This is a genomic window from Micromonospora sp. WMMA1996, from assembly GCF_002573675.1.
Lineage (GTDB): Bacteria > Actinomycetota > Actinomycetes > Mycobacteriales > Micromonosporaceae > Micromonospora > Micromonospora sediminicola.
On sequence record NZ_PDHU01000005.1, the window covers coordinates 113348 to 224712 of the forward strand.

Below are 111365 nucleotides of genomic sequence, written 5' to 3' on the forward strand. Positions count from 1 at the left end.
CGCCGCGCGGACTCCACGCCGAACTCCCGGTAGAGCCGCCGGTCGGGATCGGCCACCACGGCGAACGGCAGGTCGGCGACGTGTTCCCGCAGTTCGTCGGCGGGGGAGTGGAAGAGCACCACCTCACGGATGCCGGCCGCCTCGATCTCGGCATGCCGGCGGACGATCGAGCGCAGGTGGAGATTGCAGACCGGGCAGCCGGCGAACCGCCGGAACTGGAGGTGGACCAGGCGGTCCGGATCCGGCAGGGCGACCTCGGCGCCGGTGACGCTGGTCAGGTGGCGGGGGGTGACGACATCCATGCGTGCTCCCGTTGTAGGCGTACAACGTACTCCTACAACCGTAGGCGTATCTTGTACGCTGTCAAGGCCATGCCCCGTCCCCGTTCCCTGACCCCCGCCCAGCTCGCCGACGCGGCGCTCGCGGTGCTCGACCGGGACGGCCTCCCCGGCCTCACCATGCGTGCGGTCGGCGCGCGGCTCGGCACCAGCACGATGGCCCTCTACCGTTACGTCGCCGACCGTGACGAGCTGGAGGCGCTCGTCGTCGAACGGGTCCTCGACGGGGTGGACATGCGCCCGCCGCTCGACGTGCCGTGGCCGGACGGCATCCGGGAACTGGTCGACCGGGTGCGCGCCGGGGTCGGCGCCCACCCGGCCGTGGTACCGCTGCTCCCCGCGCACCGGCACCGCTCGCCCGGCATCCTGCGCTGGGGCGAGGCGGCGCTCGCCGTACTGACCCGGGGCGGCTTCGCCGGCACCCGGCGGGTGGTCGCGTTCCGCGCCCTGCTCGCGTACGTGGTCGGGGCGATCCAGATGGAGCACCTCGGCGCGCTGGGCGGCCCCGGCACGGCGGTCATCGCCGCGCTGCCTCGCGACGAGTTCCCGCTGCTGGCCGAGACCGCACGCGCGGCCGGTGCGGTCGGCCCGGACGACGAGTTCGGCGGCGGACTCGACCTGCTGCTCGACGGACTCGCCCGGCAGCTCGACGGCTGACCACCGCCACCGCCCGCGTCCGGCGGCCGGGGACGGTAGGGCCGGGGACGGTAGGGCCGGGGACGGTGGGGCCGGCGGGCGCCGCGCCGGGGAAGCTCCCCGACACCGCCCCCTGTGCCCGCCGGCCGTCCGTCACCGCGCCAGCGCGGCCCAGCTCGGCGTCACCGGCTCCCGCCGCAGCGGCATGCCCGCCTCGGCCGGGGTCCGGTCACCCTTGCGCTGGTTGCAGCCGTAGCAGGCGGCGGTGGTGTTCCCCCAGGTGTTCCGGCCACCGCGCGAGCGGGGCAGGATGTGGTCGATCGTGCTGGCCGGGCCGTCGCAGTAGGCGCACCGCCGGCCGTCGCGGCACAGCACCCCGGCCCGGGACCAGGCCGGACCGGTGGTGAACCGCCAGCGGGTCACCACGTACCGGACGAGGCGGACCACCCGCGGCAGCGGGAAGACGCCGATCACCCGGTCCGGCTCGGACTCGTGGATCTCGGCGACCCGGCGGCAGAGCATCCGGATCGCGTGCTTGACGGTGACCCGGTGCAGCGGGCCGAGGTCGGCGTTGATGACGAGGACGGCGTCCACCGGGCTCTCCCTTCACGATCGGTGGTACGGCGACGAAAAAGCCGCCCGGTCCACGGGGACCGGGCGGCGACGACACGAACGCGCGGCGCGCGTCAGTCGGACCTTCCGGGCCGTGGGCCTTCCGCCCGGCAGCCGTCGCTGAGCAGCCACGACGCCATCGTGGTGGCGGGTCGTAGCGACATCGACGGCTCCTGGAGCGGCGGTTGACCTTGCGCGTTCACGGTAGGTCCACACCGGAGAGGCGGGCAACGCATTTCGATCTCACCCGTGCCTCAGCGACGGGCCAGCAGACCACGCGGGCGGATCGAACGGACCGGCTCGGCCGCCGCCCCCTCGGCGCGCAGGATGTGGTTGGCGGCGATGATCCCGGTCGCCGCCGAGCGCTCCATCAGCGCGCTCGGGAACTCGGTGCGGATCCCGTCGCCGGCCAGGTAGAGACCCGGCGCGTCGGTGCGTACGCCGGGCCGCCCGGCGTGGCTGCCCGGGGTGAACGCCGGGGCCTGCGCCTCGACCCGGGCGCGCAGCTCGCGTACCCGCAGGTCGGCCACCTCCGGCCAGAGCGTGGTCAGCTCCCGCAACATCCGCGCGGCCAGCTCGTCGGCCGGTACGTCCGGCTCGCAGGCGTACGCGTGCAGCTCCAGCACCGAGCCGCCGGTGCGTTCCGCCCAGCGGCGCGGCTCGGACTCCAGGCGGTGGTAGAGCGTCACCGAGTCCAGGGTGGGCTGCCGGGAGACCCCGCTGAACACCGCCCGCTCCGGGCGCACGTCGCCGTCCATCCAGTAGCGCGCCACCGCGTACGGGGGACCGGGCCGACCGAACGCGGGCATCCGCGCCACCAGCTCGGGCGCCGCCACGGCCAGGCCGGGGGAGGCATCGACCAGCGCGGCCAGGGCGGGCGGGTCGACCGCCAGCACCACGTGCGCGGCCTCCCACACGTCGCCGTCGGCGCCGGCCACCCGCCAACCCTCCGGCGTACGGTCCAGCCGGGCGGCCGCAGCGCCGGTGAGCACCCGGCCGCCGTGCTTCTCCACGTGCCGGGTCAGCGGCTCCCAGATCGCCGTCGCGTAGTCCTCATCCGGGCAGTCGAAGGCCAACCCCTCCGGGTTGCCGAGCAGGTAGAAGTGGAACTGGGCGATCATCTCGGCGGCGGACATCTCCGCCTCGTGGTTGAAGAACGAGTGCGAGAAGACCTCGAAGAGCATCGCCCGGGCCCGGTCCGGCAGCCGCAGCGAGCTGAGCAGCTCGTCGGCGGTCCGCTCGTCGAACTCGGCGTAGGTGCGCACCGCGTCGTAGGTGAGCAGCGGCAGCGCGGCGTCGCGGTCCATCGACCGCAGGTCCGCCAGGCGCAGGCTCGGGCTGCGCAGCAGCAGCGCCAGCAGGTTGGCCGGCGGGGCCGGCGGCAGCTTGCCGAACTCCTCGGTCGGCCACTGGGCGGACAGGATCGGATAGCCCGGAATCGGCTTGAGGAAACCCAGCGCCGGGTCGACCCGGCGCAGGATCGAGCGCCAGTTCCAGTACTGCCGGAAGAAGGCGTGGAAGCCGTGCTCGTTGCGCTGGACGCCGTCCGGCAGCTCCTCCGGCCAGGCGCCGAGCCGGCCGCCGAGGTGCGGCGCGGCCTCCAGCACGGTCACCTCCACCCCGCGCTCGGCCAGCACCACCGCCGCCGACATGCCGGCGATGCCGCCGCCCACCACCAGCGCCGTCACCGGTCGCGGCACGCGCGGGGCGCCACCGCCGCCCGGGTCCACCACGTGCTCCCGTACGCCGATGAGGCGACCTACCACTTGCGACAGACCCACGGGGCATCCTCCAGTCGGCGGTCCCCCCAGTCTGCCTGAGGTGAAAGGAAGGGGCCCCTTTTAACGCATACGGATGTGCGGGGCCCCCTTTTAACGCCCCGCGCCCCGCGCGCGCCCCGCGCGCCGCGCGCCGCGCCCCGCGCGCGCCGCGCGGGCGCGGGGCAGGTGTTAACAAGGGGCCCTTCCTCTACCGGAGGCGTTAATAAGGGGCCCTTCCTTTCACGGCAGGCAGCGGCGGGGGCGGTCGGAGGGGGGCCAGACGTACTCCAGGTCGGGGGAGACGTCGGTGAACAGCGGGGCGTAGTGGGCGGGGTCCTTGCGCAGCAGCGACGAGCGGTGGCTGCGGTGCAGGTCGTCCCGGCCCAGCCAGGGCGGCAGCTCGCCGGTCGAGGCCAGCTCGGCCTGGGTCCGGATCACCGCGATGCCACAGGCGGTGGCGAGGTCGGTGGCGAGCGTGGCGGCGCAGGTGTCCGCCCGGCCCGGCTCGCACCACACCGCGCACATGTCCAGCCCGTAGCGGGTCAGGGCCTCCTCGTAGCCGGCCCACATCTTCACCGCGGGATGGTTGCGCCAGCCGTAGTCCGGGCGGGTCAGGCCGCGCAGCACCTGGATGGTCTCCACGCGCTGCTTGCCCAGCCGCTTCTGGTCCAAGGTCCGGGCGCTGGCCAGGAAGTCCGGATACGGCAGGAACGTCTGCATGCCGGTGCTCTACCCGTACCCGGCGACGCCATGCGTTCATGATCGAGGGGGCTGCGCCCACCGCGAGCGGCTGACTACGATCCGGGCATGGCCGAGCCCCTGCGCGACCGCGCGCGCCGCGCGACCGGCTGGCGGCTCCGGATGAACGGTGACGAACGACCCCACTTCGTGGTCTGCGGTTCCGACCCGCTGGCCTACTGGGTGGTCCGCGCGCTGCTCGCCACCGACGGTGCCCACGGCCAGGTGCGGGTCACGCTGGTGGTGCCGGAGCGCCGCCGCTCGGAGGGCCCGGACGGGCGGGACGTGCCCGGGGTCCGGGTGGTGCGGGCCGACCGGCTCGACGAGGCCACGTTCCGCCGGGCCGGGCTGGCCGACGCGGCCGGGCTGGCCCTGCTGCACCAGGACGACGTGGGCAACATGCACGCCGCGCTCTGCGCCCAGGAGGTCGAGCCCCGGCTGCGCCTGGTGGTCCGGATGTTCAACACCAACCTGGCCGACGGGCTGCGGCAGCTCTTCCCCGACTCGGCGGTGCTCTCCGACGCCTCGATGGCCGCCCCCGCGTTCGTCGCCGCCGCGCTGGGCGAGCTGGCCCCGACCCACTTCCGGCACGCCGGCCGCACGCTCTACGTGGCCCGCCGCGCCGACGTACGCCCGCAGGACGTGGTCTGCGGCCTGGCCGTCACCGGTGATCCCGAGCTGGTCCGGGTGCTTCCCGCCGACGAGGCGGCGGCCGACGTGGTGCTCGCCGAGGCGACCGGCCAGCCGCCCGGCACCGAGTTGGCCGCGCGGCGGCTGGTCCGGGCCCGGCGGCGCCGGCAGCCGGTCGAGGTGCTGCTCCGCGCGGTCCGCAGCTTCGCCACCCGCAAGATCGGCATCGCGGTGCTGGTGCTGCTCGGGGTGATCGCGGTGCTCGGCTGGCTCAACGCCCGGGCCGCCGAGGTCAACTGGAGTGAGGCGCTCTATCTCACCCTGGTCACCACGCTCAGCGGCCAGGACCCGGACGTCAACAAGCCGGTCGCCGCCCAGATCATGCAGGTGGTGCTCAACCTGGCCGGGCTGGCGCTGATCCCGCTGATCACGGCCGCCGTGGTCGACGGCATCGTGAACGCCCGGTTGGCCCTGCACGCCGGCCGGATCCAACCGGACCGGTCCGGCCACGTGGTCGTGGTCGGGTTGGGCAACATCGGCACCCGGGTGATGGCGCAGCTGCACGACTTCGGGGTCGAGGTGGTGGCCATCGACCGGAACGCGGAGGCGCGCGGCGCCGCCCTCGCGCACCGGCTGGGGGTGCCGTTGATCGTCGGCGACGCCGGCCGGGAGGAGACGTTGCGCTCCGCCTCGGTGGACACCTGCCAGGCGCTGGTGGTGGTCTCGACCGACGACGGGACGAACCTGCGTGCCGCGTTGATCGCCCGTTCGCTCGATCCTGACCTGCGGGTGGTGCTGCGGCTGTTCGACGGCGACTTCGCCGAGCGGATCCAGCAGGCGTTCGGCATCGGCATCTCGCGCAGCGTGTCCTACCTGGCCGCGCCGTCGTTCGCGGCGGCCCTGCTGGACCGCGCGGTGATTGCCACGATCCCGGTCGACCGGCACGCGCTGCTGGTCACCGAGGTGCCGGTGGTGGCGGGTTCCCCGCTGGACGGGCGACCGCTCGGCACGGTGGCCCGACCGGGCGAGGTGCGCCTGCTGGCGCACACCCGCGTCGGCCAGAAGGCCGACTGGTCGGTCGACCCGCGCATGGTGCTGCAGGCCGGCGACCGGTTGACCGTGGTGGCCCGGCGGGCCGGGCTGACCGCCCTGCTCCGGGAGACCACACCCGCGCCACCGCCCGCGCCGACCGGGCCACCAGCGCCCCGCGAGGCGGCGGAGTGAGCCTGCTCAGCGGTGGCGGAGGGCGTACCAGGCGGCGCCGAGGGCGAGCACGCCGAAGCCGGCGAGCACGCTGGGCAGCGGCAGGTTGACCGCGAGCAGCAGGCAGCCCACCAGTCCCAGGGCCGCGAGCGTCCGCACCGGCAGCTTCCGCGCCGGGTCCCGCCCCAGCGTCAGCGCCGCCGCGTTGGTGATCGCGTAGTAGACCAGCACGGTGCAGCTGGAGAAGCCGATCGCGCCCCGTACGTCGCCGAGCGCCACCACGACGATCACCACGGCGGCCACGGCCAGTTCGGCGCGGTGCGGCACCCGGTGGCGCGGGTGCACCGCCGCCAGGGTCGCCGGCAGGTCGTGGCGGCGGGCCATCGCCAGCGTGGTGCGGCCGACGCCGGCCAGCAGGGAGAGCAGCACCCCGGTGACCGCGACGGCCGCCCCCGCCCGGACCAGCCAGGCCAGCCCGGGGTGGCCCGCTGCCGACACCACCTCGACCAGCGGCGCGGAGGCGGCGGCCAGCCGCTCGGTGCCCAGCACGCCGAGCGCGACCACGGCCAGCGTCAGGTAGACGGCCAGCACCGCGCCGAGCGCGAGCGGCACGGCGCGCGGGATCGTGCGCTCCGGGTCGCGTACCTCCTCGCCCAGCGTGGCGATCCGCGCGTAGCCGGCGAAGGCGAAGAAGAGCAGGCCGGCGGCGGTGAGCACGCCGCGTGCCCCGATGTCGCCGCCGTCGGTGAGCCGGTCGACGGCGACCTGCGGCGCGCCGGTCACCGCCACCACGGCGAGCACGGTGAGCACCACGCCGACCAGGACCCGGGTGGCGGTCGCGGTCTTGCCGACGCCGCGTAGGTTCACCGCGGTCACCGCCACCACCGCGAGGACCGCGACGAGCCGGGCCCGCCCCGGCCACAGGTACGCCCCGACGGTCAGCGCCATCGCCGCGCAGCTCGCCGTCTTGCCGACCACGAATCCCCACCCGGCGACGAATCCGGCGAACGGGTGCAGTCGTTCCCGGCCGTAGACGTAGGTGCCGCCGGACTCCGGGTAGCGGGCGGCGAGCCGGGCCGAGCTGGTGGCGTTGCAGAACGCGATGAAGCCGGCCAGCGCGAGCGCCACCAGCAGCCCGGCGCCGCCGGCCGCCGACGCGGCGGGCGCGAAGACCACGAAGACGCCCGCGCCGAGCATCGACCCCAACCCGATGACGACCGCGTCGGGTACGCCGAGTCGTCGTGCCAGCCGTTCCACACCCGCAGCCTAGGGGTGGGACGTGAACGGCCGGTGCCGCCGGCTTGATCCGCCGACGGCACCGGTCCCGGTTCAGCAGGGCCCGTTGTCGGTCCAGACGCCCTGGCTGTTGGCCCCCGGGACGTCACCCTGGGTCCACCACCGCGCGGTCCACCGGTGCCCGCCGTGGGAGACCACCGCACCACCGGAGTACGCGGTGCCGGCGGCCCAGGCCGGGGCCGTGCACGCCCCACCCGTGGACGTCGGGGAGGCGGTGGGTGTCGAGGTCGGGGAGGCGGTGGGCGTCGGGGAGCCGGCGCAGGCGCCCTGGTCGGCCCAGACCGCCGCGCTGCCCGGCGTCTCGCCCTGGGTCCACCACTTCGCGCTCCAGGTGTGCCCGCCGTACGAGACGGTCGCGCCGCCGGAGTACGCGGTGGCCGCCGACCACGCCGGGGCGGTGCAGGTGCCGCCGCCGGGCGGGGTGGAGCCGCTCGGGCTCGGCGACGGGGTGACGACCGCGCCACCGCGCGCCCAGTCGCCGGTCAGCGCGTACGTCTGGCCGCCGAAGGCGAGCGTGAGGTTGGCCGGGCCGGAGATCGGGAGTTGGTAGTTCAACGTCACCTCGGCGTACGCGCCGGGCGCGATGGCGGCCGGCACGGTGAGGCGTACCCGGTTGTGGTCGCCCTTGAGGCCGCCCACGTTGCTGCCGGTGTGGCCGGTGGAGACCGTGGTGAGCGCCCAGCCGGACTGCTGGCTGAGCGTGGCCGGGGTGGTGGTGGGGTAGTCGAACTCCAGCTGCGCCCCGGCCGGGATCGGCGCGCCGGTGTTGTTGGTCAGCCGCAGCTCCGGGTTGATCGGGTAGTTGTTGTCGCCGAGCGCGAAGCCGCCCATGCCGACCGCCACGTCGAGCGTCCTCGTGGGCATGGTGGTGCCGGCCTTGCGGGCCCCGTACGCGGGCGCGGTCCTGAACCGGTCGTAGAGCAGCGTGGTGAGCGTGTCGCCCATGCCGTACTGGCCCTTGGCCGGGTCGTAGGCGTAGTCGCCGGCGAGTTCCCAGATCATCACGCCGCCGACGCCCTTGGCCGTGACCCAGTCGGCCTTGGCGGCGAGCGACTGGTCGTCCTCGGTGGAGAGGAAGACCTTCTTCTCGGCGTTCCACAGCCAGGGCGCGACCAGCGCGGAGGAGTAGTTCCGGGCGTAGCTGCCGCTGATCCGGTCGGCCGGGTCGGTGGCGGGGGTGAGCCCGTACGCGGTCAGGTAGTCGCCGGTGATGCCCTGCTGGAGGTTCTTCGCGTGCCACATCGGGTTGGCGCCGGCGGGCACCTCGTCGCCGGCGGCGTCGAGGTCGTGCCAGAGGTTGTCGATGCCGACCGCGCCGTTGCCGCAGGGGATGGTGGAGCCGATCGAGCCGCCGGTGCCGGCCGGGCACTTCGTCTGGTCGGGCAGCGCCGCCCGCCCCCACAGGCCGTTGGTGCCGCCGGTGACGCCCTGCCAGCCCCGGGTGTAGTAGGGCACGCCGATGTTGACCCGGCCGCTGGGCAGCGCGCCCCGGAAGTAGTGGTAGGCCCAGTCGGTGTTGAGGTAGCCGATCCCGGAGTAGGCACCGTAGACCCCGCCGGAGGCCAGCTCGGCGTCGTCGCCGTTGTCGTAGAGCGCCGCGTTCGGCCCGACGAAGTGGTTCCACGCGCCGTGCAGGTCGTAGGACATGACGTTGACGTAGTCGAGGTACTGCAACGCCTGGTAGGACTCCATGCCGCGCAGCAGCCACCCGGACGCGGGCGCGGCCACGGTGAGCAGGTAGTGCTTGCCGTCGGCGGCGGCGGCCCGGTCGAGCTTCTCCCGCAGCGTGCGCATCAGCACCTGGTAGGAGGCGTTGAGCCCGGCCCGCTTGGCGTCGGCCTGGGCGAAGTCGAGCGGGTTGCCGGCCTTGTTGTTGGAGGTCGGGTACTCGTAGTCGATGTCCACGCCGTCGATCCCGTAGGTGCGCAGGAACGTGACCACCGAGTCGGCGAACGTGTTGATGCCGGCGGTGTTGACCGTGTTGGTGCCGGTGGTGGTCATCCGGTAGAAGCCGCCGGAGTCCACCCGGTTGCCGTTGTCGTCGATGAAGCCGCCGGTCTCGGCCCAGCCGCCGACGCTGATCAGGGTGCGGACGTTCGGGTGCTGCTTCTTGTACTTGTTGAGCAGGTTGAAGTGCCCGGTGTAGGGCAGGCTCGGGTCCATCTCGGCGCCGGCCACGCCGGGCCAGGTCATGTTCGTGGCCGGGTTGTCCGGCGCGGCCGGGTTGCCCACGGAGATGCGGTTGTTCGCGTCGACGTGGGCGAACGCGTAGTTGATGTGGGTGACCTTCTGCCACGGGATCTGGTTCACCAGGTAGGCGGGTGCGCCGTTGCGGCCGGTGCGCCAGCTGGTGAAGTAGCCGATGATCCGGCGCGGGTGGTCGGCGCCCATCTTCTCCCGGCCAGCGGTGTCGTAGACGGTGCAGTAGGGCACCGCGACCCCGGGCGTGCGGTAGAGCCCGTCGGGCCGGCAGGCCTCTTCGTCGACGACGGCCGACCGCGCGTCCGGGGCGACGGCGACCGCCAGGGCCGCGGTCAGCAGACCGGCGGCGCCCGCCGACAGCCAACGGCTGATTCGTCTCGCCAGCACGTGCACCTCCTACATTTAACAAACTTAACTGTTAAGGTTGCTAAATGTATACCGGCGTCGATCCGTCGGGACAAGAGGCAGGAGGTCAGCGCAGCTGGTCGGTCGGCCGGGCCCACGGGCCGAGCCGCCCGGGCAGCGGCAGGTCGTCCCACGGCACCCGGTGCAGCAGCCGGTCCAGCAGCAGCCCGAGCAGCAGCCCGGCGACCGAGTCGGTGAACCAGTGCCAGCCCAGGTAGACGGTGGTGCAGAAGACCACCGCCGGGGGGACGACCCGGACCACGGTGACCAGCCGGGGTCCGACGGCCCGGCCGACCGAACGCAGCAACGGGGCCAGCAGCAGGGCGAGCACGCCGTACCAGACGATCGCGTTGGCCACGTGCCCCGACGGGTACGACTGGGCGAACCGCACCGGCAGGTCGTGCTGGAACAGCGGCAGCGTCTGCTCGGCCGGCAGGAACGGCTCCTTCACCGACGCGCTCGGCGCCGGACGGGCCGTCCACACCTTCAGCGGGCCGATCGTGAAGAACGTCAGCACGAACGCGGTCACCGGCGGCAGCACCGGCCGTACCGAGCGCAGCCGCAGCGCGAGCAGCACGCCGAGCCCGGCCGCCAGCAGCGTCAGTGGGGTGCCCTGGCCGAGCAGGTTGAGCGCCATCGCCACCCAGCGGGCGGCGGTCGGGCGGTGCGCGGCGGCCCAGTCGGCGACCGCCCGGTCGAGCCCGAACAGATGGTCGGTGGCGAGCGCCACGGTCAGCGCCACCAGGGCCGCGAGCAGCAGCCCGTCGAACCACCACCCGGCCGGTCGGACCGGTCGCAGCCGCAGGTCGCGGCGTACCCCTGAGCTCTGGCGCACGCGACCACGCTACCGGCCGACCGCGCCGACCCGATCGGTGGCTGTGTGCCGAGCCACGAAGGGAAGCGCGGCGCGGGGGTCACCGGTCACACTGGTTGCCGTGCGGATCACCTCGGCCCTCGTCGACCCGGCGCTGCTCGACCTCCCCTGGTCGACCCCGCTGGAGCAGTGGCCTGCCGAGCACCTGGTGGCGCTGCCCCAGGGCATCTCCCGGCACATCGTGCGGTTCGTCCGGCTCGGCGGCTACGTCTACGCGGTGAAGGAGACCGGCGAGCGGGTCGCCGAACGCGAGTACGACCTGCTGCGGGCGCTGGAGCGGATCGACTTCCCGTCCGTCGAGGCGATCGCCATCGTGGCCGACCGGCTGACCGACGACGGCGAGCCGCTCGACCCGGTGCTGATCACCCGGCACCTCCAGTTCTCCCTGCCCTACCGCGCGCTGTTCTCCAACACGCTGCGGCCGGAGACGATGAACCGGCTGCTCGACGCGCTGGCCGCGCTGATCGTCCGGATGCACCTGACCGGCTTCTTCTGGGGCGACTGCTCGCTGTCGAACACGCTGTTCCGGCGGGACGCGGGCGCGTTCGCCGCCTACCTGGTGGACGCCGAGACCGGCGCGCTGCACCCCTCGCTCTCCAACGGCCAGCGCGGCGAGGACCTGGAGATCGCCCGGGTCAACATCTTCGGCGAGGCGCTCGACCTGCAGGCCGCCGGCCTGCTGCACGAGTCGATCGACCCCGAGCTGGTGTGCGAGGAGGTCGTGCGGCGCTACGAGCGGCTCTGGCACGAGATCACCTACGAGCAGCAGGTCGAACGCGCCGCCCGGCACGACATCGAGGGCCGCATCCGGCGCCTCAACGAGCTGGGCTTCGACGTCGCCGAGGTGGCCATGTCGACCGTCGACAACGGCCGCTACCTGGTGCGACCCAAGGTGGTCGACGCCGGCTACCACACCCGACGGCTGCTGCGGCTCACCGGCCTGGACGCCGAGGAGAACCAGGCCCGCAAGCTGCTCAACGACCTGGACGCCTACCGGGTGGAGAGCGACCTCACCGACGAGCAGCAGGCGGCGCACCGCTGGCTCACCGAGGTCTTCGAGCCGGTGGTCCGGGCCGTGCCCGCCCACCTGCGGCGCAAGCTGGAGCCACAGGAGCTGTTCGCGCAGATCATCGAGCACAAGTGGCTGCTCTCCGAGCAGGCCGGTCGGGACGTCGGGATGCGCCGGGCCGTGCAGTCCTACCTGGCCGACGTGCTGGTGCACCGCCCGGACGAGCAGGCCGTGCTCGGCGTCGAGGTCCCCACCGGCTGACGGCCGGGTCACTCCACCCAGTCGCCGCCGCGCATCACCCGGACCACGTTCAGGTCGTCGTCGAGCACCACCAGGTCGGCGCGCAGGCCGGTCTGGAGGGCGCCCACCCGGTCGCCGAGGCCGATCGCGCGGGCCGGGGTCGTGGACACCATGCGGCAGGCGTCCGGCAGGGCGACCCCCGCGTCGACCGCGTGCCGCAGGGCGGCGTCCATGGTCAGCGTGCTGCCGGCGATCGCCCCGTCCCGGCTGAGCCGGGCCACGCCGTCGGCCACGGTGACCGCCTGGCCGCCCAGCTCGTACTCGCCGTCGGGCATGCCGGCGGCGGCCATCGCGTCGGTGATCAGCGCGGCCCGCTCCGGGCCGGCGACCGAGGTGGCGAAGCCGAGCATGCCGTCGTGCAGGTGGACGCCGTCGGCGACCAGCTCGCAGACCACGTTCGGGGCCTCCAGCAGCGCCACCACCGGGCCGGGCTCGCGGTGGTGCACCGGGCGCATCCCGTTGAAGAGGTGGGTGCCGACGCTCGCGCCGGCGGCCACCGCCGCGCGGGTCTGCTCCCAGGAGGCGTCGGTGTGTCCGACCGCCGCGACCACACCGCGGGCGACCAGCAGCTCGATCGCCGCCGTCGCGCCGTCCCGCTCGGGGGCGAGGGTGACCATGCGCACCGCGCCGCCGCCCAGCTCGATCAGTTCGGTCAGTTCGGCCGTGGACGGGTCACGGAGGAACTCCGGGTTCTGCGCGCCGCAGCGGTCGGCCGACAGGTAGGGGCCCTCGTAGTGGATGCCGGCGAGCACCCCCTCCTCGACCAGCGGGCGGAAGGCCGCGGTGGCGTCGCGCATCAGCGCGAACGGGGAGCTGACCAGGCTGGCCAGCAGCGTGGTGGTGCCGTGTCCGAGGTGGAACGCGGCGGCCTGCCGGGCCGACTCCGGGTCGCCGGTGGTGAACGTGTGGCCACCCCCGCCGTGGGTGTGCATGTCGACGAAGCCCGGCACGATCCAGTGGCCGTCGCGCACCGACGGGTAGTCGGCCACCGCGCTGATCCGGCCGTCCCGGATCTCCACGCAGCCCTGCCGGATGACGCCGGTCGGGGTCACCACCTTGCCGGTCACGCGCCGGGTCATCGACTCTCCTTCGCCAGGGTGTCCAGGGCCAGCAGGGCGGCGCCCAGGCAGCCGGCCTCGTCGCCGAGGGCGGCCGCGACCAGGCGCGGTTCGCGGTGGAAGGTCAGCCGCTCCCGCAGCGCGTCGCGCAACGGGTCGAACAGCCGGGGACCGGCCTGGGCCAGGCCACCGCCGAGCACCACGGTCGCCACATCGTAGAGCGCCTGCCCGGTGGCCAGACCGTCGGCGAGCGCCTCGACCGCCTCCCGCCAGACCCGCTCGGCGAGCCGGTCGCCGGTCGCCGCCCGGTCGGCCACCTCGGCGGCGGTCGCCGGTGTGCCGGCCAGCTCGGTGTAGCGACGGCCGATCGCCGAGGCCGAGGCCACGGCCTCCAGGCAGCCGGCCCGGCCGCAGCCGCAGGGCGGGCCGCCGGGGCGTACCAGGATGTGGCCGATCTCCCCGGCGGCGCCGTGCGCGCCGACGGCGGCCGACCCGTCGACCACGTGCGCGGCGGCGATGCCGGTGCCGATCGCGACGAAGAGCACGTGCCCGGCGTCCCGGCCGGCGCCGAGCCGGGCCTCGGCCAGGCCGCCCACCCGCACGTCGTGGCCGAGCGCCGCGGGCAGGTCGAGGCGCGTGGCCGCCAGGTCGCCCAGCGGTACGTCCCGGAAGCCCACGTTGGCCGACCAGACCGCCACCCCGCGGGCCTCGTCGACCACCCCGGGCACGGCGATGCCGCAGGCCACCGGCGTGAGGCCGGCGGCGCGCGCCTTGCCCGCCAGCCCGTCGGCCACGTCCAGGACGGTGTCGACCACGGCGTCCGGGCCGCGCTGGGCGTCGGTGGCGTGCCGTTCGGTGTGCACGGTCGTGCCGTCCGGCCGGACCAGGGCGCACTTCATCCCGGTGCCGCCCACGTCCAGCGCGACGACGACCTCGTCGCGCCCCCTCACGCCAGGACCACGGACCGGGTGAGGTGGCGCGGCGCGTCGGGGTCGAGACCGCGGCTGGTGGCCAGCGCGACGGCGAAACGCTGGGCCAGGATCAGGTCGGCCATCGGGTCGACCGGGTTGCGGCCGGCCGCCCAACTGGTCAGCACCGTGCGGCACCCGTGCGTGCGGCTGTGCACGAACGCGGCGCCGGTGGCCGCCACGTCCTCCGGTAGCCCGTCCGGAATGCCGCCGAACGCCCAGACCAGCCGGCCCGGGGCGGCGACCGAGATGGGGCCGTGCCGATAGTCCATCGCCGGGTACGCCTCGGCCCAGAACGTGGCCGCCTCGCGGCACTTCAGCGCGGCCTCCTGGGCCAGCCCCACGGTCCACCCGCGACCGAGGAAGGTGACCTGCTCGATGCGGGCCGGGTCGATCGGCAGCGGGGCCCGGACGGCGACCTCGGCGTCGGCGGCGAGCCGGCCGAGGTCCTCGCCGAGGTGTGCGCGGAGCAGCGCGAGCGCGGTGGTGGCGAAGCGGGTCTGCACGACGGAGCGCTCGTCGGCGAAGGGCAGCGCGACCGTGGCGTCGGCCAGGGCGACGGCGGGGGAGTCCGGGTCGCCGACCAGGACCGTGGTGGGGATCCGGCCGCGCAGCGCGGCGAGCAGGTCGAGCACCTCGGTGGTGGTGCCGGAGCGGGTGATCGCGATCAGCCGGTCGTAGTGGCGGCCGGTGGGGAACTCGCTGGCCTGGAAGGCGTCGGTCTCGCCCTGGCCGGCGCCCTCGCGCAGCCCGGCGTACGCCGCCGCCATGAACCACGACGTGCCGCAACCGACCACCGCGACCCGCTCGCCGGGGCGCGGCAGCTGCCCGGCGACGGTCGGGGCGAGCCGGGCCGCCTCCCGCCAGCAGTCGGGCTGGCTCGCGATCTCCGCGTGCACGAACGCCATGACAACTCCTCGCCAGGGGAGACCTTGCGCAATAGGGCGCGATACAGCCGTCTTTCGCGCGTCATTCTGCGCGAAGTCGGGTGGCTGTGGCAACCGTCTCCCGGTTCGCGCAGCACAGGGTTTTGCGCAGACCCAGTTTCGCGCACTACTGTGCACGCAATCAATCACCGTTCGTGCACAGTCAGGGGAGGCCCCCGCGGTGGACCGCTACGCGCGCTGGAACGCGCTGCTCGAGATGCTGACCGACAGCGGCCGGGTCAGCGTCGAGGAGGCGGCCGAGCGGCTCGACGTCTCCCAGGCCACCATCCGGCGGGACTTCGACCAGCTCGCCCAGCAGCAGATGATCACGCGGACCCGGGGCGGCGCGGTCGCCAACGGCGTCTCCTACGACCTGCCGCTGCGCTACAAGACGGCCAAGCACTCGGCGGAGAAGCAGCGGATCGGCGCCGCCGCCGCGGCGCTGGTCTCCCCGGGCACCGTGGTGGGGCTCAACGGCGGCACCACCAGCACCGAGGTGGCCCGCGCCCTGGCGGTCCGTCCGGATCTCAACACCAGCGCCGAGGGCGCCCAGCTCACCGTGGTCACCAACGCGCTGAACATCGCCAACGAGCTGCTGGTGCGCTCACGGATGAAGGTGGTGGTGGCCGGCGGCGTGGTGCGGCCCAAGTCGTTCGAGCTGGTCGGCCCGCTGGGCGGGGCGCTGCTGCGCGAGGTCACCCTGGACGTCGCGCTGCTCGGCGTGGACGCGATCGACCCGCAGCTCGGCGCCGCCGCGCACCATGAGGGTGAGGCGGCGATGAACAGCCTCATGGTGGCCCGGGCCAAGCGGGTCGTGGTCATCGCCGACTCGTCCAAGCTGGGCGGGCACGCGTTCGCCCGGATCTGCCCGGTGGACCGGATCGAGACGCTGGTGACCGACTCCGGTGCGGCCCCGACGGTGGTGCAGGCGTTCCGGGACGCGGGCGTGCAGGTCGTCTGCGCCTGAGGTGCAAGGAAGGGCCCCCTGTTAACGCCTCCGGTATAGGAGGGGCCCCTTCTTGACACGCCGACACTGCATACCCGGTATTGCCTTCGCGTGCATACCGCGTATGGTGTCGCTGTCACCTACTCATCGGGGGAGGTCAGCTGTGTCGGCTGTCCTGGAGATCGAAGGTCTCCGCAAGACGTACCGGAGCCGGAAACGCGGGGTACGCCACGCGCTCGACGGCTTCGACATGCGGGTCGAGGCCGGCCAGGTGCACGGCTTCCTCGGCCCGAACGGCTCGGGCAAGACCACCACGCTGCGCACGCTGCTCGGGCTGATCCGCCCCAACGGCGGCCGGATGGCGATCCTCGGCCAGGAGCTGCCGCACGCGCTGCCGGCGGTCGCCGGGCAGGTCGGCGCCATCGTGGAGAGCCCGCAGTTCTTCCCGCACTTTTCCGCGCGGGACACCCTGGGCCTGCTCGCCCAGGCCGGCGAGCTGCCCAGGCAGCGGGTCGACGAGGTGCTGGAACTGGTCGGGCTGCGCGACCGGGCCGGCGAGCGGGTGAAGACCTACTCGCTCGGCATGAAGCAGCGGCTCGCGGTCGCGTCGGCGTTGCTCAAGAACCCGAAGCTGCTGATCCTCGACGAGCCGGCCAACGGCCTCGACCCGGGCGGCATCCGGGAGATGCGCGGGCTGATGCGCGGGCTGGCCGAGTCCGGGATGACCGTGGTGCTCTCCAGCCACATCCTGGGCGAGATCCAGCTCATCTGCGACTCGGTCACCATCATCTCGCTCGGTCGGCGGGTCGCGTACGGGCCGGTCGAGGAGGTGCTCGCGGCGCACTCGCAGGGCACCGTGCGGGTGCGGCTGGAGGCGGTCAGCGACCTGCCCCAGGCCGCCGAGACGCTGACCCGCTCCGGCATCCGCGTCGCGACCAGCGAGGCCGACCACCTGATGCTGTCCGGCGTGGACAAGCCGGCCGAGGTCAGCCGGCTCCTCGCCGAGCAGGGCCTCTACGTCAGCGAGCTCACCCCGGTCGCGGTCGACCTGGAGAGCGTCTTCCTCGAACTGACCGCGACCGCGCCGGTCCCCGGCCAGCACCGTCAGGTCGATCAGTCCGCCAAGGTCGACCAGACCGGCACCGCAGGAGGTTGGGGCGCATGAGCCTGTTCGTCACCGAGCTGCGCCGGCTCGGCAAGCGCCGGCTCACCCGGCTGCTGCTCGTCCTGCTGCTGGTCGGGCTCGCCACCGTCGCCACCGCGTTCAGCTTCTCCAGCCACAAGCTCTCGCCCGAGGTGGTCGCCGCCGCCCAGGCCGAGTCCGACGCCCAGTACAAGCGCTCGGTGGAGGACTGGAAGCGCACCGTGGCCGACTGCGAGGCCGCCCAGGCCCGCGGCGAGCAGACCGAGGAGCGGTTCGGCCCGAACTGCGGCAAGGACTACCAGCCGCAGCCCGAGATGTTCGACCCGAAGTGGAACCTGCCCTACCAGTTCGACTTCCGGGCCGAGTTCCCCACGTTCATCGCCGTCTTCGCCGGGGCCGTGGCGCTCTTCGCGTTCATCGTCGGCGCCTCCTTCGTGGGGGCCGAGTGGAACACCGGCGGGATGATGAACCTGCTGCTCTGGCGACCGAAACGGCTCGCCGTGCTGGGCACCAAGCTGGCCGCCCTGCTCACCACCGTGCTCGGCGTGACAGTGGTGCTCGGCGCGCTCTGGACCGCGGCGTTCTGGCTGATCGGCACGTCCCGCGGCACCACCGCGAAGATGACCGCCGGCGTCTGGCGCTCGATCGGCCTGGACGGGCTGCGGGCGGTGGCCCTGGTGCTGGTGGTCGGCGCGGTGGCGTTCGCGCTCGCCTCGCTGGGTCGGCACACCGCCATGGCCCTGGGCGCGGCGGTGGCGGTCTTCGCGATCAGCGAGATCGGCATCCGGATCGCGGTCGGCGTGCTCTCGGTGCCGTTCGGCGACCGCTACGTGCTCTCCACGTACGCCCAGTCGTGGTTCCTGAAGCAGGCGGAGCTGTTCGACTACGACACCTGCCAGTTCGCCAAGGGCGCCTGTGAACCGGCCAAGTACGTGGTCACCTGGCAGCAGTCGGCAGTGGTGTTCGGCGTCGGGGCCGTGGTGGCCCTGGTCGGGGCGTTCTGGACGATGCGCCGGCGGGACATCTCCTGACCGCCGTCCGCGCCGCCGGCCGACGCCGGCGGCGCGGACCGCGCGTGCGATGCGGCCGGGGACGGCCCTGGTTACGCTGGGGTCCCCCGGCCGGCGCGTGCCCCGCGCCGGTCATCTGCCGTCGGAGAGGAGCGCCGTGTCCGCCGACGCCACCCCACGGGCCGCCGACCGGGCCGAGCCGTCCACCCCGGACGCGCCGCCCACCGTCCCACCGCCCCGCTCGGCGCCGCCGGTCGAGTCCGCGCTGCCCGACGAGTCGCCGTCCCTCGACGCGGCCGGGCCGGTCGGGGAGGAGCCGGTCGTCGGGCTCACCGAGCGGGAGCGGCGGATCCTCGCCTTCGAGTCCCGCTGGTGGAAGCACGCCGGCGCCAAGGAACAGGCCATCCGGGACACCTTCGGTCTCTCCGCGACCCGCTACTACCAGCTGCTCAACGCGTTGCTGGACCATCCGGCCGCGCTCGCCGCCGAGCCGGTGCTGATCGGCCGGCTGCGGCGGCTCCGCTCGTCGCGGGCGCGCAACCGCCGGCGCTGACCGGCCTCACTTCTCGTACGTGCGCAGCCCGTTGCCGATGGCGAAGAAGGTCGGCGCCCACTCGCCGATGAAGATGCCCCAGCGGTCCGCCCGCGCCACCCCGGCACGCTCCAGGCTCTTGGAGAGGAACCAGCTGGTGAACGAGAGCCCGATGCTGACGAACCCGGCGACGTAGGCGTGCTCCGCCCGGATTCCCGACTCGTGCAACCGCTCCAACATCGCGATCCCCCTGACGCTCGGTCCGCCCCGATTCGTCGATGACGCTACCTTCTGTTGCGACGTCGTGACGCACGGTTGCCGAGATGGGCCGGCTGCATGGCTGCGTGCCGTCCGGGTAGGCGGCGTGCGACGACGGAGGGAGCGGCTCGATGGGTGCACCGGACCGCCGGTACGCGACCGGCAGCAGCCCGGCCCGAGCGGTGGGGCAGGCGCCGCTGATGCGGGTGCGCTCCGCCTCCGACCCGGCGCCCGGCCGGCCGGAGAACGAGGACGTGGTCTTCCGGCTCGGTCCGCTGGTCGGCGTCCTCGACGGGGCGACCGTGCCGGAGGGCTTCGACACCGGATGCGTCCACGGCCCGGCCTGGTACGTCCGTCACCTGGCCGCCCGGATCGGCCTGGCGGTCGCCGCCCGGCCCGGTGCGACGTTGATGAGCAGCCTGGCGGCGGCGATCCTGGCGGTACGGGCGGACCACGGCGGGGTGTGCGACCTCGACCACCCGGGAACCCCGTCGTCGACCGTGTGCCTGCTGCGCGAGGGCGGCGACCGGGCCGACTACCTGGTGCTCTGCGACAGCCCGCTGGTGCTGCAGACCGACCGGGAGATCGAGGTGGTCACCGACGACCGGCTGGAGACCGCGCTGGCCGACCTGCGGCGCGCCGCCGCCGCGCTGCCCGGTGACGAGGTCGACCCGACGGTCCGGTTCCGGCGCGCGGTGAGCGTGCAGCGGACGCGGATGAACCGCACCCACGGCTACTGGGCGGCGGCCGCTGATCCGGACGCCGCCTACCACGCGGTGACCGGCGCGGTTCCGTTGCGCGGGCCGGGGGCGCTGCGCCGGGCGGCGCTGCTCAGCGACGGAGCCTCCTGCGCGGTCGAGCAGTTCGGCCTCTTCGACTGGGCCGGCCTGCTGGAGGTGGCGGCCGTGGAGGGGCCGGAGGGGCTGATCGACCGGGTCCGTGTGGCCGAGCGGGACCACCCGGACCGGCTGCGCCGGCGTAAGCGGACCGACGACGCCTCGGTGGCGCTCTGCGAGTTCGGACCCGTCGGGTGAGCACGCTCACGCCCGGAACGAACCGGTCGGATGACAACGCAGCGTGAGGCGGAACACCCCGGGGGTACGACCGGCCGACCCGCTCCGCCGTACCGGCAGTAGGTCGGCAAAGGGGTGGACGCGCGGCGGAACGGGCGGCAGACTGCGGCTCGTGACGGGTGCGGTACGGCTGGAGCCGGTGGACGAGCGCAACCTGGAGCCGTTGCTCTCCGTAGCGGCGGCCGAGGCCGAGCCGGAGGACGTGATGCCTCCGGTGGACGCTCCGGCCGGCTGGTCGTTGGCCCGTCGGGACGCCTTCCGCGAGTTCCACCGGGCCAGCTTCGGCGGTCTGGCCGGCCCGACCCGCACCGCCATGTACGCCGTCGTCTCCGGCGGCGAGGTGGTCGGGATGGTGCGGATGGCCCGCCGCGACGAGCCCGGGGTGGTGGAGACCGGCATGTGGCTGGGCCGGTCGGCCCGGGGGCGGGGCCTGGGCGCCGCCGCGCTGCGGGAGTTGCTGCACGCCGCTGCGGCGGCCGGAATGCACACGGTCGTCGCGGACACCACACCGGACAATGCCGGCGCTCTTTCCGTTCTTCGCCGATGTGGCGCGGAATTGCACGAGGAGAACGGCAGGATTCACGCGAGAATGTGTCTCGACTCGACCATTCCGAGCCACTGAACGCACGCTTGCCGTAAGGCAATCACCTCGTGTTCTCCCTGTTCACTTGGGGTTGGTGCGAGGTTCATCCTTTTCTGCGACGCCCTTCGCATTCCCCTGGAAAATGTTTCGCGCATGTGCTGACGGGTACTGCCCGCCGGGTCCGCTGATGGCGGGACACCGGTCGCTGACCCTTTTTCGCTGATCCCCGGCAGTTGTCTTCCGGGTCTGCTCCAGCATGTGGTGTCCCTTCCGCCGGGGAGCGAAGGAGAACTGATGAAGAGCGGAGCTCGGATCGCCCTGGCGGTCGGTTTCGGATATGTCCTCGGCCGCCGCAGGAAGCTGCGGACCGCACTCACCCTGGCCGCCGCCGTCGCGGCCGGCCGGGCCAGCCAGAACCCCGGCGGCCTGAAGCAGATGGCCACCGGCCTGCTCGGGTCGAGCCCGCAACTGGGCAACCTCGGCAAGCTCGGCGCGCCGCTGGTCACCGCCGGCCGGGCCGCGGCGACCGCCGCCGCCGGCAGCGGCATCGACGCGGTCAGCGGCAGGCTGCGCAGCGGCGCCGACGCGTTGCGCCGCCGCTCCGGCGAGCAACCGGAAGGCGAGCGCTCGGCGCCCGACGAGGAGCAGGAGCTCGACGAGCAGCCCATGGCCGACGACGAGGACCGCGACGACGGGGACCGGGCCGAGCGGCCGGCCCCGGTCCGTCGTGGACGGGGGCGGTGACGATGGCCCCCACCAGCCTCACCGACCGGGCACGTGAACAGATCGGCGACGAGCTGCGCAACCTCGCCTCCGCGATCGGGGAACGGGCCGTGCAGGTGGTCACCGAGCGGGTCACCGGTGCCACCGGTCGACTCAGCGAGTACGCGAAGCAGGGCGGCGGTCCCGGCCTGGTCGCCGCGGCCACCGGAGCGCAGAAGCTCGCCGACGGCAACTCCCCGCTGAAGGCCATGTTCCATGCCGGCCTGGCCGGCGGTAAGGAGAAGCTGATGTCGGCGTTCGGCGGCGGCAAGGGTGGCAAGGGTGGCGGCAAGAAGCTCAAGGTCACCAACATCGTCGAGACCATCGAGGTCGGGGTGCCGGTCCGGGTGGCCTACAACCAGTGGACGACGTTCGGCGACTTCCCGAGCTTCATGAAGAAGGTCGAGCAGGCCGACAACGACGAGGACGAGAAGATGACCTGGAAGGCGCAGGTCCTCTGGTCGCACCGGACCTGGGAGTCGACCATCGTGCGGCAGATCCCGGACCGGCTCATCCACTGGCGGTCGAAGGGCGAGAAGGGCTCCGTCGACGGGACGGTCAGCTTCCACGAGGTCGGCCCCGAGCTGACCAAGATCCTGGTGGTGCTGGAGTACCACCCGCAGGGTCTGTTCGAGCACACCGGCAACCTCTGGCGGGCCCAGGGTCGCCGCGTGCGCCTGGAGCTGAAGCACTTCGTCCGGCACGTGATGACCGAGACCGTGCTCGACCCCGACTCCGTCGAGGGCTGGCGCGGCGAGATCGAGGACTCCCAGGTGGTCAAGGACCACGAGACCGCGCTCCGCGAGGAGCAGGAGGGCCGCGCCGAGGAGCCGGAGACCGAGCCCGAGGAGGAGCCGGAGGAGGAGCGCCGGCCCGCCGAGCGTGGCCGCCGCCGGCCCCCGGCACGGCGTCGCCCCACGCCCGCGGAGGAGGAGTACGCGGACTACGACGACGGCGAGGACTTCGAGGACGACGAGTACGACGAGGAGCCCGAGGAGGAGGAGCCGCCGCGTCGGCGGCAGCCCGAGCGGGCCCGCCGCCCGCAGCGCGCGGAGCGGGAACCCCGCGAGGAGCGCGCCCGTCGTGCCCCCGAGGCGCCCCGCCGTCCGGTGGTCCGCCGTCGGCGTGAGGAGCGTGGGGAGTGAGCGTCGCCGCCACGGCCGGGAGTCCCGGCAGCGCGTTGGAGCGCACCGGCGGCGGTGGGAGTGACCTCGCCGACGTCGTGGAGACCGTGCTGGACAAGGGCGTGGTGATCGACGCCCAGGTCTCGGTCGCCGTCGTCGGGATCCAGCTGCTGGAGATCAATGCCCGGGTGGTGGTCGCCAGCATCGAGACCTACCTCCGGTTCGCCGAGACGGTCGACCGGATGAACATCGTGCCGAAGGAGCAGAAGACGTTGCCCGACCTGGTGGACGGCGTCGCCGGGGCGGCCGCGAAGGGCAAGGCGGTCTCCGGCCTGGGCAAGGCCGCCCAGGAGATCAGCGGCGCGGTGGCGGACTCGCTGCGCGACCGGCCGCGCCGGCGGGACGGGGAGCGCTGAGATGGCCGGGGAACACGGGCTGTTCATCTACGGCATCGTGCCGTCCGACGTGGAGCCGACCTCCGACGCCGAGGGGGTCGGCTCCCCACCCGGCGAGGTGACCGCGATCCGGCACGGCGAGCTGGCCGCGCTGGTCAGCGAGGTGGGGCTGGAGGAGCCACTGGGCCGGCCGGCGGACCTGTCCGCGTACGAGCGGTTGCTGGACGGGACGGCCGAGGTCGCGCCCGTGCTGCCGGTCCGCTTCGGCACGGTGGTGACCGGCGAGGACGCGGTCGAGGACCTGCTCGACGCGCACCACGACCGGTTCGCCGACGCGCTGGACGAGTTCGAGGACCGGGTGCAGTACACGGTGCACGGGCGCTTCGACGAGCAGGAGTTCATCGGCGAGCTGCTCGCCGGCAACCGCGACGCCGCCGCCCTCGCCGATCAGGTGCGAGGTCGGCCGGAGGCGGAGAGCCGGGAGCAGCGGATCCGCCTCGGCGAGATGATCAGCCAGGCGGTCGAGCTGCGCCGGGAGGCGGAGAACCGGGACCTGATCGACGCGGTCGGCGGACACGTGGTCGCCGACGCGGCCCGCGCGCCCAGCCACGAACTGGACGCCGTGCACGTCGCCTTTCTGGTCGCGAACGACGACGAGGAGGAGTTCGTCCGGGCCGTGGAGGAGTTCGCCGAGCAGCGTCGGGACCTGATCCGGACGCGGCTGATCGGCCCGCTCGCCCCGTACGACTTCGTCAGCGCGCACCAACTGGCGGAGTGAGATGGACATCCTGTGGGCGCTGCTGACCCTGCCGTACGCGCCGGTGCGCGGGCTCACCGCGATGGTCAAGGTGGTCGCCCGGGAGGCGGAGTCGAAGCAGCACGACCCGGTGAACATCCGCCGCGAGCTGGAGGAGCTGGACCGGGCGGCGGAAGCCGGCGACATCACGCCGGAGGAGCGCGACCGCGGCCAGCAGCGCGTGCTGGACCGGCTGACGCCGCAGGGTGCGAAGACCGGCCGTAGCGCGTCCCGGGCGAACGGCGGCGATCGACCGCCGCCGCCCGCCCGGCGACGCCCCGCCCGCCGGCGGGGGGAGCAGCAACGGGGGGCGAGGGGGAGGACATGACGTCGACACGGATCCGCGGCGACGGCAACCGCCAGCGGCAGGACGGCCGGGCCGAGGAACGCTACCTCGACGAGCACGACGAGGAGGCGATCAGCACGGCCGAGGCGGCCCGGGAGGGGCTGCGTCAGGTCGTGGCGCTGACCGGCAAGGACCCGCTCGGGATCACCTCGATCCAGCCCACCGACGACGGCTGGCTGGTCGGGGTGGAGGTGGTCGAGGACCATCGCATCCCCGCGTCCACCGACCTGCTCGGCCTCTACGAGGTGGAGCTGGACATGACCGGTGACCTGCTCGGCTACCGGCGGACGCGCCGCTACCAGCGCGGCAAGGGGGACGGGGGCTGAGATGACCACAGCGCGGCAACCGCCGGTGGTGCAGAACACCGGCCAGGTGATGGGCGCCGGGCACGAGCCGGCGAACCTCGGCGACATCCTCGAACGGGTCCTCGACCGGGGCATCGTCATCGCCGGCGACATCCGGGTCAGCCTGCTCGACATCGAGTTGCTGACGTTGAAGCTGCGGCTGGTCATCGCCTCGGTCGACACCGCGCGGCAGATCGGCATCGACTGGTGGGAGCACGACCCGTGGCTCAGTTCCCGGGCCCGTCCACCGGTCGAGCCGGGACCCCGCGACCCCGAGGAGGTCGAGGCGTCCCGCCGGCCGCGCGTCGCCGCCCGTGTCGCGAGGGAGGAGTGGGATGACGACGACAGCTGAACCCGCCCCGGCGGCGCCGGAGACCGGCAGTGGCGTCTGGCTGCACGGCGTGGTGGCGGAGGTCGCCCCGACGACCCTGGCCGGGATCCCCGGCATCGCCGGCACGCCCGTGCGCGCGGTCACCGGCGCGGGCCTCGTCGCCGTGGTCGGCGACGCGCCGCTGGCCGAGTACGGCGAGGAGGCGTTGCGCCGCAACCTGGAGGACCTGGGCTGGTTGGAACGCGCCGCGCGGGCCCACCACGCGGTGGTCGACGCGCTCGCCCGCGCCGGGGCCGTGGTGCCGGCCCGGCTCGCCACCGTCCACCGCGACGACGACCGGGTGGCCCGGGTGTTGGCCGAGCGGCACGACGAGCTGTCCGGCACGTTGGCCCGGCTCACCGGCCGCGAGGAGTGGGGCGTCAAGGGGTACGTGGTGCCGGGCGCCACCCCGCGCACCGAGGAGCCGGGCGGCGGGGGCGGCGCGGGGGCGGCGTACCTGCGCCGGCGTCGGGCCCAGCTCACCGCCCGCGAGGAGGGGCAGCGGATCGCCGCCGACGCGGCGACGGCGGTGCACGCCGCGCTCGCCGGGCACGCGGTCGCCGCCCGGCGGCACGCGCCGCAGGACCGCCGGCTCTCCGGCGCGGCCACCGCGATGGTGCTCAACGGCGCGTACCTGGTCGACCGCGCCGGTCTGGACGGCTTCCGCGCGCTGGCGGGAGCACTCGCCGACCGGCACCCGGAGCTGCGGTTGGAGCTGACCGGCCCGTGGCCGGCGTACTCGTTCGTGACGGAACCGGCGGCGGAGTCGGCATGGCCGTGACGGCACTGGCCCCGAGCAGCGTCGACGACCCGTCGGCCTACGGGCAGGTGGCGCTGGTCGACCTGCTCGACCGGGTGCTCGCCGCCGGTGTGGTGGTCACCGGCGACATCACCCTGGCCATCGCGGACGTCGACCTGGTCCGGATCTCGCTGCGCGCGCTGATCGCGTCCGTCGGGGCCCTCGCCCCGCCCGAGCCGGGACCCGTCGCGCCGGAGCCGGCGGTGGCGACGTGACCACCCGGGACGAGGCGGCCGAGCTGGCCGCGGCGTTGGGCGAGTCGACGTGGACCGCGCCCCGGGTCCGGCCGCTGGACCGGCGGCTCGCGGTCGACGAGAACTCGGTCGAGCGCGGCCTGGCCAGCCTGGTGCTCACCGTGGTCGAGCTGCTCCGCCAGCTGATGGAACGGCAGGCGCTGCGCCGGGTCGACCTGGGTGACCTCGACGACGACCAGGTCGAGCGCATCGGCGCCACGCTGATGGCGCTGGAGGAGCAGATGACCCAGCTCCGCGACTACTTCGGACTCTCGCCCGAGGACCTCAACCTCGACCTGGGCCCGCTCGGGCCGCTGCTGCCCACCGACTGAGCCGTCACCGCCGGGTGGCGGCGTACGACTCCAGGTGGGCGAGCTGCGCCGGATCGAGGGACGGGCGTACCCGGGCGCGGGCCGCCTCGACGTGCCCGGCGGTGACCGTGCGGGCGCTCAGCGACTCGCGCATCGCGGCCAGCGCCGCCTCCCGCACCAGCGCGGCGCAGTCGGCCGCGGAGAAGCCGTCCAGGTCGCCGCCGAGCGCGTCCAGGTCCACGTCCGGCGCGAGCGGCACGTTCCGCGCCGCCGCCCGGAGGATCTCGGCGCGGGCCGGACCGTCCGGCGGGGGCACGTAGACCAGGCGCTCCAGCCGGCCGGGACGCAGCAGCGCCGGGTCGACCAGCTCCGGGCGGTTCGTCGCGCCGACCACCACCACGTTGCGCAGCGCCTCCACCCCGTCCAGCTCGGTGAGCAGCGCGGCGACCACCCGGTCGGTGGTACCCCCGTCGGTGGCCTGGCCGCGCACCGGAGCCAGGGCGTCCACCTCGTCCAGGAAGACCAGGGTGGGCGCCGCCTCCCGGGCCCGGCGGAACAGCTCGCGGACCGCGCGTTCGCTGTCGCCCACCCACTTGGAGAGCAGCTCGGCGCCCTTCACCGACAGCACGTTCGCGCGACCGGAGCCGGCCAGCGCGGTGACCAGGTAGGTCTTCCCGCAGCCGGGCGGCCCGTAGAGCAGCACCCCGCGCGGCGGCGTCACCCCCAGCCGGGCGAACGTGTCCGGATAGGTCAGCGGCCAGAGCACGGACTCGGTCAACGTCTGCTTGACCTCGTGCAGCCCACCCACGTCGTCCAGCGTCACCGACGCCAGCTCCAGCGTGGAGGACGCCATGGTGGTCGGCCGGACCACCTCCAACGCGGCGGTGAAGTCGGCCATCGCCACGGTCGGCGTCTCCGCCGTCTTCTGCCGCAGCGCCGCCCGCACCCCGGCCTCCCGGACCAGCGCCGCGAGGTCCGCGGCGACGAAACCGGGGGTACGCGCCGCCACCTCGTCCAGCCGGACGTCGCCGGCCAGCGGCACCTGGCGGGTGAGCACTGTCAACTGCTCCCGGCGCAGCGCCGGGTCGGGCAGCGGCACGGTGATCCGCAGACCCAGCAGGTCCGGGCCGCGCAGGGCCGGGTCCACCGCCTCGGGGCGGGCGCTGGTGCAGACCACCGCCGCGCCGGCCCGTACCGTCTCGGCGACGACCTGCCGGAACACCGTGGCCAGCGGGCCCGGCTCGTCGGCCGGGGCGATCGCCTCCACGTCGGTGACCAGCAGCACGGCGGGTCCGCCGGCGCGTACCGCCGAGGCCGCCTCGCGCAACCGTCGGGCCGCCGCGTCGGCGGTCGACGCGGCCAGCTCCGGTGCCCAGAGCGGACGGATCCGCGCGCCCACCCGGGCGGCGACGGCGCGGACCAGCGCTGCCTTGCCCGAGCCCGCCGGGCCCTCGACGAGAACCCCGAGCGAGACGGTGGTGCCCAGCCGGCCCAGCACCTCCCCGTGGTGGAAGCCCAGGTCCAGCAGCTCGGTCAGCTCCTCGGCCTGGGCCCGCAGGCCGGGCAGCTCGTCCACGTCCGGCGCGTCCTCCGGACCGAGCAGACCCTCGGCCGCCGTCGCGACGGGCGCGGAGTCGGGCACGTCCGCCGGGCCGGAGCCGCGGGTGGCCGGGCCGTGTTCCCAGCCCACCACCGTCTCCATGGTGACCAGCGCGCCGGTCGCCGGCTCGGCCGCGACCACGGTGAGCAGGGTGCTGGTCCAGGCGTACCCGACGGAGCTGGCGAGGCTGCGCCGCGCCGCCTCGACCAGGCCGCGCACGGCGGCGTCCGGGAGCACGTCCTGCGGCAGCAGCGAGACGTCGTCGCCGGCGGTGACCACCTTGCCCAGCAACGCGAGCCGCAGCATCTCCGGCGGGACCGCGGCGACCACCGCGGCCGGGCCGGCCACTGTCACCCGGCGCGCCGGCGCGGCCGGCAGCGGGCTCACCGTGACCTGCCCGCCGGCCCGCACGCCGAGGTTGCCGAGCAGCAGGTCGTCGGCGTACAGCAGGGCGCTGCTGGTGCCCGGCTCGGCGGCGGCCGCGATGCCGGCGGTCACCCGGCGACCGGTCAGGCGCACCGGGTCGCCGGGGCGCAGGGCCAGCGCGGTCAGCACCTCGGGGTGCAGGCGTACGACGCCCCGGCGGGCGTCCAGCGCGGCCGGCCGCAGGCTCGCGGTCAGGGTCAGGTCGGGTTCCGCCACCCGCCGACAGTAGCCGCCGGCACCACACCCCGTCCGGGTCAGCGCGGGCCGGGGTCCTCCAGCAGGGACGGGTCCCGGCGGATCATCTCGGCGAGCCGGGCCGCCGGGTCGGTGTCCAGCGGGTCGTGCCCGGGCGCGGGCACCGTCTTCACCGACATCGGCCAGGCCGGCGGGGGCGCCGGCGCGGCGGCCGGGCCGACCGTCACCGCCGGGCCCGCCCAGGAGACCCGCAGCGGGTACGCCTGGCCGCCCAACTCGACCCGGAGCGTCACGTCGAGCCCGGGATGCTCGGCGACCACCCGTCGGACCGCCTCGGCGACCTCCTCGACCGGGTCCCGCCGGTGCGGCGCCTCACCGCCCCGCAGCCGGTACGCGCCGTGCCCGGCCCGCCGGTCCGGCGGCCCGTCCGGAACCGGCCCGTCGGCCGCGGCACCCCGTTCGGCCGCTTCGGCCGGCTCGCCGGGCAGCGGCTCCCGTCGGCGCCGCGCCTCCTCGCGCCGAGCCAGCCGGGCCAGTGTCTCGTCCAGATCACCCCTCATCGCGTCCACCCCCTTCGCCAGAAAACGGACCGGATCGAGCGTCGGTTCAACCCTCCCGGGACCGGGTCGCCCGGTCCAGCGCCCGGTCCAGGACGACCAGCAGGGCGTCCCGGACGGAGAGGCGGTCCCGGGCGTCGAACTGCACCAGCGGCACGTGCTCGGCGATCGCCAGCGCCCAGCGGATCGACGGCAGGTCCAGCGCCAGCTTCCCGTCGAAGGCGTTGACGCCGACGGCGAACGGCAGCCCGGCCCGCTCGAAGAAGTCGATCGCGGGATAGCAGTCGTCGAGCCGGGCGCTGTCCACCACCACCAGCGCGCCGAGCGCGCCCCGCGCCAGGTCGTCCCACATGAAGCCGAAACGGGCCTGGCCGGGCGTGCCGAAGAGGTAGAGCTTCAGGCTGCGGTCGATGGTCACGCAGCCGAAGTCCATCGCCACCGTGGTGGTGGTCTTGCCGGCCACCCCACCCGGGTCGTCCACGCCGATGCCGGCGCTGGTCATCTCCGCCTCGGTGGTCAGTGGCGCGATCTCGGAGATGGCGCCCACGGTGGTGGTCTTGCCGACCCCGAAGCCACCGGCGATGAGGATCTTCACCGGGATCGGCGGGCGGGGCGCGGGCGCCCGCCGCACGATCGGGGCCGGTTCGCCGGGCACGCCGGGGGGCCGGTACGGCAGCGGCGGCGGCGCAGGCGGGGGCGGTGTGGCCCGGCCGATCAGCGGGGCCGGACCGCCGTAGCGGGTGGGGGCGCTGTTCGCGGACGGCCCGCCCAGGGCCGCCGCCGGCCATTCAGGAGATCGCACGGAGTCCATCAATCACTCGCAGGATGATGTCGGGATCGAGGGCGTCGTCGACGTCCGCGACGTGCACGTCGAGATGACCGGCGGCGCGCAGGTCGCCGACCAGCACCCGGGTCACCCCGAAGTGCATCCGGGTACGGGCGGAGATCTCGGCGACCGACACCGGCTCGGCGCAGATCGCGACGATCGCCGCCAGCTCCGGGGCCAGCCGGGCGGTCACCGCCCAGCTGCCGCTGCCCGCGCGGGCGGTCACCTGGGTCTCCAGGCCGATCGCCGGGTCGCCGTCCACCCGTCCGGCGGTGAGCACGAACGGGCGTGGGCCGGTCGGCTCCCCGTCGCCCGCGTCCGACCCGGTGAGCGGGGCGGACGCGCGCAGGAAGGGACGGATCCGGACGCCGGGTTCCGGCTCCGGGTCCCCGCCGGCGGCCCCCGGGATCATTGCTGGACGGCGTTCTTCAGCTCGGCGATCAGGCGGGGGCTCAGGGCGCCACCGGCGCGGCCCGCGAAGAGCGTCATCTCGTACGCCACGGTGCCCAGGTTGGCCGAGCGGTCGGCGACCACGCCGAGGACCGAACCGCTGCTGATCGCGCTGATCAGCAGGTAGCCCTCGGCCATGTCGACGATCACCCGGTTGAGCGCGCCCAGCGCGTACCAGCTGGCGGCGCCCCCGGCGAGGCTGGTCATGCCGGAGACGACGGCGGCGAGGCGTTCCGCGTTGGACCGGTCCTTGATGGCGGACATGGCCATCAGCAGCCCGTCCGAGGAGACCGCGATCGCCTCCATCACCCCGGCCGTGCTGGAGGTGAACGAGTCGAGCAGCCAGTTGAAGGTACGCGCCTCGGGGCTGAGGTCGCCGGTGGAGCTCTGTTCGACGTTGTCGTGCAGGAACGGGCTGGTCACCGTGATGGATCCTCTTCGTAGCGACGGTCGGTACTGACTTCGCGCAGAGCACGGGCGACGCCCGCCTCGAACTCGGTGATGAGGTTGCGGACCTCGACGGGGTCGCCGGGGTCGGAGCTGGTCGGGGGCGCGGCCGGCACCGGGGAGACGGCCAGGTTGGCTCCGGGCACCCGCCGGCTGAGCCGGGGGCGTCCGGGCGTCGGCGGGGCCGGGGTGACGTCGTCCTCGGCCCGGCGTACGCCGTCCTGGAACGCCTCGACCAGCGCCCGGACCGAGGCCGGGTCGGCGGGGATCCCGATCAGCGGCCCGGTCGCCGGGCCGGCGGGGCCCGCCGGGGCACCAGTGGGCAGGTTCGCCCCGGGCACCCGCTTGCGGATCGGCCGGGTGCCGGCCGGTCCGGGTCGCCCCGCCGGCGGGCCGACCGGAGCCGGTCCGGTGGACGGCCGTCCGGCCGGGGCCACCGGCGGTGGGCCGGCCGGGGCCACCGGCGGTGGGCCGGCCGGCGGGAAGGCGGGACCGGGCGGCGGGCCGTCGGACGGTACGCGGGCGGGGCCGGTCGTCGGCCCGGCGGCCGGGGGAGCGGCCGGTGCCGGGCCGACGACCGGTGTCGGCGGGGTCGGGTCGGCGGGGTACGTGGCCGGGCCGACGGGTGGCGTGGTCGCCGGCCCGGCGGCGGGCGGCCAGGCCGGCGGCGGCCCGGCGGTGGGGAAGCGGAGATCGTCGACCGGCGCGCCGCCGGCCGGGGCGACAGCCACCGGCACGTCCCGCGGACCGGCCGGGTCCGGGGTGTCGGCCTGACTGCCGAACGCGTCCCACGAATCGCCGGTGGCGATGCTGCGGGTGGCCCGGGTGAGCAGCTCGGCGTCGAACCCGGCCGGTTCGACGGCGGCCGGCGGGGGGCCGACCGGCACACCCTCGCGGGGCAGACCGGGCGTCGGCGCCTCGGCGGTCGGTGCCGGCGGCCGCTCCGCGGGTGCGACGGTGGCCCGGGCCGCCGTGGCGGAGGGGCGCTCCGGCCGGCGGACCACCAGCGACGCGGCCGGGATCTCCACGCCGGCGGTGACCCCGCCGCCCGAGGTCGCGGCCAACCGGACCGTCCAACCGTGCCGGCGGGCCAGCCGACCCACCACGAACAGGCCGAGCACCTCGGTCGGCGCGAGGTCGAGCCGTTCCCGCCGGGTGAAGCGGGCGTTCTCCTCGGCGAGTCGCTCGGCGGTGAGGCCGATGCCGTGGTCGACCACGGTGAGGCGGGCGCCGCCGTCGGTCAGCTCACCGGCCACCACCACCCGGGTGTGCGGCGGTGAGAAGGAGGTGGCGTTCTCCATCAGCTCGGCCAGCGCCAGCACCAGGTCGCCGGCGATCGCGGGCGCGGCCGAGACGCCGGGTGGCACCTGCACGTCGACCCGGGTGTAGTCCTCGATCTCGCCGAGCGCGAGCCGCACCACGTCGGCCAGCGGGACCGGCGCCACGTGCCCGTCCGAACCGGTGGCGCCGGAGAGCACCACCAGGCTGCCGGCGTTGCGGCGCAGCCGGCTGGAGATGTGGTCCAGCCGGTAGAGGTGCTCCAGCCGGGCCGGGTCGGCCTCCTGCCGTTCCAGCCGGTCGATGAGCGCGATCTGGCGGCCGACCAGGTTCTGCGTACGCCGGCCGACGTGGCCGAACATCTGCGCCACGTTGCGCCGGCCGGCCACCTGCCGCTCGACCAGCCGGGCGGCGGTGTGCTGCACCCGCTCGAACGCGCGGGCCAGGTCGCCGATCTCGTCCCGGGCGTCGACGTCCACCGGGTCGAGGCGGACCGGTGGCACCGACTCGGTCTCGTCGTCGGCGACCCGGGTCAGCTCGGCCTCGGCGACCCGGGCGACGCGTTCGGCGGACCGGGTGAGCCGGCTCAGCGGCCGGGCCACCGTCCGCGCCACGGTCATGCTCAGCAGCACCACGAGGAGGAGGATCAGGACCGCCGCCACGCTGACCAGCCAGGCCGCGGTCAACGCGGTCCGCTGCTCGCTGCGGGTCTCCGCGATCACGTCCGCGACGACCTTCTTCTCCACGAACTGGCCCAGGGTGATCATCGAGCGGACCGAGGGGAAGAGCGCGTCCAGCGGCACCGGCGCGATCGCCCCGATCGGGTCCCGGACGCTGTCGACCAGGAACGTCGGGCTGGTCCGGGCCGCCACGGCCGCGTCGTCCAGCCGGGCCAGCTTGAGCTGCTCCGGCGTGATGAGCTTGCGGAACCGCTGGTTGTCCACGTTGAGCGCGGCCATGCAGGCGATGTACGAGCCGGCCACCTTCGCGTCGCCGGTCGCCTTGACCAGCACGATCTGGGTGGCGCAGGAGCTCAGCCCCTCGTCGGCGCGCAGCAGCGCGTCCAGGGCCAGCACCTGTCGCCCGGCCGGGGTGTCGGTGTCCACCTGGAACGGCAGCCGCAACGACTCGATCAGGGCGGTGTCGACCGCGGCGAAGGCGGTGAGGATCTGTTCCGGCGTGGCCCGCCCGGCGAGCACTGTGGTGCGGACGTCGGCCAGCGTGCGTACCCCGTCGAGGGCCGCGCGGACCGGCGCCGGCAGCGTCTCGGCGCGCAGGTCGGCGGCCCGGTCGTCGACGGTGACGGACTTCTGGATCAGCTCGGTGCGGGTCACCCGGCCGAGCAGCAACCCGACCGAGAGCAGGCGTTCCTGCTGGAGGTCCTGGACCAGGCTGCCGATCCGGCTGGCGACGCGGACGGTCTCGGCGGTGTCGGCGGCGCGCTGCGCGGTGGCCACCCGGTCGACGACCACCGGCACGGCCAGCCCGACCATGCTGAGCAGCGGGATGATCACCAGCAGGGCGAGCTTGCCCCGGATCCGCAATCTAGCGAGCAGCATCGAACGGCCTCCACCGCTCGGCGTCGCCGCCGCCCACCGTGACGGGCTGGCGGTCGGCGGGCCGGGTCGCGGCCGGCTGGTCCGGGCGGACCGTCGCCGGCCGGCCGGCCTCGGCCGGCTCCCGCGCCTCGGTGGAGCGGTGCCGACCCCGGCGCCACGCGGCGAGCTGGACCACGGCGAGCCCGGCCAGCAGCGCGACCGCGACCACGGCCGCGATCCGGGCCAGGAGCCGGTCCCGGTCGAGCGTGTCCAGTCGCTCCTCCAGCAGCGCGTCGAGCTGGTCGAGGATCACCGTGCGGAGTTCCTTGGCGGCGTTCTGGGCGGTCAGGCCGGCGTTGGTGAGCTGGTCGGTGCTCGGTGCGGCGCGCCCCGGGCCGGGCGCGGAGAACGCGGTGAACGCCTCCAGCGAGCGCTGGTAGGTGTCCAGCGGGGTGAGCACGTTGGCGCCCAGGTCGGTGCTCTCCGAGCTGTCCACCGCCGAGCGCAGGTCGGCGACCAGGTCCATGGCGGGGCCGAGCGCGGCCACCCGCAGCTCGGACAGCTCGGCGCCGGTCTTGACCCGCTCGGCGGCGGGGCGGGCGGGGGCCAGCCGGACCAGGTCGGCGAGCCGGCCGGCCAGCACGGTCGCGGTGGGCAGGTCGCCGCCGATGCCGTCCTGGAGGAAGAAGGAGTCGGCCCGGGGGTCGCGGATCAGGCCGGAGCTCTCCCGCACCTTCCGGTAGAGGGCCAGCAGCAGGTCGGTGGCCTCCCCGTACGCCCGGTAGGCCGCCTCGGGGTCGCCGAGACCGCGGTCCGGCAGCGCCTCCACCTTGGCCCGCAGCCCGGCCCAGCGCTCGTGACTGCGCAGCTCGTCGCCGACGGCGGCGTCCACCTCGGCTGCCCGCTCGATCGCGGCGTTGAGCGCCGCGCGGGAGACCGGCGCCCCGGCGACGGCGGTCGACTGGGCCTCGACCAGCGCGTCGGTGACCGGCCCGAGGGCGCGCAGGTAGCGGACTCCGAGGCGTTCCCGGGTCGCCAGGTCGTGGTCGTCGGCGGTGGTGCCGGAGGCCTGGGCGAAGAGCAGACCGAGCGGGGCGATCAGCGCCAGCACCAGCAGCAGGGGCAGGACACGGCCCGGTACGGAGGGCCGCCGACGGACCCGCGGCGCGGGAACTGTCATGGTCTGTCTCCTCCGGCGACGGCAGGGTGATGCGGTGCCCCGGGAGGTCGCCGTACGCAGTCCCGTGCACCGGACCGGAAAAGTAGCCGAACCGGGCGTGGTCGGAACCTCGGTCGATGAGTCGGCTTCACGTCACTTCGGTGGGTATGACGGAACGTCAATGGGGTGAACACGGAGCGTTCGATCGACGTGGCGAGACGCGACATCGACGGTGATTTGCGGTTGTAGATGTGAATTCACGTGATCCGAATACGTCCCGCTGGGATGGTCTGGACCTTCTGCGGACGACGGACGGCACGCGCCGAACGGCCCAGCCGGACGGACGTACGGCGGATCTCAGGGAACGCTCAGCCGGCGGCCCGTACCGTGTGCCGCATGAGATCACCCGTCGCGCGGGTCCGGCGCGCCCTCGCCGGCCGTCCGCGCCGGATCGTCGCCGCCGTCGTGGTGGTCGTCCTGGTCGTGGCCGCCCTGGTCTGGGCGGTCCGCCCGCAGGGACCGGACTTCCGGACCGAGGCGGCCGTGGTGACCGTCCGGTCCGGACCGACCGGGGACGAGCCGGTCGACCTGGACACCACGCTCTATCTGCCCGGCGACGCCTCGGAGACCAACCGGGTGCCGGCGGTGCTGCTGGCCCACGGGTTCGGCGGCACCAAGGAGTCGGTCCGCGCCGACGCCGAGGACCTGGTCGCCCGGGGGTACGCGGTGCTCACCTGGACCGCCCGGGGCTTCGGCCGCAGCGGCGGCCAGATCCACCTGGACAGCCCGGACCACGAGGTGCGGGACGCGCAGCGCCTGCTGGACCGGCTCGCCGCCCGCCCGGAGGTGCGCCTGGACGCGGCCGGCGACCCGCGCGTCGGCGTGGTCGGCGGCTCGTACGGCGGCGGCCTGGCCCTGCTGCTGGCCGCGCAGGACCAGCGGGTCGACGCGATCGTCCCGATGATCACCTGGAACGACCTGTCCCGGGCGTTCCTGCCGGAGAGCACCGGCCGGGAGCCCACCGACGGCGTGTTCAAGAAGGGCTGGGCCGGCATCTTCTTCGGTGGTGGCGGCAACGCCGGCTCCGGTCCGGCCGGTCTCTCCGGCGCCACCGCGGCCCAGCCGGAGGGCGCTCCCGCGTCCGCCGGCCCGGCGAGCCCGCAGCCGGGCGCCGGCCCGGGCAGCAGCTCCGGACGGGCGCCGGGTGGCGCCGCCGCCGATCCGTCCTGCGGTCGCTTCGCCGCCGACGTCTGCGCCGCGTACCTGCGCATCGCCACCACCGGCCGGGCCGACGCGGCGGCGGTGGCGCTGTTGCGGCGGTCGTCGCCGGCCGGTGTGCTCGACCGGATCAAGGCCCCCACCCTGCTGGTCCAGGGCGAGGCCGACACGCTCTTCCCGCTCACCGAGGCGGACGCCAACGCGCGCGGCATCGCCGCCGCCGGCACGCCGGTGCGGGTCGCCTGGTTCACCGGCGGGCACGACGGGGGCGCCGGCCCGACCTCCGACTCGGACCGGGTGAAGTTCCTGACCGCCCAGTGGCTCGACCACTACGTCAGGGGCGACGGCCCGGCCCCCGGCGACACCTTCACGTTCTCCCGGATCGCCGGCTTCGACGCGCTCGACCGCGGCCTGGTGGCCACCGGCTTCCGCACCGACGACTATCCGGGCGTCGCCGGCCAGGGCCGCCGGGAGATCACCCTGACCGGCGGGGCCCAGCCGGTCGCCGTGCCGCCCAACGGCAACCCGGCGGCGATCTCCGCGGTGCCGTTCGCGGGCGCGCTCGGCTCGTTGCTCGACGGCGTGGCCGGGGACATCCCCGGCCAGCACGCGCGCTTCGAGTCGGCGCCGCTGGACGACCCGGTCGACGTGGTGGGCGCGCCGACCGTGCGGATCCGGGCCGCCTCACCCACCGGCGAGGCGGTGCTCTTCGTCAAGCTCTACGACGTCGACCCGCAGGGCGCGTCCACGTTGCCGTCCGGCCTGGTCGCGCCGGTGCGGCTGACCGGCCTGCCGCGCACGCTGGACGCGGCGGCCCCGGTCTCGGTCACGCTGCCGGCGATCGTCCGCCGGGTCGAGGCCGGGCACCGGCTGCGGCTCGTGGTGGCGACGTCGGACCAGGCGTACGCCACCCCGGCCGAGCCGACCGTGCACACGGTGGCGCTCGGCGACGGCCCGTTGGTGCTGCCCACCGTCGACGCCGCGCCGATCCCGACCACCGCCGCGGTGTGGCGCTGGGTGCTGGCCGGCCTGCTCGCCGCGATCGTGGTCGGGCTCGTCGTGGTCGTCCTGGTCACCCGCCGTCGGCACCGTCGCCAGGACAGCTCCGTGCATCCGGAGTACGCGGGCGTCCCGCTCGCCGTGCGCAACCTGCGCAAGGAGTACGCGGACGGGTTCGTCGCGGTCTCCGACGTGGACTTCGAGGTGCACCCCGGCCAGGTGGTCGGCCTGCTCGGGCCGAACGGCGCGGGCAAGACCACCACGCTGCGGGTGCTGATGGGGCTGACCCAGCCCACCGCCGGGGAGATCCACGTCTTCGGCCACCGGCTGGTGCCCGGCTCGCCGGTGCTCTCCCGGATCGGCGCGCTGGTCGAGGGGCCCGGCTTCCTGCCCCACCTGTCCGGTCTGGACAACCTCAAGGCGTACTGGCGGGCCACCGGGCGGCCGTGGGAGGACGCCCACTTCGACGAGGCGCTGGAGATCGCCGGTCTGGGCGACTCGGTGCACCGGCGGACGAAGAAGTACAGCCACGGCATGCGGCAGCGGCTCGCCATCGCCCAGGCCATGCTCGGCCTGCCCGAGCTGCTGGTGCTCGACGAGCCGACGGACGGGCTGGACCCGCCGCAGATCGCGGAGATGCGCCGGGTGCTCCAGCGGTACGCCACCGACGGCCGCGCGGTGCTGGTCTCCAGCCACCTGCTCGCCGAGGTGGAACAGACCTGCACGCACGCGGTGGTGGTGAACAAGGGTCGGATCGTGGCCTCCGGGCCGGTCGAGGAGATCGTCGGCGAGTCGCCGAGCGTGCTGTTCGAGGTGAGCGACCCGGACGCGGCGCGTACGGTGCTCGACCGGCTGGACGGCGTACGGGTGCTGCCGGATTCCGACGGCGGGCTGGTGGTCGACACCAACGGCACCGCCCGCAGCGAGGTGGTGGCGGAGCTGGTCCGGGCCGGCATCGGGGTGGACCGGGTGGTGCCCCGGCGCCGCCTGGAGGACGCGTTCCTCGCCCTGGTGGGCGAGAACTCTCGGGGAAGCGGTGACCGGTGATGGCGGGTTCTTCGGTGGCGTCGTCCGGCGGTGGCGCGGTCGCACCCGGCGGTACGGCTGCGCCCGGCGCGGGCGGGGCGGCGGCCGGCTACCGGCCGTCGGCCACGATGCCGTTCGGCGCGGAGTTCCGGCGGCAGGCGTCGCGGCGCCGGACCCAGCTCGCGCTGGGGTTCATGGTGCTGCTGCCGCTGATCATCCTGGTGGCGTTCCAGTTCGACTCCGGGGACGACGACGGCGGCGGCCGGGGCGAGTTCGCCAGCCTTGCCGACCTGGCCACCTCGGGCGGCCTCAACTTCACCCTGTTCTCGATCCTGGTGTCGGCGTCGTTCCTGCTGGTCGTCGTGGTGGCGTTGTTCTGCGGCGACACGGTGGCCAGCGAGGCGAGCTGGGGCAGCCTGCGCTACCTGCTGGCGGTGCCGGTGCCCCGGGCCCGGCTGCTCGCGGTGAAGCTGGTGGTCGCGCTCGCGTACTCCGGGCTGGCGCTGGTGCTGCTGGCCGGCACCGCGCTGCTCGCCGGCACGCTGCGGTACGGGTGGAAGCCGCTGAGCAGCCAGGTCTCCGCCGAGCTGGCGCCGGCCGACGGGTTGCTCCGGCTGCTCGGCGTGCTGGGCTACCTGGCGGTGGTGCTGCTGGTGGTGGCCGGGCTGGCGTTCCTGCTCTCGGTGACCACGGACGCCGCGCTCGGCGCGGTCGGCGGTGCGGTGCTGCTCTGGATCCTGTCCAGCATCCTGGACCAGATCACCGCGCTGGGCGGGCTGCGGAACCTGCTGCCGACCCACTACAGTAGCGCCTGGCTGGGGCTGCTGTCGTCGCCGATGCAGACCGACGACGTGGTCAAGGGCGCGATCTCGGCGATCGTCTACGCCACGCTGTTCTGGGGGCTGGCCTTCTGGCGCTTCACCCGCAAGGACGTCACGAGCTGAGGTGGCCGTCACCGACCCGTCGGGGCCGGTCGGCTGTCGGCCAGCTCGACTCTCGCCTGGCCACGGCGGTCACTCTCCGCAACGCTTCGTCAGAAGCAATGTCGCCTCGAACCTCTTATGACTCAGCGTCATAATTATGACTCTGAGTCATATCGCACTCGGGAGAAGCTTCACCCGACCGTGCGGGGCCGACTGGGGAGGGCCTGACTAACTGGGGTTCGCCGAGCCGGGCCGAGTCGAGCCGCAGGTCTTCCCGGCGGCTTTCGGACTTCCATATCATGGGAGCGTTCCCACGAAGTTGTCCCGCCAGCAAAGAATCGATTAACTTCAATCTTCTGCGCCGCCATCCTGGACGTCGTCCGATACCCGTCCCAGGAGGTTTCCCATGGTCCCGAGCCAGTTGAAAGGCCCTGTGCTCTCCCTGTTCCGCATCGTCGTCGGCCTGCTCTTCCTGCTCCACGGCGCGGCGTCGATCTTCGGAATACTCGGCGGCAACCCGGCGACCGGCGGGGCGGTCCCGTTCGGCACCTGGCCCGGCTGGTGGGCCGCGCTGATCCAACTGGTCTGCGGCGCGTTGGTGCTGGTCGGCCTGCTCACCCGGCCCGCCGCGCTGCTCGCCTCCGGCTCGATGGCGTACGCGTACTTCGTGGTGCACCAGCCGCACGGCCTGCTGCCGCTCGGCAACGGCGGTGAGCTGGCCGCGCTCTTCTGCTGGGCGTTCCTGCTGGTCGCGGTGCTCGGCCCCGGCCCCTGGGCGCTCGACGCGCTGCTGTCCCGCCGCCGGGGCGAGCCCGCGGACGCCACCCCCGCGCCTCGCGCGTCGGTCCCCGCCTGAGTCGGTCGCCCACCGGGTCCTGGTGCGGGGCTCCCGTCCCGTGCCGGGGCCTCAGAGCGGGTTGACCGGGGTGGTCGCGAGCGACGGCGGACCGATCGGCGCGGACGGCGCGGGCGCCTGTGTGGTCGGCGCCGGGTCGCGGCGCTTCCAGGCGCTGACGCCGAGCCGACCGGTGTTGCCCAGGTCGATCGGCCCGTCCAGCGCGACCGGGTACGCCGGCCGGCCGGCCACCGGGGCGACGTCCAGCTCGACGCCGTCGGTCGCCACCACCGTCGCGTCGGTGACCAGGCTGCGCCAGATCAGCGCGGCGCCGGCCCGTTCGCCGGGACGCAGCACGAGCGCGGTGGGTGGGTCGTCGAAGCCCGAGGTGATCGGGGCGGCCCCGGGGATCACCCGCACCGTGATCGGGTCCCCGTCGGCGTCCCGCAGCGCGACCGCCGGATAGCCGCGCAGCTCGTACGGCCGGTCGCCGCAGTTGACCAGGTCGAGGCCCATGGCCCGCAGCCCCATGGCGGCGCTCACCCCGAGTTCGACGATCCGGATGCCCTCCGGGGAGCAGGCCGGGGTGAGTGTCGCGCTGTCGGGCGCGGCCCCCGGCCGCTGCGGCGGCGTGGACAGTGGGTCCACCGGGCGCGGCGTCGCGGTGCAGGCGGTCAGCAGGGTCAGCCCGGCGATGACGCCGAGTCGGGCCGCCGGGTTCCGCATCCGGTGATCATGCCACCCGGTCGGGCGCGGCGAGGACCGCGTCGAGCAGGCCCGGGTAGAGGCGGTCCAGTTCCTCGCGGCGCAGGCGCACGTAGCGGCTGGTGCCGGCGACGCGGGTGCGGGTGACGCCCGCCTCGCGCAGCACCCGGAGGTGGTGGCTGCGGGTGGCTTTGGAGACGCCGAACTCGAACGTGCCGCAGGCGTGCTCGCCGCCCCGGGCCAGCGTGCGCACGATCTGCAGTCGGACGTCGTCGGCCAGCGCCGCCAGCACCGCGGTCACCGGCACGTCGCGCAACTCGGGTTCGTGCAGTTCCATGTGACCAGGGTAACCCATGTTCGACATCCGTCGAACAACCTCCTAGAGTCGGCTTCGTTGGTTCGACGATACTCGAACATAGGAGCCGCGATGCGATCCCGTTCCGCCGCCCTCCCGCTCTTCGCGGTGCTCAGTTGGGGCGTCATGTTCCCCGTCCTGGCCAGCGCGCTCACCCGGGTGGACGCGCTCAACCTGACCACCGCCCGGTACGTGCTCGCCACCGCCGTGCTGGTCGCCCTGCTCCTGGCCCGGGAGGGGGTGACCGCCCTGACCACGCAGCGCCGTGGGGTTGAGGTGCTGCTGCTCGGCGCGCTCGGCTTCGCCGGCTTCAACACGCTCACCAACCTCGCGCTCGGGCACGCGGCCCCGCAGCAGATCGCCCTGTTCGCCGCCACCGTGCCGGTCGTCACCCAGCTGGTCCGCTGGGCGCGGGACGGCATCCGGCCCCGGCCGGCGATGCTCGGCCTCTCCCTGGTCGCGCTCGTCGGCGTCGGTCTGGTGATCACCCGCGGCCGGCTCGACGGGCTCGGCGAGTTCGGTCTCGGCGGGCTGCTCATGGTCGGCGCCGTGCTCGGCTGGGCGTTCTACACCCACGGCGCGACCCGGTTCCCCGAGTGGTCACCGCTGCGCTACACCGCGCTGACCGCCGTCGCCGGCACGATCGCCATGCTCGCCGCCAGCGCCGCCGCCGACCTCACCGGGGTCCAGCACGCCCCGCACGCCGCCGACCTCGTCGCGGTCGCCCCCCAGCTGGCGTACGCGGTGCTGGTCGCCGCCGTGGTCGCGGTGCTGGCCTGGAACACCGGCGTCCGGCGGCTCGGGGCGGCGGACGCCGCGCTGTTCATGAACCTGGTCCCGGTGACCACGTTCGCGGTGCAGATCCTGCGCGGCTACCGGCCGGGCGCGGTCGAGCTGGCCGGCGCCGGGCTGACCGTCGCCGCCCTGGTGGCGGCGAACCTGGTCACCCGTACCCCGGCCCGGCGGGCCACGACGGCGACCCCCGTGCCGGCGGCCGTGGTGGACCGGCCGGCGGTGGTCGAGCCGGTCGCGGTGGTCGGCCGCTGAGCCGGCCCACAGCGTGGGATCCCGAGGTGGCGTGGCCGTGAGCGGCGCATAGACTCGGCGGCACAACTGCATACCTCATCCAGAGGGGCTGAGGGATACGGCCCGAAGACGCCCCGGCAACCACCCGCGCGCTCGACGACGAGCGACAGCGGGCAGGTGCCAATTCCGTCCCCGCCGCACCCGGCGATGCGGGGAAAGATGAGAGGACACCCTCGACATGACGTCGACGCTTCCCGCCGCACCCGGCATCGACACCACCCGCAGCCCGGCCCGCGCCCTGGTCTGTCGCGCCTGTTCCGCGCGGTACCCGCTGGCCGCTCAGCATGCCTGCTACGAGTGCTTCGGGCCGCTGGAGGTCGACTACGACACCGCCGCCCTGGCCACCGTCACCCGGGAGCGCATCGAGGCCGGCCCGAACAGCATCTGGCGGTACGCGGACCTCCTGCCGGCCGGCCAGGACCCGGACACCCGGGTCACCCTGGACCCCGGGTTGACCCCGCTGGTGTCCGCCCCGCACCTCGCCGCCGAACTGGGCCTCACCGGCCCGCTCTGGGTCAAGGACGACAGCGCCAACCCCACCCACTCGTTCAAGGACCGGGTGGTGTCGGTGGCGCTGACCGCCGCCCGGGCGCTCGGCTTCACCCGCTACGCCTGCGCGTCCACCGGGAACCTGGCCAACTCGGTCGCCGCGCACGCCGCGCGCGCCGGCGTGCCGTCGGTGGTCTTCATCCCCGGCGACCTGGAGCAGGGCAAGGTCGTCACCACCGCGGTCTACGGCGGTGACCTGGTCGCCGTCGACGGCTCGTACGACGACGTGAACCGGCTCTGCGGCGAGCTGGTGGAGACCGACGACTTCGAGGACACCGCGTTCGTCAACGTGAACGTCCGGCCCTACTACGCCGAGGGGTCCAAGACGCTCGGCTACGAGGTGGCCGAACAGCTCGGCTGGCGGATCCCGGCCCAGGTGGTCATCCCGATGGCCAGCGGCGAGCTGCTCACCAAGATCGACAAGGCGTTCACCGAGCTGGTCGAGATCGGCCTGGTCGAGGCGCCGGCCGGCGGTTGGCGGGTGTTCGGCGCGCAGTCCGCCGGCTGCAACCCGATCGCCACCGCGCTGCACGCCGACAGCGACACCATCGTCCCGGTCAAGCCGACCGGCATCGCCAAGTCGCTGAACATCGGCGACCCGGCCGCCGGCCTCTACGCGCTGGAGGCGGTGCGCCGCACCGGCGGCTGGATGGAGTACGCCGACGACGACGAGATCCGGGCCGGCATCCGGCTGCTCGCCCGCACCACCGGCGTGTTCGCCGAGACCGCGGGCGGCGTCACGGTCGCGGTGCTGCGCAAGCTGGTGGAGTCGGGCCGGCTCGACCCGACGGCGGAGACGGTCGTCTTCAACACCGGCGAGGGTCTCAAGACGCTCGACGCGGTGGCCGCCCAGGTCGGCCCCACCCACCGCATCAAGCCCAGCCTCCGCGCCGCCCGCGACGCCGACCTCCTCACCTAAGCCTTGATCGACTCGGTCGGGCGGTGGAGGTGGGACTCGCCCGGGTGGGGGATCGGGCAGGACCGGTGGGTAACCGGCGATGTGCGGTGAGTGCCAGAAACCCACCCACAAGGACTTGACGGCAGGAACCGGACGGCGCAAGATGCTTCGTGCGGGAGGGCATCCGCCGGAGACTTTTCAAGTTCTTGCGACCCAACGCCGGAGGCGTTGTGCGGACGTCCCTCCCGACCAACCTCGCGCAGGGCCAGCGGACATCCGCTGGCCCTGTCGCCGTTCCGGCCCGATCCGCTCGCCGGCGACCGATCTTCAGTTGTGACACGCCCCTACTGATCTGGTGGCTTCCTGTTGCATGATGGCGGGCATGACGGAGACCCCGCACCCCCTGTACGACAGGCACCGCGAGACCCTCGACCGGGCGCTGACCGCGATCACGGAGCGCGGGTACTGGTCGGCCTATCCCGAGTCGCCCAGCCCTCGGGTGTACGGCGAGACCGCCGCCGCCGACGGCAAGGCCGCGTTCGAGGCGTACCTGGGCGGGGACTTCCCGCTCGACCAGCCGGGCGACGGCAGCAGCGTCGCCACCGAGGCCAGCCCGTTCGGTGTGCCGCTGGACGTGCGCTACCCGCACGCCGGCGCCGACCAGCTGGTGTCCGCCGCGACCGCCGCGCTGCCGGCCTGGCGCGACGCCGGTCCGCAGGCTCGGGCGGGGGTCTGCCTGGAGATCCTCGACCGTCTCCACAAGAACGTGTTCGAGCTGGCCAACGCCGTGCAGTTCACCAGCGGCCAGGCGTTCGTGATGGCGTTCCAGGCCGGCGGCGCGCACGCGCTGGACCGGGCGCTGGAGGCGGTCGCCTACGCGTACGCGGAGATGAGCCGCCACCCGGGGACGGCCGGCTGGGAGAAGGCCGCCGGCAAGGGCGACCCGCTGCGGATGACCAAGACGTTCCACGTGGTGCCCCGCGGCGTGGCCCTGGTCATCGGCTGCAACACGTTCCCGACCTGGAACTCGTACCCCGGTCTCTTCGCGTCGCTGGTCACCGGCAACCCGGTGGTGGTCAAGCCGCACCCGCGCGCGGTGCTGCCGCTCGCCGTCACCGTGAAGTACGCCCGGCAGGTGCTCGCCGAGGCCGGGTTCGACCCGAACCTGGTGCAGCTCGCCCCCGAGGCGCAGGGTGAGAAGCTCGCCTCGACGCTGGCCCTGCACCTGGCCGTGAAGATCGTCGACTTCACCGGCTCGACCGAGTACGGCGACTGGCTGGAGGCGAACGCCCGGCAGGCCGCCGTCTACACCGAGAAGGCCGGCCTGAACACGGTGGTGATCGACTCCACCGACGACTTCGCCGGGCTCTGCCGCAACCTCGGCTTCACACTGACGCTCTACAGCGGCCAGATGTGCACCACCTCGCAGAACCTGCTGATCCCGCGCGACGGCATCGACACCGACCAGGGGCACAAGAGCTTCGACGAGGTGGCCGCCGGGATCGCCGGCGCGGTCGCCAAGCTGACCGCCGACCCGGCCCGCGGCGTCGAGCTGACCGGCGCGATCGTCAACGACGGGGTGCTGGAGCGGTTGGAGGAGGTCACCAAGGTCGGCGAGCCGGTGCTGGAGTCGCGGTCCGTCGCGCACCCGTCCTTCCCGGGCGCGGTGGTGCGCACGCCGACCGTGGTCAAGCTGGACGCCGGGGACACGGCGACCTACTCGCGGGAGTGGTTCGGGCCGATCTCGTTCGCCATCGCCACCGACTCCACCGAGCACAGCCTGCGCATCCTGCGCGAGACGGTGGGGGAGAAGGGCGCGCTGACCGCGGCGGTCTACTCCACCGACGAGGCGGTGCTGGACGCGGCCGAGGCGGCGGCGATCGACGCCGGGGTGCACCTGTCCTGCAACCTGACCGGTGGCGTCTTCGTCAACCAGTCGGCGGCGTTCTCCGACTTCCACGGCTCCGGCGCCAACCCGGCGGCGAACTCCGCGCTGACCGACGGCGCGTACGTGGCCAACCGGTTCCGGGTCGTGCAGAGCCGCCGGCACGCGTGAAAGGCGGGGCCCCTTCTTAACGCCTCCGGTAGAGAAGGGGCCCCCGCTTAACAACCCGTCAGGCCGCGCGGCGCATCTGGAGTTCGTGCAGGCCGGGGATGCGCGGGTGCGGGACGCGTACCCCGGTGTCGGTGAAGCCCAGCTTCTGGTAGGCCCGGTAGGCGCGGTCGTTGCCGACCACCACCTCCATCATCAGCTCGGGCCGCCCGCAGGCCCGGGACCAGGCCGCCACCTCGTCGACCAGCGCGGCCAGCAGTCCGCTTCCCCGCCGGGCCGGTGTCACGTAGACCGCGTAGACCAGCGTCAGGCCCGGCTCGTCCGGCGCGGCGACCCCACCCGCGTGACCGACCAGGCGGCCGCCCGGGTCCGCCACGAACTGGGCGGTGTGGTCGCCGCGCGAGACCGCCGCCACCCGGGCGGCGAAGTCGGCGTGCGGCCGGGCCGCCGCCTCGGCCACGGTCTCCAGGAAGGCCAGCGGGCTGTCCGCGAGCATCTCCAGCCGGAGGGCGCGCATCCGGGCGGCGTCCTCCGGACGGATCCGGCGGACGGTGGTCAGGACGGTCGTGCTGGTCATGCCGCATGCATACCGGACGGTCCCCGGACGGTGTACGCGGGTGCCGTGTTCCGGGCCGGAATATGCCCGATTTGTGGTCGTGCGCGGTCGTCACGCCTCGTGTAGCGTGCGATTTCGGTCACCGATTCAGCGGCCGTCGCCGATCGCCGAAACCGGTGCGCCGCCGGTGCCGGTCCGCCGGTTCCCGGGTCTTGGAACGCCGCGCAGAGTGAGGAAGTGCACCGTGGCACAGGGCACCGTGAAGTGGTTCAACTCCGAAAAGGGCTACGGCTTCATCGCCGTCGACGGCGGGCAGGACGTGTTCGTCCACTTCTCCGCGATCGAGATGGACGGTTACAAGGCGCTGGACGACGGCCAGCGGGTCGAGTTCGAGATCGCCCAGGGCCAGAAGGGTCCGCAGGCCGAGCGGGTCCGCGTCATCGCCTGACCGGGCCTGGCCCGCCGCCGGCGGCCGAGCCACCCCGACCGGGGCTGCGGTGCGGCCTCGCACCGTGGAAGATCATGAGCCGTTCCAGCCGTTGCCGCTGAGGAGGGCCCATGTCCGACCTGCCCCCGTCGGGTTCCACCGAACCGATGCCCCCGGCGTCGTCCGGTGCGCCGACCGACCCGACCCGGTCCACGCCGCCGACCGCCGGGCCGGTGCCGGGGCAGCCGGGCCCGTCCGGATCGCCCGCACCGGCCGCCGACCCCTGGGCCCGGCCGGTCGTGCCCGAGCAGCCGGGCCCCGGCGCGACGCAGCCCGCCCACCCCGACCCCACCACCCCGGCCATGCCCCCGCCGGGTTGGCCCGCGTCGTCCGGCGCCACGCCTGCGCCGGGTTGGCCCGCGTCGTCCGGCGCCACGCCTGCGCCGGGTTGGCCCGCGTCGTCCGGGGCCACGCCTGCGCCGGGTTGGCCCGCGTCGTCCGGGGCCACGCCGCCGTCCGGCTGGCCCGCGCCGCCGGGTGACCCCTCGACGGGCTGGGGCTGGCCGGCCGGCGGGCCGGCGTATCCGGGCCACCCGATGCCCGGCGCGCCGTACCCGGCCCAGCCGATGCCCGGTGGCCACTACGGCTGGTATCCGCCCACCGACCCGAACGACCCGCTGGTCACCCCGCCGCACGCCGGTGTCGCCGGCTGGTTCTCGCGGTGTGCCGGCGCGGCGCGGCGCGGTTGGCGGCAGCTGCTGCCGATCATGTTGCTCACCCAGTGCGTCCCGGCCGCGATCATCTCGGTCCTCTCGCTCTACCTGGTGCCCACCGACGAGCCGGTGACCGGCCCGGACGGCGCTCCGGTGCTGCCCGACGGCTACCTGGAGCACGTGTTCGCCTTCTACGGCGTGGTCATGCTCGCCGCGCTGATCTTCGGCCCGGTGCAGGCCGCCGGCTGGGGCGCGGGCACGTGGGTGGTCGCCCGCCAGGCCGCCGGTGAGCCGGCCGGTCTCGGCCCGGCCCTCCGGTACGGGCTGCGCCGCGCGCTCGGTCTCTGGGGCTGGACCATCGTGGCCTCGCTGCTGATCACCGTTGGCGCGTGCCTCTGCCTGTTACCCGGTATCTACGTCGGGTTCGCGGTCGCCCTGTTCGGGCCGGTCTACCTGTTCGAGCGGCAGGAGCCGATCGGGCGGGCCTGGCGGATGTTCCACCAGCGGTTCGGCATGGTGCTGGGCCGGGTGGCGCTGGTGATGTGCGCGCTGCTCGCGGCGACCGTGCTGGACCTGGTGGTCAGCACGGTGAGCGGGGTGGTGTTCGGGGCCGATCCGACGAGCGCGCCGGGCACCACCGTCGGCGCGGTGGCGCTGGCCGTGGTCGGCGCCGCGTTGGCCGCGCCGGCCTACCTGGCGCAGCTGGTCGGGCTGGTCGTCGCGTACGCCGAACAGCGGGCGCAGGAAGGCCCGGTGAACGCGGCCCGACTGGCGGCGGAACTCGGCTGAGCGGGGCCGTCGTGCTTGCACTCGGCTAGGGAGAGTGCTAAACAAGTCATTGGCACTCGCGTACGGTGAGTGCCAGAAGGTCGGGGCGGTAGGGCCACGATCGCGCCGGTGCCCGAAGGGCGTCGGAGCGGTACGAGGCCGGTCGTCGCGGGCTGTCCGGCCCGACCGAGGAGACGTCGTCGTCGCCAGGTGGCGACGTCCCCAAGGTGCGTACACCAGACGGCCCATCCGGGCATCCGGGTGGCCCGTGAGTGTCCAGGAGGACAACGCCGTATGGCCAAGATGATCGCGTTCGACGAAGAGGCGCGCCGCGGCCTCGAGCGGGGCATGAACCAGCTCGCCGACGCCGTGAAGGTGACCCTCGGCCCCAAGGGCCGCAACGTCGTGCTCGAGAAGAAGTGGGGTGCCCCCACCATCACCAACGATGGTGTGAGCATCGCCAAGGAGATCGAGCTCGAGGACCCGTACGAGAAGATCGGCGCCGAGCTGGTCAAGGAGGTCGCGAAGAAGACCGACGACGTCGCCGGTGACGGCACGACGACGGCGACCGTCCTGGCCCAGGCCCTGGTCCGTGAGGGTCTGCGCAACGTGGCCGCCGGCGCCAACCCGATGGCCCTGAAGCGGGGCATCGAGGCCGCCGTCGCCAACGTCTCGGAGGAGCTGCTCAAGCTCGCCAAGGACGTGGAGACCAAGGAGCAGATCGCCTCCACCGCCTCCATCTCCGCCGCCGACCCCAGCGTCGGTGAGATCATCGCCGAGGCGATGGACAAGGTGGGCAAGGAAGGCGTCATCACCGTCGAGGAGAGCAACACCTTCGGCCTGGAGCTCGAGCTCACCGAGGGCATGCGCTTCGACAAGGGCTACATCTCCGCCTACTTCATGACCGACCCGGAGCGTATGGAGGCCGTCTTCGACGACCCCTACATCCTGATCGTCAACAGCAAGATCTCGTCGGTGAAGGACCTGCTCCCGATCCTGGAGAAGGTCATGCAGTCGGGCAAGCCGCTGCTGATCATCGCCGAGGACCTGGAGGGCGAGGCCCTCGCCACCCTGGTGGTCAACAAGGTCCGGGGCACCTTCAAGTCGGTCGCCGTCAAGGCGCCGGGCTTCGGTGACCGCCGCAAGGCCATGCTGACCGACATCGCCATCCTCACCGGTGGCCAGGTCATCAGCGAGGAGGTCGGCCTCAAGCTGGACGCGACCGGCCTCGAGATGCTGGGCCGCGCCCGCAAGGTCGTGGTGACCAAGGACGAGACCACCATCGTCGACGGTGCCGGCGACGCCGAGCAGATCCAGGGCCGGGTGAACCAGATCCGGGCCGAGATCGACAAGAGCGACTCCGACTACGACCGGGAGAAGCTGCAGGAGCGTCTGGCCAAGCTGGCCGGCGGTGTTGCGGTGATCAAGGTCGGCGCGGCCACCGAGGTCGAGCTGAAGGAGCGCAAGCACCGCATCGAGGACGCTGTCCGCAACGCGAAGGCCGCCGTCGAGGAGGGCATCGTCCCGGGTGGTGGCGTCGCGCTGGTGCAGGCCGGCAAGACCGCCTTCGACAAGCTGGACCTGGCCGGCGACGAGGCCACCGGCGCGCAGATCGTCAAGATCGCGCTGGACGCCCCGCTGCGGCAGATCGCCGTCAACGCCGGCATGGAGGGTGGCGTCGTCGTCGAGCGGGTCCGCAACCTCGACCCGGGTCACGGCCTCAACGCCGCGACCGGCGAGTACGTGGACCTGCTGGCCGCGGGCATCATCGACCCGGCCAAGGTGACGCGTTCCGCGCTGCAGAACGCCGCCTCGATCGCCGCGCTGTTCCTCACCACCGAGGCCGTCGTGGCGGACAAGCCGGAGAAGACCCCGGCCGCCCCGGCTGGTCCGGGTGGCGGGGAGATGGACTTCTGAGTCCAGCTCCATCCCGTACGCCGAAGGGGGCGGGCCGCGTCAAGCGGTCCGCCCCCTTTCCGCGTACGTGTCAGGTGGGCAGCGGGCGTTGGTTGCGGCGCTTCTTCGCCCGGTCGTACGGGGGCGGCAGCCACCTCGGTTCGTCCACCGGTTGCCGTGGCTCCTCCACGGGTGGCTGGTCGGCCCCGGCCAGCTCGGCGAGCTGTTCGGCGTCGCCGACGTCGAGCCGGTCGAACGGGAGCTGCCCGGGAAGCTCGTCGGTCGGGCGTCGGCCCGTGGCCGGGTCGTCGGCCCGTTCGTCATCCGTGCTCATGCACCGCCTCCTCCTGCCTACCGACCGTAGGGCCCGGGTGACGCCAGGGAGGGTGAACGGCGTTATGCCCTTTTGATGGCTTTCCGGTAGAGGAAGAAGACGCGCTCGATCCGGGCGCCCGCCGCGCCGGAGTAGAACGGCACCGGGCCCACCCAGCCGATCTGCGCCGCGCCGATCCCGGACGCCGCCTGGTCCCGCAGGCATCGGCGCAGCAGCACCCCGCCGATGCCGGACCCCTCGGCCGCCGGGGCGGTGCCCATCGGCCCGAACCAGCTCGGTCGCGCCGACCCCCAGGCCGCGAAGCCGAGGATCTCCCCGTCCCGTTCGGCCAGGTGCGCGCCCGCGTCCGGGCGACCCACCGAACCGGCCAGCTCGCCGTCCCAGGTGCCGCCGAACGTGGCCCGGGCGAACGCGGTCAACGCCGGCAGGTCCGCCGGTCCGGCCCGACGTACGGTCACGCCCCGCCCGGCCAGCCGCTGCTCGGCGGCCTCGGTGGAGCGCAGCGCCGGCGACCCCTCGGTCAGCTCGGCGGTCATGTTCCAGGCCGTCCGGTCCTGCCGGAAGCCGAGCCGTGACGCGGCGCAGACCGCCGGCGTGTAACGCACGTCGATCCCCGGCCAGGCGTAGTGCGGCGGGTTGCCGGCCAGCAGCAGCTCGGCGGCGCCGAGCGCGGCCAGCCGGGCCTCCGCCTCCGCGAGCAGCGCGCCACCGACCCCCTGGCGGCGTTCCGCCGGGGCCACCGCGACCAGGTCGACGTGGCCGAGCCGGGGATCGGTCGCCGACAGCGAACCCACCAGCACCCCGACCAGGTTGCCGTCGCGTACCGCGCCGAGCCGCAGCACGGTCCGGTCGGCCGCGGCCCGGTCGGCGAGCGTGGTCACCACGGCCGACGCCTCGGCCGCGTCCTCCGGCAGGTCGAGCGACCGCCGGCAGAGTTCGACGACCTCGGGCAGGCGGTCCCGGCCCAGCTCGATGATCTCCACGTCCATGGTCGCCGACCCTAGGTCATCGGCGCCGCAATGGACAGGGTTCCTAACCGCTGGAGGCCGCCCGGGCGGCCCGCACCGCCGCGTACGCGTCGACCAGGCCCGCGCCGACCAGGTCGCGGGTGCCCCCGCAGGGCGCGCCGGCGGGGACCGTGGCCGGGGTGGCCGTGTCGGCGAGGATCCGCCGGGTCCGGTCCAGGTCGCCGACCAGCGCCGGGTTGGCCGACCACATCAGCGCCACCACGCCGGCCACCTGCGGCGTCGCCATCGACGTGCCGTCCAGGGTGGCGTAACCACCGCCGGGGAACGCCGACGGCACCGCCGCGCCCGGGGCCACCAGATCGGGCTTGCCGGCCGTTGCGGCCGGGCCCCGGCTGGAGAAGTCGGTGAGCCGGCGGCTCCGGTCGACCGCGCCGACCGTGAGCACGTCCGGGTACGGCGCCGGCGGGTCGACGATCGACCCGCAGTGCGGACCGGTGTTGCCGGCGGCGGCCACCACCAGGATGCCGGCGGCGGCCAGCGCGGCGGTGGCCGGGCGCAGCGCCCCCGGGTCGCAGCCCTCCAGCGGCGGGCAGCCCCACGAGTTGGTCAGCACGTCCGGGGCGCGCGCCGGACGGCCGTCGGTGAACGGGTCCCCGCCAGGCGGGAACGGGGCCAGCATGAACTGGAGGCAGTCGAGGTAGCGGGCCGGGCTGCCCAGGTTGCGGTCCAGGTTGACGCAGCCCACCCAGCGCGCCCCGGGCGCCACCCCGATCCCGTCGCGGCCGACCGCGCTGCCCAGCGTGTGGGTGCCGTGGCCGCCCCGGTCGGCCGGTGCGCGACGGTGCTCCCACGGGTCGTACCAGGAGTCGTCGCCGCCCCGGAATCCGGCGGCGAGCGCCGGGTGCCGGCCGTCCACCCCGGAGTCCGAGCTACCCACCACCACGCCGGTGCCGGTGACGCCCAGCTCCGACCAGACCCGGTCCGCCCCGATCAGCGACACGTTCCAGGTCGGACCGGTCGGCGCCGGGGCGTCGCCCCGGGCCGGCGGCGCCGCCGCGGGCAACGGGCGCGGGCGCTGGCCGACCAGCACCCGGGCCACCTCGGGGCGGCCGGAGAGCCACGCCCGCACCGCCGGCCCGCCGTCCGTCTCGATCGCGTTGACCAGGTAGTAGGGCGTCGGGTTCAGGCGCAGTCCGCGCAGCGTGCGGCGCAGGTCGCCCTGCGTCCGGTCGGCGGTGGCGACCAGCCGCCGGTAGACCTCGGCGGCCCGCGCGTCCCGTCCCGCCCGGCCCGGCGCGCCGGCCGGCAGGCCGCTCAGGTCGGCCTGCTCGCGCAGCACCACCAGCAGCCGCTCGCCGTACAGGCCCGGTTGGCCGGGCACCACGTACACCACCGCCACGGCGGCCAGCAGCGCGCCGGCGGCCAGCGCGGCCGGACCGCGCCGGGGCGCGCCGGCGCGGCTCCGGGCGAACAGCACGCCGTACCCGACGGCGAGCAGCGCCGCGACGGCGAACCCGGCGCCGGTGCCGACCGCGACCCAGTACGGCACGTCGCGGGCGGTGGCCAGCAGGAGCGTGACCTCCTCCGGGTCGGTGAAGGCCAGCGGTCCGGCGAGCGCCAGACCGACCAGCCAGCGCGCCGGCGCCGAGCCGGCCGGCCGGCCGCCGCGCCGGGCCGCGGCGTCCAGCGCGCCCAGCACGAAACCGAGCGGCGGCAGCAGGACCAGCGCCGGGAGCTGCGCGCCGGACTGCCCGGCCCCGGCCGCCAGCAACGTCAGCGTGACGCCGGCGACCAGGCCGCCGAGCAGCGCCGCCCGGACCGGCCGGCGCGCCGACCCGGTGCCGAACGCGGTCCAGAACCCGGGACCGAGCAGCACCCCCGCCAGGACGCCGAGCGCGGCGGCGGCCAGCCCGGCGAGCAGCGTCTCCAGCACCCCGCCCAGCGCGCCGATCCAGGCCCAGGGCAGCAGCGTGGCCAGCCCGGCGGCGATCGCCAGCAACGGCACCGCCCCGAACCGCCCGCCCCGGCCCGCCTCCCCGGTCGCCGCCGGAGGGACGACCGGGCGACGGCGGGTGAGCCGCTCCGCGACGAACGCGAGCAGCGCGGCGGTCACCGCCAGCGCCCCCAGGTACGCCTCGTGGTGCACCGGCGGCACCACCCGGAGCAACGTCGCCGCGCCGAGCGCGAGTACCCCGGCGGTCCAGGCGCGGCCGGTCGCCCGCAGGGCCGGTGAGCGGGGCGCCAGCGCCAACGCCAGTGCGGGCGCGCCGACCAGCAGCACGGTGGCCGCCGCCACCACCGGCCACACCGCCAGGGCCCGGTCCAGCCCGCTGACCAGCACCACCTGGTCGACCAACCAGCCGGTGACCTGGCCGGGCACGGTGACCAGCACGGCCCACAGGCCGGTCAGCACCGCCGCGACGACCGGCCACGGCCCGGTCTCGCGGGGCGGTGGCGGGGGTACGGGAACAGCGGGCGGGCCGGTGAGCATGGTCATCACGGTACGGCCGGGACGTGTCGCGGTGGCGCGGGGACGGTTACCGTGGACGGGTGCGCGACCCCAACGTGTCCCGATCCGAGGCCGGTCAGCTCTCCGCCGAGCGCCGCGCCGACGACCTGCGCCGGCTCCGCGCCGAGCGGTTCGACGTGCTGGTCATCGGCGGTGGCGTCACCGGTGCGGGCGCCGCGCTGGACGCCGCGTCCCGGGGCCTGAAGGTCGCTTTGGTCGAGGCGCGCGACTATGCCGCCGGCACCTCCAGTCGGTCCAGCAAGCTCATCCACGGTGGCCTGCGCTACCTGGAGCAGTTGGAGTTCCACCTGGTCCACGAGGCGCTGACCGAACGCGGGCTGCTGGCCACCCGGCTCGCCCCGCACCTGGTCCGCCCGGTGCCGATCCTGGTGCCGCTGCCGGCCGAGGGCGGCGCCCGTGACGTGCCTCGACGGATCTTCCGCCGCTCCTACTACGGGCTCGGCGTGGCCGCCTACGACGTGTTCGCCGGAGTGTTCGGCGGGGGCCGCGGGATGCCGCTGCACCGGCACCTTACCCGCGAGGGCGCCCGGCGGATCTTTCCCAGCCTCCGGCCGGACACGCTGGCCGGCGCGATCCGCTACTACGACGGCCAGGTCGACGACGCCCGCCTCGTGGTGACGCTGGCCCGCACCGCGGCCAGCCTCGGCGCGACAGTGGTCACCAGTGCCCGGGCGGTCGGCCTGATCCGCCAGGCCCGCGAGGTGACCGGCGTCCGGGTGCGCGACCTGGAGGCGCCGGCCGACGCGCCGGACGCCGAGTTCGAGGTACGCGCGCGCACCGTGATCGCCGCGACCGGCGTGTGGAGCGACGACATGTCGCGGATGCTCAACGACGTCGGGCTCCGCCCCAAGCTGCGGGTCCGGGCCTCCAAGGGCGTGCACCTCGTGGTGCCCCGCTCGGCCATCGTCGGCGAGACCGGGCTGATCCTGCGTACCGCGACGAGCGTACTGTTCGTCATCCCGTGGGGCGGCCACTGGATCATCGGCACCACCGACACCGACTGGCAGCTCGACCGGTCCCACCCGGCCGCGACCGCGGGCGACATCGACTACCTGCTGTCGCAGGTCAACACCGTGCTGGACCGGCCGTTGACCACCGCCGACATCGAGGGCGTCTACGCCGGGCTGCGACCGCTGCTGGCCGGCGAGGCGGACTCCACCTCCAAGCTCTCCCGGGAGCACGCCGTGGTGGAGCCGATGCTCGGCCTGTTGCTGGTGGCCGGCGGCAAGTACACGACCTACCGGGTGATGGCCGCCGACGTGGTCGACCGGGCCATGCACCGGCTCGGGCAGTCCCGGCCGTCGCGCACCGCCGACCTGCCGCTGCTCGGCGCCGACGGGTACGCGGCCCTGTGGCGGGACCGGGCCGACCTGGCCCGCCGGCACGGGGTGGCGGTCGGCGTGGTCGAGCACCTGCTGGAGCGCTACGGCAACCTCACCCTGGACCTGCTCGCCCTGGTCGACGCCGACCCGTTGCTCGGCTCGCCGCTGGCCGGCGCGCCGGAGTACCTGGCCGCCGAGGTGACGTACGCGGCCCGCGCCGAGGGCGCGCTGCACCTGGAGGACGTGCTCACCCGGCGTACCCGGATCTCCATCGAGACCAGTCATCGCGGAATGGAGTCGGCCGAGCACACCGCGGAGTTGATGGGCGCGGTGCTCGGCTGGGACGCGGCGACCCGGGCCCGGGAGGTCGCCCACTACCGGGCGCGGGTCGAGGCCGAGCGGGCGTCGCAGCTCATGTCGGACGACGTCGCGGCCGACGCGGCGCGGCTCGGCGCGCCGGACGTGCGCGGTTTCGCCGCCGACCGGGGGACCGAACTCCCCACCTCGCCGCGCTGAGAAAACCGGAACCCCTACCGGCCGCTCGGCCGGTGGTGCGCGCTACCTACGGAAGTGTAGGTTTCCCGCGTGGTTCGCCCAACCTGGTCGCGCGTCGCCGCCCTCTCCGCCGGCATTCTGCTGGCGACCACCCTGACCGGCTGCACACTCTTCGGCCGGGCCGAAGGGGCCACCACACCCGGTCAGCAGGGCTCCGCCGCACCGACCCCGGCCGGGAAACGTGTCTCCCTGGTGCAGCGGCTGGGTGCGGACGGGCCGGTCCGCACGCTCGACGTGGACCCGACCGGCCGGTGGCAGTGCCGTGACTGCGCTGGCGACGGTGTCGACGCGACCGGCACGCTCAACCCCGAGCAGACGCAGCGGTTGCAGCAGATGCTCACCGACCCGGCGCTGGTCGGGGAGACCGACCAGGCGCGGCAGTACAAGCAGGGCTGCATCGGCGTGCTGACCTCGACGCTGCTCGTCCCGCCCGGGCTGACCGTGACCATCCAGGACTGCCCGGGCGAGCCGAAGCCGACGGTCGCCTACGACGTGCTGCTGCTGCTCACCCAGGCGACCCCGGCCGAGGACAAGGGCTGACTCAGATCACCTTGCCCGGGTTGAGCAGCCCGGCCGGGTCCAGCGCCGCCTTGATCGCCTGGTGCACCCGGACGCCCACCGGGCCGATCTCCCGGGCCAGCCAGTCCCGCTTCAGCAGCCCGACGCCGTGCTCCCCGGTGCAGGTGCCGCCCAGTTCCAACCCGAGCCGCATGATCTCGTCGAAGGCCCGCCGCCCCCGGTCCAGACTCACCGGGTCGGCCCGGTCGACCACGATGTTGGGGTGCATGTTGCCGTCCCCGGCGTGACCGACCACGCCGATCGGCACGTCGCACGCCTCGGCGATCCGGGCCACCCCGTCCAGCAGTTCGGCCAGCCGGCCGCGCGGCACCGCCACGTCGTCGATGACCAGGCCGCCGTTGCCGCCGGGGAACGTCTCCGCGGCGAACCGTTCCATCGCCGGATGGGCCAGCCGCCGGGCCTGGAGCAGGGCGGCCGCCTCGGTCGCGTCGGTGGCCACCCAGACCTCGTCGGCGCCGGCCCCGGTGCACACCTCGGCGATCCGGGCCAGGTCGTCGGCAGCCCTTGCGCCGGTGTCCACCGCCGCCAGCAGCAGCGCCTCGGCGTCGGTGCGCAGACCCATCGGCCGGTACGCCTCGATCGCCAGCAGGTGGGTCCGGTCCAGCAGCTCCAACAGGCTCGGGGTGAGACCCCGCCGGGCGATCCCGGCCACCGCGCCACCGGCCGCCGCCGTGGTCGGGAAGACCGCGACCAGGGTCAGTGACGCCTCCGGCGCCGGGCGCAACGCCACCGTCACCTCGGTGATCACGCCGAGCGTGCCCTCCGAGCCGACGAAGAGCCGGGTCAGGTCGTACCCCGCGACGCCCTTGGCGGTGCGGCGGCCGGTGCGCAACACCTCGCCGGAGGCCAGCACCACCTCCAGGCCGAGCACGTACTCGGTCGTCACGCCGTACTTCGGGCAGCACATGCCGCCCGCGTTGGTGGCCACGTTGCCGCCGATGGTCGACGACTCCCACGAGCCCGGGTCCGGCGGGTACCAGAGACCCTGCTCCCGGACCGCCCGGGCCAGCGCCGCGTTGACCACGCCCGGTTGCACCACGGCGAACCGGCCGACCGGGTCGATCTCCCGGATCCGGTCCATCGCCGTGGTGCTCAGCACCAGCGCGCCGGGCACCGCGTTCGCCGCGCCGGCCAGCCCGGTCCGCGCCCCCTGCGGCACCACCGGTACGCCGTGCCGACCGGCCGCGCGGACCGCCGCCACCACGCCCTCGGTGTCCCGCGGCCGGACCACCACCAGCGGGGTGCCCGCGGCGCACAGGTCCGCCTCGTCGCGTTGGTGCCCGGCCAGCAGGTCCGGATCGGTCAGCACGGCGGCGTCGCCGAGCGCGGCCCGCAGGTCGTCGAGGAGGGGATGGGCGGCCATGCCGGGAAGGCTACCGGCGTACCGTTGGTCGCCGTGCTCTACCTGGACCCGCCCACGGTGCCCTGGCGCGGCCGGCTGTGGTCGCACCTGATCAGCGACGTCTCCTACGCGGAGCTGCACGCCTTCGCCGAGATGCTCGGCGCGCCCCGGCGCGGCTTCGACCGGGACCACTACGACCTGCCCGCCGAGCGGTTCCGGGTCGCGGTCTGGCTGGGCGCGACGGTGGTCGGATCCCGGGACATCGTCCGCCTGCTGCGCGCCGCCGACCTGCGCCGCCCCAAGCCCCGCGCCTCAGCCGAGGCGCGCGAGTTCCCGGCTCAGGTTGGCCCGGGCGGCGTCCTCCCAGCGGGCGTGCGGCTCGGGTAGGCGGTAGAGCGCCGGCAGGCCGAGCAGGTGCCGCAGCACGGCCGCCCGGCCGGCGCGGAAGTCCGGCTCGGGGACGTGGGCGTACTCCCGGCGGATCGCGGCGGCGTAGCGGTCGTAGCCGTCCGGTGGGGCGGCCAGCACGGCCAGGTCGGCGTCGCAGAGCAGCGCGCCGTCCGGGTCGTCCGGGCCGACCGCGTGGCCGGCGGTGAGCAGCACCAGGCGGCGTACCTCGGTCACCGCCGCGGCCGGCAGTCCGGCGGCGGTGAGCAGCGTGTCGCCCAGCTCGGCGCTGGCCCGCTCGTTGGTGTCGCCGCCCGCCCGCGGGTCGTGGACCACGTCGTGGCACCACGCGGCCAGCCGGACCAGGTCGGGTCGGCGGGCGGAGTCCGCGTACGCGTCCACCACGTCGAGGACCGCCCGCAGGTGGTCCACCGTGTGGTACCGCCGGTGGGGTTCCCGCCAGCCGGCCAGCAGGCGCGCCCCGGCCCGGTCCACGCCCGCCGGGTCGGTGGCGCCGGCCGCGAGGGCGGCGTCCCGCCACCGTGCCGTCAGGTCGTCCATCGGCTGAAGTCTGCCCCATCGCGGGCGGCGCGAGGATTCACCCGGGGTGGGACGGGTAGTACCGGCCATGGCCGTGGCCCGGGACCGACGACAGCCGTTCCTGCGGCGCATGACGTCACGCGAAGCGTTGGGCGACCTCGACGGGCCCCGGATCGCCGCCGCCATGGACGAGCTGCGGGATCGGAGCAAGGCAACCCTGCACGACCGGCTGCACCGGGTCCGTACCGCCTTCGGTCTGGCGCTGCAGGCCGGGCTCGCCGCCGGCCTGGCGTACCTGATCTCGCACCGGCTGCTGAAGAACCCGCAGCCGGTGTTCGCCCCGATCTCCGCGGTGGGCACGCTCGCCGCCTCGGTGGGCCAGCGGTTCCGGCGCACCGTCGAGCTGATCGTCGGGGTCGCGGTCGGCGTCCTCGTCGGCGACGTGCTGATCTACTTCCTCGGCACCGGCGCCTGGCAGCTCGCGCTGGTGGTGACGTCGGCGATTCTGTTGACCATCTTCGCCGGGGCGAGCGTGGCCATCGTGATCCAGGCGGCGGCCACCGCGGTGCTGATCGTGACGCTCAGCCCGTCCACCCAGAATCTGGAGTTCCCCCGCTTCGTCGACGCCTTCCTCGGCGGTGGCATCGCGTTGCTGGTCACCGCCATCCTGCTCCCGCTCAACCCGCTGCGGGTCATCAACCGGGCCGCCCGCCCCGCGCTGGACCTGCTCGCCGGTCAGTTGGACACCTGCGCCGAGGCGCTGCGCAACCAGGACCGGGGCGCCGCCCAGCGGGCGCTGTTCCGGCTGCGGGAGAACAAGGAGGAACTGGCGGCGCTCTCCGAGGCGATCGAGGGCGCCAAGGAGACCATCACCATCTCGCCGGCCCGCTGGCACCGGCGCAGCGAGCTGACCCACTACGCGGAGGCGGCCGAGCCGATCGACCGGGCGATGCGCAACAGCGGCACCCTGATCCGCCGCTCGGTCACCATGATCGAGGACGAGGAGCCGATCCCCGAGCCGATGCCGGACGCGATCGCCCACCTCGCCGAGTCGGTACGCCTGCTGCGGCACGAGTTCGCCGCCGGCGAGGAGCCGGAGCAGGCGCGCGAGCGGTCGCTGCGCGCGGTCAGCGAGGCCGGCCGGGCGTACGCCGAGGGGGTGGGCTTCTCCGGCAGCGTGGTGATCGCGCAGGTGCGGACCACCGCCAGCGACCTGTTGGTGGCCTCCGGAGTCGACCAGGAGGAGGCGAACCGGCTGATCCGGCAGGCGTTCGGCGAGAAGGAGCAGCGCGGCGGCGAGCCCACCGAGCAGAGCCCCGCCCCCAAACCGCCCACCGCACCCCCCGTCGGCTGACCCTCCACCGACCGGCGGGGGTGGTCAGGGGAGGGTGGCGAGGGCGGTGAGGAGGGTGTCCACCTCTTGTGCGGTGGTGCCCAGGCCGAGGCTGGCGCGCAGGGCGGTGGGGGGCAGGTCGGTGCGGCCGGAGCGCGCGGCGGCCTCGGACAGCAGGCGGCGGGTCAGCGGGTGGGCGCAGAACAGGCCGTCCCGCACCCCGATCCGGTGCCGGGTCGCCAGGTGGGCGGCCACCTCGGCGGAGTCCCGCCCGGCGACCACGAAGCTGACGATGCCCACCCGGGGCGCCTCCGGGCCGAACGCGCGCAGCTCCACCACGTCGGGCAGGGCGGCCAGACCGGACCGCAGCCGGGCCAGCAGGGCCTGCTCCCGGGCGTGCAGCGCGCCCCGGTCGGCGGCCGCGAGCGCCTCGCAGACCGCGCCCAGCGCCACCGCGCCGAGCAGGTTCGGGGTGCCCGCCTCGTGGCGCGCCGGGCCGGTCGCCCAGCGCACCTCGTGGGTGGCCGCGCCGACGTGGCTGGTGGCCCCGCCGCCGGCCAGGTACGGCGGTGCGGCGTCCAGCCAGTCCGCCCGCCCGACCAGCACGCCCGCGCCGAACGGGGCGTAGAGCTTGTGACCGGAGAGCGCCAGGTAGTCCACGTCCGACGCGGTCAGGTCGACCGGCGCGTGCGGGGCCAGTTGGGCGGCGTCGACCAGGATGCGGGCGCCGTGCCGGTGGGCCACCCGGGCCAGGTCGGCGACCGGCCAGCACTCGCCGGTCACGTTGCTGGCGCCGGTCACCGCGACCAGCACCGGCAGTCCGGGCCGGGCGTCACGGGCCAGCTCGCCGAGCGCCGCGGCGAGGGACCGGACCGCGCCGGCCGGGCTGTCCGGCACCGGCAGCCGCACCGAGCCGCGCGGCCAGGGGAGCAGGTTCGCGTGATGCTCGCCGCCGAACGTGACCACCGTGGTGCCGGCGGGAAGCGCCCGGGCCAGCAGGTTCACCGCGTCGGTGGTGTTCCGGGTGAAGATCACGTGATCGTCGGGGCGGGCGCCGACGAAGTCCGCCACGCTCTGCCGCGCCCGCTCGTAGGCCAGCGTGCAGCGCCGGGACAGCGCGCCCGCGCCGCGGTGCACGCTCGCGTACCAGGGAAGCAGCTCGGCCACCGCGTCGGCCGCGGCCCGCGCGCACGGCGCGCTGGCGGCGTGGTCCAGGTTGATCTCCCCCGGTACGCCGAGCACGCCGAGCGGGTCGGGCCGGACCGGCGTGGGCAGCACGGGAGCGGGCGGTACGAGGGTGAGGGTCATGCCGGAGCCTCCGGGTCACCGGGGGACCCCGAGGTGTCGGGACGGGGTCCGCGCTTGCCCAGCGCACGGATCGGCGCGGGGCCCGGTCATCACCCGGGGCACCCCACCGCGAACCTCGACGAGGGTTGCCGGCCAGCAAGCCGGGGCTTGACGCTGGCGCTCGTGACCTGTCGGGAGCATAGCCGTCGCGATGCGGCCGGACCAGTGGGGCGCGGGTGACTACGCTGACCGCATGGTCGTCACCCCGCCCGGCGGAGCGCCGCCGCCGCCGTCCGCGCCCGCCGCCCCGCCGCCCGGCGCGCCGACGCCCCGGATGCCGCTGCGCCGGCTCGGTTGGCGACGTTTCCTGGCGCTGGCCGGGGTGGTGCTGCTGATCGCGGCCGGCGCGCTGTTCATGGTCTTCACGCTGGGCGAGAGCCTGGGCGCGGATGCGCTGCTGGTCGGCGTGATCGCGGCGATCCTGCCGGTGCCGGTGCTGGTCTCCTGCTTCCTCTGGCTCGACCGCTACGAGCCCGAGCCGCTGAAATACCTGATCTTCTGTTTCGCCTGGGGCGCCTTCGTCTCCACCGCGATCTCGCTGCTGGTCAACGAGACGGGCGCGCGGCTGTTCGAGGACCGGGGGTTGCCCACCGCGCTGACCGCCGTGCTGGTCGCGCCGTTCATCGAGGAGTTGACCAAGGCGGCCGGCCCGATCCTGCTGCTGATCTTCCGCCGGCGGGAGTTCTCCGGCGTCACCGACGGCCTGGTCTACTGCGGGCTCTCCGCGGTCGGCTTCGCCATGGTCGAGAACATCCTCTACCTGGGCGGTTACGGCTACCGCACCGGCGTGGAGGAGTACGGCCCGGCCACCGGCGCCCAGCAGGTCATCGCGATCTTCATCGTGCGGATCCTGCTGTTCGGCTTCGCCCACCCGCTGTTCACCTCGATGACCGGCGTCGGGCTGGGTGTGGCCGCGCGGACCGCCGACCGCCGGGTCCGGATCCTCGCCCCGCTGGCCGGCCTGCTGCTGGCCATGATGCTGCACGGCACCTGGAACCTGCTGCCCTCGCTGGCCCAGGCCACCGGGCAGCCGGTGATCGCGCTCTACGGCTACCTCGGCGTGATGGTGCCGATCTTCTTCGCCATGGTGGGGCTCGCGGTGTGGCTGCGGGCCTGGGAGGGGCGGCTCACCGAACGCACCCTGCCGGACTACGTGCGGGCGGGTTGGCTGACCCCGCCGGAGGTGGCGGCGCTGGGCAGTCTGGGCCGGCGGCACGCGGCCCGCACCTGGGCCCGCCGGGTGGCCGGCGACGGCGGCGTGAAGGCGATGCGCGGCTACCAGTTCGCCGCGACCCGGTTGGCATTGCTGCGCGACGGGATGCGCCGGGGGCTGGACCGCAAGCCCGCCGAGCGGGACCGGACGGCACGGGAGGAACGGGAGCTGCTGGACGCGATCGCCGCGTACCGGTCGTTCTTCGTCGGCCGCGACCCGCAGGCGCCGGTCGGGGTGTGGGACGGTCAGCGCTACCACCTGCGGTTCCCGGACGGGTCGCAGCGCACGGTCGACGCGCCGGACGAGCCGGTGGTGCCGATCCCGGTGGTGCTGGCCCCGCCACCGCCGCCGGTCGGTCACGGCCCGCACCCGTGGCACCCGGGCGGCTGACCGTCAGGCCACCAGGCCGGTGAGGAAGTCGCCGAGCCCCTGGGCGATGGCCATCAGCGCCACGCCGATCCCCTTGAACAGCTGCGCCGCGCCGTCGGGCCGGAACGCCATGAAGTAGATCAGGAACGCGAGGAATCCCCAGGCGAGGATCTTCTTGATCACTACCGGCATGGTCCCTCCCCAGGGCGCTGAGGTGCCTGGGCTTCCCGCCGGGCCGCGCCGCAAACAGCGCCGGGGGCGGGCTACAGGTAGAGGCCGGTGGACCCGGCGGTGGTGGTCTCCACCCGCTCGGCCGCCACGGCGTGCACGTCCCGCTCGCGCAGCAGCACGTACGCCCGCCCGTGCAGCTCGACCTCGGAGCGGTCGTCGGGGTCGAACAGGACCCGGTCGCCGGAGACGATCGCGCGTACGTTCGGCCCCACGCCGACCGCGGTGGCCCAGGCCAGCCGCTTACCGACCGCCGCGGTCGCCGGGATCACGATGCCGGCGGTGGAGCGGCGTTCCCCCTCGGCGCCCTCGGTACGCACGAGCACGCGGTCGTGCAGCAGGCGGATGGGCAGCCCGGCGTCGAGACTCTGGTCGGCGGTCACGCGAAGACGCTACCGCGTGCCCCGCTGTCGATCCCGCCGTGGTTGGCCCGTGCCGTGGCGGGGCAATGTGTGGCGGAGCCGCCCTAGGGTGGGGCGGTCGGACGTATCCTGTCCCCCCTGTGACGTGGGTGGGCCAACTTTGCCGGAGGTGCGCTTGAGCCGCTTCGAGCGGATGCGCGGACGGCTCCGCCGCGCGTACGAGTCGGGCCGGGAGTCCGTCCGGTCCGGCCGGGAGGAGCCGGACGCGGCACCGCCCGGCGCGGGCGTGGCCTCGCCCGTCTCGCCGGGTCCGGTGGCGGCGCCGTCGGCGACCGTGGTGGGCGCGGAGCCGCCGGCCGCGATGCACAACTCGACCGTCAGCCGCGACGACACCGAGGTGCCGCACGCGCTGCGCATCGCCGCCGCGTGGTGCTGGCGCCTGATCGTGATCGGCATCGTGACCTGGGCGCTGCTCAAGATCGTCGGCACGATCAGCATCGTGATCATCCCGCTGACCGTCGCCCTTCTCCTCTCGGCGCTGCTCGCGCCGGCGGTCGGCTGGCTGCTCAAGGCCCGACTTCCCCGCTCGCTGGCGACCGGCGTGGTGCTGGTCGGCGGCCTGGCCGCGGTGATCGGCACGCTGACGCTGGTGGTCAACGAGTTCATCCAGGGCGTGCCGGAGCTGAGCGAGAAGTCCTCCCAGGGCGTCCGGCAGATCCAGGACTGGTTCAAGACCGGCCCGCTGCACCTGTCCGACAGCCAGCTCAACCGCTACATCGACGAGGCGCAGAGCTGGATCAACGGCAACACGGAGCGGTTCACCAGCGGCGCGCTCAGCACCGCCGCCACGCTGGCCGAGGTGCTCACCGGCACCGTCCTGGTGCTGTTCGCGACATTCTTCTTCCTCCGCGACGGCAACAACATCTGGCGGTTCCTGGTGCGGCTGCTGCCGGTCGCCGCGCGCTGGAAGGTCGACGACGCCGGGCGCGCGTCCTGGGCGACGCTCGGCGCGTACGTCCGGGCCACCGTCCTGGTCGCGTTCATCGACGCCGTCGGCATCGGCATCTTCCTGGTCGTCTTCGACATCCCGTTCGCGTTCCCGCTCGCCGCGCTGGTGTTCCTGGGCGCGTTCATCCCGATCGTCGGCGCCTTCCTGTCCGGCGTGGTCGCCGTGCTGGTGGCGCTGGTCGACAGCGGTCCGGTGACCGCCCTGATCATCCTGGGCGTGGTCATCGGCGTGCAGCAGGTCGAGGGGCACGTGCTCCAGCCGCTGATCATGGGTCGGGCGGTGGCCATCCACCCGCTCGCCGTGATCATCGGCATCGCCGCCGGCGTGGTGCTGGCCGGCATCGCCGGCGCGCTGGTCGCGGTGCCGCTGATCGCCGTGCTCAACACCGCGGTCCGGCGGCTCGCCGCGCGTACCGTGCCGGACACCCCGCCGGACGCCGTGGTGGTCGCCTCCCAGGCGCCCTGACCCGGCCCGACCCGTCGACGCCCGCGTCACCCCACCCGGGGAGGCGCGGGCGTCAGCTCTTGGCGAGCCGTTCCAACGCGCCCCGGGCCACCTCGGGCCGGGTGGTGTACCAGAACGGCGGCAACGACCGGCGCAGGAACGGGCCGTAGCCGCGCGCCGTCTCCAGCCGCGAGTCGAGCACCGCCACCACGCCCCGGTCACCGGTGGCCCGGATCAGCCGGCCGACGCCCTGCGCCAGCCGGACCGCGGCGATCGGCACGCTCACCGCCGCGAACCCGGAGCCGCCGCCCGCGTCCACCGCCGCCGCGCGGGCCGCGGCGAGCGGCTCGTCGGGGCGGGGAAAGGGCAGCCGGTCGATCACCACGAGCTGGCAGGCGTCGCCCGGCACGTCCACCCCCTGCCAGAGCGACATCACCCCGAACAGGCAGCTCTCCCGTTCCTGGCGGAACCGGCGGACCAGCAGCGGCAGCGCCTCCTCGCCCTGGAGCAGCACGGGCAGGTCGGTCCGCGCCCGGACCAGCTCCGCCGCCTGCTGGGCGGCCCGTCGCGACGAGAAGAGCCCGAGGGTACGCCCACCGAGCGCCCCGACCAGCGCCAGCAACTCCTCGCCGGCGGCCGTGGGCAGGCCGGACACGCTGGGGCGGGGCAGGTGCGCGGCGACGTAGAGGATGCCCTGCCGGGCGTAGTCGAACGGCGAGCCCACGTCGAGCGACCGCCAGCCGGGCCCTTCCGTGGCCGGGACCGTGCCGATCGCCGCCCGGCTGCCCTCGGTGCTGGCCACCGGGGCCGGCCCGGCGGTGCGACCCGCGGCGGCCGCGGTGGCCAGCGCGGCGGCGGCCGGCGACGGCGGGGTGGGCGGCGGGGCCTCCAGCCCGAGCGCCCGGGCCACCGTGTCGAAGCGACCGCCCAGGGCGAGCGTGGCCGAGGTGGCGACCACGGTGCGCTCGTCGTAGAGGTGGGTGGCGAGGGTGCCGGCCACCGACAGCGGCGCCACCACCAGCGCCCGGCGGCTGCCGTTCTCCGGCTTCTCCACCCAGGCCACGTCGTGGTCGGCCTCCTCCAGCAGCCGCTGGGCGGTGGTGGACAGCTCGTCCAGCACCGCCTTCGCCTGCTGCTTGCGGACCGGGTCGGGGTCGTCGGCCTTCACGTCGCCGATCGACTCCAGCGCGGCCCGGGTCGCCGCGTCGAGCAGCGTGCACGCCTCCCGCAGCGCGGGCGGCAGGCCGGCGGTGAGCCGACCGGCCGGCGCCTCGGCCAGCCCCACCGTCAGCGCGTCGCCGGCCTCGGTGAGCCGGTCGGCCAGGTCGGGCCGGAGCAGCGGCCGGGCCCGCCGGGTGGAACGGTCGATCAGCTCGGGCACCAGCTCGGCCTGGGCGGCCGAGGAGACGCGGTCGGCCAGTTCGTGCGCCTCGTCCACCACGAGCAGCTTGTGCGGCGGCACGATGTGCCGCCCGGCGAGCATGTCGACCGCGAGCAGGCTGTGGTTGGTCACCACGATGTCGGCCTCCCGGGCGCGGGCCCGGGACGCCTCCGCGAAGCACTCCTGCCCGAACGGGCAGCGGCTGGCCCCGACGCACTCCCGGGCCGGCATGGAGACGCTGCGCCACACCTGGTCGTCGACGCCCGGGTCCAGCTCGTCGCGGTCGCCGGTGGCGGTCTTCTCGGCCCAGTCGCGCAGCCGCTGCACCTGCTTGCCCAGTCGGCCGGCCTCACCCAGCCACTTCGTGCCGCCGGGACGGGGCGCGTCGAAGAGCGCGTCGTCCGGCTCGTCCTCCACCGAGCTGTCCAGCCGGGCCAGGCACAGGTAGTGGTGGCGGCCCTTGAGCACGGCGAAGGTGGGGCGGCGGCCGAGCACCGGCTCGACCGCGTCGGCCAGCCGGGGCAGGTCGTGGTCGACGAGCTGGGACTGCAACGCCAGGGTCGCGGTGGAGACCACCACCGGACCGTCCACGGTCAGGGACGGGGCGAGGTAGGCCAGCGACTTGCCGGTGCCGGTGCCGGCCTGTACCAGCAGGTGCTCGCCGGAGGCGATGCTCCGCTCGATCGCCTCGGCCATCTGCTGCTGGCCCGGCCGGGCCGCGCCGCCCGGCACCGCGCCCACCGCGGCGGCCAGCAGCGCCCCGCCGTCGGCGCGGCCGGCCCGGCGTTTCTTCGGGACAGCGGGGCCGGTGGCGGTGCGGGACGGGCTCACCGTGCGACCGTACCCGCCGGCACCGACGGGGGTCCCGCCGCTCCGGCCGCGTGGCGCGGACCCTGCGTCGCGTCCGGTTACCTCCCGATCGCGAGGCGTGGCCGGAATCGGTTAGGGTGCCAGGCATGCCGAGCGACGTGGTCCGCGTGATCTACCGCAAGTACGACGGCAGCGCGCACCGCGACTACCCGGCCCGCCGGCTCGCCGAGGACGACCTCGGCGTCTGGCTCGGCGTGCCGGCCGGCACCGAGTCCGTCTACCACGGCCGCCCCTCGGTCGAGCAGATCCCGTTCGTCCTGCTGGTGCCCCGGCACGGCTGGTGGACCGGGATGTTCAACCCGCCGCCGCGCACCAGCGAGGTCTACTGCGACATCGCCACCCCGGCCCGCTGGGAGGGTGAGGAGACGGTCCACCTGGTCGACCTCGACCTGGACGTGGTGCGTCGCCGGGAGACCGGCGTCGTCGAGCTGCGCGACGAGGACGAGTTCGCCGAGCACCGGGCCCGGTGGGGTTACCCGGACGACCTGGTCGCCGAGGCCGAGGCGGCGGCCCGCTGGCTGCTGGGCGCGCTCGGCGACGGCAGCGAGCCGTTCGCCACCTCGTACCGCAAGTGGTTGGCCCTGGTGGTCTGAACCGCGTTCACCAGCGCGGCGGCCAGGCGGCGTCCGGCCCGAGCGGCGGCAGGTCGGCCACCTTGTCCGGATTGAGCTGGTTGAACACGCCGGTGACCCGCCCGTCGTGCACGGCGAACGAGGTGACCATCCGGATCGTCCGCCCGTCGCGGTGGAGGAACTCCGACTGCCACCCCAGCGTGCCGTCCACCAGCACCGGCCGGCCGCGCAGGGCGCCCCGCCCCCGGGCCTGGCCGTACAGGCCGAGGAGCAGGCGGCCGACCGCGTCGGTGCCGACCACCGGCCGGCGCCCCGCCGGGAAGTGCCCGCCGGAGTCGCCGATCGACATGACGTCCGGGGCCAGCACCCGGACCAGTTGGTCCAGCTCGCCGGACTCCACCGCGGCGGCGAAGGCGGTGAGCACGCGGCGCTGCTCGGCGAGGTCGGCGCTGTGCCGTGGCGCGTCCGGCCCGTGCACCGCCCGACGCCCCCGGGACGCGAGCTGCCGCGCCGCCTCCGGCGTCACGGCGAGCACGTCGGCCACGTCGCCGAACGGCACCGCGAAGACGTCGTGCAGCACGAACGCCACCCGCTGCTCCGGCGTCAACCGCTCCAGCACCACCAGCAGCGCGGTGCCGAGCTGGTCGGCCCGGACCGCGCGCTCGGCCGGGTCGGGGGCGAACCCGTCCGCCGCAGGGAGGCCGCGCACCACCGGCTCGGGCAGCCACTGACCCGGGTACGCCTCGCGGCGCACGCGGGCGGAGCGGAGCACGTCCAGGCAGATCCGGGAACAGGTGGTGGTCAACCAGCCGCGCACGTCGCGGACGCGGGCCCGTTCGGCCGGGTCGGCGAGCGCGCCCGAGAAGCGCAGCCAGGTCTCCTGCACGGCGTCCTCGGCCTCGCTGCGGCTGCCCAGCATCCGCTGCGCGACCGCCAGGAGGTGCCCCCGTTCCGCCTCGAACTCCCCCGCAAGCTCGTCCACCCACCCATTCTCCCGCTCGCCCACCCGCACCGCCCACCGCCCACCGCCCACCGCCCACCGTCCACCGTCCGCCGCGCCCGCCCGCTGCCTGCCGTCCGCAGCCCGCTCCGTTGCCTGCCGTCCGCCGCTCATCCGCCGCCCGGCTCCGCCGTTCACCCGTCCTCCCTGCCGGCCGCCGCGACCAAGCCGCCTGGCGTTCGGCCGTTCGCGCCCGTCCGGCCCATCCCGGCGGGAGATCTTGGTACGAAACGGCCCCTATAGGCGCCGTTTCGTACCAAGATCTGGACCGATCCCACTTTGTGGAAGATCGACTCCGTTAGGTGAGCGCTGGTTCCGAGATGGGGTGAGGTGCGTGAACGGGGTGGGGCGGGTCCGTGAACGGGCGGGCGGGGGCGGGGACTGCCGACGGGCGGGGCGGGCCTGGGAACGGGTGGAGGAGGTGGGCGGGTGGAGGTTGGGTCGCGAAACGGGCGTACCGGGCACGCCGTACCCATGATCGGGGTTGCGGGGTGAGGATCGGGGGATGAGTGGCGTGGTGGGGCCCGAGGGCGGGTCGATGCGGGAGTTGTTGCGGGTGGGCCCGGGGGCGGTGGACCTGGCGGCGATCGACCCCCGGTCGACGCCGGGGTTGCCGGCGGCGGCCGGGCACGGTTCGGCGCGCAAGGAGTGGGCCCGTGGGCAGGTCGAGCTGGTCGGCGCGGAGCTGGGCCGGCAGCAGGAGATGCTCTACGCCGCCGCCCAGGGCGCGGCCGGGCCGGGGAGCGCCACCAGCGCGCCCAGTCAGGCCGGCGCCCGGCTGGACGGTGACCGGCCGCGCCGGGTGCTGCTGGTGCTCCAGGCCATGGACTGCGGCGGCAAGGACGGCGCCGTCAAGCGGGTGGCCGGCGCGATGAACCCGCTCGGGCTGCACATCCGTTCCTTCGGCCCGCCGACCGAGGAGGAGCGGCGGCACGACTTCCTCTGGCGCGTCCGGCGGGCGCTGCCGCCACCGGGCTACGTGGGCGTGTTCAACCGCTCGCACTACGAGGACGTGCTCATCGCCCGGGTGGAGGAACTGGTCGACGAGGCCACCTGGCGGTCCCGGTACGCGATCATCAACGACTTCGAGCGGGAGCTGGTCGAGCAGTCCGTGACCGTGGTGAAGGTCATGCTGCACATCTCGTACGCGGAGCAGGGCGAGCGGCTGATGGAGCGGCTCACCGACCCGACGAAGTACTGGAAGTACAACCCGAGCGATCTGGACACCCGGGCCCGCTGGGACGATTACCGGGCCGCGTACACCGAGGCGCTGGAGCGTTGCGGGACGGACGCCGCGCCCTGGTTCGTGCTGCCGGCGGACCGCAAGTGGTACCGCGACTGGGCGCTGGCCCACCTGCTGCGGGAGACGTTCGACGGGCTGGATCTGGGGTATCCGCCTGCCGATTTCGACGTCGAACGGGAGCGTGACCGGTTACGCGACCAGGGCGGCAAGTGATCAGGTGAACATCAGGTGAACGAGCGGTGAATCGGGCCTGACCAGGGGTGGGCCGGTCGATGCCGGGTTCGACCGTGTCCCTAGCATGCCCAGAGCAGACGCCTCTCGCAGGCGACGGCCACCCTTCCACCGACACGACGAGGTCCGTGCTGTGAAGTTTTCCTTCCGTCCCACCGAGGGCGCCTTCTACGAGCTCTTCACCAGGGCCGCGCAGAACCTGGTGAAGGGGACCGACCTGCTCAACGAGTTGGGTCTGCCCGGCGCGGACGTGCAGTCGATCAGCGAGCGGCTGACCGAGGTCGAGCACGACAGCGACCAGATCACGCACGACCTCTACAAGAAGATCAACTCCACCTTCATCACGCCCTTCGACCGGGAGGACATCTACCGGCTGGGCTCGCTGCTCGACGACGTGATGGACCACCTGGAGGCGGTCGGCAACCTGCTCTACCTGTACGGCCTGACCAAGCTCCCGTCGCTGCCGCGCGAGCTGCACGAGCTGGTCAACGTGCTCGACCAGCAGGCCAAGCTCACCGCCGAGGCGATGCCCCGACTGAAGTCGATGAAGGACCTCGAGGACTACTGGATCGAGTGCAACCGGCTCGAGAACGACGGCGACCAGGCGTACCGGATGCTGCTGGTCCGGCTCTTCTCCGGTGAGTACGACGCGCTCACGGTGCTGAAGATGAAGGAGGTGGCCGACGAGCTGGAGGCCGCCTGCGACGCCTTCGAGCACGTCGCCAACACCGTCGAGACCATCGCGGTCAAGGAGTCCTGATCCCGTGACACCCGAACTCATCGCCGTGCTGGCGGTGATCGCGGTCGCCATGGCGTTCGACTACACGAACGGCTTCCATGACGCGGCCAACGCGATCGCCACCAGCATCTCGACCCGGGCGCTGACCCCCCGGATCGCGCTCGGCCTGGCCGCCGTCGGCAACTTCGTCGGCGCGCACTTCGGCGCCGGGGTCGCCAAGACGGTCGGCGACGGACTGGTGACGCTACCGACCGGGGTGGAGAGCCTCGGCGTGGTCTTCGCCGGCGTACTCGGCGCGATCGCCTGGAACCTGATCACCTGGTACTTCGGCCTGCCGTCCTCCTCCTCGCACGCCCTCTTCGGCGGCCTGGTCGGCGCGACCCTGTTCGCCGCCGACGGCATCGTCCAGTGGGGCAACATCCTGGAGAAGGTCATCATCCCGATGGTCCTCTCGCCGGTGGTCGGCCTGGTGCTCGGCTTCCTGGTGATGCTCGCGATCATGTGGCTGTTCCGGAAGGGGCAGCCGGGCAAGCTCAGCCGGGGCTTCCGCTGGGCGCAGACCGTGTCCGCCGCCGCCATGTCGGTCGGCCACGGCATGCAGGACGCCGCCAAGACCATGGGCATCATCGTGCTGGCGCTCTACACCGGCGGCTTCCAGGAGAGCAAGACGCACATCCCGGGCTGGGTGTTCTGGACCTCCGCGACGATGCTGGCGCTCGGTACGTACGCGGGCGGCTGGCGGATCATCCGGACGCTGGGCCGGAAGATCATCGACCTCGGCCCGGCGGAGGGCTTCGCGGCCGAGACGGTGGCCAGCGCGGTGCTCTACTTCAACGCGCTGGTGCTCAAGGCCCCGATCTCCACCACGCACACGATCACCTCGGCGATCATGGGTGTGGGCGCGACGAAGCGGCTCTCCGCGGTGCGCTGGAACGTGGCCGGCAACATCGTGATCGCCTGGATCATCACGTTCCCGGCCGCCGCCGCGATCGCCTGCCTCGCGTATCTGCTGGTGCGCCCGCTGTTTTAAGGCGGGGCCCCCTTTTAACGCCTCAGGTAGAGGAGGGGCCCCTTCTTAACATCCGATGTTAAGAAGGGGCCCCTCCTTACACGTAGGAGACGCCGATCCGGGCCTTGATGTCGTCGATCAGGGTCATGACCTCCAGCGTGGCGGCGTGCGGCACCAGCGGGCTCTCGGTCAGCCCGGCCGCCAGGCAGCGCCCCACCTCGATCGCCTCGTACTGGTAACCGCCGCCGGTCATGTCCGCCGGGATCGTCTCCGGCTCGGCGTCGAGCCGGTGCAGCACCGCCGACCCGGGCCGGTAGAACGGCTCCGGCAGCTCGATCCGGCCGGTGGTGCCGGTGATCGACGCGGTGATCGCGGTGGCGCCCACCATGCCGCAGCTCAGCGTCGCCACCGCGCCGGAGTCCCAGCCCAGGACGATGCCGGTGTTCTCGTCCACCGCCTCCGGGCTCAGCCGCGCCCACGCCCGCACGTGCTGCGGCGCGCCGAGCACCAGGTGGGCCAGGCTCAGCGGGTAGACGCCGAGGTCGAGCAGCGCGCCCCCGCCCAGCGCGGGATTCCGCATCCGGTGCTCGGGCGGGAACGGCCCGGCCACCCCGAAGTCGGCCCGGACGTGGGTCACCTCGCCGATCGCGCCGTCGGAGATCAGCTCCAGCACCCGCAGGATCAGCGGGTTGGTCCGCATCCACATGGCCTCCATGAGGAAGAGCCCGCGAGCGCGCGCCGTCTCCACCAGCTCGGTGGTGGTGGGCAGGTCCAGCGTGCAGGGCTTCTCCACCAGCACCGCCTTGCCGCCGGCCAGGCAGGCCAGCGCCGCCTCGTGGTGCGCGGCGTGCGGCGTGGCCACGTAGATCGCGTCCAGGTCCGGGTCCGCGGCCAGTTCGGCCCAGGAGGCGTACGCCCGCGGCACGTCGTGCCGCCGCGCGAACGTCTCGGCGCTCTCCCGGGTGCGCGACCCGACCGCCACCAGTTCGGCGTCCGGCACCAGCCGCAGGTCGTCGGCGAAACAGGTGGCGATGTGCCCGGTGGCCAGGATTCCCCAACGCGTCATTCCCGGCACGTTATCCCTTCCCGCTCCGGGACCGGCAGGGTGATCCACCCGTCGGGACGTCAGGACCGGTTCGGGACCTTCTCTCATCGCGAAAGTCGACGAGGAACTGGCCGTCTCCACCGAGCTGAATCCGGCCGCCTCACCACGGCTGGGGCGGTATGGGAGTGCCTTCACGCAGATACGACAACGCCCGCCGCGCCTCCTGCCGCAGGAGTGGGGTGAGGCAGGGCTCTTCCAGGAATGCCTCGTACAAGGTCCTGCCCCGGCTGGGATCCGTGTCGGCGACGCAGCGGATCGCCGCACTGCGGACCACGAGGTCCACATCGGCGAGGGCCCGCTCGACCGCCTCCCGGCTCGCCCGGCCGGTGTGCTTGGCCAGTGCCCTGACGGCGTTGACGCGGTGCAGGAAGTCCTCGTGCCGAGCCTGCTCGCAGAGGATGCGCGTAGCGCGGGGATCGTTGATGTCGCCGAGGATCACGATCTCCGTCGTGCCGACGCGGCTCGGCATCTGGGCGAGAAACTCCTCGGGCGCGACCAGGGCGGCGATGTGCAGGGCAGCCGACCAGCCGTCGCCCAGATCCCGGCCAGTAGCGCTCGTGGCCAGGTTCGCCGTGGCCCTGCCGTAGTAGAGGTCGAAGACACGTCTCGCTCCGGTCGGCCCGGCGGCGATCAGGGCTTCGTCGGCCCCGGGCTCCCAGTCGAGAACCCTGGCGATCACGGCATCGAGACCATCGATCATCGGCCTATGATGCCATTGATCTTGTCGACCGCATGGTGGGCGCCACAGCCACGGCAAGCCGGCCGCAGGCGGAAACCGAGCGCGGACGGGGCGGCTGCTTGCGGCCGAACATGGTCCGCGAGGCAGGGCCTAGGCTCGGCGCATGACGACTGACGGCTTCGCCGCACCCCCCGCCCTGGTGGAGCACGCCCGCCGGTTCCACGCCGAGGGTGGCGTGCCGGCGGTGCCCCGGGTCGCCGCCACCGTGCTGCTGCTCCGCCCGGCCGGTGACGACTTCGAGGTCTACCTGATCCGCCGGGTCGCGGCGATGACGTTCGGCGGCATGTACGCCTTCCCCGGCGGCGGGGTGGACCGCTCCGACTCCGAGGCGCACCTGGGCTGGGCCGGGCCGGAGCCGGCGGCCTGGGGTGAGCGGTTCCGGCTCGACCCGGCGGACGCGCAGGCGGTGGTCTGCGCCGCCGCCCGCGAGGTCTTCGAGGAGGCGGGCGTGCTGCTGGCCGGCCCGGACGCGGGCACCGTGGTCGGCGACGTGAGCGGCGACGAATGGGAGGCGGCCCGGCAGGACCTGGTGGGTCGGCGTACCGGCTTCGCGGATCTGCTGGCCGGGCGCGGTCTGACGCTCCGGTCCGACCTGCTGCTGCCGTGGACCCGGTGGATCACGCCGGAGTTCGAGCCGCGCCGCTTCGACACGTACTTCTTCGTGGCGCTGCTGCCCGAGGGGCAGCGGACCCGCGACGTCTCCGGCGAGGCCGACCACACGCTGTGGCTGCGCCCGGCGGACGCGCTGGCCCGGGCGGAGGCGGGGGAGCTGACCATGCTGCCGCCGACGATGGTCACCCTGGGCGAGATCGCCGCCGCCGGCGACCTGGCCGGCGTGGCCCGCGCCGCCGCGGACCGCGACCCGGGTACGCCCATCCTGCCGCGCATCGAGGACCTGGACGGGGCGCAGCCGCGCTTCCTGCTCCGCTGAGCGGGGTGTTAAAAGGGGCCCCCTGCTATGCAGAATGCGTTAACAGGGGGCCCCTCCTTGCACCTCAGCCGAAGCGGCCGGTGATGTAGTCCTCGGTCTTCTTCTGGCTCGGGTTGCTGAAGATCTTCTGGGTGTTGTCGTACTCGATCAGGCGGCCCGGGTCGCCGGTCTTCTCGATCGAGAAGAAGGCGGTGCGGTCCGACACCCGCGCGGCCTGCTGCATGTTGTGCGTGACGATGATGATGGTGAACTTGTCCTTCAGCTGGAACATCAGGTCCTCGATGGCCAGCGTGGAGATCGGGTCCAGGGCCGAGCACGGCTCGTCCATCAGCACCACCTGCGGCTCGACCGCGATGGTGCGGGCGATGCACAGCCGCTGCTGCTGACCGCCGGAGAGGCCGGCGCCGGGCTTGCCGAGCCGATCCTTGACCTCGTCCCACAGGTTCGCCGAGCGGAGCGCCTTCTCGGCCGTCTCCTCCAGGATCGACTTGCGTCGGACGCCGTTGAGCCGCAGCCCGGCCACCACGTTCTCGAAGATGCTCATGGTGGGGAACGGGTTCGGCCGCTGGAAGACCATGCCGATCATCCGGCGTACGGCCGTGACGTCCACGTCGCGGTCGTAGATGTCCTGCCCGTCGATGGTCAGGTTGCCCTCGACCCGGGCGCCGGGCAGCACCTCGTGCATCCGGTTGATCGACCGCAGGAAGGTGGACTTGCCGCAGCCGGACGGGCCGATCAGGGCGGTCACCGTCTTCGGCTCGACGGTCAGGTTGATGTTCTCGATCGCCTTGAACCCGCCGTAGTAGGCGGTGACGTTCGAGGCTTCGACGCGCTTGGCCATGGTGGCGGTACCTCCGGGGTTCATCGGCCGAGCCGGTTTCGACGGGCCAGCAACTTCGCCGCGACGGTCAGGACGAGGACGAGCGCGACCAGGGTGAGCGCCGCGGTCCACGCCCGCGCCGGCGAGTACTTCGAGGCCTCGCCGGCCTGCTGGTAGACGAAGAGGGCCAGCGACGACTGGTTGTTCTCGAACGGGTTGAAGTTGATCGAGGCGCCACCACCGGCGACGAGCAGCACCGGCGCGGTCTCGCCGGCGGCCCGCGCGATGGCGAGCATGATGCCGGTGACGATGCCGGGCAGCGCGGTCGGCAGCACGACCCGCAGGATGGTCTTCCACTTCGGCACGCCGAGGGCGTAGGCGCCCTCGCGCAGCGGCGCCGGCACGAGCCGGAGCATCTCCTCGGTGGACCGGACGATGGTGGGCAGCATGAGCACGCTCAACGCCAGCGCGGCGGCGAAGCCGGAGAAGCTCGGCCGGCCGTCGTTGAACCACGGCGAGACGATCAGCACCCAGAACGCCAGCACGAACAGGCCGGTGACGATCGACGGGATGCCGGTCATCACGTCGACGAAGAAGCGGATGGTGAACGCGAACCGGCCCCGGCCGTACTCGACCACGTAGATGGCGCAGAGCACGCCGAGCGGCACGGTGATCAGGGCGGCGATGCCGACCTGCTCCAGCGTGCCGATGATCGCGTGGTAGGCGCCGCCGTTGGCGTCCCGCGCCCCGATGTTGTTCATCGAGGTGCCGAAGAAGTTGCCGTCCAGCCGCTCGGAGCCCTTGCTGACCAGCGTCCACACCACCGAGGCCAGCGGCAGCACGGCCAGCACGAAGGCGGAGTGGATCAGCGCGCTCCAGGTCCGGTTGCGGGCGGACCGCCGGCCCTCCACCGCGTTCGTCGCGACGTAGAGACCGACCAGGTAGAGCAGCGCGCCGAGCACCACGACCAGGACCGGTCCGCCGATGCCGGCGCCGTACACGAGGGCCGCCGCGAGCAGCAGCGCCGCGACGGCGATGACGGGCGCGGCGTACGCCGGGAGCCGTCGGGCCCGCAGCGTGGCCGGCTGGGCCGGCGGGCGCGGGCGGGAGGGGGTGAGAGTGGAGGTCATGCCGCAGACTCCGTGAACTCGCGGCGGCGGTAGATGATCGCGCGCGCGGTGATGTTGACGATCAGCGTGATCGCGAAGAGCACCAGGCCGGAGGCGATCAGGGCGCCGCGGCCGGTGTCGTTCGCCTCGGCGAACCGGTTGGCGATGTTCGCGGCGATCGAGTTGCCGCCGCTCTGCAGGATGTTGAACGAGATGGCGTACGTCGAGCCGAGCGTGAGCGCCAGCGCGATGGTCTCGCCGAGCGCCCGGCCCAGGCCCAGCATCACCGCGGCGATGACGCCCGGCCGGCCGTACGGCAGGACCGCGGTGCGGATCATCTCCCAGCGGGTGGCGCCGAGCGCGAGCGCGGCCTCCTCGTTGGCGGTCGGGGTCTGCCGGAACACCTCGCGGGAGAGCGAGGTGACGATCGGCAGCACCATGATCGCCAGCACCACGGAGCCGAGCAGGATCGAGCTTCCGTACGGGCCGTCGCCGAAGATCGGGATCCAGCCGAAGTACGTGTTCAGCCAGGCGGAGAGGTCGGCGACCGGCTGGGCGAAGTAGTCGCGGCCCCAGAGTCCGAAGACCACGCTCGGCACCGCGGCCAGCAGGTCGATCACGAACCCGAGTCCGTTGCCGAGCCGGCGGGGGGCGTAGTGCGACAGGTAGAGGGCGATGCCGAGCGCGACGGGCACCGCCATGAGCAGCGCCAGCAGCGAGCTCAGGACGGTGCCGAAGGCGAGCGCGCCGATGCCGAACTTCGGCGGGTTGTCGTTCGGGAACCAGCCCTCGAAGGTCCAGAACGACTCGGTGTTGGCCCGCAGCGCCGGCACGGCCTTGGCGATCAGGAAGATCGCGATGGCCGCGATGATCACCAGCACCGTGGTGCCGGCGGCCAGGGTGAGGCCGCGGAACGCCCGTTCCGCGCCGAAGGCGCGGGCGCGGGGCAGGCCGCCGCCCCCGCCGAGGTCGCCGCCGGGGCGGCCAAGGGGGTTTCCGGAGCGCTCGGCCACACGCGCCGAGGCACCGGCGGGCCGCTCGTGGCTCATGGCCACGGGGGTCCCGCCGGTGCCGGCGTGCGCCGAGCGGTGAGGGGTGTCACCCATCTGCTCGCTCGCTTCGCGTTGAGGAGGTGTCGATCAGGGCGTCAGGAGAGGCTCTTGACCGCGGCCTCGACCTTGGTGCGGACGGTCTCGGGCAGCGGGGCGTAGCCCAGCTCCACCAGCTCCTGCTGGCCCTCGGCGCTGGCGGCGTGGCCGAGCAGGCCCTTGACCAGGGGCAGCTTGTCGGCGGCGAGGCCCTTGCTGCAGACGATCTCGTAGGTCGCCAGGACGATCGGGTAGGCCCCGGCCTCCTTGGTGTTGTAGTCGATCGACATCTTGAGGTCGTTGCCCTGGCCCTCGAACTTGGCCCCGGCGATGGTCTTGCCGGCCGAGTCGCCGGTCAGCTCGACGAACTCGCCGGCGCCGTTCTTGACCTTGGCCATCTTCAGGCCGGAGTTCTCGGCGTACGACCACTCGACGTAGCTGATGGTGCCGTCGGTGCTCTTGACCTTGCTGGCCACGCCGTCGGACTTGGCCGCGCCGACGCCGCCCGGGGCCTTCCACGCCTTGGAGTTGCCCAGGGTCCAGTCCGCCTCGGCGGTCTTGGACAGGTACTTGGTGAAGTTGTCGGTGGTGCCCGACTCGTCGGAGCGGTGCACCGCCTGGATCGCGGTCGACGGGAGCTTGGCGTCCGGGTTGTCGGCCTTGATCGCCGCGTCGTCCCACTTGGTGACCTTGCCGGCGAAGATCTTCGCCAGGGTGGCCGGGCTGAACTGGAGGTTGTCCGCGCCGCTGACGTTGTAGACCACGGCGACCGGGCCGATCACCATCGGCAGGTTGAGGGCCTGACCGCCGGCGCACTTGGCGTCGGCCTGCGGCTGCTCCTCCGGCTTGAGGGCGGAGTCGGAACCGGCGAAGTCGGCGGTGCCGGCGATGAACGCCTGGATGCCGGCGCCCGAGCCGCTCGGCTCGTAGTTGATCGTGGTGCCGGAGCACTTCTGCTGGTAGGCCTTGATCCACTCGGCCATGGCGTTCTTCTGCGCGGAGGAGCCCTGCGCGTTCAGCGTGCCGGTGGCGCAGTCCGCCGCGGCGGCGGAACCGGTGGCACCGGCGGCCGGCTCGTTGTTGTCCGAGCCGCAGGCGCTGAGACCGAGAACCGCGGTAAGAGCGAGACAGGCGATGGCGCCGTGCCGCTGGAGCTTCACTTCAGGGGTTTCCCTTCACGTCTTTGGTCAGGTCGCCCGGGGTGCCGGGGGCCGGCGCTGACCGGCTGACGTGAAAGTTAGGAGGGCCAGGTGGACGGTTCGCCGGTCGTAAGTGAACGCGGGATGAACACGTCCGGCCGGCGAGGTGGCCGTACGCTGAGGGGGGACTGTCCATTTCGTGAACTCGCGACCCGCTATCGCTTTTAGTGCGATTTATCCGGGCAGCCGTTATCGCGCCGAGCCTGTCGCGTGATGCTCCCGTGACCGCGCCCGGGCGGCCCGCCGGCGGTCAGCCGAGTTGGTAGTTGACGTGCGCGGACCAGCGGGCGAAGCCGGTCCGCTCGTAGAGCGCGACAGCGCCGGTGTTGCTCTCGTCGACGTAGAGCATCACCCGGTCCAGCCCTCGCCGGTCGCGCAGGTAGGTCAGGCCGGCGGCGGTGAGGACCCGGCCGAGCCCGCCCCGGTGCGCGGACGGGTCGACGCCGAGCACGTAGACCTCGCCGATCGGGGCCGACCCGGGCCGCTCGTGCACCTTGGTCCAGTGGAAACCGAGCAGCCGGCCGGTGCCGGACTCGACCGCGAGCAGGAAGCCGGCGCTGTCGAACCACGATTCGCCGAGGCGTACGCGGAGGTCGTCCAGCGTCCACCGGCCCTGCTCGGGGTGCTGGGCGAAGGCGGCGTTGTTGACCGCCAACCAGGCCTCGTCGTCCTCGCCCGGACGGAACGCGCGCAGCTCCACCCCCTCGGGCAGGCTCGGCTCGGCCAGCGCGGCGGTCAGCGGCCGGCGCAGCTGCCACAACACCCGGGCCCGGGTGAAACCCAGATCGACCGCGAGCGCGGCGGCCGACGGGTGGTCGCCGTGCGCCCAGGCGCGCACCGGCCCGGTGGCGGCGGCCAGCACCGCCCGGGCCAGCGCCCGGCCGGTGCCCCGGCGTCGGTGCGCGGGGTGCACGACCAGCTCCACGCCGACGCCGTCGGCCGGCGCGGTGGTGTCGAGGTGCGCGTAGCCGGTCAGGGCGCCGCCGGGGGTCCGGGCGGTGAGGTGCACGGCCGGGGCCGCCGGGTCGCGCAGCCGCAGCAGCACGTGTTCGTCGAGCGGGTCGGCGCCGTCGGCGTCGCCGGCGGCGCGGGCCAGCGCCAGCACCTCGGTGACCTCGTCCGGCGTCAGCCGGTCCGCCGGGGCGACCTCGGCCGCGCCCCGCCCTGCGTCGCCCGTCGGCTCGGTGCTGCTCATCCGTGTCACGGTAGCGGCCCGCGGGCCGCCGTTCGCGCCGGCTCCGGGCGGGTGGCGGTGGCCCTCGTCACGGGGCGTCGAGGGGCAGCGGTTCCAGCTCGAACCGGGCCAGCAGTTCGGGCAGCAGGCGCTGCAACGCGGCCACGGTGCCGGAACGGTCGCCGCCGGCGTCGTGCATGAGCACGATCGCGCCGGGGCCGGTCTGGGTGCGGACGGTCGCCTCGATGGTGGTCGCGCCCGGCGCCTTCCAGTCCGACGGGTCGACGTTCCAGTGCAGCGGGGTGAGGCCCAGCTCCGCGCAGACCGACACCACCGGAGCGGTCCAGGCGCCGCCCGGCTGGCGGTAGTACGCGATGTGCGCGTCGGGCGCGGCGGCCAGGATCGCGTCGTTGGTGCGCAGCAGGTCGGCGCGGATCGTCTCGGGCGACCGCTTGCCCAGGTTGACGTCGTGTCGCCAGGAGTGGTTGCAGACGGTGTGCCCCTCGGCCACGATCGACCGGAGCAGGTCCGGGTGGCTCTCGACGTTCTCGCCGACGACGCAGAACGTGGCCTTCACCCCGTACTGGCTCAGCAGGGCGAGCACCTGCGGGGTCCACCGGGGGTCGGGGCCGTCGTCGAACGTCAACGCGACGCGGGCGGAGCCGGTGGCGGTCAGGGCGCCGAACGGGCCGGGGCCGTCGTCACCGCCGTCCGGGGCGCTCGGGTCGGCGTCCGGTGAGGTGTCGGGGTGTGCCCGGCCCGGCGCCGCGGGGAACTCGGTGCTCGGTGGCTGGTCGGCGTAGTGCGGCCCGGCGGTGGAACTGGCCACCCCGGTGGTCGTCGGGTGCTGCTCCGGCACCAGGCTGCGACCCAGCACGTAGGCCGAGGCCAGCAGGCCGGCCAGCACCACGGTCACGATGCCGGTCGCGCGCACGGTCGCGCCCGACATCAGTGGTACCGGCCGTTCGTCGCCCCCGTGGTCACCGCGCGCACCGTCGCCCCCTTTACCCGCCAAATCCGGCAGTCAGGATATGACTGACTGATGGGGCAAAAAGGGCATTCAGCGAAACTGTTCCTCGGTCGGGGGAGCGGTCAGACCGGGAGCGGGGCCGGCTCCGACTCCGGCAGCGAACGCGACGGCGGCACCACGAACTTGTAACCGACCTGCCGGACCGTGCCGATCATCGACTCGTACTCGGAACCGAGCTTGGCGCGCAGGCGCCGGACGTGGACGTCCACCGTGCGCGTGCCGCCGAAGTAGTCGTAGCCCCAGACCTCGCGGAGCAACTGGTCCCGGGTGAAGACCCGCCCCGGGTGCTGGGCGAGGAACTTCAACAGCTCGAACTCCTTGTAGGTGAGGTCGAGCGGACGGCCCTTCAGCTTCGCGGCGTAGGTGTCCGGGTCGATGTTCAGCTCACCGGCCCGGATCGAGCCGCCGGCGCCGGCGGTGGCGTTGCTCAACCGGCCGACCGCGAGCCGCAGCCGGGCCTCCACCTCGGCCGGGCCGGCCGCGGCGAGGATCACGTCGTCCACGCCCCAGTCGGCGTTCAGCGCGATCAGGCCGGCCTCGGTGACCACCGCGACCAGCGGCACGCCCAGCCCGGTGGCGTGGAGCATCCGGCAGGTGGCCCGCGCCTCGCTCAACTCCGAGCGGGCGTCCACCAGGACGGCGTCCGGGGTCGGGCCGGAGACCAGCGTGCGGACGTCGCGGGGTGCGGTGCGGACCGAGTGCGGCAGCAGGTCGAGCGCCGGCAACACCGCCGACGGCTCACCCGCCCGCGCGGTCACGAGCAGCAGGAGCTCCACGATCACCTCCGTCCCGGCGGCCCTTCGGCCGCACGCGACCAGCGGCACGCCCGGGTGTGGGGCGGCGCTGTGAACTTGCGTGGGTCCCGGCGTCGCTGACGGGCGGGGTAACGGGTTGAGCGTAACCGATCGTCCGGCCGTCACCTTCGCGTCCTTTCCCCTTTGCCCCATCTGCCCTCGATCGCGGCACAGGTTTTAACGTTGCCGAAACCGTGACCTCCGCCGAGCCGCCCGGGTCTGGCACGATCGGGGCGTGTTTCCCTCCACCTCGCGCGACAGCGGTCGTGAACCGTGGGCCGACGACCCGCCACCCGGGCCGTCCGGCCCCGCCCGTGGCTACCCGCCCGCCCCACGTACCGGGCCCGCTGAGGAGGAGGGTGAACGGCGGGAGCGGAAGGGCCCGCGCCGGCTCCGCAAGGGCGGCCCCGGTCGGCGTCCCGACGACGAGCCCGGCGAGGCCCCCGAGGAGGAGGTCCCGCCGGTGGAGTTCCGCCGGCCGCTGGCGCTGACCGTGGCGGGCTTCGCCGCGCTGCTCGGCGTGGGGCTGGTCCTCGGGGCGCAGACCTCCGGCCCCGGGCACCGGCTGCCCTTCGCGATCATCATCTTCGGCGTCCAGCTGCTCTTCGTGCTCGCCTGGACGATGGCCATGCGACCGCCCGCGCTCCTGGTCGTCGCGCTGGTCAGCGTCGGCGCGGCGGCCATCGCGGACGTCGCCGCCGTCCGGTCGGACGTCGCCGGCCTGGCCCCGCTCGGCTACGCGGCCGCCGCCGGACTGCTGCTCGGCGTGCTGGGTCAGCTCGTCCGCCGGGTCGACCGGGCCCGGGTCACCGAGTCGCTGGGCGGCACCCTGCTCATCGTGGTCGGCGTGGTCGCCTTCGGCACGTTGATCGTGCTCAGCCGGATCCCCAAGGGCACCCAGGCGATCACGCTCTGCCTCACCGCCGCCGGGGTGGCCCTGCTGGTGGCCCGGTTGACCGACGCCATCGCCCCCTGGCCCCGGCTCGCCCCGCAGGTGCCCCGCGGCGCGGCCGGTGTGGTGGCGGGCGCCATGCTCGGCACCCTGACCAGCGCCGTGCTCGGCAGCTACCTGGTCGGGTTCACCCCGACCAGCGCCGCGCTGGTCGGCGTGGTCGCCGCGGCCACCGCCGTGCTGGCCGACCTCGCCGTGGGCTACGCCGAGGCGGGCCGGCTGATGGCCGGCGAGCCGCCGACCATGTGGGTGGCCCGGCACATGCAGGGGCCGCTGGGCGGCTTCGCGCTCGCCGCGCCGGCCGCGTACGCGATGTGCGTGCTCTTCCTCTGAGCCCGCGGTTGGGGAGGATTCGCCTCGGGTAAGTACGGTTGCGCCGCGAGGCGCGGTGACGGCGGCGAGGACTGGAGGCGGCGTGGCAGAGGCGTACCCGGCGGAGGGCCGGCCCCGCCGGCGGGGCCGGAAGGTGCTCATCGGATTCGTCGTCCTGCTGCTCGTGCTGGGCGGGCTGCTGGTCGTCGCCGACCGGGTGGCCGCCGGCGTGGCCGAGCGGGCGATCGCCGACCAGGTGCGCCAGGAGGTGGCGAAGCAGGACGCGCAGTCCGCCGCGCCCCAGGTCGAGGTGGGCGGCTTCCCGTTCCTGAACCAGGTTCTCGCCGGGAAGTACGAGCGCATCTCGATCCAGCTGACCGACGTGCAGGGCAACGTCCAGGGCGACGCGGTCAGCGTGCCGCGGTTGGACGTGGACGCCCGCAACGTGACCGCCTCGCTGGACACGCTCCGCTCCGGCCAGGGCGACGTGGTGGCGGAGAGCGTCGTCGGCCGGGGCACGGTCACCTACGACAGCCTGGCGAAGCTGCTGGACCGGCCCGGGCTGACGCTGGGCGAGCGCGACGGCAAGCTCGCCGTCACCGCCCCGGTGGACATCCTCGGCGTCAAGCTGACCGTCAACGGCACCGCCGACGTGACAGTGGTCGACGGCAAGGTGGCGCTGCGCTTCAACGACCTCACCGCCGAAGGGCTGCCGAACGTGCCGCTGGCGCGGAGCCTGCTGGCCAACTACGCCAAGGGCATCTCGATCGACGTGCCGCTGCCGGAACTGCCGTTCCAGCTCAACGTCCGCAAGGTCCAGCCGACGCCGGAGGGCCTGACCGTGGACGCGGACGCGAAGAACGTGCCGATCAACTCCGCCCGCTGACGTCCCGGATGCTGGTCGGCCCGGTGCCCTGTGGCCGGGTCGGCTGGTAGTCTCCCTCCCCATGGGGACCCACCTCACCAAACGGCGCGCGGTCGACCTGTGCCGCGTGGCCACCTGCCTGTGTCGCCCCGTCATCTGACGGCGGGGCTGTCCCCGGTCGCCTGAGCGACCATCGGCACCAAGGGTCCGCAACACCCCCCTGAACGCCCGGCAGCGGCGCCGTCGCACGTACCCGTGATCCGTTCCTAGCTCTGGGTCCCGCGCGTGGTGCGACACCTACCGACCTCGATCCCCGCGCGCAGGCTCACCACCCATCCTCACCAGGGAGTGATCTGATGAGTCGCGACACCGCACTCGTCTCGGCCGAGTGGGCCGAGAAGAACCTCGACGCCCCGGGCGTCGTCTTCGTCGAGGTCGACGAGGACACCTCGGCCTACGACACCGGCCACATCGCCGGCGCGATCAAGCTCGACTGGCGGACCGACCTGCAGGACCCGATCCGTCGGGACTTCGTCAACCGGTCCCAGTTCGAGGCGCTGCTCTCCGAGCGGGGCATCGCCAACGACGACGTCGTCGTCCTCTACGGCGGCAACAACAACTGGTTCGCCGCGTACGCGTACTGGTACTTCAAGCTCTACGGCCACCGCGACGTCAAGCTGCTCGACGGCGGCCGCAAGAAGTGGGAGCTGGACGCCCGTCCGCTGGTCACCGACGCGGTCGAGCGGCCGAAGACGCAGTACGTGGCGCAGGAGCCGGACACCTCGATCCGCGCGTTCCGCGACGAGGTGGTCGACGCCATCGGCACCAAGAACCTGGTCGACGTGCGCAGCCCCGACGAGTACGCCGGCCGACTGCTCGCCCCGGCCCACCTCCCGCAGGAGCAGGCGCAGCGGGCCGGTCACGTGCCGACCGCGATCAGCGTGCCGTGGTCCAAGGCGGCGAACGAGGACGGCACGTTCAAGTCCGACGACGAGCTGCGCAAGATCTACGCCGACGCCGGGCTGGACGACGGCAAGGAGACGATCGCCTACTGCCGCATCGGCGAGCGCTCCTCGCACACCTGGTTCGTGCTCCAGGAGCTGCTCGGGCACCGCAACGTGAAGAACTACGACGGTTCCTGGACCGAGTACGGCTCGCTGGTCGGCGTGCCGGTGGCGCTCGGCGACGAGCCCGGGGAGGCCTGACATGACCGCTCCGACCGCTCCCACCGCCGCCGGTTGCGCCGCGCCGGACCAGGCCGCCCCCCTCCCGGCCAGCCTGGACCTGGAGAAGGAAACCGTCATCACCGGCCGGGTGCTGGCCGAGTCCGGCGAGGTCGTGCCGGGCGCGTACGTCCGGCTGCTCGACTCGACCGGCGAGTTCACCGCCGAGGTGGTGACCTCGGCGGCCGGCCAGTTCCGGTTCTTCGCCGCGCCGGGCTCGTGGACCCTGCGGGCGCTCTCCCGCCACGGCAACGGCGACACCGCCGTGACCGCGGCCCGGGGGATCAACGAGGTGACCGTCGCGGTCGCCGCCTGACCCACGCTCTGACCGTGGCCCGTCACCCCACCGGGGTGACGGGCCACGAGCCGTTCCGGGGTCGGGGGTGCCCAGGCGCGGGCGGCCGGGTCGCCGGCACGTGGCACCATGGCCCGGTGAGTGCCGTCCAGGCGGGATACGCCCCGCCCACCCCTCCCGACCGGCCCGCCGCCGGCCGGCGTCGGCTGCGCTGGCTGGTGGCCGCCACGGTGGTGTGGGCCGTGCTGCTCGCCGGGCTGACCTGGTGGTCGGTGCGCAACGACCCGCCGACGGTCAAGGAGCAGCGCTCGCTGGACCAGGCCGGCCCGGTGGTGGACCGCGCGGTCGGCGTGCTGACCGCCGCGATCGGGGCGGACGGCGTCCCGGCGCTCCTGCCGGACCGGCTGGAGCGGGGCTGCCGGGTGACGCCGCTGGACGACGGCGCGTCCCTGGAACGTGGCATCGAGGTGGCGACCGGCGACGTCGACGTCCGGGAGGTGTTGCGTCGGGTGGCCGACCGGCTGCCGGCGCAGTGGCGCGCCGGTGTCTCGACGCTCGACGGCGAGCCGCTGCTGCGCGCCGACGCCGGGGAGTTCGTCGCGGTCGAGGGCCGGTCCGGCGGGCCGGGCCGGGTGCTGCTGACGGCCGCCACCGGCTGCCGGCCGGTCGGTGCGGGCTACCGCGCTCCCGCCGCCGACGCCGCCGCCGAGTCCGCCGCGCTGGCCCGCGCGCTGGCCCGCTGGGGCGGCGCCACCGGGCCGGTCCAGGTGCTGGCCGCGCCCTGCCCAAACGGTGGGACCACGCGGACCGCCCGCGCCGAGGCCGCCGCGGCGGCCGACCAGCCGCTGGCCCCCGCGTTCGGCGTCGGCGCGGCGCCGGTGGTGGACTCCGCCGACCGGTACGCCCGGGCGGGTGACCCGGCGGTGCTGGCCGAGCGGGTCGACGAGCGGGTCCGGGTCGCGGTCACCACCTCCTGCCCCCGCTGACCCCGCTCAGTGCCGGTGGCCCCGGTGCTCGTCGTGCGCGGTGCGGCTGCGGCCCAGGGCGTCCACCCGGCCCCACCGGCCGGGGATGTCGAGCAGCTCCACCCGGCCCATGCCCGGCGGCACGGCCGGATCGATGATCAGATGCTCGCCCTGCGGTTCCAGCCCCAGCATCACCCGGAGCAGCAGCAGCGGCGTGCCGGCGGACCAGGCCTGCGGGCTGCACGCGGTCGGGTACTGCACCGGGTAGTCGGTCAGGCCGCGCTCGTAGCCGGCGAACGCCTCGGGGAGCCGCCCGTCGAAGTAGCGGGACGCGCTCAGCATCGACTCGCAGATCCGGCCGGCCTCCTCCCGGAAGCCGTACTTCCACAGGCCCCAGGCGATGATCGAGTTGTCGAACGGCCACACGGTGCCGACGTGGTAGCCGATCGGGTTGTACCGGCCCTGGTCGTCGGCGAGCGTCCGTACCCCCCAGCCGGAGAAGAGCCGCGGTCCGAGCAGGTGCGCGGCGATCGCCGGCGCCCGGGACTCGTCGACGATGCCGCTCCACAGCAGGTGGCCGATGTTCGAGGTGAGCGCGTCCACGTGCCGCCCCTGCGGGTCCAGGGCCAACGCGTAGTACTCCCGCTCCGGGATCCAGAAGTCGCGGTTGAACCGCTCCTTGAGCGCCGCCGCCTCCCGCTCCAGCCGGTCGGCGTACGCCGGGTCGTTCCAGTGGGTGCGGGCCAGCCGGGCGCCGCGCAGCTTGGCGTCGTACGCGTACCCCTGCAGTTCGCAGGTGGCGCGGGGGAAGTCCGGCATCCGGCCGTCGGCGTAGGAGATGGAGTCCGGCGAGTCCTTCCAGCACTGGTTCGGCAGCCCGGTCTCCGGGTTGCGGCTCATGTACCAGACGTAGCCCGTGCCGAGCAGGTCCCCGTACGTGTCGAGCCAGGTCAGCGCCGCCCGGGTCTCGTACTCCAGTTGGTGGACCAGTTTCGCGTCGCCGGTCCAGCGCTCGTACTCGTCGAGCAGGATCACGAACAGCGCGCTGGTGTCGGCCGCGCCGTAGTACGGCGAGTGCGGCTGCTCCTCGAAGCCGGCGGTCTCGCCGTACCGCAGCTCGTGCAGGATCTTGCCGGGCTCCTCGTCCCGGAAGTCGTCGATCCGGCTGCCCTGGAGTCCCGCCAGCATGAGGATGGTCGGCTGGACCAGTTCGGGAAGGAACGGCAGCACCTGGAGTGAGGTGAACATGCTGTCCCGCCCGAACAGGGTCATGAACCAGGGCAGGCCGGCGGCGACCAGCCGGACCCCGAGGGTGATCGACTCGTACCGGAGGGCGGCCAGGTCGTTCAGGCTGCGTCGGTACGCACCGGCCAGCGGCTCGCAGTCGCAGCCCAGCTTCGGGGCGCGTTCGATGAGCGCGTTCTGCTCGGCGTGGATCTCCGACGCCGAGCGGTGCCCGCCCAGCGGCAGGGTGGCCCGGATGTCCTCGCCGCGGGCCCCGTAGATCACGGTGGCGACGTGCAGCCGGGTGGTCCACTCGCCGTGTGCCGGCACCCGGACCCGGAACGTCATCCCGTTCGCGTCGACCTCGGCCGGGGCGGTGCTGGTCACCCGGGCCTCGCGGTGGAACGCCTCGCGCCGGTAGGTGAGCCGGAGCGCGTTCTCCTCGACGGTCGGCGTGGTGCGGCCCTTCTTCTCCCGCTGGTGCTTGATCTCGAAGAGGTCGGCGAAGTCCGACCCGATCTCCAGCCGCAGGCGGAACTCCTTCTCCTGCTCGGAGTGGTTGAGCAGGGTCAGTTCCTCGTCGAAGCTGCCGCCGATCGAGCGGCTGCGGATCACCGAGACCTTCGCGTCCAGGTAGTGCGTCGGCTCGCCGGGCACCATGAAGAACCGGGTCTTGTAGGACAGCGAGTCGTCGATCGAGAGCGCGTGCAGCAGTTGGCCGTCGAGCGACAGGATCCAGGTGGAGATGAACCGGGTGTCGAAGGAGAACAGCCCGGTGGGGAAGTCGTACGACGGCTCGATGTTGCCGCGCCCGTCGCTGACCAGGAACGTGTTGCCGTCGAGGATGCTGACCCGTTCCTTCACACCGACCGCCGGGCGTGTTCTCGGGCGGTCTCCCGCGGGTCCCGCACCCCGGGCCGGTCGGGCAGGAAGCGGCGGAACACCAGGAACAACGCCACCTTGCCGCTGAAGGTGGCCTCGTTGCGCAGCACCGCCGCCATGCCCGCCTCCTCGCCGGTGACCAGTTTCTCGAAGAGCCGGGTGGACACGGTCAGCACGGCGTCCGGCGGTCGCTGCTCCTCCCGGGTCACCTGGGCCGACCCGGGAGCGAGCGTCACGAACCAGTGCCCGGTGCGGTTGCCGTCGGTCAGGTCGATCTGCAGGGTCCCGGCTATCGGGCTGCGCAGGACGGACGCGGCCCGCGCCGGCAACGACGCGAAGAACCGCTCGGTCGCCTCACTCACATCCGAATGGTAGGCAGCCTAGGAACATGTCGGGACGGGATCGGCTCTCAGGGCAGAATGGACAACCCGGGCGGGTTGCTCAGTAGACGAGGGCCTGCGCGCCCTCGGTCATGGCTTCCTCGACGAAGACCGCCGCGCCCGCGATCCGCACGCCGGGGATCACGTCGTCCGTGCCGATGTCGCGGCGGGCGGCGCACTGGGTGCAGGCCGTCACCCGGCCGGTGGTCAGGATGACGTGCAGCAGCTCACCCAGCGGCGCGGAGTGCGGCAGCTCGAACGACTCGGCCCGCCCGGGCAGCGCGAACCAGGTCGACTCGCCGGTGAGCCAGAGCGACACCTCCACCCCCGCCGCGGCGGCGGTGGCGGCGACGGTGAACGCCTGGGCACAGCGTTCCGGGGCGTCCGCGCCCGCGGTGGCCTTGACGACGAGAGTGCGCGCCATGGCACCCAGCATAGGATGGCCCGGATGGTTACCGAGATCGGGTTCGTCAGCCTGCTGGTCGCCGGCCTGGGCGCGCTCGCCGGTGGCCTGGTCTATGTCGCTGTGCGTATCGCAAGAGGTAAGTGGTGAATCTGTGAGTGAGAATCCGCTTCAGCCGCCGTGGCTGAACGCGCCGCCGGTCGACCCGTACCCGTACGAGGAGAGCCACGACCTGCGTGTCGGTCCGAAGCTGCACCGGAGCCTGGACGGGCTGCTGCCGTACGTCGGGGTGTGGCGCGGGCGGGGCCGGGGCGGGTTCCCGACGATCGAGGACTTCGACTTCGCGCAGGAGATCCGGATCAGCCACGACGGCCGGCCGTTCCTGTTCTACGAGTCGCGGGCCTGGATCCTGGACGAGCAGAGCCGTCCGGTCCGCCCGGCCGGTCGCGAGGTGGGCTGGTGGCGTCCGGTGATGGACGGCGACCGGGTCACCGACGAGCTGGAGGCGTTGATGACCACGCCGACCGGCGTGATGGAGCTGCACATCGGCAAGCGCAAGGGCACCCAGATCGAGTTCGCCACCGACGCGGTCGTCCGCACGGCCACGGCGAAGGAGGTCACCGCCGGCGCCCGCCTCTTCGGCATCGTCGAGGGCGCTTTGCTCTACGCCCAGGAGATGGCCGCCGTGGGCCAGCCCCTCAGCCCGCACCTCTCCGCCCGCCTCACCCGGGTGGCCGGCTGACCCCCGGTTCTGCGTCGATCAAGGAGTTCACGTCGGAGTCGATCTCTCCGCTGACGCGAACTCCTTGATCACCGTGTGTCGGCGGGCTGGGGAAGCCCAGGAGGGTGAGCAGGCGGGGGGTCAGGGGGGAGCGGTTGCGCGGGGTTCCGTCCAGGGTGCGGACCTCCGCGAGGCCGCGCAGGGAGCTGGTCAGCCAGATCGCCTCGGCGTCGTGCAGGTCGGCCACCGTGGGCAGGTGCTCGCCGGCCCCCAGGCCCAGCTCGGCGGCCCGACTCAGCAGGTGGTGGGCGGTCACGCCGGGCAGCACGCCGGTCTCCGCGGCCGGGACCGTGCACAGCTCGCCGCCGCGCAGCCACACCACGTTGGCGGTGGGCCCCTCCAGCACGTAGCCGTCGGTCGAGAGCCAGAGCACGTCGTCCACGCCGGTCCGGCGCGCCCACCGCCGGGCGGCGGTGCTGAGCGCGTACGAGGTGGACTTCACGCCGCTCGGCAGCCACCCCAGCTCCGGGCGGGAGCGCGCGGCCACCCCGAGCGGCAGCGTGGCCACCGTCACCCCGTCCCGACGGGCCCGTCGGGCGGACGCGGGCACCTCGCCGAGCGTCGCGTACACCGTGGGCGGTCCGCCGCCCTCCGGCCCCCGGGTGCAGACCAGCCGGAGCGCGCCCTCGGTCCGCGTGGGCCAGCCGGCGCACACCGCGTCCAGCAGCTCCACCAGCACCGCGACCGGGGGCAGCGGCAGGTCGATCGCCGCCGCGCCGGCGTGCAGCCGGTCCAGGTGGGCGTCGCGCAGCCAGGGCCGGCCGTCGCGCAGGTGCAGCGTCTCGAACAGGCCGTCGCCGTGCAGGACACCCCGGTCGTCGCCGCGCAGCACCGGCTCGCCGGCCGGCACCAGCCCCCGGCCGGGCACCGCCACCCGTGTCGCCTCCACGGGCGCAGCGTAGTGGCGTACCTCGCGGCGAGCGGGACCGACGCGGCGGCCGAACTATGATCGGACGGTGTCCGAATCCTCCCTCGCGGAAATGCTCCGCTCGCGCGGGCTGCGGCTGACGGCGCAGCGGCAGCTGATCCTCCAGGCCGTCCTCGATCTGGGGCACGCCACCCCGGAGCAGGTGCACACGGCGGTCCGGGAGGTGGCGGCCGGGGTCAACATCACCACCATCTACCGCACGCTGGAACTGCTGGAACGGCTCGGCCTGGTCACGCACACCCACCTCTCGCACGGCTCGCCGACCTATCACGCGGCCGGCGAGCACCAGCACGTGCACCTGGTGTGCCGGGAGTGCGGGGCGATCGACGAGATCTCCCCGGAGATGCTCCGACCGCTCGCCGACCAGTTGGCCGGGCAGCGCGGGTTCCAGGTCGACATCGGGCACGTCGCGCTCTTCGGGGTCTGCGGTCGGTGCGCACAGGACGGGGACAACAAATGATCGACATCGCGGGCGCGGTGGCCGCCGACGCCATCGACGAGGAGACCCGGGACCAGCCCGAGCCGGCCCACCGGGCGGCCGGGGTCGGGCCGGTCGCCGCCCACTACGGCGACCCGATGCGCGAGCAGCGCGCGCTGGCCACCGGCGTCGGGCTGGTGGACCGCTCGCACCGGGGCGTGATCGCCGTGCCGGGCGAGGAGCGGATCGGCTGGCTGCACACGCTCACCAGCCAGCACCTGGCCGCGCTGGCCCCCTGGCAGGGCACCGAGCTGCTGGTGCTCTCGCCGCACGGGCACGTCGAGCAGCACGCGATGGTCGCCGACGACGGCGAGACCACCTGGCTGGACACCGAGCCGGGGACGACCGGCGGACTCCTGTCCTACCTGGAGCGGATGCGGTTCTTCAGCAAGGTCGACCCCCGCGACGCCACCGCCGACCACGCGTTGCTCTCGCTGGTCGGCCCGGAGGCCGCCGGCGCGCTCGACACGCTGGGCGTCACCGGGCTGGCCGCCCCCGACGTGATCGGGGTGCCGGGTCCGAAGTTCCGCTCCGGCGAGCTGCCTGCGCGGCCCTCCGTGGTGTACGACGTGAAGCCGCTGCCGGTGGGCGGGTGGGCCCGCCGGGTGGCGCTCGGCGTCGACCTGCTGGTGCCCCGGCCGGCCATGGCACAGGTGGTGGCCGAGCTGCGGGGTGCCGGCGTGCCGGTGGCCGGGTTGTGGGCGTACGAGGCGATCCGGGTGGCCGCCCGGCGGGCCCGGGCCGGCGTGGACACCGACCACCGCACCATCCCCGCCGAGGTCGACCTGATCGCCCCGGCGGTGCACCTGGACAAGGGGTGCTACCGGGGGCAGGAGACGGTGGCCCGGGTGCACAACCTGGGCCGGCCGCCCCGCCGGCTCGTGCTGCTGCACCTGGACGGCGTGGCCAGCGACCAGCCGCCGGTCGCCGGCACGCCGGTGACGGTCGACGGGCGGACCGTCGGCTTCGTCGGCACCGCGGTGCACCACTTCGAGTTGGGCCAGATCGCGCTCGCCGTGGTGAAGCGCAACACGCCCGACGACGCCCGCCTGATGGTCGGCGAGAGCGCGGCCGCCATCGACGCCGTGTAAGGAAGGGCCCCCGCTTAACGCCTTTGGTAGAGGAAGGGCCCCTGCTTAACGCCTCTCGCGCCGGAAAATCTTCGGTCGACCCGGCAGTGCGCGGGGGTCTAGGATCCGGGCATGACGACAGGGACGTTGATCACGGTTGCCCCCACCGGCGCGGAGTCGGCCAAGGCGGAGGTGCCGGCGCTGCCGGTGACGCTCGACGAGCTGGTGCTGACCGCCAAGGAGTGCGAGGCGCTCGGCGCGGCCGTGATCCACGTCCACATCCGCGACGACGAGGCGCGACCCACGCTCGACCAGGGCCGGCTGCGGGCCACCGTGGCGGCGCTGCGGGAGAACACCGACCTGATCGTGCAGCTCTCCTCCGGCGGCGCGGTGACCGACCCGGAGGCCGCCCGCCTCGCCGTGCTCGACGCCGGGCCGGACATGGCCTCCTGCACCATGGGCACCGTCAACTTCGGCGACGACGTCTTCCTCAACCGCTGGGAGTTCATCGTCGACCTGCACACCCGGATGCAGGAGCGGGGCGTCGTCCCCGAGTACGAGATCTTCGACCTCGGTCATCTCACCGCGTTGCAGCGGCTGCTCGGCAAGTACGGCCTGCCGCACGGCGGACACGTGCACGTGGACTTCGTCATGGGTGTGCCGGGCGGCATGCCGGGCACCACCGCCACCCTGGTGGCGGCCCAGCAGATGCTGCGCGACCTGCCCGAGGGCACCACGTTCTCGGCCACCGGCATCGGGCGCAGCACCATCCCGGTGATGCTCTCCTCGCTGTCGACCGGCGGTCACCTCCGGGTCGGCATGGAGGACACGGTCACGTACGCCAAGGGTCGGCCGGTGGAGTCCAACATGCAGCTCGTCGCGCGCGCGGTCGGTTTCGCCCAGCTCGCCCAGCGCCCGCCGCTGACCACCGCCGAGGCCCGAACGCTGCTCGGCGTGTAAGTGGCACACGAGCACCCGCCCTTGTACGCCCGAGGCTGACGTCGCAGCTCACCCCCGTGTCGGACGGGTGCGCCCCGTCGGTACCGTCCATCTCGTGGGAAAGACGTACGAGGGCGGCGTGCCGCTCGCCGAGGTGGTCCGGTCCGGTTTCGTGGAGGGCGTCCACCGTGGCTCCGTGGTGGTGCTCGACGGCGCCGGCGCGCCGGTCGCCGGCGCCGGTGACGTCACCTCGCCGATCTTCCCCCGGTCGTCGAACAAGCCGATGCAGGCGGTCGGCATGCTCCGGGCCGGGCTGCCGCTGACCGACCCGGCCGACGTGGCACTGGTCGCCGCGAGTCACGCCGGGGAGGAGTTCCACCTCGAACGGGTCGCCGCCCTGCTGCGCCGCGCCGACCTGACCGAGGAGGCGTTGCACTGCCCGCCGGAACTGCCGGTCGGCGAGGCCGCCCGGGAGGCGGTGCTGCGTGCCGGCGGCGGCCCGACGCGGGTATCGATGAACTGCTCCGGCAAGCACAGCGGCATGCTGCTCACCTGCCTGGCCGCCGGGTGGCCGCTGGACGGCTACTGGCGGCCGGAGCACCCGCTCCAGCGGCGCCTGACCGCGACCGTGGAGGAGTTCACCGGGGAGCGGGCGGCGGCGGTCGGGGTGGACGGCTGCGGCGCGCCGGTGCTCGCCGTCTCGCTGACCGGGCTGGCGCGGGCCTTCCTGCGGCTGGTCACCGCCGAGCCGGGCACGGTGGAGCGGACCGTGGCGGACGCGATGCGGGCGTACCCGGAGCTGGTCGGCGGCACCCAGGCGGACGACACCCGGCTGATGCGCGGCGTACCCGGGTTGCTGGCCAAGGTCGGCGCGGAGGGCGTCATCGCGGCGGCGGTCCCGGGCGTCGGCGCGGTCGCCCTGAAGATCGACGACGGCGCGTCCCGCCCCCGCATGCCGGTCCTGACCTCGGCGCTGCGTCGCCTGGACGTCGAGGCGCCGATCCTGACCGAGTACACCGAGATCCCCCTGCTCGGCGGCGGCCTCCCGGTCGGCGCCGTCCGCCCCCTCTGGTAGCCGCCCCTGCCGCCCCGCCCGGTTCGCCGGGGCGGCAGGTGCGCGATCGACGCCGGGTGGGGTCAGGGCAGGAAGGACAGCAGGGCCTCGTTGACGGGGGCGGGGCGCTCCAGGGGAAGCAGGTGGCCGGCGTCGGGGACGTCGGGGAGACGCGAGCCGTGAGGGGCCTCGTCGGCGATGCGGTCGGCCAGTCGGCGGATGTCCGCCAGATCGTCGGCCCCGGCCGCGGTCAGCACGGGCATGCGCAGCTCGCCCAGGCGGTCGATGGCCGGCGGGTCCAGCTCCTCCACCTCGATCGCGCTGAGCGCCTGCTCGGCGGCGAGCGCCCGACGGTCCATCTCCTCGGCGAACCGGATCAGCTCCGGGTCGACGTCGGCCGGCTCGCGGGTCGGGCCGACCACCCAGAACCGCACCTCCCCGGCGGCGGTGGCGGCGAAGTCCTCCGGGTCCACGTCGCCGACCAGGTCCTCCCAGAGCCGCTCGGTCTCCTCGGACCACTCGTTGCCGGAGACCGGGGCGCCGAGGAGGGCCACCGCGCTCACCCGCTCCGGGTGGGCCAGCGCGGTGTCCACCGCGACCCGGCCGCCGAACGAGCAGCCGACCAGCGCGGCGCGCTCGACGCCCAGCGCGTCCAGCAGGCCGACCAGGTCGTCGTGGTGGGCGAACGGGGTGGTCGGCAGCGTCGACTCGCCGTAGCCGCGCAGGTCCAGGGCGATCACCCGGTGCCGGGCGGCCAGCACCGGCACCTGGCCGCGCCACATCCGCCGGTCCGCGATGCCGGCGTGCACCAGGACGACGACGCTGCCGCTGCCGGCCTCGTCGTACGCGATCTCGGCGCCGTTGACTTCGATCTTGGTCACGGGGGAACGGTACGGACCGGACACCGGGACCGCAACAACCTCCGGGTGACCTCGCTAACTCTGGCTAGCGTTTTGCTTGCAGCAGCTAGCAGGCCGCGTTAGCGTGGAATCATGGCCACCAGCAAGGACCTTCCCGATGTCGGCGGGTTCATTCGCGACCTGCGACGCAACGCGAAGATCTCGCTGCGTCAGCTCGCCGAGCAGGCCGGGGTCAGCAACCCCTACCTGAGCCAGATCGAGCGCGGGCTGCGCAAGCCGAGCGCCGAGGTGCTCCAGCAGCTCGCCAGCGCGCTGCGGGTCTCCACCCCGGCCATGTACCTGCGGGCCGGACTGCTGGACGACAAGGAGGGGCAGGGCGTGCTCGCGGCGATCGCCGTCGACCCCGAGCTGACCATGGCCCAGAAGCAGTCGCTCACCCAGATCTACGAGACGTTCCGCCGCGAGAACGCGCGCCTGGCCGAGGCGACCGGCGCCGACCGACCGGCGGAACCCGCCGAGCCGGCGGCCGCCCCGGAGGCCCCGGCCACCGTCGCGCCGGCCGCGACCGGCCCCGTCACGCCGGAGGGCACCCCGACCGAGGCGGTCCTCGAGTCGGTCGCCGTCACCGAAGCGGGCCCCGCGCCCGCCCCGACCACCGCCGCCAACGAGCGCACGACCGCCCGCCGGGCGGCCCGGAAGGCCGCCGCCGCGGCCGAGGAGGAGCAGTCATGACCCAGCCGAAGACCAACCGCATCCCCGCCCCCCTCTACGCCGCCGCCGGCGCCGGCGAGCTGGCCATCGAGCAGCTGCGCAAGCTGCCCACCGTGGTCAGCGGCCTCGGCACCCGGGTCGTCGCCGACCTCGGTGGCAAGGCCGTCGTGACCGGCGTCGAGCTGCGCCAGAAGGCGACCGACACGCTCAAGACCGCCAACCTGACCGCCACCGGGCTGCGCGAACGGGCCGGCTCCGCCGACCTGGACCAGCTCCGCGAGGCGGCCAACCTGGACAAGCTCCGCGAGGCCGCCACCCGCAACGCCGCCGCCGTGGTCGCCGGTGCGTACGCCGCGCAGGAGCGGGCCCTGGCCGCGTACGCCGAGCTGGTCGCCCGGGGTGAGCGCGTCGTCGGCGCCGGTGTGCTGGAGGCCGCCGACACGGTGAACGCCGACATCGAGGCGACCGAGGCCACGCCGGCCCCCGCCACGACGGCTCCCGCCACGACGGCGGACGTCGCGGCGAAGACCGAGGTGCCCAGCCCGGCCGAGGTGGCCGAGGCGGTGGCCGCCCAGCCGGCCGCCGTCAAGCGGACCCGGGCCACCAAGGCGACCGCCACCAAGGCCGCCGCCACCAAGCCGGCCACCCCGTCGGCGAAGCTGCCTAAGGCCACGAAGCGGACCCGCCCGGCCGCCGAGTGACCCCTGGCTCCACCGAGACCCCGGACAGCGTCCTGTCGGACGTTTCCGGGGTCTCGGCATAAGCTTGCCGGCATGGCCTACGCCGCGCCGATCTTCGCGTTCGAAGTCCGCTCCGTGATCGAGCTGATCCTGCTCGTCTTCGCCCTGGTGATCCAGGGTGTGGCCCTGGTGCACGCGGTCACCCAGCGGGGCGACGGCTTCGCCGCGCTCGGCACCCTGCCCAAGGGCGGCTGGGTCGCGATCCTGGCGGTCTGCCTGCTGCTGACCCTGCTCGGCTTCGGCCCGATCAGCCTCTTCGGACTGATCGGCATCGCGGCCGGTCTCATCTACTGGCTCGACGTGCGGCCCGGCCTGCGGGACCTGCACGACGGCCGAGGGTCGTGGTGAGAGGTTTCCGCTGGCCCCCGCCGCCGGACGGCGGCCCCCGCACCTGGGGTCCCGGCCCCGGCGGGCCGCGCACCGGGCGGCCCGCCCTGCCCGAGCCGGAGACGGACCTGGTCGCCACCCCGCACGGCGTGAGCCTGGAACGACTGGTCACCGGCACCGGCGACCCGGTGACCGTGTTCGCGCACGGGCTGGGCAACGGCATCGCCACCACCCGACCGTTCGGCAGCGGCGTCACCGGGCGGCGGATCTTCTTCCAGTTCCGCGGCCACGGCCGCTCGGACTCACCCTCCGGGACGTGGACCTACCTCGACCTGGCCCGTGACCTGCGGGCCGTCGCCGACCTCGGTGGGGCCACCCGCGCGTTCGGCGCCAGCCTCGGCGCCGGCGCGCTCTGCCGGTTGCTCGCCGAGAGCCCGGAACGCTTCGAGAAGCTCGTCTTCTTCCTGCCCGCCGTGCTGGACACCCCGCGCGGCGAGGCGGCCCGCGCCCGACTCACCGGCCTGCTCGACGCGGTCGCCGACGGCGACGCCTCGGCGCTGGCCGACGTGGTGTCGCTGGAACTGCCGCCGTCGGTGCGCAACACGCCGGCCGGTTGGGCCTACCTGCGGCAGCGGCTCGACCAACTGCTGCGCGACGGGCTGGCGCCCGGGCTGGCCGGCCTGCCCGAGCAGACCCCGCTGACCGACGCCGGCGCGCTCGCCGCGGTCACCGCCCCGGCCCTGGTCATCGGTTGCCAGGGCGACGACCTGCACCCGGCCGCCGTCGCCGAGCAGTTGGCCGCCGCGCTGCCCCACGCCACCCTGCACGTGTACGACCGGCCCGGCTTCGCCTGGACCGAACGCGCCGACCTGCGGGAGCGCATCTCGACGTTCCTCAACGGGTAACGTCCCCTTCCATGGGCGTCACTCACCACGGCCGTACGCACCGCCTCGACCTCGCCGACCCCACGCTGCGCGAGTGGACGTGCCGGGTGCTGGCGGCCGACCCCGAGCAGGGCGTCGTGCTGGACCGGTCCGCGTTCTACCCGGGCGGCGGCGGGCAGCCGCCGGACCACGGGGTGCTGCTCTGGCAGGGCGTGCAGACCCGGATCGTGGGCACCCGCAAGGGTGACGACCTGTGGCTGGTCCCGGCCGAAGGAGACCCGTTGCCGCCGGTCGGCACCGAGGTCACCGGCGCGGTGGAGGACGCGCGGCGGACCATGCTGATGCGCACCCACTCCGGGCTGCACGTGCTCTGCGGCGTGGTGTTCCGGGACTTCGGCGCGTTGGTCACCGGCGGCAACATGGAGCCGGGCGAGGCCCGGATGGACTTCAACCTCCCCGAGGTGCCGCCCGACTTCAAGACCCGCATCGAGGAACTGGTCAACGCCGAGGTGGCCGCCGACCGCTCGGTCGCCGTCCGGGTCCTGCCCCGCGCCGACGCGCTGGCCCTGCCGGACATCATCCGCACCCAGTCCAACCTGATCCCCCCGGACGAGCAGGAGGTGCGGATCGTCGACATCGTCGGGCTGGACGTGCAGGCCGACGGCGGCACGCACGTCGCCTCCACCGCCCAGATCGGCAAGGTCCAGGTGGTCAAGGTGGAGAGCAAGGGACGGGCCAACCGCCGGGTCCGGGTCCGGCTCGCGGACTGACTCAGCCGGGCAGGTGCGCCGCCCGGACGTCGAGCAGCCAGCGTTCCGCCGTCTCCTCGTCCGGTCGCTCCGGCAGCGGCGAACGCACCCGGGCGAACTCGGCCTCGGCGTCGGCCACCAGGGCCTGTGCCTCGTCCAGCGCGCCTCCGGCCACCCGCTCGCCGAACGCTCGGAACCAGCCCGGGTCGGCGAGCCGGATCTCCAGCACCCCGGTCGCGTAGAGCACCCGGCCCTGGTGCAGCAGCCGGGCCAGGTGACGGGCGTGCTTCGCCGAGCGCCGTCGGCCGCCGACGTCCGGCGGGGCGGTGGTGAGCTTGCGGAACTGCTGCGAGGCGTAGCCGAGGTAGGCGTCCCGGACCCGGGGGGCGCTGAGGAACGCCGAGCGGATGGCGATCAGCCGCTCGCCGAGGTCGGTGCGGGTCTCGTAGCAGTCGTCCGGCAGCCACATCAGCTCGGTGGCGGTCGGGTTGCCGCTCAACGCCAGCAGCGCGTACTTGCGCGCCTCGTGCAGCGTGACGTCCGGGTCGGTGGTCACCACCGACTCCCGGGGCGGGTGCAGGCCGTGGAAGGTGACCGTCGGCGCGGCGAAGACGCCGATCCGGTCGGTGTCCGAGCCCGGCCCGGCCAGCCCGTACGCGACCGAGCCGACGATCCCGGAGAGCAGCAGGTGCATGCCTCATGATCGCCGATGCGGCGCGATCGGGAAACCGGACTTCGGCTGTCAGGTATCGGTGACACGGTGGTCGCATGAACTCACCACTCACCGGAAAGGTGGCGCTCGTCGCCGGCGCGACCCGGGGCGCCGGCCGGCAGATCGCCGTTCAGCTCGGCGCCGCCGGGGCCACCGTCTACGCCACCGGCCGCACCACCCGCGAGCGCCGCTCGGAGATGGACCGGCCGGAGACCATCGAGGAGACCGCCGAGCTGGTCACCGCCGCCGGCGGCACCGGCATCGCGGTCGCGGTCGACCACCTCGACCCCGAGCAGGTACGCCGGCTGGTCGAGCGGATCGACGCCGAACAGGGCCGCCTCGACGTGCTGGTCAACGACATCTGGGGCGCCGACCCGCTGATCACCTGGGAGAAGCCGGTCTGGGAGCAGCCCCTCGACGCCGGCTTCCGCACGTTGCGGCTGGCCGTCGACACCCACATCATCACCAGTCACTTCGCGCTGCCGCTGCTGATCCGCAACCCGGGCGGGCTGGTCGTCGAGATCGGCGACGGCACCAAGGAGTACAACGACGGCGAGTACCGCCTGTCGGTCTTCTACGACCTGGCCAAGGTCTCGGTGAACCGGCTCGGCTTCAGCCAGGGGCACGAGCTGGCCCCGTACGGCTGCACCGCCGTCGCGCTGACGCCCGGCTGGCTGCGCTCCGAGGCGATGCTGGAGCACTTCGGCGTCACCGAGGCGACCTGGCGCGACGGCGCGAAGACCGAGCCGCACTTCGTCATGTCCGAGACGCCGGCGTTCGTCGGGCGGGCGGTCGCCGCGCTCGCCGCCGACCCGGACCGGGCCCGCTGGAACGGCCAGTCGCTGGACAGCGGTGGTCTGGCCCAGGTGTACGGCTTCACCGACCTCGACGGCACCCGCCCGCACTGGGCCCGCTACCACGAGGAGGTGGTCAAGCCGGGTCGGCCGGCCGACGACGCCGGCTACCGCTGACCGGGCTCGTCCGCGTAGAGCGCCGCCGCGCGGCGGGCCGCCTCGGCGAACCGGGCCCGCAGCTGCGGCGGCGCGAGCACCTCGACCTCCGGTCCGAGCGCCAGCAGTTGGGCGTACGCCACGTCGACCGACTCGACGGGCAGCCGGAGCACCAGCCGGCCCCGCTCGTCGGGTCGGCCGGCCGCGGCGATCGCCTCCTCGTAGACGAACGGCGCGTCCACCAGGTGGCGCAGCACCCGCAGGCCGGCCGGGCCGAGCCGCACCGTGACCCGCTCCCGGAGCAGCTCGCGCAGGAACGCGCCGGCCTGCTCCCGCCAGTACGCCCCCAGGTCGAAGCCCTCGTCCCGGTCGAAGCCCTCCGCGCCCACCTCGACGTCGACCACCCGGTCCACCCGGTACGTCCGCCAGCCGTCGCCGACACGTCCGACCAGGTACCAGACCCCGTTCTTCAGCACCAGCCCGTACGGCGCGAGCGTGCGGGTCACCTCCCGGTCCCCGCGCCGGTAGCGCAGCTCGACCGTCCGGTCCCGCCACACCGCCCGGGCCAGCTCGGCCAGCCGGGGCGGCGGCGCGGTCTCCCGGAACCAGCCCGGCACGTCCAGGTGGAACCGCTGCCCGGTGCGCGCGGGCGCGTCGCGCAGGCTCGGCGGCAGCGCGGCCAGCACCTTCAGCTCGGCGGCCGCCACCGCGTCGGCGAGCCCCATGTCCCCGGCCGGCCCGGGCAGGCCGGCCAGGAACAGCGCCTCGGCCTCGTCCCGGCTCAGCCCGGTCAGCCGGGTCCGGTAGCCGCCGAGCAGGCGGTAGCCGCCGGCCCGGCCCCGGTCGGCGTAGACCGGGACACCGGCGGCGGAGAGCGCCAGCACATCGCGGTAGACGGTGCGCTCGGACACCTCCAGCTCGCGGGCCAGCTCGGCGGCCGTCATCGTCTCCCTGGACTGGAGCAGCAGCACCAACGAGATCAGCCGCGACGCACGCACCCCCCCATTGTGTAAGGAAGGGCCCCCTCTTAACGCATACGGATTGGAGGGGGCCCTTCCTAACACCCGGGCGGCGTGCGGTGGCGCACTAGGCTGTGCCGTCGTGAACGCCTCCCGTACCGTCGCGCCCGTCACCGGCGCGGCCACCCGCTTCCTCGGCGGCGCCGGTCTGCTGCTGCGCGGCTTCGGAATGTACGTCCGCAGCCCGAAGCTGATGCTGCTCGGCGTGATCCCGGCGCTGATCTCCGGCGCGCTCTACCTGGCCCTGTTCGCCGCGCTGCTGTACTTCGTGGACGACCTGGCCGGCTGGCTCACCCCGTTCGCCGACGACTGGTCGTCGACCTGGCGCGGGCTGCTCCGGGTCGCCGCCGGGCTGGCCGTCGTCGGCGTGGCCGGGCTGGTCGGGGTGCTCACGTTCACCGCCGTCACGCTCGTCATCGGCGACCCGTTCTACGAGGCCATCTCCGAGCGGGTCGAGGACCGGCTCGGCGGCACCCCCGGCGCGGTGGACGTGCCGTTCTGGGCGTCACTGCGGCGCAGCGTCGCCGACTCGCTGCGCCTGGTGGCGCTGTCCGCGCTGATCGGCGTACCCCTGTTCGCGGCCGGCTTCATCCCGCTGGTGGGCCAGACGGTGGTCCCGGTGGTCGGTGCTCTGGTGGGTGGCTGGTTCCTGGCCCTGGAGCTGGTCGGCGCGCCGTTCCAGCGGCGCGGGATGCGGCTGCCGGACCGGCGGACGCGGCTGCGGGCCGACCGGCCGACCGCGCTCGGCTTCGGGGTGGCGGTCTTCCTGTGCTTCCTGATCCCGCTCGGCGCGGTGCTGGTCATGCCGGCCGCCGTCGCCGGGGCCGCGCTGCTGGCCCGCCGGTCGCTCGGGCAACACGTCGAGGAGCGCTGAGATGGACACCGTGCTGATCGAGGGGGACATCACCGCGCAGCGGGTCGACGCGATCGTCAACGCCGCCAACTCCTCCCTGCTGGGCGGCGGGGGAGTGGACGGCGCGATCCACCGGCGCGGCGGGCCGGCGATCCTGGCCGAGTGCCGGGCGCTGCGCGCCTCCCGCTACGGCCGGGGGTTGCCCACCGGCCAGGCGGTCGCCACCACGGCCGGCGAGCTGCCGGCACGCTGGGTGGTGCACACGGTCGGGCCGGTCTTCTCGCCGCACGAGGACCGGTCGGCGCTGCTGCGCGACTGCTACGCCAACAGCCTGCGGGTCGCCGACGGGCTGGGCGCGGCCCGGGTCGCGTTTCCGCTGATCTCGGCCGGGATCTACGGCTGGCCGGTCGAGGACGCGGTGACCCAGGCGTTGACCGTGCTGCACGAGGCCACCCCGGCGCACGTCGTCGAGGCCCGGCTGGTCCTGTTCGGCGCGGACACGTACGCGACCGCGGTGCGGGTCGCCGCCGGGCTCAGCTGAGCTTGCGCCGGCACGACCACTGGCTGTCCACCGGCCGGTAGCCGAGCCGGGCGTTGATCGCCAGCATCGGCGCGTTCGCCTCGTCGTTGGAGGTGTACGCGGTGCGCACCCCGCGCGTCGCGGCGACGTGCAGCGCGGCCTGCTTGGTCAGGCGGGCCAGCCCTCGCCCCCGGTACGCGGGCAGCGTGCCGGTGAAGTCCGACCACATCCGGTCCCCGTCCCGCTTCACCAGGCTCAACGCCACCAGCTCGCCGTCCACCTCGGCGACCGTGCTGGCCTCCCGGTCCAGTCCCAGGTTCTCCCAGCACTCGTGCAGCCAGAGGTCGTAGTCGAGTGCGTCGGTCGGCACGTCGCCCGGCTCGTCGCGGGCCGACTCGGCGTCCACCCGGTGGACCCGGCGCGGGTCGAGCCCGGCGGTCGGCAGCAGCCGTACGCCGGGCGGTGGCTCGGGCATCGGAGGGGCCGGGTCCAGGTCGAGCGCCGAGTAGCGCATCTCCCGACTGGCGGTGAAGCCGTGCCGCTGGGCGAACGGCAGCGATTCGGCGCGCGCGTTGGCGAGGACCCGGGTCGACCCGAGGGTCCGCAGGTGAGCGAGCGCGGCGTCGAACAGCGCGGTGCCGACGCCCCGGCCGCGATGGTCGGGGTGGACGTGCAGGGTGGAGATCTCACCCACGCCCGGTGTCGAGGTCTGGATGTTGCGGTACGCCGACGCCCAGCCGACCACCTGCCCGTCCGCGTCGGCGACCCAGGCCGCCCAGTCCTCGCCGGGCGGCGGCTCGGCGATCATCCGGCGGGTCGACGCGACGCCCCGGACCAGGTAGGGAAAGACGATCGCGCGCAACGCCACCACGGCGGGCGCGTCCTCGGCACGGGCAGGACGGATCTCGACGTCAGTCATCCGGGCGACCCTAGCCACGCCTCGTCGGCGTCGCGACCGGTTTGTTAAGCGGGGCCCCCTCCTATACCGGAGGCGTTAACAGGGGGCCCCTCCTTACGCGGAATCGCGCAGGACCAGCTCGGTCGGTAGCACCAGCGCCTGCTCGACCGCCTCGCCCGCCGCGATCCGCAGCAGCTGCCGGGTCATCGACCGCCCCAGTTCCACTATCGGCTGCCGCACCGTGGTCAGCGGCGGCTCGGTGTACGCGGCCGTCTCGATGTCGTCGAACCCGATCACCGCCACGTCCTCGGGCACCCGCCGGCCGGCCCCCCGCAGCGTCCGCAGGGCGGCGTGCGCCATCAGGTCGGAGGCGGCGAACACCGCGTCCAGCTCCGGGTCGGCGGCGAGCAGCTCGCGCATCGCGGCGGCGCCGGACTCCCGGGTGAAGTCGCCGAACGCGACCAGCTCCGGCAGCCCGGCACGGGTGACCGCCGTGCGGTAGCCGAGCAGCCGTTCGATGCCGGCGACCATGTCCTGCGGCCCGGCGATGGTGGCGATGCGCCGCCGTCCGCCGGCGATCAGGTGCTCCACCGCGGTGGCCACGCCGCCCTCGTGGTCGACGTCCACGTACGGGACCTCGCCGCCGTCGAGCGGACGCCCGCCGCACACCACCGGGATGCCGAGCCGGGCCAGCCGGCCGGGCAGCGGGTCCTCGCCGTGCAGCGAGGCGAAGAGCACGCCGTCGACGTGCCGCCCGGTGGTGTACCGCTCGACCCGTTCGTGCCCGGCCGGCGAGCCGGCGAGCATCAGCACGAGCTGCTTGTCCGCCGCCTCCAGCTCCTGCGCCGCGCCCCGGATGATGCCCGGGAAGACCTGGTCGTCGGAGAAGACCCGGGTGGCCGCCTCGGGCATCACCAGCGCGATCGAGTCGGTGCGCTGGGTGACCAGGCTGCGGGCGGCGAGGTTCGGGACGTACCCGAGTTCCTCGACCGCCCGGCGCACCGCCTGCTGGATCGACTCGGCCACCGTGGTGGAACCGTTCACCACCCGGGAGACCGTCGCCCGGGAGACGCCGGCCCGCCGGGCCACCGCCTCCAGGGTCGGCCGCTGTGCCGTCGTCATCCCCGTTACCACCACCTCGTCACAGCCCGTTCCGGGCGATCACCTCCTGGTACCAGCGGGCACTCTGCTTGGGTGTGCGCCGCTGGGTCAGGTAGTCGACGTGGACGATCCCGAAGCGCTTCCGGTAACCCTCGGCCCATTCGAAGTTGTCCAGCAACGACCATACGAGATAACCGCGCAGGTCGACCCCGCGGGCAATGGCGGCGTGCGCCGCGCGCAGGTGCCCGTCGAGGTAGGCGGTGCGGTCGGTGTCGGCCACCCGGCCCTGCTCGTCCCGGGCCGAGTCGGGGAACGCGCCGCCGTTCTCGGTGATCATCAGCGGCAGCCCGGGGTGGTCGGCCGCCACCCGCTCGAGCAGTCGCGTCAGCCCGGCCGGCTCGATCGACCAACCCATGTCGGTGAGCGCCCCGGTCGCCGGCAGGAACTCGACCGACCCGGCGGTGCCCGGGTACGCGTCGCTGCCGCCGCCGTCCGCCCGGCCGGCCACGTAGGTGGGCGAGTAGTAGTTCAGGCCGAGCAGGTCCAGCGGCGCGGCGATCATCTTCTCGTCGCCGTCGCGGACGAAGTCGGTCGGGACGATCCGGCTCACGTGCGCCAGGACGTCCTCCGGGTAGCCGGCGCCGGTGAGCGGGTCGAGGAAGATCCGGTTGTGCAGGCCGTCGACCAGCCGGACCGCGTCGGCGTCCGCGGCGCTGCCGGCGTCCGCCGGCTGGACGTCGGCCAGGTTGAGCGTGATTCCGAGCGTCTCCGCGCCGGCCGCGCGCAGCGCCCGCGCCGCCAGGCCGTGGCCGAGCAGCAGATGGTGTACGGCCCGGAACGCGTCCCCGGCGTCCCGCCGCCCCGGGGCGTGCACGCCGTTGCCGTACCCGAGGTAGGCCGAGCACCACGGCTCGTTGAGCGTGGTCCAGGTGCGGATCCGGTCGCCGAGCCGCTGGTGCACGGCGACCGCGTAGTCGGCGAAGTGCTCGGCGGTCTCCCGGACGGTCCAGCCACCCCGGTCCTCCAACCCCTGCGGCAGGTCCCAGTGGTAGAGCGTGACGATCGGGTCGATGCCGGCGTCCAGCAGCGTGTCGGTGAGCCGGTCGTAGAAGTCCAGGCCGCGCGGCTCGACCGGGCCGGTGCCGTCCGGCCGCACGCGCGGCCAGGCGACCGAGAACCGGTACGCCCGCAGCCCCAGCTCGGCCATCACCGCGACGTCGTCGGCGTACCGGTGGTAGTGGTCGCAGGCCACGTCGCCGGTGTGGCCCTGGAACACCGCCCCCGGCGTACGGCTGAAGGTGTCCCAGACGGACGGGCCGCGACCGTCCTCGCGGGCGGCGCCCTCGATCTGGTACGCGGCGGTGGCCGCCCCCCAGACGAACCCCTCGGGGAAACGGAGACCCGTCATGCCTTCACCGCACCTTCCATGATGCCGCCGATGATCTGGCGGCCGAAGACGACGAACACCAGCAGCAGCGGCAGCGTGGCGATGGCCGTGCCGGTGAACACCTGCGACATGTCCTGGTAGTAGCCGTCGGAGAGGGCCCGCAGCGACAGCTGCACGGTCGGGTTCTCCGGGTCGTTGAGCACGGCGTAGGGCCAGAGGAAGTCGTTCCAGGTGGTCATGAACGTGAGCAGGCCGAGCACGGCGGCGGCCGGGCGCAGCGCGGGCAGCACCACGTTCCAGTAGATCCGCGCGGTGTTGCAGCCGTCCATCCGGGCCGCCTCGATCAGCTCGGTGCTGACCGCCTGGCCGGCGTACTGGCGCATCATGAACACGCCGAAGCCGGTGACCAGCGCCGGCACGATCACGGCGGGCAGCCGGTCGTTCCAGTTGAGCTTCGTCATCAGCAGGTAGAGCGGGATGACGCCGAGCTGGGTGGGGACCATCATGGTGGCGATGATCGCCAGCAGCAGCGCGTTGCGGCCGCGGAAGCGCAGCTTGGCGAACGCGAACCCGGCCAGGGTGGAGAAGAAGACCACCGAGACGGTCACCGTGACGGCCACGATCGTCGAGTTGATCAGGCCGGTGAGGAAGTAGGCATCGGTGTTGTCGAACAGCCGGGCGATGTTGGCACCGAGGTTGCCGCCGGGGGTCAGCGGGGGTGGCACCTGCCCCATCGCGTCGCTGGTGCGGCTGGCCACCACGAACATCCAGTAGATCGGGAAGATCGACAGCAGCGCGGAGATGGTCAGCGCCAGGTAGGTGAGTCGGCTGGCCGACCAGAGGCGGTTCATCGGGAGACCTCCTTGCGGGAGCCGCCGCCGAGCCGGCGCAGGAGCAGGACGTTGATCGCCGCGACGATCGCGATCAGCGCGAAGAGCAGCCAGGCGATGGCCGAGCCGTAGCCGAAGTTGTAGTGCGGGGCGAAGGCGTTCTCGAACATGTACATGGTCACCGTCTGCGACTCGCGCAGCGGCCCGCCGCGGATCGCGTTGGTGCCGGAGTTGAACATCCGGGGCTCGGTGAAGAGCTGGAGGCCGCCGATGGTGGAGACGATGACCGCGAAGACGATCGTCGGCTTGAGCAGCGGCACGGTGATCGACCAGAACTGCCGGGCCCGGCCGGCGCCGTCGATCGACGCCGATTCGTACAGGTCGCGCGGGATGGCCTGCATGGCGGCCAGGAAGATCAGCGCGTTGTAGCCGGTCCACCGCCAGTCGACCATGGTGGAGATGGCGACCCAGGCGGCGAACCTGTTCGCCTTCCAGTCGATCGCGCTCACCCCGACGTGGTCGAGCAGCCAGTTGATCATGCCGAAGTCGCGTCCGAAGAGCACCGCGAAGACGATCGCCACCGCGGCGGTCGAGGTGACGTTCGGGACCAGCACCGCCATCCGCCACGTGGTGCGGGCGCGCAGCTGTCGGTTGAGCAGGTTGGCCAGCCAGAGCGCGGCCAGCAGCTGCGGGACGGTGGAGATGACGAAGATGCCCAGCGTGTTGACCACGGAGTGCCAGAAGTCCGGGTCGGCGAGCAGCTGGCTGTAGTTGTCGAACCCGATGAACGGGTGCTCGGCGCCGAGCAGGTCCCAGTCGTGCAGCGAGACCCAGAACGTGTACGCCAGCGGGTAGGCCCCGAAGACGCCGAAGAGCAGGAAGAACGGGGCGATGTAGAGGTAGGGCGAGTACTTCGTGTCGAACCGGCTGAGCCGGGCGCCCCGTGCGGGACGGCTGTGTCGGGGTGCCGGTGCGACCGGCGGGCGGGCGTCGAGCTGGACGGCCATGACCCGGGACTCCTTTCCGCCGTGCGGGCGGCACCCGTCACCGGGACCGCCCGCACGCGCTGCTCGGGTTACTTGGCGGCGGCCTTCTCGGCGTTGGCGACCGCGTCGGTCCAGCCCTGCTGCGGGGAGCGCTTGCCCAGCTCCACGGTGCGCACGGCGTTCTCCACCTCGGTGCGGACGGCCTGGTTCTTCGGGCCCATGTAGACCGGCTTCAGGCTCTTGGCGCCCTCGGCGAAGATCTTGCCGACGGGGGCCTCGGAGAAGTAGGCGTTCTTCGAGTCGAGGATCGCCGGGTCGGCCAGCGCCTGCGGCGACGAGGGCAGCGGGCCCTTCGCCTTGAACGCGCCGATCTGACCCTTGGCGCTGGTCAGGAACTTGGCCAGCTCGATCGCCTCGGCCTGGTGCTTGCTCTGCTTCGGCACGGCGAGGAACGAGCCGCCCCAGTTGCCGCCGTTGCCGGGGATCTGGGCGATGTCCCACTTGCCCTTGGCGGCCGGGCCGGCGTTGCCCTCGATCACCCCGGTCATCCAGGCCGGGCAGGCGATGGTGGCGAACTTCGACTGCTTGAAGGCGGAGACCCACTCCTCCGACCAGGAGCCGTACTTGCCGGAGAGGCCGGAGTCGATGATGTCCACGGTGGTGTCGTACGCCTGGCGTACCGCCGGGTTGCTGCCCACGACCAGGTTGTTGCTGGTGTCGTAGTAGCTGTAGCCGGTGGTGTTGCCGGCGTTCTGGAGCAGGATGGTGTTGAACGTGTTCGTCGCGGCGTCGAGGAACGCGGCACCGGTCTTCTTCGCGGTGAACTGCTCGCCGACCCGGATGTAGTCCTGCCAGGTGGGCCAGAGCTTGGACACGGCCTCCCGGTCGGTGGGCAGCCCGGCCTTGGCGAACAGGTCCTTGCGGTAGCACATGGCCATACCGCCGACGTCGGTGCCGAGGCCGATGAGCTGCTTGCCGTCGGCGGTGAGGCCCTGGTTCCACTTCCAGTCGAGGAAGTTGCCCTTCAGCTCGCCCGCGCCGTGGTCGAGCAGGTTGACGAAGTTCTGCGGGTTGGCCTTGTACTCGACCAGCAGCCCCTCCTCGATGGCCACGATGTCGCCGGCGCCCTTGCCCGCGGCGAGCCACTGGGTGAGCTTGGGCGAGTACTCGTCGAGGTTGCTGCCGGTGCCCCGCTCGACGATCTTCACGTCGGGGTGGCTGGCCATGTACTCCTGGTAGAGATCCGCGTAGCCGAGCTGGCCGAAGGTGTCGACGGTGAGGGTGATCGGCCCGTCGGAGGCGGCCTCGTCGCCGCCGCCGCAGCCGGTGGTGCCGAGCAGTGCGGTGGCGGCGACCAGGGCCACCGCCGCCAGTCGACGGCGCGTGAAGGTGAGCATGCTGTCCTGACCTCTCGGGGTCGTAACGGGTGGTGGAAGGCGGTTCCGGTACTAAGAGAGCGCTCTCACGACAGCGTGCTGGGTGCTCCCGATCCTGTCAAGAGAGCGCTCTCCCCGTGTCCGAAAAAAGCGGAGAGGGGCGATGACCGCCCCTCTCCGCCCGGTATCGGGTGCTGTGTCAGCCCACCCGCAGGCCGTCCAGCAGGCCGCGGTCGCCGGCCACCCCCAACGTGTCGAAGCTGACCCGGCCCATCAGCGCCAGCAGCAGGTCGCTGGCGGTGCCGGTGACCTGGGCGCGGGCCCGGTGGTCGTCGTGGTCCAGGATCGTCGCGGTGTCCAGCAGCGCGATCCCCTCGCCACGCAGCCGCAGGTACCACTCCTGCGCGGCGTCCGTCGCGGTCAGCTGCACCACGCCGTGCCACTGGCCCGGTCGGGTCCGCCGGCCGGCCGGCAGCCAGGTGTCGAGCACCTCGCTCACCCCGTCGGCGGCGAGTTTGGCCTCGATCGGCTCACCCGCCGCGATGGCCAGCTGGGCGTCCCACCGGTGCACCGCCGTCTCGTGCGCCATCCGGCGCGGCCAGAAACCGGCCTTCTTCGGCTGGGGCGCGAAGTTCCAGGCCGGTGCCTCCGGGTCCAGCGCGTCGAAGAGCGCGTTCAGGCGCTCGTACTCCTGGACATACCACTGGGCCGGGGTCAGACCGGCCGGCGGCTCCGGGTCGCGCCGCTCCGGCCGGCTGGTGGAACCGGCGCTCAGCACCGTGCCCGCCCAGACGTAGGTCCTGGTCAGGTGATGGGCGAGATCGGTGACCGTCCAGCCGGGACAGGACAGCACCGGTGTCTCGGGAGGCGCCTCCGACACCGCCGCGGCGAAGGCCGGACCCTCCGTCCGCAGCGCGCCGATCCAGAAGTCCTTCGTGTGGTGCAGTCTGCTCATCGCCATCCTCCCGGGGGTGACCGGGCCACCAGTGGGTGCCGCGGCTACCCCTCAGCCTAGGGTGAAAGGCGTGTCAGACGTCTACGCCGAACCGACGACCGCCGCCGGCCCGACCGATCCGGCCTCCCTGGCGCGTTACACCACGCTACGCCTCGGCGGTCCGGCCGGCCGGCTGGAGATCGCCACCGACGCCGACGAGATCGTGCGGAAGGTGCGCGAGGCCGAGGCCCGCGAGGAGGCCGTGCTGGTGCTCGCCGGCGGCAGCAACGTGGTGATCGGCGACCAGGGTTTCCCGGGCACCGTCGTGCTCGTCCGCTCACGCGGGTTCCGGGTCGTCACCTCCGAGGGCGACACCGTCACGGTACGTGTCGCCGCCGGCGAGCCCTGGGACGACCTGGTCGCGGCCACCGTCGAGCGCGGCTGGTCCGGGCTGGAGTGCCTCTCCGGCATCCCCGGCTCGGCCGGCGCGACGCCGATCCAGAACGTCGGCGCGTACGGCCAGGAGGTGGCCGAGACGATCGTCGCCGTCGAGGCGTACGACCGCACGCACCACGAGGTGGTGCGGATGGCGGCGGCGGACTGCGGGTTCTCCTACCGGGGCAGCATCTTCAAGTACAGCGACCGCTGGGTCGTGCTCTCGGTCGACTTCCGGCTCACCCGCTCGCCGCTCTCCGGGCCGGTCCGCTACGCCGAGCTGGCCCGGGCGCTCGGCGTCGAGGTGGGCGACCGGGTGCCGCTGGCCGACGCCCGGGCCACCGTGCGCCGGCTGCGGGCGGGCAAGGGCATGGTGCTCGACGCGGCGGACCCGGACACCTGGTCGGTGGGCTCGTTCTTCACCAACCCGGTGCTGGAGCGCGAGGCGTACGAGCTGCTCCGGGAGCGCGCGGCCGACCTCGGCGAGCCGCCGCACTGGCCCGGCGCCGGCGACGTGGTGAAGGTCAGCGCCGCCTGGCTGATCGACAAGGCCGGCTTCGGCAAGGGGTACGCCGGCCCGGAGGGCGTCGCCATCTCCGGCAAGCACACGTTGGCGCTGACGAACCGCTCCGGCGCGGCCAGCACCGCCGCCCTGGTGGCCCTGGCCCGCGAGATCCGCGACGGCGTGCACGCCCGGTTCGGCGTGCCCCTGCACCCCGAGCCCGTCCTGATCAACTGCACCATCTGACCGACCCTGCCTCGCTTCCGCCCTCCCTCCCCTCTCGGCTCTCGGCGATCTTGGAGTTGTGGTGCCATGGTGTGCCGGTTTTGAACCGTTATCGGAGGTGCCACAACTCCAAGATCGCCGAGACAGGAGGTGGAAGTCCGCGTCTTGGGATTGGTGTTCTACTTCGTGGGACGCGGAGAGATCTTGGTACGAAAGTGCCCCTGGAGGGGCCTTTCCGTACCAAGATCTCCCAGC

At 73.9% G+C, this 111365-nt stretch carries 111 protein-coding genes, 4 pseudogenes and 2 riboswitches (1 of these 117 cut by a window edge); of the genes and pseudogenes, 60 read left to right on the top strand and 55 right to left on the bottom strand.

The features are described from left to right. Positions 1 to 302: the 5' portion of a peroxiredoxin-like family protein gene (locus COO58_RS26050; RefSeq protein ID WP_098747653.1), read on the bottom strand. The gene continues 250 nt to the left of window position 1, outside the view; 302 of the gene's 552 nt are visible here — the first part of the coding sequence; the start codon lies at positions 300 to 302; the stop codon falls past the left edge of the window. A 69-nt stretch (positions 303 to 371) separates the two neighbouring features. On the opposite strand from COO58_RS26050, the gene COO58_RS26055 reads away from it, so the two are divergent. Further along, a complete protein-coding gene (locus COO58_RS26055; protein WP_176558979.1) occupies positions 372 to 995 on the top strand; it encodes a TetR/AcrR family transcriptional regulator in 624 nt (207 codons plus the stop codon). 132 nt (positions 996 to 1127) lie between these two features. Here the strand turns inward: COO58_RS26055 and COO58_RS26060 are convergent, their stop codons facing one another. The 3 genes from COO58_RS26060 to COO58_RS26070 all read right to left on the bottom strand — a co-directional run bounded on the left by COO58_RS26060 (position 1128) and on the right by COO58_RS26070 (position 4066). Further along, a complete protein-coding gene (locus tag COO58_RS26060) occupies positions 1128 to 1568 on the bottom strand; it encodes an HNH endonuclease (RefSeq protein WP_098747654.1) in 441 nt (146 codons plus the stop codon). Between the two features lie 272 nt (positions 1569 to 1840). Further along, positions 1841 to 3367: an FAD-dependent oxidoreductase gene (locus COO58_RS26065; protein ID WP_091569008.1), complete on the bottom strand. Its 1527-nt coding sequence runs from the start codon at positions 3365 to 3367 to the stop codon at positions 1841 to 1843. 219 nt (positions 3368 to 3586) lie between these two features. After that, positions 3587 to 4066: an MSMEG_6728 family protein gene (locus COO58_RS26070; protein ID WP_098747656.1), complete on the bottom strand. Its 480-nt coding sequence runs from the start codon at positions 4064 to 4066 to the stop codon at positions 3587 to 3589. Between the two features lie 87 nt (positions 4067 to 4153). On the opposite strand from COO58_RS26070, the gene COO58_RS26075 reads away from it, so the two are divergent. Continuing rightward, positions 4154 to 5938 carry a TrkA family potassium uptake protein gene (locus COO58_RS26075; protein ID WP_369700222.1) on the top strand — a complete coding sequence of 595 codons (1785 nt, stop codon included), beginning with the start codon at positions 4154 to 4156 and terminating at the stop codon, positions 5936 to 5938. A 6-nt stretch (positions 5939 to 5944) separates the two neighbouring features. Here the strand turns inward: COO58_RS26075 and COO58_RS26080 are convergent, their stop codons facing one another. The 3 genes from COO58_RS26080 to COO58_RS26090 all read right to left on the bottom strand — a co-directional run bounded on the left by COO58_RS26080 (position 5945) and on the right by COO58_RS26090 (position 10625). Beyond that, positions 5945 to 7174 (bottom strand): APC family permease, encoded by a 1230-nt coding sequence (locus COO58_RS26080; protein ID WP_098747658.1) that lies wholly within the window; start codon positions 7172 to 7174, stop codon positions 5945 to 5947. A gap of 72 nt (positions 7175 to 7246) precedes the next feature. Beyond that, positions 7247 to 9802, bottom strand: coding sequence for a glycosyl hydrolase family 18 protein (locus COO58_RS26085; RefSeq protein ID WP_098747876.1), 2556 nt, complete (start codon positions 9800 to 9802; stop codon positions 7247 to 7249). 85 nt (positions 9803 to 9887) lie between these two features. Next, positions 9888 to 10625, bottom strand: a complete 738-nt coding sequence (locus COO58_RS26090) for a phosphatase PAP2 family protein (RefSeq protein ID WP_176558994.1) — start codon at positions 10623 to 10625, stop codon at positions 9888 to 9890. A 130-nt stretch (positions 10626 to 10755) separates the two neighbouring features. On the opposite strand from COO58_RS26090, the gene COO58_RS26095 reads away from it, so the two are divergent. Then, entirely contained in the window at positions 10756 to 11964 is a 1209-nt protein-coding gene (locus COO58_RS26095) for a DUF4032 domain-containing protein (RefSeq protein WP_098747661.1), read from the top strand. 8 nt (positions 11965 to 11972) lie between these two features. Here COO58_RS26095 and nagA read toward each other — a convergent pair whose 3' ends face one another. The 3 genes from nagA to COO58_RS26110 are packed head-to-tail and all read right to left on the bottom strand — an operon-like array spanning position 11973 to position 14937. After that, a complete protein-coding gene (gene nagA / locus COO58_RS26100) occupies positions 11973 to 13082 on the bottom strand; it encodes an N-acetylglucosamine-6-phosphate deacetylase (protein ID WP_091569019.1) in 1110 nt (369 codons plus the stop codon). Next, the gene (locus COO58_RS26105) at positions 13079 to 14011 is read right to left on the bottom strand and encodes an ROK family protein (protein WP_098747663.1); all 933 of its coding nucleotides are present in this window, start codon (positions 14009 to 14011) and stop codon (positions 13079 to 13081) included. The genes nagA and COO58_RS26105 overlap by 4 nt, the downstream gene beginning before the upstream one ends. Continuing rightward, positions 14008 to 14937, bottom strand: a complete 930-nt coding sequence (locus tag COO58_RS26110; RefSeq protein ID WP_098747665.1) for an SIS domain-containing protein — start codon at positions 14935 to 14937, stop codon at positions 14008 to 14010. The genes COO58_RS26105 and COO58_RS26110 overlap by 4 nt, the downstream gene beginning before the upstream one ends. A 199-nt stretch (positions 14938 to 15136) precedes the next feature. Here COO58_RS26110 and COO58_RS26115 point away from each other — a divergent pair, with 199 nt between their 5' ends. The 4 genes from COO58_RS26115 to COO58_RS26130 all read left to right on the top strand — a co-directional run bounded on the left by COO58_RS26115 (position 15137) and on the right by COO58_RS26130 (position 18608). Continuing rightward, on the top strand, positions 15137 to 15922 hold the full coding sequence (locus tag COO58_RS26115; RefSeq protein WP_098747666.1) for a DeoR/GlpR family DNA-binding transcription regulator: 786 nt from the start codon (positions 15137 to 15139) through the stop codon (positions 15920 to 15922). A gap of 142 nt (positions 15923 to 16064) precedes the next feature. Continuing rightward, complete coding sequence (locus tag COO58_RS26120; protein WP_091569028.1) at positions 16065 to 17066, top strand: ATP-binding cassette domain-containing protein; 1002 nt, start codon at positions 16065 to 16067, stop codon at positions 17064 to 17066. Further along, on the top strand, positions 17063 to 18076 hold the full coding sequence (locus tag COO58_RS26125) for an ABC transporter permease subunit (RefSeq protein WP_098747668.1): 1014 nt from the start codon (positions 17063 to 17065) through the stop codon (positions 18074 to 18076). The genes COO58_RS26120 and COO58_RS26125 overlap by 4 nt, the downstream gene beginning before the upstream one ends. Before the next feature lie 136 nt (positions 18077 to 18212). Then, on the top strand, positions 18213 to 18608 hold the full coding sequence (locus COO58_RS26130) for a DUF3263 domain-containing protein (protein ID WP_098747670.1): 396 nt from the start codon (positions 18213 to 18215) through the stop codon (positions 18606 to 18608). Positions 18609 to 18614: 6 nt separating this feature from the next. Here COO58_RS26130 and COO58_RS26135 read toward each other — a convergent pair whose 3' ends face one another. Then, positions 18615 to 18827 (bottom strand): hypothetical protein, encoded by a 213-nt coding sequence (locus COO58_RS26135; protein WP_091569036.1) that lies wholly within the window; start codon positions 18825 to 18827, stop codon positions 18615 to 18617. Between the two features lie 149 nt (positions 18828 to 18976). Between COO58_RS26135 and COO58_RS26140 the strand changes: the two genes are divergently transcribed. From COO58_RS26140 to COO58_RS26195, 12 genes and pseudogenes are all read left to right on the top strand, one after another. After that, on the top strand, positions 18977 to 19879 hold the full coding sequence (locus COO58_RS26140) for a hypothetical protein (RefSeq protein WP_091569038.1): 903 nt from the start codon (positions 18977 to 18979) through the stop codon (positions 19877 to 19879). A gap of 151 nt (positions 19880 to 20030) precedes the next feature. Continuing rightward, on the top strand, positions 20031 to 20540 hold the full coding sequence (locus COO58_RS26145) for a GNAT family N-acetyltransferase (RefSeq protein ID WP_098747672.1): 510 nt from the start codon (positions 20031 to 20033) through the stop codon (positions 20538 to 20540). Positions 20541 to 20795: 255 nt separating this feature from the next. Continuing rightward, a complete protein-coding gene (locus tag COO58_RS26150; protein WP_176558980.1) occupies positions 20796 to 21245 on the top strand; it encodes a hypothetical protein in 450 nt (149 codons plus the stop codon). Positions 21246 to 21247: 2 nt separating this feature from the next. Then, positions 21248 to 22408 carry an SRPBCC family protein gene (locus tag COO58_RS26155; RefSeq protein ID WP_098747673.1) on the top strand — a complete coding sequence of 387 codons (1161 nt, stop codon included), beginning with the start codon at positions 21248 to 21250 and terminating at the stop codon, positions 22406 to 22408. A 35-nt stretch (positions 22409 to 22443) separates the two neighbouring features. After that, positions 22444 to 22623, top strand: a pseudogene (gene gvpJ / locus COO58_RS31305) (gas vesicle protein GvpJ); the annotation flags it as partial. 181 nt (positions 22624 to 22804) lie between these two features. Continuing rightward, on the top strand, positions 22805 to 23560 hold the full coding sequence (locus COO58_RS26165) for a GvpL/GvpF family gas vesicle protein (protein WP_091569049.1): 756 nt from the start codon (positions 22805 to 22807) through the stop codon (positions 23558 to 23560). A gap of 1 nt (position 23561) precedes the next feature. After that, positions 23562 to 23906, top strand: coding sequence for a gas vesicle protein GvpG (locus tag COO58_RS26170; RefSeq protein ID WP_091569052.1), 345 nt, complete (start codon positions 23562 to 23564; stop codon positions 23904 to 23906). After that, a complete protein-coding gene (locus COO58_RS26175) occupies positions 23903 to 24250 on the top strand; it encodes a gas vesicle protein (protein WP_098747677.1) in 348 nt (115 codons plus the stop codon). The genes COO58_RS26170 and COO58_RS26175 overlap by 4 nt, the downstream gene beginning before the upstream one ends. A 49-nt stretch (positions 24251 to 24299) precedes the next feature. Continuing rightward, positions 24300 to 24452 (top strand): annotated as a pseudogene (gvpJ, locus tag COO58_RS31310) (gas vesicle protein GvpJ); the annotation flags it as partial. Between the two features lie 151 nt (positions 24453 to 24603). Continuing rightward, the gene (locus COO58_RS26185) at positions 24604 to 25419 is read left to right on the top strand and encodes a GvpL/GvpF family gas vesicle protein (RefSeq protein ID WP_091569061.1); all 816 of its coding nucleotides are present in this window, start codon (positions 24604 to 24606) and stop codon (positions 25417 to 25419) included. Further along, positions 25410 to 25652, top strand: a complete 243-nt coding sequence (locus COO58_RS26190) for a gas vesicle protein (RefSeq protein WP_091569063.1) — start codon at positions 25410 to 25412, stop codon at positions 25650 to 25652. Before COO58_RS26185 ends, COO58_RS26190 begins: the two co-directional genes overlap by 10 nt. Further along, on the top strand, positions 25649 to 26002 hold the full coding sequence (locus tag COO58_RS26195) for a gas vesicle protein K (protein WP_218012425.1): 354 nt from the start codon (positions 25649 to 25651) through the stop codon (positions 26000 to 26002). The genes COO58_RS26190 and COO58_RS26195 overlap by 4 nt, the downstream gene beginning before the upstream one ends. A 4-nt stretch (positions 26003 to 26006) precedes the next feature. Here the strand turns inward: COO58_RS26195 and COO58_RS26200 are convergent, their stop codons facing one another. From COO58_RS26200 to COO58_RS26230, 7 genes are read right to left on the bottom strand one after another with little or no spacing between them, the layout of a single operon-like run. Continuing rightward, positions 26007 to 28223, bottom strand: a complete 2217-nt coding sequence (locus COO58_RS26200; protein WP_098747679.1) for an AAA family ATPase — start codon at positions 28221 to 28223, stop codon at positions 26007 to 26009. A gap of 38 nt (positions 28224 to 28261) precedes the next feature. Then, complete coding sequence (locus tag COO58_RS26205) at positions 28262 to 28762, bottom strand: hypothetical protein (protein ID WP_091576883.1); 501 nt, start codon at positions 28760 to 28762, stop codon at positions 28262 to 28264. 46 nt (positions 28763 to 28808) lie between these two features. Further along, positions 28809 to 29570, bottom strand: a complete 762-nt coding sequence (locus COO58_RS26210) for an ATP/GTP-binding protein (RefSeq protein ID WP_176558981.1) — start codon at positions 29568 to 29570, stop codon at positions 28809 to 28811. Continuing rightward, entirely contained in the window at positions 29548 to 29997 is a 450-nt protein-coding gene (locus COO58_RS26215) for a DUF742 domain-containing protein (RefSeq protein ID WP_098747681.1), read from the bottom strand. The genes COO58_RS26210 and COO58_RS26215 overlap by 23 nt, the downstream gene beginning before the upstream one ends. Beyond that, complete coding sequence (locus COO58_RS26220; protein WP_091569071.1) at positions 29994 to 30458, bottom strand: roadblock/LC7 domain-containing protein; 465 nt, start codon at positions 30456 to 30458, stop codon at positions 29994 to 29996. Before COO58_RS26220 ends, COO58_RS26215 begins: the two co-directional genes overlap by 4 nt. Further along, positions 30455 to 33319 (bottom strand): ATP-binding protein, encoded by a 2865-nt coding sequence (locus COO58_RS26225; RefSeq protein WP_098747682.1) that lies wholly within the window; start codon positions 33317 to 33319, stop codon positions 30455 to 30457. Before COO58_RS26225 ends, COO58_RS26220 begins: the two co-directional genes overlap by 4 nt. Next, entirely contained in the window at positions 33306 to 34478 is a 1173-nt protein-coding gene (locus COO58_RS26230; RefSeq protein ID WP_091569077.1) for a hypothetical protein, read from the bottom strand. Before COO58_RS26230 ends, COO58_RS26225 begins: the two co-directional genes overlap by 14 nt. 375 nt (positions 34479 to 34853) lie before the next feature. On the opposite strand from COO58_RS26230, the gene COO58_RS26235 reads away from it, so the two are divergent. The 3 genes from COO58_RS26235 (at position 34854) to COO58_RS26245 (ending at position 39479) form a co-directional block, all read left to right on the top strand. Then, positions 34854 to 37721, top strand: coding sequence for an alpha/beta fold hydrolase (locus COO58_RS26235; protein WP_091569079.1), 2868 nt, complete (start codon positions 34854 to 34856; stop codon positions 37719 to 37721). Next, complete coding sequence (locus COO58_RS26240) at positions 37721 to 38644, top strand: ABC transporter permease (RefSeq protein ID WP_091569082.1); 924 nt, start codon at positions 37721 to 37723, stop codon at positions 38642 to 38644. Before COO58_RS26235 ends, COO58_RS26240 begins: the two co-directional genes overlap by 1 nt. A 385-nt stretch (positions 38645 to 39029) precedes the next feature. After that, a complete protein-coding gene (locus COO58_RS26245) occupies positions 39030 to 39479 on the top strand; it encodes a DoxX family protein (protein WP_091569084.1) in 450 nt (149 codons plus the stop codon). Between the two features lie 51 nt (positions 39480 to 39530). Here the strand turns inward: COO58_RS26245 and COO58_RS26250 are convergent, their stop codons facing one another. Continuing rightward, positions 39531 to 40184, bottom strand: a complete 654-nt coding sequence (locus COO58_RS26250) for a DUF4232 domain-containing protein (protein WP_098747684.1) — start codon at positions 40182 to 40184, stop codon at positions 39531 to 39533. 7 nt (positions 40185 to 40191) lie between these two features. Next, positions 40192 to 40500: a helix-turn-helix transcriptional regulator gene (locus tag COO58_RS26255; RefSeq protein WP_091569089.1), complete on the bottom strand. Its 309-nt coding sequence runs from the start codon at positions 40498 to 40500 to the stop codon at positions 40192 to 40194. 90 nt (positions 40501 to 40590) lie between these two features. On the opposite strand from COO58_RS26255, the gene COO58_RS26260 reads away from it, so the two are divergent. The 3 genes from COO58_RS26260 (at position 40591) to paaN (ending at position 45107) form a co-directional block, all read left to right on the top strand. Further along, positions 40591 to 41565, top strand: coding sequence for a DMT family transporter (locus tag COO58_RS26260; RefSeq protein WP_098747686.1), 975 nt, complete (start codon positions 40591 to 40593; stop codon positions 41563 to 41565). 72 nt (positions 41566 to 41637) lie between these two features. Further along, a riboswitch (SAM riboswitch) is annotated at positions 41638 to 41770 on the top strand. A gap of 12 nt (positions 41771 to 41782) precedes the next feature. Beyond that, the gene (thrC, locus tag COO58_RS26265) at positions 41783 to 43072 is read left to right on the top strand and encodes a threonine synthase (RefSeq protein WP_091569094.1); all 1290 of its coding nucleotides are present in this window, start codon (positions 41783 to 41785) and stop codon (positions 43070 to 43072) included. Positions 43073 to 43433: 361 nt separating this feature from the next. Further along, the gene (gene paaN, locus COO58_RS26270) at positions 43434 to 45107 is read left to right on the top strand and encodes a phenylacetic acid degradation protein PaaN (protein WP_176558982.1); all 1674 of its coding nucleotides are present in this window, start codon (positions 43434 to 43436) and stop codon (positions 45105 to 45107) included. A gap of 58 nt (positions 45108 to 45165) precedes the next feature. Here the strand turns inward: paaN and COO58_RS26275 are convergent, their stop codons facing one another. Beyond that, entirely contained in the window at positions 45166 to 45681 is a 516-nt protein-coding gene (locus tag COO58_RS26275; RefSeq protein ID WP_091569099.1) for a GNAT family N-acetyltransferase, read from the bottom strand. Between the two features lie 223 nt (positions 45682 to 45904). On the opposite strand from COO58_RS26275, the gene COO58_RS26280 reads away from it, so the two are divergent. From COO58_RS26280 to groL, 3 genes are all read left to right on the top strand, one after another. Then, positions 45905 to 46108: a cold-shock protein gene (locus COO58_RS26280; RefSeq protein ID WP_067305333.1), complete on the top strand. Its 204-nt coding sequence runs from the start codon at positions 45905 to 45907 to the stop codon at positions 46106 to 46108. Between the two features lie 110 nt (positions 46109 to 46218). Continuing rightward, positions 46219 to 47589, top strand: a complete 1371-nt coding sequence (locus COO58_RS26285; protein ID WP_098747689.1) for a hypothetical protein — start codon at positions 46219 to 46221, stop codon at positions 47587 to 47589. A 273-nt stretch (positions 47590 to 47862) separates the two neighbouring features. Beyond that, positions 47863 to 49485 carry a chaperonin GroEL gene (gene groL, locus COO58_RS26290; RefSeq protein ID WP_018787968.1) on the top strand — a complete coding sequence of 541 codons (1623 nt, stop codon included), beginning with the start codon at positions 47863 to 47865 and terminating at the stop codon, positions 49483 to 49485. 70 nt (positions 49486 to 49555) lie between these two features. Here groL and COO58_RS26295 read toward each other — a convergent pair whose 3' ends face one another. The 3 genes from COO58_RS26295 to COO58_RS26305 form a co-directional block, all read right to left on the bottom strand. After that, on the bottom strand, positions 49556 to 49798 hold the full coding sequence (locus COO58_RS26295) for a hypothetical protein (RefSeq protein WP_091569104.1): 243 nt from the start codon (positions 49796 to 49798) through the stop codon (positions 49556 to 49558). A gap of 62 nt (positions 49799 to 49860) precedes the next feature. After that, positions 49861 to 50787, bottom strand: a complete 927-nt coding sequence (locus COO58_RS26300) for a GNAT family N-acetyltransferase (protein ID WP_098747691.1) — start codon at positions 50785 to 50787, stop codon at positions 49861 to 49863. A 43-nt stretch (positions 50788 to 50830) separates the two neighbouring features. Then, positions 50831 to 53263, bottom strand: coding sequence for a S8 family serine peptidase (locus tag COO58_RS26305; RefSeq protein WP_098747693.1), 2433 nt, complete (start codon positions 53261 to 53263; stop codon positions 50831 to 50833). 68 nt (positions 53264 to 53331) lie between these two features. Here COO58_RS26305 and COO58_RS26310 point away from each other — a divergent pair, with 68 nt between their 5' ends. Together COO58_RS26310 and COO58_RS26315 are read left to right on the top strand one after the other, a co-directional pair. Continuing rightward, the gene (locus COO58_RS26310; protein WP_098747877.1) at positions 53332 to 55134 is read left to right on the top strand and encodes a glycerol-3-phosphate dehydrogenase/oxidase; all 1803 of its coding nucleotides are present in this window, start codon (positions 53332 to 53334) and stop codon (positions 55132 to 55134) included. Between the two features lie 69 nt (positions 55135 to 55203). Beyond that, positions 55204 to 55713 (top strand): hypothetical protein, encoded by a 510-nt coding sequence (locus COO58_RS26315; RefSeq protein WP_091569111.1) that lies wholly within the window; start codon positions 55204 to 55206, stop codon positions 55711 to 55713. A 1-nt stretch (position 55714) separates the two neighbouring features. On the opposite strand, the gene COO58_RS26320 is transcribed toward COO58_RS26315, so the two are convergent. Continuing rightward, the gene (locus COO58_RS26320; RefSeq protein ID WP_098747695.1) at positions 55715 to 57115 is read right to left on the bottom strand and encodes an FAD-binding oxidoreductase; all 1401 of its coding nucleotides are present in this window, start codon (positions 57113 to 57115) and stop codon (positions 55715 to 55717) included. Between the two features lie 33 nt (positions 57116 to 57148). Here COO58_RS26320 and COO58_RS26325 point away from each other — a divergent pair, with 33 nt between their 5' ends. Next, complete coding sequence (locus COO58_RS26325; protein ID WP_091576892.1) at positions 57149 to 57481, top strand: DUF4031 domain-containing protein; 333 nt, start codon at positions 57149 to 57151, stop codon at positions 57479 to 57481. On the opposite strand, the gene COO58_RS26330 is transcribed toward COO58_RS26325, so the two are convergent. Further along, positions 57407 to 58042 (bottom strand): HD domain-containing protein, encoded by a 636-nt coding sequence (locus COO58_RS26330; protein ID WP_098747697.1) that lies wholly within the window; start codon positions 58040 to 58042, stop codon positions 57407 to 57409. The genes COO58_RS26325 and COO58_RS26330 overlap by 75 nt on opposite strands. Before the next feature lie 109 nt (positions 58043 to 58151). Here COO58_RS26330 and COO58_RS26335 point away from each other — a divergent pair, with 109 nt between their 5' ends. Next, the gene (locus COO58_RS26335) at positions 58152 to 59375 is read left to right on the top strand and encodes an aromatic acid exporter family protein (protein ID WP_255292776.1); all 1224 of its coding nucleotides are present in this window, start codon (positions 58152 to 58154) and stop codon (positions 59373 to 59375) included. A gap of 24 nt (positions 59376 to 59399) precedes the next feature. Here the strand turns inward: COO58_RS26335 and COO58_RS26340 are convergent, their stop codons facing one another. Continuing rightward, positions 59400 to 60662, bottom strand: a complete 1263-nt coding sequence (locus COO58_RS26340) for an aminotransferase class V-fold PLP-dependent enzyme (RefSeq protein WP_098747699.1) — start codon at positions 60660 to 60662, stop codon at positions 59400 to 59402. Positions 60663 to 60707: 45 nt separating this feature from the next. Further along, positions 60708 to 60830: riboswitch (SAM riboswitch) on the bottom strand. 22 nt (positions 60831 to 60852) lie between these two features. Between COO58_RS26340 and COO58_RS26345 the strand changes: the two genes are divergently transcribed. Then, a complete protein-coding gene (locus tag COO58_RS26345) occupies positions 60853 to 62304 on the top strand; it encodes a PrsW family intramembrane metalloprotease (protein ID WP_098747701.1) in 1452 nt (483 codons plus the stop codon). A 3-nt stretch (positions 62305 to 62307) separates the two neighbouring features. Here COO58_RS26345 and COO58_RS30400 read toward each other — a convergent pair whose 3' ends face one another. Together COO58_RS30400 and COO58_RS26350 are read right to left on the bottom strand one after the other, a co-directional pair. Continuing rightward, positions 62308 to 62475 (bottom strand): hypothetical protein, encoded by a 168-nt coding sequence (locus COO58_RS30400; RefSeq protein WP_172967907.1) that lies wholly within the window; start codon positions 62473 to 62475, stop codon positions 62308 to 62310. A gap of 71 nt (positions 62476 to 62546) precedes the next feature. Further along, positions 62547 to 62894: a co-chaperone GroES gene (locus COO58_RS26350; RefSeq protein WP_098747703.1), complete on the bottom strand. Its 348-nt coding sequence runs from the start codon at positions 62892 to 62894 to the stop codon at positions 62547 to 62549. A 154-nt stretch (positions 62895 to 63048) separates the two neighbouring features. Here COO58_RS26350 and COO58_RS26355 point away from each other — a divergent pair, with 154 nt between their 5' ends. Beyond that, entirely contained in the window at positions 63049 to 64347 is a 1299-nt protein-coding gene (locus COO58_RS26355; RefSeq protein ID WP_245666125.1) for an AI-2E family transporter, read from the top strand. A gap of 52 nt (positions 64348 to 64399) precedes the next feature. Here COO58_RS26355 and COO58_RS31315 read toward each other — a convergent pair. Both COO58_RS31315 and COO58_RS31320 read right to left on the bottom strand, forming a co-directional pair. Beyond that, positions 64400 to 65086, bottom strand: a pseudogene (locus tag COO58_RS31315) (ATP-dependent DNA helicase); the annotation flags it as partial. Between the two features lie 120 nt (positions 65087 to 65206). After that, a pseudogene (locus tag COO58_RS31320) lies at positions 65207 to 66538 on the bottom strand (ATP-dependent DNA helicase); the annotation flags it as partial. 125 nt (positions 66539 to 66663) lie between these two features. Between COO58_RS31320 and COO58_RS26365 the strand changes: the two are divergent. Beyond that, positions 66664 to 67170: a DUF402 domain-containing protein gene (locus COO58_RS26365; RefSeq protein WP_091569133.1), complete on the top strand. Its 507-nt coding sequence runs from the start codon at positions 66664 to 66666 to the stop codon at positions 67168 to 67170. A gap of 7 nt (positions 67171 to 67177) precedes the next feature. On the opposite strand, the gene sigJ is transcribed toward COO58_RS26365, so the two are convergent. Beyond that, positions 67178 to 68131, bottom strand: a complete 954-nt coding sequence (gene sigJ / locus COO58_RS26370) for an RNA polymerase sigma factor SigJ (RefSeq protein WP_091576897.1) — start codon at positions 68129 to 68131, stop codon at positions 67178 to 67180. Between the two features lie 523 nt (positions 68132 to 68654). On the opposite strand from sigJ, the gene COO58_RS26375 reads away from it, so the two are divergent. The 3 genes from COO58_RS26375 to COO58_RS26385 all read left to right on the top strand — a co-directional run bounded on the left by COO58_RS26375 (position 68655) and on the right by COO58_RS26385 (position 71392). After that, a complete protein-coding gene (locus tag COO58_RS26375; RefSeq protein WP_091569136.1) occupies positions 68655 to 69605 on the top strand; it encodes a PPK2 family polyphosphate kinase in 951 nt (316 codons plus the stop codon). A 151-nt stretch (positions 69606 to 69756) separates the two neighbouring features. Further along, a complete protein-coding gene (locus tag COO58_RS26380) occupies positions 69757 to 70383 on the top strand; it encodes a DUF47 domain-containing protein (protein ID WP_089157475.1) in 627 nt (208 codons plus the stop codon). Between the two features lie 4 nt (positions 70384 to 70387). Next, positions 70388 to 71392: an inorganic phosphate transporter gene (locus tag COO58_RS26385; protein ID WP_091569139.1), complete on the top strand. Its 1005-nt coding sequence runs from the start codon at positions 70388 to 70390 to the stop codon at positions 71390 to 71392. A gap of 76 nt (positions 71393 to 71468) precedes the next feature. Here the strand turns inward: COO58_RS26385 and COO58_RS26390 are convergent, their stop codons facing one another. Continuing rightward, the gene (locus tag COO58_RS26390) at positions 71469 to 72437 is read right to left on the bottom strand and encodes a Gfo/Idh/MocA family protein (RefSeq protein WP_098747705.1); all 969 of its coding nucleotides are present in this window, start codon (positions 72435 to 72437) and stop codon (positions 71469 to 71471) included. Positions 72438 to 72576: 139 nt separating this feature from the next. Beyond that, positions 72577 to 73176 carry a HEAT repeat domain-containing protein gene (locus tag COO58_RS26395; protein WP_098747707.1) on the bottom strand — a complete coding sequence of 200 codons (600 nt, stop codon included), beginning with the start codon at positions 73174 to 73176 and terminating at the stop codon, positions 72577 to 72579. Between the two features lie 142 nt (positions 73177 to 73318). Here COO58_RS26395 and COO58_RS26400 point away from each other — a divergent pair, with 142 nt between their 5' ends. Then, positions 73319 to 74146, top strand: coding sequence for an NUDIX domain-containing protein (locus COO58_RS26400; protein WP_098747708.1), 828 nt, complete (start codon positions 73319 to 73321; stop codon positions 74144 to 74146). A 64-nt stretch (positions 74147 to 74210) separates the two neighbouring features. Here the strand turns inward: COO58_RS26400 and pstB are convergent, their stop codons facing one another. The 7 genes from pstB to COO58_RS26435 all read right to left on the bottom strand — a co-directional run bounded on the left by pstB (position 74211) and on the right by COO58_RS26435 (position 81348). Next, on the bottom strand, positions 74211 to 74987 hold the full coding sequence (gene pstB / locus COO58_RS26405) for a phosphate ABC transporter ATP-binding protein PstB (protein WP_091569147.1): 777 nt from the start codon (positions 74985 to 74987) through the stop codon (positions 74211 to 74213). A 20-nt stretch (positions 74988 to 75007) separates the two neighbouring features. Beyond that, the gene (pstA, locus tag COO58_RS26410) at positions 75008 to 76096 is read right to left on the bottom strand and encodes a phosphate ABC transporter permease PstA (protein WP_098747710.1); all 1089 of its coding nucleotides are present in this window, start codon (positions 76094 to 76096) and stop codon (positions 75008 to 75010) included. Further along, entirely contained in the window at positions 76093 to 77181 is a 1089-nt protein-coding gene (gene pstC / locus COO58_RS26415) for a phosphate ABC transporter permease subunit PstC (RefSeq protein ID WP_091569150.1), read from the bottom strand. The genes pstA and pstC overlap by 4 nt, the downstream gene beginning before the upstream one ends. Before the next feature lie 41 nt (positions 77182 to 77222). Beyond that, positions 77223 to 78323, bottom strand: coding sequence for a phosphate ABC transporter substrate-binding protein PstS (pstS, locus tag COO58_RS26420; protein WP_091569153.1), 1101 nt, complete (start codon positions 78321 to 78323; stop codon positions 77223 to 77225). 289 nt (positions 78324 to 78612) lie between these two features. Next, on the bottom strand, positions 78613 to 79557 hold the full coding sequence (mshD, locus tag COO58_RS26425) for a mycothiol synthase (protein WP_098747712.1): 945 nt from the start codon (positions 79555 to 79557) through the stop codon (positions 78613 to 78615). Between the two features lie 67 nt (positions 79558 to 79624). Next, the gene (locus COO58_RS26430) at positions 79625 to 80485 is read right to left on the bottom strand and encodes a polysaccharide deacetylase family protein (protein ID WP_091569158.1); all 861 of its coding nucleotides are present in this window, start codon (positions 80483 to 80485) and stop codon (positions 79625 to 79627) included. A gap of 143 nt (positions 80486 to 80628) precedes the next feature. After that, complete coding sequence (locus COO58_RS26435; protein WP_217428853.1) at positions 80629 to 81348, bottom strand: response regulator transcription factor; 720 nt, start codon at positions 81346 to 81348, stop codon at positions 80629 to 80631. Between the two features lie 247 nt (positions 81349 to 81595). On the opposite strand from COO58_RS26435, the gene COO58_RS26440 reads away from it, so the two are divergent. The 6 genes from COO58_RS26440 to COO58_RS26460 all read left to right on the top strand — a co-directional run bounded on the left by COO58_RS26440 (position 81596) and on the right by COO58_RS26460 (position 85993). Beyond that, positions 81596 to 82645 carry a hypothetical protein gene (locus COO58_RS26440; RefSeq protein ID WP_091569161.1) on the top strand — a complete coding sequence of 350 codons (1050 nt, stop codon included), beginning with the start codon at positions 81596 to 81598 and terminating at the stop codon, positions 82643 to 82645. Between the two features lie 82 nt (positions 82646 to 82727). Then, entirely contained in the window at positions 82728 to 83510 is a 783-nt protein-coding gene (locus COO58_RS26445; RefSeq protein WP_098747713.1) for a DUF2993 domain-containing protein, read from the top strand. A 61-nt stretch (positions 83511 to 83571) separates the two neighbouring features. Next, positions 83572 to 83649, top strand: a complete 78-nt coding sequence (locus COO58_RS31325; RefSeq protein ID WP_310503780.1) for an Ms5788A family Cys-rich leader peptide — start codon at positions 83572 to 83574, stop codon at positions 83647 to 83649. Between the two features lie 196 nt (positions 83650 to 83845). Then, on the top strand, positions 83846 to 84694 hold the full coding sequence (locus COO58_RS26450; RefSeq protein WP_098747715.1) for a sulfurtransferase: 849 nt from the start codon (positions 83846 to 83848) through the stop codon (positions 84692 to 84694). 1 nt (position 84695) lies between these two features. Then, positions 84696 to 85028 (top strand): DUF1416 domain-containing protein, encoded by a 333-nt coding sequence (locus COO58_RS26455; protein WP_091569169.1) that lies wholly within the window; start codon positions 84696 to 84698, stop codon positions 85026 to 85028. Between the two features lie 116 nt (positions 85029 to 85144). After that, complete coding sequence (locus COO58_RS26460) at positions 85145 to 85993, top strand: hypothetical protein (protein ID WP_098747717.1); 849 nt, start codon at positions 85145 to 85147, stop codon at positions 85991 to 85993. Between the two features lie 6 nt (positions 85994 to 85999). Here COO58_RS26460 and COO58_RS26465 read toward each other — a convergent pair whose 3' ends face one another. From COO58_RS26465 to COO58_RS26475, 3 genes are all read right to left on the bottom strand, one after another. Further along, complete coding sequence (locus COO58_RS26465; RefSeq protein WP_091569174.1) at positions 86000 to 88060, bottom strand: glycogen debranching N-terminal domain-containing protein; 2061 nt, start codon at positions 88058 to 88060, stop codon at positions 86000 to 86002. Then, positions 88057 to 88440, bottom strand: a complete 384-nt coding sequence (locus COO58_RS26470) for an SCP2 sterol-binding domain-containing protein (protein ID WP_091569177.1) — start codon at positions 88438 to 88440, stop codon at positions 88057 to 88059. The genes COO58_RS26465 and COO58_RS26470 overlap by 4 nt, the downstream gene beginning before the upstream one ends. A gap of 79 nt (positions 88441 to 88519) precedes the next feature. Beyond that, entirely contained in the window at positions 88520 to 88894 is a 375-nt protein-coding gene (locus COO58_RS26475; protein ID WP_091569179.1) for a DsrE family protein, read from the bottom strand. Positions 88895 to 88906: 12 nt separating this feature from the next. Between COO58_RS26475 and mtfM the strand changes: the two genes are divergently transcribed. Both mtfM and COO58_RS26480 read left to right on the top strand, forming a co-directional pair. Next, a complete protein-coding gene (gene mtfM, locus COO58_RS31160) occupies positions 88907 to 89011 on the top strand; it encodes a small membrane protein MtfM (protein ID WP_013288813.1) in 105 nt (34 codons plus the stop codon). Continuing rightward, positions 88977 to 89603, top strand: a complete 627-nt coding sequence (locus tag COO58_RS26480) for an FABP family protein (RefSeq protein WP_091569182.1) — start codon at positions 88977 to 88979, stop codon at positions 89601 to 89603. Before mtfM ends, COO58_RS26480 begins: the two co-directional genes overlap by 35 nt. Here COO58_RS26480 and COO58_RS26485 read toward each other — a convergent pair. Then, positions 89584 to 90531 (bottom strand): aminotransferase class IV, encoded by a 948-nt coding sequence (locus tag COO58_RS26485; protein WP_091569185.1) that lies wholly within the window; start codon positions 90529 to 90531, stop codon positions 89584 to 89586. The genes COO58_RS26480 and COO58_RS26485 overlap by 20 nt on opposite strands. 91 nt (positions 90532 to 90622) lie before the next feature. Here COO58_RS26485 and COO58_RS26490 point away from each other — a divergent pair, with 91 nt between their 5' ends. From COO58_RS26490 to COO58_RS26505, 4 genes are all read left to right on the top strand, one after another. Beyond that, on the top strand, positions 90623 to 91030 hold the full coding sequence (locus COO58_RS26490; RefSeq protein WP_091569188.1) for a Fur family transcriptional regulator: 408 nt from the start codon (positions 90623 to 90625) through the stop codon (positions 91028 to 91030). Then, complete coding sequence (locus COO58_RS26495) at positions 91027 to 92139, top strand: folate-binding protein YgfZ (RefSeq protein WP_091569190.1); 1113 nt, start codon at positions 91027 to 91029, stop codon at positions 92137 to 92139. Before COO58_RS26490 ends, COO58_RS26495 begins: the two co-directional genes overlap by 4 nt. A gap of 111 nt (positions 92140 to 92250) precedes the next feature. Then, positions 92251 to 93078 (top strand): 3-keto-5-aminohexanoate cleavage protein, encoded by an 828-nt coding sequence (locus COO58_RS26500; RefSeq protein WP_091569193.1) that lies wholly within the window; start codon positions 92251 to 92253, stop codon positions 93076 to 93078. Between the two features lie 94 nt (positions 93079 to 93172). After that, complete coding sequence (locus COO58_RS26505) at positions 93173 to 94132, top strand: asparaginase (RefSeq protein ID WP_091569197.1); 960 nt, start codon at positions 93173 to 93175, stop codon at positions 94130 to 94132. A 62-nt stretch (positions 94133 to 94194) separates the two neighbouring features. On the opposite strand, the gene COO58_RS26510 is transcribed toward COO58_RS26505, so the two are convergent. Continuing rightward, positions 94195 to 94992, bottom strand: coding sequence for an alpha/beta fold hydrolase (locus COO58_RS26510; protein WP_098747719.1), 798 nt, complete (start codon positions 94990 to 94992; stop codon positions 94195 to 94197). A gap of 111 nt (positions 94993 to 95103) precedes the next feature. Here COO58_RS26510 and COO58_RS26515 point away from each other — a divergent pair, with 111 nt between their 5' ends. The 5 genes from COO58_RS26515 to COO58_RS26535 all read left to right on the top strand — a co-directional run bounded on the left by COO58_RS26515 (position 95104) and on the right by COO58_RS26535 (position 98403). After that, positions 95104 to 95703: a helix-turn-helix domain-containing protein gene (locus tag COO58_RS26515; RefSeq protein ID WP_091569201.1), complete on the top strand. Its 600-nt coding sequence runs from the start codon at positions 95104 to 95106 to the stop codon at positions 95701 to 95703. Beyond that, the gene (locus tag COO58_RS26520) at positions 95700 to 96383 is read left to right on the top strand and encodes a hypothetical protein (protein WP_091569204.1); all 684 of its coding nucleotides are present in this window, start codon (positions 95700 to 95702) and stop codon (positions 96381 to 96383) included. The genes COO58_RS26515 and COO58_RS26520 overlap by 4 nt, the downstream gene beginning before the upstream one ends. Before the next feature lie 72 nt (positions 96384 to 96455). Further along, a complete protein-coding gene (locus tag COO58_RS26525; RefSeq protein WP_091569207.1) occupies positions 96456 to 96770 on the top strand; it encodes a DUF2516 family protein in 315 nt (104 codons plus the stop codon). Then, complete coding sequence (locus tag COO58_RS26530; protein ID WP_098747880.1) at positions 96767 to 97654, top strand: alpha/beta fold hydrolase; 888 nt, start codon at positions 96767 to 96769, stop codon at positions 97652 to 97654. Before COO58_RS26525 ends, COO58_RS26530 begins: the two co-directional genes overlap by 4 nt. An 11-nt stretch (positions 97655 to 97665) precedes the next feature. After that, positions 97666 to 98403: an alanyl-tRNA editing protein gene (locus COO58_RS26535; protein WP_091569210.1), complete on the top strand. Its 738-nt coding sequence runs from the start codon at positions 97666 to 97668 to the stop codon at positions 98401 to 98403. Between the two features lies 1 nt (position 98404). Here COO58_RS26535 and COO58_RS26540 read toward each other — a convergent pair whose 3' ends face one another. Continuing rightward, complete coding sequence (locus tag COO58_RS26540; RefSeq protein WP_098747721.1) at positions 98405 to 99076, bottom strand: DNA polymerase beta superfamily protein; 672 nt, start codon at positions 99074 to 99076, stop codon at positions 98405 to 98407. A 74-nt stretch (positions 99077 to 99150) separates the two neighbouring features. On the opposite strand from COO58_RS26540, the gene COO58_RS26545 reads away from it, so the two are divergent. Next, on the top strand, positions 99151 to 100065 hold the full coding sequence (locus COO58_RS26545) for an SDR family oxidoreductase (protein WP_091569216.1): 915 nt from the start codon (positions 99151 to 99153) through the stop codon (positions 100063 to 100065). Here the strand turns inward: COO58_RS26545 and COO58_RS26550 are convergent. Continuing rightward, positions 100056 to 101042 carry a YafY family protein gene (locus COO58_RS26550; protein ID WP_098747723.1) on the bottom strand — a complete coding sequence of 329 codons (987 nt, stop codon included), beginning with the start codon at positions 101040 to 101042 and terminating at the stop codon, positions 100056 to 100058. The genes COO58_RS26545 and COO58_RS26550 overlap by 10 nt on opposite strands. Positions 101043 to 101145: 103 nt before the next feature. On the opposite strand from COO58_RS26550, the gene COO58_RS26555 reads away from it, so the two are divergent. Together COO58_RS26555 and COO58_RS26560 are read left to right on the top strand one after the other, a co-directional pair. After that, positions 101146 to 101937 carry an EI24 domain-containing protein gene (locus COO58_RS26555; protein ID WP_091569224.1) on the top strand — a complete coding sequence of 264 codons (792 nt, stop codon included), beginning with the start codon at positions 101146 to 101148 and terminating at the stop codon, positions 101935 to 101937. 1 nt (position 101938) lies between these two features. Next, positions 101939 to 102457 (top strand): O-acetyl-ADP-ribose deacetylase, encoded by a 519-nt coding sequence (locus tag COO58_RS26560; protein ID WP_091569229.1) that lies wholly within the window; start codon positions 101939 to 101941, stop codon positions 102455 to 102457. Here COO58_RS26560 and COO58_RS26565 read toward each other — a convergent pair. The 7 genes from COO58_RS26565 to COO58_RS26595 form a co-directional block, all read right to left on the bottom strand. Beyond that, complete coding sequence (locus tag COO58_RS26565; RefSeq protein ID WP_098747725.1) at positions 102450 to 103355, bottom strand: GNAT family N-acetyltransferase; 906 nt, start codon at positions 103353 to 103355, stop codon at positions 102450 to 102452. The two genes, COO58_RS26560 and COO58_RS26565, sit on opposite strands and share 8 nt — an antisense overlap. Positions 103356 to 103448: 93 nt before the next feature. Next, positions 103449 to 104456 carry a LacI family DNA-binding transcriptional regulator gene (locus COO58_RS26570; RefSeq protein WP_091569237.1) on the bottom strand — a complete coding sequence of 336 codons (1008 nt, stop codon included), beginning with the start codon at positions 104454 to 104456 and terminating at the stop codon, positions 103449 to 103451. Positions 104457 to 104475: 19 nt separating this feature from the next. Then, positions 104476 to 105843, bottom strand: a complete 1368-nt coding sequence (locus COO58_RS26575) for a GH1 family beta-glucosidase (RefSeq protein ID WP_091569240.1) — start codon at positions 105841 to 105843, stop codon at positions 104476 to 104478. Further along, entirely contained in the window at positions 105840 to 106673 is an 834-nt protein-coding gene (locus COO58_RS26580) for a carbohydrate ABC transporter permease (RefSeq protein ID WP_091569244.1), read from the bottom strand. The genes COO58_RS26575 and COO58_RS26580 overlap by 4 nt, the downstream gene beginning before the upstream one ends. Continuing rightward, complete coding sequence (locus tag COO58_RS26585) at positions 106670 to 107659, bottom strand: carbohydrate ABC transporter permease (protein ID WP_091569248.1); 990 nt, start codon at positions 107657 to 107659, stop codon at positions 106670 to 106672. The genes COO58_RS26580 and COO58_RS26585 overlap by 4 nt, the downstream gene beginning before the upstream one ends. 68 nt (positions 107660 to 107727) lie before the next feature. After that, complete coding sequence (locus COO58_RS26590) at positions 107728 to 109035, bottom strand: ABC transporter substrate-binding protein (RefSeq protein WP_091569251.1); 1308 nt, start codon at positions 109033 to 109035, stop codon at positions 107728 to 107730. Positions 109036 to 109213: 178 nt separating this feature from the next. Further along, a complete protein-coding gene (locus COO58_RS26595; protein WP_091569256.1) occupies positions 109214 to 109969 on the bottom strand; it encodes a maleylpyruvate isomerase family mycothiol-dependent enzyme in 756 nt (251 codons plus the stop codon). A gap of 70 nt (positions 109970 to 110039) precedes the next feature. Between COO58_RS26595 and COO58_RS26600 the strand changes: the two genes are divergently transcribed. After that, entirely contained in the window at positions 110040 to 111131 is a 1092-nt protein-coding gene (locus tag COO58_RS26600; protein ID WP_098747726.1) for a UDP-N-acetylmuramate dehydrogenase, read from the top strand. Positions 111132 to 111365 lie beyond the last annotated feature (234 nt).

Bases quoted from the DNA above. Each gene is read 5' to 3' on its own strand.
- COO58_RS26375 (WP_091569136.1), top strand. From the start codon at position 68,655: ATGAGTGGCGTGGTGGGGCCCGAGGGCGGGTCGATGCGGGAGTTGTTG.
- COO58_RS26070 (WP_098747656.1), bottom strand. From the start codon at position 4,066: ATGCAGACGTTCCTGCCGTATCCGGACTTCCTGGCCAGCGCCCGGACC.
- COO58_RS26455 (WP_091569169.1), top strand. From the start codon at position 84,696: ATGACCGCTCCGACCGCTCCCACCGCCGCCGGTTGCGCCGCGCCGGAC.
- COO58_RS26395 (WP_098747707.1), bottom strand. From the start codon at position 73,176: ATGATCGATGGTCTCGATGCCGTGATCGCCAGGGTTCTCGACTGGGAG.
- pstA (WP_098747710.1), bottom strand. From the start codon at position 76,096: ATGACCTCCACTCTCACCCCCTCCCGCCCGCGCCCGCCGGCCCAGCCG.
- COO58_RS26125 (WP_098747668.1), top strand. From the start codon at position 17,063: ATGAGCCTGTTCGTCACCGAGCTGCGCCGGCTCGGCAAGCGCCGGCTC.
- COO58_RS26330 (WP_098747697.1), bottom strand. From the start codon at position 58,042: ATGGACGACCTGACGGCACGGTGGCGGGACGCCGCCCTCGCGGCCGGC.
- COO58_RS26210 (WP_176558981.1), bottom strand. From the start codon at position 29,570: ATGGACTCCGTGCGATCTCCTGAATGGCCGGCGGCGGCCCTGGGCGGG.
- COO58_RS26170 (WP_091569052.1), top strand. From the start codon at position 23,562: ATGGACATCCTGTGGGCGCTGCTGACCCTGCCGTACGCGCCGGTGCGC.
- COO58_RS26110 (WP_098747665.1), bottom strand. From the start codon at position 14,937: ATGGCGTTCGTGCACGCGGAGATCGCGAGCCAGCCCGACTGCTGGCGG.
- COO58_RS26175 (WP_098747677.1), top strand. From the start codon at position 23,903: ATGACGTCGACACGGATCCGCGGCGACGGCAACCGCCAGCGGCAGGAC.
- thrC (WP_091569094.1), top strand. From the start codon at position 41,783: ATGACGTCGACGCTTCCCGCCGCACCCGGCATCGACACCACCCGCAGC.
- COO58_RS26520 (WP_091569204.1), top strand. From the start codon at position 95,700: ATGACCCAGCCGAAGACCAACCGCATCCCCGCCCCCCTCTACGCCGCC.
- COO58_RS26400 (WP_098747708.1), top strand. From the start codon at position 73,319: ATGACGACTGACGGCTTCGCCGCACCCCCCGCCCTGGTGGAGCACGCC.
- COO58_RS26155 (WP_098747673.1), top strand. From the start codon at position 21,248: ATGGCCCCCACCAGCCTCACCGACCGGGCACGTGAACAGATCGGCGAC.
- COO58_RS26590 (WP_091569251.1), bottom strand. From the start codon at position 109,035: ATGCTCACCTTCACGCGCCGTCGACTGGCGGCGGTGGCCCTGGTCGCC.
- COO58_RS26495 (WP_091569190.1), top strand. From the start codon at position 91,027: ATGATCGACATCGCGGGCGCGGTGGCCGCCGACGCCATCGACGAGGAG.
- COO58_RS26525 (WP_091569207.1), top strand. From the start codon at position 96,456: ATGGCCTACGCCGCGCCGATCTTCGCGTTCGAAGTCCGCTCCGTGATC.
- COO58_RS26285 (WP_098747689.1), top strand. From the start codon at position 46,219: ATGTCCGACCTGCCCCCGTCGGGTTCCACCGAACCGATGCCCCCGGCG.
- COO58_RS26565 (WP_098747725.1), bottom strand. From the start codon at position 103,355: ATGACTGACGTCGAGATCCGTCCTGCCCGTGCCGAGGACGCGCCCGCC.
- COO58_RS31325 (WP_310503780.1), top strand. From the start codon at position 83,572: ATGGGGACCCACCTCACCAAACGGCGCGCGGTCGACCTGTGCCGCGTG.
- COO58_RS26595 (WP_091569256.1), bottom strand. From the start codon at position 109,969: ATGAGCAGACTGCACCACACGAAGGACTTCTGGATCGGCGCGCTGCGG.
- COO58_RS26585 (WP_091569248.1), bottom strand. From the start codon at position 107,659: ATGGCCGTCCAGCTCGACGCCCGCCCGCCGGTCGCACCGGCACCCCGA.
- COO58_RS26205 (WP_091576883.1), bottom strand. From the start codon at position 28,762: ATGAGGGGTGATCTGGACGAGACACTGGCCCGGCTGGCTCGGCGCGAG.
- COO58_RS26320 (WP_098747695.1), bottom strand. From the start codon at position 57,115: ATGGCCGCCCATCCCCTCCTCGACGACCTGCGGGCCGCGCTCGGCGAC.
- COO58_RS26475 (WP_091569179.1), bottom strand. From the start codon at position 88,894: ATGCTGGGTGCCATGGCGCGCACTCTCGTCGTCAAGGCCACCGCGGGC.
- COO58_RS26185 (WP_091569061.1), top strand. From the start codon at position 24,604: ATGACGACGACAGCTGAACCCGCCCCGGCGGCGCCGGAGACCGGCAGT.
- COO58_RS26250 (WP_098747684.1), bottom strand. From the start codon at position 40,184: ATGCGGAACCCGGCGGCCCGACTCGGCGTCATCGCCGGGCTGACCCTG.
- COO58_RS26515 (WP_091569201.1), top strand. From the start codon at position 95,104: ATGGCCACCAGCAAGGACCTTCCCGATGTCGGCGGGTTCATTCGCGAC.
- COO58_RS26535 (WP_091569210.1), top strand. From the start codon at position 97,666: ATGGGCGTCACTCACCACGGCCGTACGCACCGCCTCGACCTCGCCGAC.
- COO58_RS26225 (WP_098747682.1), bottom strand. From the start codon at position 33,319: ATGCTGCTCGCTAGATTGCGGATCCGGGGCAAGCTCGCCCTGCTGGTG.
- groL (WP_018787968.1), top strand. From the start codon at position 47,863: ATGGCCAAGATGATCGCGTTCGACGAAGAGGCGCGCCGCGGCCTCGAG.
- COO58_RS26300 (WP_098747691.1), bottom strand. From the start codon at position 50,787: ATGGACGTGGAGATCATCGAGCTGGGCCGGGACCGCCTGCCCGAGGTC.
- COO58_RS30400 (WP_172967907.1), bottom strand. From the start codon at position 62,475: ATGCCGGTAGTGATCAAGAAGATCCTCGCCTGGGGATTCCTCGCGTTC.
- COO58_RS26150 (WP_176558980.1), top strand. From the start codon at position 20,796: ATGAAGAGCGGAGCTCGGATCGCCCTGGCGGTCGGTTTCGGATATGTC.
- nagA (WP_091569019.1), bottom strand. From the start codon at position 13,082: ATGACCCGGCGCGTGACCGGCAAGGTGGTGACCCCGACCGGCGTCATC.
- COO58_RS26560 (WP_091569229.1), top strand. From the start codon at position 101,939: ATGGACACCGTGCTGATCGAGGGGGACATCACCGCGCAGCGGGTCGAC.
- COO58_RS26450 (WP_098747715.1), top strand. From the start codon at position 83,846: ATGAGTCGCGACACCGCACTCGTCTCGGCCGAGTGGGCCGAGAAGAAC.
- COO58_RS26260 (WP_098747686.1), top strand. From the start codon at position 40,591: ATGCGATCCCGTTCCGCCGCCCTCCCGCTCTTCGCGGTGCTCAGTTGG.
- COO58_RS26390 (WP_098747705.1), bottom strand. From the start codon at position 72,437: ATGACGCGTTGGGGAATCCTGGCCACCGGGCACATCGCCACCTGTTTC.
- COO58_RS26345 (WP_098747701.1), top strand. From the start codon at position 60,853: ATGCGGCCGGACCAGTGGGGCGCGGGTGACTACGCTGACCGCATGGTC.
- mtfM (WP_013288813.1), top strand. From the start codon at position 88,907: ATGGTTACCGAGATCGGGTTCGTCAGCCTGCTGGTCGCCGGCCTGGGC.
- COO58_RS26140 (WP_091569038.1), top strand. From the start codon at position 18,977: ATGGGTGCACCGGACCGCCGGTACGCGACCGGCAGCAGCCCGGCCCGA.
- COO58_RS26235 (WP_091569079.1), top strand. From the start codon at position 34,854: ATGAGATCACCCGTCGCGCGGGTCCGGCGCGCCCTCGCCGGCCGTCCG.
- COO58_RS26305 (WP_098747693.1), bottom strand. From the start codon at position 53,263: ATGACCATGCTCACCGGCCCGCCCGCTGTTCCCGTACCCCCGCCACCG.
- COO58_RS26340 (WP_098747699.1), bottom strand. From the start codon at position 60,662: ATGACCCTCACCCTCGTACCGCCCGCTCCCGTGCTGCCCACGCCGGTC.
- COO58_RS26490 (WP_091569188.1), top strand. From the start codon at position 90,623: ATGCTCCGCTCGCGCGGGCTGCGGCTGACGGCGCAGCGGCAGCTGATC.
- COO58_RS26190 (WP_091569063.1), top strand. From the start codon at position 25,410: ATGGCCGTGACGGCACTGGCCCCGAGCAGCGTCGACGACCCGTCGGCC.
- pstB (WP_091569147.1), bottom strand. From the start codon at position 74,987: ATGGCCAAGCGCGTCGAAGCCTCGAACGTCACCGCCTACTACGGCGGG.
- COO58_RS26295 (WP_091569104.1), bottom strand. From the start codon at position 49,798: ATGAGCACGGATGACGAACGGGCCGACGACCCGGCCACGGGCCGACGC.
- COO58_RS26275 (WP_091569099.1), bottom strand. From the start codon at position 45,681: ATGACCAGCACGACCGTCCTGACCACCGTCCGCCGGATCCGTCCGGAG.
- COO58_RS26165 (WP_091569049.1), top strand. From the start codon at position 22,805: ATGGCCGGGGAACACGGGCTGTTCATCTACGGCATCGTGCCGTCCGAC.
- COO58_RS26570 (WP_091569237.1), bottom strand. From the start codon at position 104,456: ATGACGACGGCACAGCGGCCGACCCTGGAGGCGGTGGCCCGGCGGGCC.
- COO58_RS26055 (WP_176558979.1), top strand. From the start codon at position 372: ATGCCCCGTCCCCGTTCCCTGACCCCCGCCCAGCTCGCCGACGCGGCG.
- paaN (WP_176558982.1), top strand. From the start codon at position 43,434: ATGACGGAGACCCCGCACCCCCTGTACGACAGGCACCGCGAGACCCTC.
- COO58_RS26335 (WP_255292776.1), top strand. From the start codon at position 58,152: ATGACGTCACGCGAAGCGTTGGGCGACCTCGACGGGCCCCGGATCGCC.
- COO58_RS26580 (WP_091569244.1), bottom strand. From the start codon at position 106,673: ATGAACCGCCTCTGGTCGGCCAGCCGACTCACCTACCTGGCGCTGACC.
- COO58_RS26230 (WP_091569077.1), bottom strand. From the start codon at position 34,478: ATGACAGTTCCCGCGCCGCGGGTCCGTCGGCGGCCCTCCGTACCGGGC.
- COO58_RS26480 (WP_091569182.1), top strand. From the start codon at position 88,977: ATGTCGCTGTGCGTATCGCAAGAGGTAAGTGGTGAATCTGTGAGTGAG.
- COO58_RS26215 (WP_098747681.1), bottom strand. From the start codon at position 29,997: ATGATCCCGGGGGCCGCCGGCGGGGACCCGGAGCCGGAACCCGGCGTC.
- COO58_RS26245 (WP_091569084.1), top strand. From the start codon at position 39,030: ATGGTCCCGAGCCAGTTGAAAGGCCCTGTGCTCTCCCTGTTCCGCATC.
- COO58_RS26575 (WP_091569240.1), bottom strand. From the start codon at position 105,843: ATGACGGGTCTCCGTTTCCCCGAGGGGTTCGTCTGGGGGGCGGCCACC.
- COO58_RS26540 (WP_098747721.1), bottom strand. From the start codon at position 99,076: ATGCACCTGCTGCTCTCCGGGATCGTCGGCTCGGTCGCGTACGGGCTG.
- COO58_RS26240 (WP_091569082.1), top strand. From the start codon at position 37,721: ATGGCGGGTTCTTCGGTGGCGTCGTCCGGCGGTGGCGCGGTCGCACCC.
- COO58_RS26545 (WP_091569216.1), top strand. From the start codon at position 99,151: ATGAACTCACCACTCACCGGAAAGGTGGCGCTCGTCGCCGGCGCGACC.
- COO58_RS26430 (WP_091569158.1), bottom strand. From the start codon at position 80,485: ATGTCGGGCGCGACCGTGCGCGCGACCGGCATCGTGACCGTGGTGCTG.
- COO58_RS26500 (WP_091569193.1), top strand. From the start codon at position 92,251: ATGACGACAGGGACGTTGATCACGGTTGCCCCCACCGGCGCGGAGTCG.
- mshD (WP_098747712.1), bottom strand. From the start codon at position 79,557: ATGAGCAGCACCGAGCCGACGGGCGACGCAGGGCGGGGCGCGGCCGAG.
- COO58_RS26255 (WP_091569089.1), bottom strand. From the start codon at position 40,500: ATGGAACTGCACGAACCCGAGTTGCGCGACGTGCCGGTGACCGCGGTG.
- COO58_RS26075 (WP_369700222.1), top strand. From the start codon at position 4,154: ATGGCCGAGCCCCTGCGCGACCGCGCGCGCCGCGCGACCGGCTGGCGG.
- COO58_RS26365 (WP_091569133.1), top strand. From the start codon at position 66,664: ATGCCGAGCGACGTGGTCCGCGTGATCTACCGCAAGTACGACGGCAGC.
- pstC (WP_091569150.1), bottom strand. From the start codon at position 77,181: ATGGGTGACACCCCTCACCGCTCGGCGCACGCCGGCACCGGCGGGACC.
- COO58_RS26135 (WP_091569036.1), bottom strand. From the start codon at position 18,827: ATGTTGGAGCGGTTGCACGAGTCGGGAATCCGGGCGGAGCACGCCTAC.